General features: G+C 35.9%; 106 protein-coding genes and 3 pseudogenes (2 of these 109 cut by a window edge). 90 read left to right on the top strand and 19 right to left on the bottom strand.

Going from position 1 to position 115343, the window contains the following annotated elements:
- Positions 1-262: the 5' end (the start) of a transketolase gene (gene tkt, locus ACFQ18_RS02205; protein ID WP_204797869.1), read on the bottom strand. 1733 nt of this gene lie to the left of the window's left edge; only the first 262 of its 1995 coding nucleotides appear in the window; the start codon lies at positions 260-262; its stop codon lies off the left edge, out of view.
- Between the two features lie 178 nt (positions 263-440).
- Here tkt and rpiA point away from each other — a divergent pair, with 178 nt between their 5' ends.
- The 6 genes from rpiA (at position 441) to ACFQ18_RS02175 (ending at position 6544) form a co-directional block, all read left to right on the top strand.
- Positions 441-1121 (top strand): ribose 5-phosphate isomerase A, encoded by a 681-nt coding sequence (gene rpiA, locus ACFQ18_RS02200; protein WP_204797868.1) that lies wholly within the window; start codon positions 441-443, stop codon positions 1119-1121.
- Between the two features lie 402 nt (positions 1122-1523).
- The gene (locus tag ACFQ18_RS02195; RefSeq protein ID WP_204797867.1) at positions 1524-2549 is read left to right on the top strand and encodes a zinc-dependent alcohol dehydrogenase; all 1026 of its coding nucleotides are present in this window, start codon (positions 1524-1526) and stop codon (positions 2547-2549) included.
- A 38-nt stretch (positions 2550-2587) separates the two neighbouring features.
- On the top strand, positions 2588-3670 hold the full coding sequence (locus tag ACFQ18_RS02190; RefSeq protein ID WP_204797866.1) for an NAD(P)-dependent alcohol dehydrogenase: 1083 nt from the start codon (positions 2588-2590) through the stop codon (positions 3668-3670).
- 16 nt (positions 3671-3686) lie between these two features.
- Entirely contained in the window at positions 3687-4703 is a 1017-nt protein-coding gene (dctP, locus tag ACFQ18_RS02185; protein WP_204797865.1) for a TRAP transporter substrate-binding protein, read from the top strand.
- A 61-nt stretch (positions 4704-4764) separates the two neighbouring features.
- A complete protein-coding gene (locus ACFQ18_RS02180; protein ID WP_204797864.1) occupies positions 4765-5256 on the top strand; it encodes a TRAP transporter small permease in 492 nt (163 codons plus the stop codon).
- A 10-nt stretch (positions 5257-5266) separates the two neighbouring features.
- The gene (locus tag ACFQ18_RS02175) at positions 5267-6544 is read left to right on the top strand and encodes a TRAP transporter large permease (RefSeq protein ID WP_204797863.1); all 1278 of its coding nucleotides are present in this window, start codon (positions 5267-5269) and stop codon (positions 6542-6544) included.
- Positions 6545-6702: 158 nt separating this feature from the next.
- Here the strand turns inward: ACFQ18_RS02175 and fba (ACFQ18_RS02170) are convergent, their stop codons facing one another.
- Positions 6703-7569, bottom strand: coding sequence for a class II fructose-1,6-bisphosphate aldolase (fba, locus tag ACFQ18_RS02170; RefSeq protein WP_204797862.1), 867 nt, complete (start codon positions 7567-7569; stop codon positions 6703-6705).
- A gap of 519 nt (positions 7570-8088) precedes the next feature.
- Between fba (ACFQ18_RS02170) and ACFQ18_RS02165 the strand changes: the two genes are divergently transcribed.
- From ACFQ18_RS02165 to ACFQ18_RS02140, 6 genes and pseudogenes are all read left to right on the top strand, one after another.
- Positions 8089-8904, top strand: coding sequence for a DeoR/GlpR family DNA-binding transcription regulator (locus tag ACFQ18_RS02165; protein WP_204797861.1), 816 nt, complete (start codon positions 8089-8091; stop codon positions 8902-8904).
- Positions 8901-10064, top strand: a complete 1164-nt coding sequence (locus tag ACFQ18_RS02160) for a diphosphate--fructose-6-phosphate 1-phosphotransferase (RefSeq protein ID WP_204797860.1) — start codon at positions 8901-8903, stop codon at positions 10062-10064. Before ACFQ18_RS02165 ends, ACFQ18_RS02160 begins: the two co-directional genes overlap by 4 nt.
- A gap of 44 nt (positions 10065-10108) precedes the next feature.
- Positions 10109-11422 carry an ABC transporter substrate-binding protein gene (locus ACFQ18_RS02155; protein ID WP_204797859.1) on the top strand — a complete coding sequence of 438 codons (1314 nt, stop codon included), beginning with the start codon at positions 10109-10111 and terminating at the stop codon, positions 11420-11422.
- A 52-nt stretch (positions 11423-11474) separates the two neighbouring features.
- Entirely contained in the window at positions 11475-12371 is an 897-nt protein-coding gene (locus ACFQ18_RS02150; RefSeq protein WP_204797858.1) for a carbohydrate ABC transporter permease, read from the top strand.
- A gap of 3 nt (positions 12372-12374) precedes the next feature.
- Positions 12375-13196 (top strand): carbohydrate ABC transporter permease, encoded by an 822-nt coding sequence (locus tag ACFQ18_RS02145; protein WP_204797857.1) that lies wholly within the window; start codon positions 12375-12377, stop codon positions 13194-13196.
- A gap of 328 nt (positions 13197-13524) precedes the next feature.
- Positions 13525-13662: pseudogene (locus ACFQ18_RS02140) on the top strand (hypothetical protein); the annotation flags it as partial.
- 255 nt (positions 13663-13917) lie between these two features.
- Here ACFQ18_RS02140 and ACFQ18_RS02135 read toward each other — a convergent pair.
- From ACFQ18_RS02135 to ACFQ18_RS02125, 3 genes are all read right to left on the bottom strand, one after another.
- On the bottom strand, positions 13918-14097 hold the full coding sequence (locus ACFQ18_RS02135) for a nucleotidyltransferase domain-containing protein (RefSeq protein ID WP_379565606.1): 180 nt from the start codon (positions 14095-14097) through the stop codon (positions 13918-13920).
- Between the two features lie 65 nt (positions 14098-14162).
- A complete protein-coding gene (locus ACFQ18_RS02130; RefSeq protein ID WP_379565604.1) occupies positions 14163-14333 on the bottom strand; it encodes a nucleotidyltransferase substrate binding protein in 171 nt (56 codons plus the stop codon).
- 32 nt (positions 14334-14365) lie between these two features.
- Positions 14366-14548, bottom strand: a complete 183-nt coding sequence (locus ACFQ18_RS02125; RefSeq protein ID WP_379565602.1) for a hypothetical protein — start codon at positions 14546-14548, stop codon at positions 14366-14368.
- 330 nt (positions 14549-14878) lie between these two features.
- On the opposite strand from ACFQ18_RS02125, the gene ACFQ18_RS02120 reads away from it, so the two are divergent.
- The 29 genes from ACFQ18_RS02120 (at position 14879) to ACFQ18_RS01980 (ending at position 48025) form a co-directional block, all read left to right on the top strand.
- A complete protein-coding gene (locus tag ACFQ18_RS02120) occupies positions 14879-15637 on the top strand; it encodes a DeoR/GlpR family DNA-binding transcription regulator (RefSeq protein WP_145523182.1) in 759 nt (252 codons plus the stop codon).
- Positions 15638-15853: 216 nt separating this feature from the next.
- Positions 15854-16612 (top strand): DeoR/GlpR family DNA-binding transcription regulator, encoded by a 759-nt coding sequence (locus ACFQ18_RS02115; RefSeq protein WP_145523183.1) that lies wholly within the window; start codon positions 15854-15856, stop codon positions 16610-16612.
- Positions 16613-16633: 21 nt separating this feature from the next.
- The gene (locus ACFQ18_RS02110; protein WP_060667786.1) at positions 16634-17023 is read left to right on the top strand and encodes a tautomerase family protein; all 390 of its coding nucleotides are present in this window, start codon (positions 16634-16636) and stop codon (positions 17021-17023) included.
- Between the two features lie 66 nt (positions 17024-17089).
- Positions 17090-18298: an MFS transporter gene (locus tag ACFQ18_RS02105; RefSeq protein WP_060667785.1), complete on the top strand. Its 1209-nt coding sequence runs from the start codon at positions 17090-17092 to the stop codon at positions 18296-18298.
- 175 nt (positions 18299-18473) lie between these two features.
- On the top strand, positions 18474-19478 hold the full coding sequence (locus tag ACFQ18_RS02100) for a substrate-binding domain-containing protein (RefSeq protein ID WP_204797856.1): 1005 nt from the start codon (positions 18474-18476) through the stop codon (positions 19476-19478).
- A 245-nt stretch (positions 19479-19723) separates the two neighbouring features.
- On the top strand, positions 19724-20755 hold the full coding sequence (locus ACFQ18_RS02095) for a Gfo/Idh/MocA family oxidoreductase (RefSeq protein ID WP_204797855.1): 1032 nt from the start codon (positions 19724-19726) through the stop codon (positions 20753-20755).
- A 19-nt stretch (positions 20756-20774) separates the two neighbouring features.
- Positions 20775-21788: a Gfo/Idh/MocA family protein gene (locus ACFQ18_RS02090; protein ID WP_204797854.1), complete on the top strand. Its 1014-nt coding sequence runs from the start codon at positions 20775-20777 to the stop codon at positions 21786-21788.
- Positions 21789-22298: 510 nt separating this feature from the next.
- Entirely contained in the window at positions 22299-23702 is a 1404-nt protein-coding gene (locus tag ACFQ18_RS02085) for a sugar porter family MFS transporter (RefSeq protein ID WP_204797886.1), read from the top strand.
- Positions 23703-24029: 327 nt separating this feature from the next.
- Positions 24030-24383: a 6-phosphofructokinase gene (locus ACFQ18_RS02080; RefSeq protein ID WP_244986865.1), complete on the top strand. Its 354-nt coding sequence runs from the start codon at positions 24030-24032 to the stop codon at positions 24381-24383.
- Entirely contained in the window at positions 24358-25233 is an 876-nt protein-coding gene (locus tag ACFQ18_RS02075) for a diphosphate--fructose-6-phosphate 1-phosphotransferase (protein WP_244986864.1), read from the top strand. The genes ACFQ18_RS02080 and ACFQ18_RS02075 overlap by 26 nt, the downstream gene beginning before the upstream one ends.
- Before the next feature lie 82 nt (positions 25234-25315).
- The gene (gene iolG, locus ACFQ18_RS02070) at positions 25316-26308 is read left to right on the top strand and encodes an inositol 2-dehydrogenase (protein WP_204797885.1); all 993 of its coding nucleotides are present in this window, start codon (positions 25316-25318) and stop codon (positions 26306-26308) included.
- Positions 26309-26335: 27 nt separating this feature from the next.
- On the top strand, positions 26336-28240 hold the full coding sequence (gene iolD / locus ACFQ18_RS02065; protein WP_204797853.1) for a 3D-(3,5/4)-trihydroxycyclohexane-1,2-dione acylhydrolase (decyclizing): 1905 nt from the start codon (positions 26336-26338) through the stop codon (positions 28238-28240).
- 57 nt (positions 28241-28297) lie between these two features.
- Complete coding sequence (gene iolB / locus ACFQ18_RS02060) at positions 28298-29110, top strand: 5-deoxy-glucuronate isomerase (RefSeq protein ID WP_060667779.1); 813 nt, start codon at positions 28298-28300, stop codon at positions 29108-29110.
- Between the two features lie 54 nt (positions 29111-29164).
- Positions 29165-30100 (top strand): myo-inosose-2 dehydratase, encoded by a 936-nt coding sequence (gene iolE, locus ACFQ18_RS02055; protein WP_060667778.1) that lies wholly within the window; start codon positions 29165-29167, stop codon positions 30098-30100.
- A 29-nt stretch (positions 30101-30129) separates the two neighbouring features.
- Positions 30130-31164 (top strand): Gfo/Idh/MocA family oxidoreductase, encoded by a 1035-nt coding sequence (locus ACFQ18_RS02050; RefSeq protein WP_060667777.1) that lies wholly within the window; start codon positions 30130-30132, stop codon positions 31162-31164.
- A 168-nt stretch (positions 31165-31332) separates the two neighbouring features.
- Positions 31333-32349 (top strand): Gfo/Idh/MocA family protein, encoded by a 1017-nt coding sequence (locus tag ACFQ18_RS02045; protein WP_204797852.1) that lies wholly within the window; start codon positions 31333-31335, stop codon positions 32347-32349.
- Between the two features lie 173 nt (positions 32350-32522).
- Positions 32523-33374 carry a transketolase gene (locus ACFQ18_RS02040; RefSeq protein WP_060667775.1) on the top strand — a complete coding sequence of 284 codons (852 nt, stop codon included), beginning with the start codon at positions 32523-32525 and terminating at the stop codon, positions 33372-33374.
- A 2-nt stretch (positions 33375-33376) separates the two neighbouring features.
- Positions 33377-34330 (top strand): transketolase family protein, encoded by a 954-nt coding sequence (locus ACFQ18_RS02035; RefSeq protein ID WP_060667774.1) that lies wholly within the window; start codon positions 33377-33379, stop codon positions 34328-34330.
- A gap of 217 nt (positions 34331-34547) precedes the next feature.
- Positions 34548-35975: an aldehyde dehydrogenase family protein gene (locus ACFQ18_RS02030; protein ID WP_225344055.1), complete on the top strand. Its 1428-nt coding sequence runs from the start codon at positions 34548-34550 to the stop codon at positions 35973-35975.
- Positions 35976-36031: 56 nt separating this feature from the next.
- Complete coding sequence (locus tag ACFQ18_RS02025) at positions 36032-37078, top strand: Gfo/Idh/MocA family protein (protein WP_060667772.1); 1047 nt, start codon at positions 36032-36034, stop codon at positions 37076-37078.
- 93 nt (positions 37079-37171) lie between these two features.
- Positions 37172-37972 carry a sugar phosphate isomerase/epimerase family protein gene (locus tag ACFQ18_RS02020; RefSeq protein WP_225344059.1) on the top strand — a complete coding sequence of 267 codons (801 nt, stop codon included), beginning with the start codon at positions 37172-37174 and terminating at the stop codon, positions 37970-37972.
- 233 nt (positions 37973-38205) lie between these two features.
- The gene (locus ACFQ18_RS02015) at positions 38206-39150 is read left to right on the top strand and encodes a sugar phosphate isomerase/epimerase family protein (protein ID WP_060667770.1); all 945 of its coding nucleotides are present in this window, start codon (positions 38206-38208) and stop codon (positions 39148-39150) included.
- A gap of 239 nt (positions 39151-39389) precedes the next feature.
- Entirely contained in the window at positions 39390-40709 is a 1320-nt protein-coding gene (locus ACFQ18_RS02010; RefSeq protein ID WP_060667769.1) for an ABC transporter substrate-binding protein, read from the top strand.
- 71 nt (positions 40710-40780) lie between these two features.
- The gene (locus tag ACFQ18_RS02005) at positions 40781-41755 is read left to right on the top strand and encodes a carbohydrate ABC transporter permease (protein ID WP_060667768.1); all 975 of its coding nucleotides are present in this window, start codon (positions 40781-40783) and stop codon (positions 41753-41755) included.
- A 15-nt stretch (positions 41756-41770) separates the two neighbouring features.
- Positions 41771-42646: a carbohydrate ABC transporter permease gene (locus tag ACFQ18_RS02000; RefSeq protein ID WP_060667767.1), complete on the top strand. Its 876-nt coding sequence runs from the start codon at positions 41771-41773 to the stop codon at positions 42644-42646.
- A 25-nt stretch (positions 42647-42671) separates the two neighbouring features.
- On the top strand, positions 42672-43679 hold the full coding sequence (locus ACFQ18_RS01995) for a Gfo/Idh/MocA family protein (RefSeq protein WP_060667766.1): 1008 nt from the start codon (positions 42672-42674) through the stop codon (positions 43677-43679).
- Positions 43680-43911: 232 nt separating this feature from the next.
- Positions 43912-44925 (top strand): LacI family DNA-binding transcriptional regulator, encoded by a 1014-nt coding sequence (locus ACFQ18_RS01990; protein ID WP_060667765.1) that lies wholly within the window; start codon positions 43912-43914, stop codon positions 44923-44925.
- 361 nt (positions 44926-45286) lie between these two features.
- Positions 45287-46315 carry an inositol 2-dehydrogenase gene (gene iolG / locus ACFQ18_RS01985; protein WP_060667764.1) on the top strand — a complete coding sequence of 343 codons (1029 nt, stop codon included), beginning with the start codon at positions 45287-45289 and terminating at the stop codon, positions 46313-46315.
- Positions 46316-46435: 120 nt separating this feature from the next.
- Positions 46436-48025 (top strand): solute:sodium symporter family transporter, encoded by a 1590-nt coding sequence (locus ACFQ18_RS01980; RefSeq protein WP_379565641.1) that lies wholly within the window; start codon positions 46436-46438, stop codon positions 48023-48025.
- A gap of 58 nt (positions 48026-48083) precedes the next feature.
- On the opposite strand, the gene ACFQ18_RS01975 is transcribed toward ACFQ18_RS01980, so the two are convergent.
- The gene (locus tag ACFQ18_RS01975) at positions 48084-48920 is read right to left on the bottom strand and encodes a TetR/AcrR family transcriptional regulator (protein ID WP_060667762.1); all 837 of its coding nucleotides are present in this window, start codon (positions 48918-48920) and stop codon (positions 48084-48086) included.
- A gap of 93 nt (positions 48921-49013) precedes the next feature.
- Between ACFQ18_RS01975 and ACFQ18_RS01970 the strand changes: the two genes are divergently transcribed.
- Positions 49014-52097, top strand: a complete 3084-nt coding sequence (locus ACFQ18_RS01970) for an efflux RND transporter permease subunit (protein WP_204797850.1) — start codon at positions 49014-49016, stop codon at positions 52095-52097.
- A 79-nt stretch (positions 52098-52176) separates the two neighbouring features.
- On the opposite strand, the gene ACFQ18_RS01965 is transcribed toward ACFQ18_RS01970, so the two are convergent.
- Positions 52177-53013, bottom strand: a complete 837-nt coding sequence (locus ACFQ18_RS01965; RefSeq protein WP_060667760.1) for an AraC family transcriptional regulator — start codon at positions 53011-53013, stop codon at positions 52177-52179.
- Positions 53014-53159: 146 nt separating this feature from the next.
- Here ACFQ18_RS01965 and ACFQ18_RS01960 point away from each other — a divergent pair, with 146 nt between their 5' ends.
- Together ACFQ18_RS01960 and ACFQ18_RS01955 are read left to right on the top strand one after the other, a co-directional pair.
- Positions 53160-54299: a Gfo/Idh/MocA family protein gene (locus ACFQ18_RS01960; protein ID WP_225344053.1), complete on the top strand. Its 1140-nt coding sequence runs from the start codon at positions 53160-53162 to the stop codon at positions 54297-54299.
- Positions 54296-55198, top strand: coding sequence for a sugar phosphate isomerase/epimerase family protein (locus ACFQ18_RS01955; protein WP_060667758.1), 903 nt, complete (start codon positions 54296-54298; stop codon positions 55196-55198). The genes ACFQ18_RS01960 and ACFQ18_RS01955 overlap by 4 nt, the downstream gene beginning before the upstream one ends.
- Positions 55199-55757: 559 nt before the next feature.
- On the opposite strand, the gene ACFQ18_RS01950 is transcribed toward ACFQ18_RS01955, so the two are convergent.
- The gene (locus ACFQ18_RS01950; RefSeq protein ID WP_060667757.1) at positions 55758-56588 is read right to left on the bottom strand and encodes an AraC family transcriptional regulator; all 831 of its coding nucleotides are present in this window, start codon (positions 56586-56588) and stop codon (positions 55758-55760) included.
- 301 nt (positions 56589-56889) lie between these two features.
- Between ACFQ18_RS01950 and ACFQ18_RS01945 the strand changes: the two genes are divergently transcribed.
- The 9 genes from ACFQ18_RS01945 (at position 56890) to ACFQ18_RS01905 (ending at position 68132) form a co-directional block, all read left to right on the top strand.
- Positions 56890-58308, top strand: a complete 1419-nt coding sequence (locus ACFQ18_RS01945; RefSeq protein ID WP_060667756.1) for a sugar porter family MFS transporter — start codon at positions 56890-56892, stop codon at positions 58306-58308.
- 282 nt (positions 58309-58590) lie between these two features.
- Positions 58591-60054: a CoA-acylating methylmalonate-semialdehyde dehydrogenase gene (locus ACFQ18_RS01940; protein WP_060667755.1), complete on the top strand. Its 1464-nt coding sequence runs from the start codon at positions 58591-58593 to the stop codon at positions 60052-60054.
- Between the two features lie 105 nt (positions 60055-60159).
- A complete protein-coding gene (gene iolB / locus ACFQ18_RS01935; protein WP_060667754.1) occupies positions 60160-60978 on the top strand; it encodes a 5-deoxy-glucuronate isomerase in 819 nt (272 codons plus the stop codon).
- Positions 60979-61007: 29 nt separating this feature from the next.
- Positions 61008-61991, top strand: a complete 984-nt coding sequence (iolC, locus tag ACFQ18_RS01930) for a 5-dehydro-2-deoxygluconokinase (protein ID WP_060667753.1) — start codon at positions 61008-61010, stop codon at positions 61989-61991.
- 28 nt (positions 61992-62019) lie between these two features.
- Positions 62020-63933 (top strand): 3D-(3,5/4)-trihydroxycyclohexane-1,2-dione acylhydrolase (decyclizing), encoded by a 1914-nt coding sequence (iolD, locus tag ACFQ18_RS01925; protein ID WP_060667752.1) that lies wholly within the window; start codon positions 62020-62022, stop codon positions 63931-63933.
- Between the two features lie 242 nt (positions 63934-64175).
- Positions 64176-65081, top strand: a complete 906-nt coding sequence (gene iolE, locus ACFQ18_RS01920; protein WP_060667751.1) for a myo-inosose-2 dehydratase — start codon at positions 64176-64178, stop codon at positions 65079-65081.
- 41 nt (positions 65082-65122) lie between these two features.
- Positions 65123-65977: a sugar phosphate isomerase/epimerase family protein gene (locus ACFQ18_RS01915; RefSeq protein ID WP_204797849.1), complete on the top strand. Its 855-nt coding sequence runs from the start codon at positions 65123-65125 to the stop codon at positions 65975-65977.
- Positions 65978-66007: 30 nt separating this feature from the next.
- The gene (gene fba, locus ACFQ18_RS01910) at positions 66008-66871 is read left to right on the top strand and encodes a class II fructose-1,6-bisphosphate aldolase (protein WP_060667750.1); all 864 of its coding nucleotides are present in this window, start codon (positions 66008-66010) and stop codon (positions 66869-66871) included.
- Positions 66872-67196: 325 nt separating this feature from the next.
- Entirely contained in the window at positions 67197-68132 is a 936-nt protein-coding gene (locus tag ACFQ18_RS01905; RefSeq protein ID WP_145523196.1) for an aldo/keto reductase, read from the top strand.
- Between the two features lie 172 nt (positions 68133-68304).
- Here ACFQ18_RS01905 and ACFQ18_RS01900 read toward each other — a convergent pair whose 3' ends face one another.
- The 4 genes from ACFQ18_RS01900 to ACFQ18_RS01885 form a co-directional block, all read right to left on the bottom strand.
- On the bottom strand, positions 68305-68691 hold the full coding sequence (locus tag ACFQ18_RS01900; protein WP_047184117.1) for a hypothetical protein: 387 nt from the start codon (positions 68689-68691) through the stop codon (positions 68305-68307).
- Positions 68692-70017: 1326 nt separating this feature from the next.
- Positions 70018-71271 (bottom strand): C40 family peptidase, encoded by a 1254-nt coding sequence (locus tag ACFQ18_RS01895; RefSeq protein ID WP_240473207.1) that lies wholly within the window; start codon positions 71269-71271, stop codon positions 70018-70020.
- 190 nt (positions 71272-71461) lie between these two features.
- Positions 71462-72661, bottom strand: a complete 1200-nt coding sequence (locus tag ACFQ18_RS01890; RefSeq protein WP_060667748.1) for a CynX/NimT family MFS transporter — start codon at positions 72659-72661, stop codon at positions 71462-71464.
- A gap of 85 nt (positions 72662-72746) precedes the next feature.
- The gene (locus ACFQ18_RS01885) at positions 72747-73967 is read right to left on the bottom strand and encodes an EAL domain-containing protein (protein ID WP_204797848.1); all 1221 of its coding nucleotides are present in this window, start codon (positions 73965-73967) and stop codon (positions 72747-72749) included.
- A 149-nt stretch (positions 73968-74116) separates the two neighbouring features.
- On the opposite strand from ACFQ18_RS01885, the gene purU reads away from it, so the two are divergent.
- Positions 74117-75016 carry a formyltetrahydrofolate deformylase gene (purU, locus tag ACFQ18_RS01880; RefSeq protein ID WP_060667747.1) on the top strand — a complete coding sequence of 300 codons (900 nt, stop codon included), beginning with the start codon at positions 74117-74119 and terminating at the stop codon, positions 75014-75016.
- 214 nt (positions 75017-75230) lie between these two features.
- On the top strand, positions 75231-75842 hold the full coding sequence (wrbA, locus tag ACFQ18_RS01875; RefSeq protein ID WP_047184113.1) for an NAD(P)H:quinone oxidoreductase: 612 nt from the start codon (positions 75231-75233) through the stop codon (positions 75840-75842).
- 302 nt (positions 75843-76144) lie between these two features.
- On the opposite strand, the gene ACFQ18_RS01870 is transcribed toward wrbA, so the two are convergent.
- A complete protein-coding gene (locus tag ACFQ18_RS01870) occupies positions 76145-76321 on the bottom strand; it encodes a hypothetical protein (protein ID WP_165589174.1) in 177 nt (58 codons plus the stop codon).
- A 91-nt stretch (positions 76322-76412) separates the two neighbouring features.
- Here ACFQ18_RS01870 and ACFQ18_RS01865 point away from each other — a divergent pair, with 91 nt between their 5' ends.
- Both ACFQ18_RS01865 and yiaA read left to right on the top strand, forming a co-directional pair.
- Positions 76413-77069: a hypothetical protein gene (locus ACFQ18_RS01865; protein ID WP_244986862.1), complete on the top strand. Its 657-nt coding sequence runs from the start codon at positions 76413-76415 to the stop codon at positions 77067-77069.
- Between the two features lie 196 nt (positions 77070-77265).
- On the top strand, positions 77266-77733 hold the full coding sequence (gene yiaA, locus ACFQ18_RS01860) for an inner membrane protein YiaA (RefSeq protein WP_204797847.1): 468 nt from the start codon (positions 77266-77268) through the stop codon (positions 77731-77733).
- A gap of 37 nt (positions 77734-77770) precedes the next feature.
- Here yiaA and ACFQ18_RS01855 read toward each other — a convergent pair whose 3' ends face one another.
- Both ACFQ18_RS01855 and cspD read right to left on the bottom strand, forming a co-directional pair.
- On the bottom strand, positions 77771-78163 hold the full coding sequence (locus ACFQ18_RS01855) for a ribonuclease HI family protein (protein ID WP_060667744.1): 393 nt from the start codon (positions 78161-78163) through the stop codon (positions 77771-77773).
- A gap of 84 nt (positions 78164-78247) precedes the next feature.
- Complete coding sequence (gene cspD, locus ACFQ18_RS01850) at positions 78248-78448, bottom strand: cold-shock protein CspD (protein ID WP_047184109.1); 201 nt, start codon at positions 78446-78448, stop codon at positions 78248-78250.
- A 617-nt stretch (positions 78449-79065) separates the two neighbouring features.
- On the opposite strand from cspD, the gene metA reads away from it, so the two are divergent.
- The 3 genes from metA to ACFQ18_RS01835 all read left to right on the top strand — a co-directional run bounded on the left by metA (position 79066) and on the right by ACFQ18_RS01835 (position 80728).
- On the top strand, positions 79066-79974 hold the full coding sequence (metA, locus tag ACFQ18_RS01845; protein WP_060667743.1) for a homoserine O-acetyltransferase MetA: 909 nt from the start codon (positions 79066-79068) through the stop codon (positions 79972-79974).
- A 124-nt stretch (positions 79975-80098) separates the two neighbouring features.
- Positions 80099-80392 carry a YkvS family protein gene (locus ACFQ18_RS01840; protein WP_257454540.1) on the top strand — a complete coding sequence of 98 codons (294 nt, stop codon included), beginning with the start codon at positions 80099-80101 and terminating at the stop codon, positions 80390-80392.
- Between the two features lie 204 nt (positions 80393-80596).
- Positions 80597-80728, top strand: coding sequence for a YuzL family protein (locus tag ACFQ18_RS01835; RefSeq protein WP_083452488.1), 132 nt, complete (start codon positions 80597-80599; stop codon positions 80726-80728).
- 322 nt (positions 80729-81050) lie between these two features.
- Here the strand turns inward: ACFQ18_RS01835 and corA are convergent, their stop codons facing one another.
- Complete coding sequence (gene corA / locus ACFQ18_RS01830) at positions 81051-81998, bottom strand: magnesium/cobalt transporter CorA (RefSeq protein WP_060667741.1); 948 nt, start codon at positions 81996-81998, stop codon at positions 81051-81053.
- 172 nt (positions 81999-82170) lie between these two features.
- Here corA and ACFQ18_RS01825 point away from each other — a divergent pair, with 172 nt between their 5' ends.
- From ACFQ18_RS01825 to ACFQ18_RS01770, 12 genes are all read left to right on the top strand, one after another.
- A complete protein-coding gene (locus tag ACFQ18_RS01825) occupies positions 82171-82533 on the top strand; it encodes a recombinase family protein (protein ID WP_047184107.1) in 363 nt (120 codons plus the stop codon).
- Between the two features lie 327 nt (positions 82534-82860).
- Positions 82861-85638, top strand: a complete 2778-nt coding sequence (locus ACFQ18_RS01820) for a UPF0182 family membrane protein (RefSeq protein WP_060667739.1) — start codon at positions 82861-82863, stop codon at positions 85636-85638.
- 435 nt (positions 85639-86073) lie between these two features.
- Positions 86074-86904: an ATP-dependent sacrificial sulfur transferase LarE gene (larE, locus tag ACFQ18_RS01815; RefSeq protein WP_083452487.1), complete on the top strand. Its 831-nt coding sequence runs from the start codon at positions 86074-86076 to the stop codon at positions 86902-86904.
- A 179-nt stretch (positions 86905-87083) separates the two neighbouring features.
- Complete coding sequence (locus ACFQ18_RS01810) at positions 87084-87977, top strand: LarC family nickel insertion protein (RefSeq protein ID WP_047184106.1); 894 nt, start codon at positions 87084-87086, stop codon at positions 87975-87977.
- A 34-nt stretch (positions 87978-88011) separates the two neighbouring features.
- Positions 88012-88755 carry a nickel pincer cofactor biosynthesis protein LarB gene (gene larB, locus ACFQ18_RS01805; protein WP_204797846.1) on the top strand — a complete coding sequence of 248 codons (744 nt, stop codon included), beginning with the start codon at positions 88012-88014 and terminating at the stop codon, positions 88753-88755.
- An 18-nt stretch (positions 88756-88773) separates the two neighbouring features.
- Positions 88774-89238: a nickel insertion protein gene (gene larC / locus ACFQ18_RS01800; RefSeq protein WP_084824012.1), complete on the top strand. Its 465-nt coding sequence runs from the start codon at positions 88774-88776 to the stop codon at positions 89236-89238.
- Positions 89239-89566: 328 nt separating this feature from the next.
- On the top strand, positions 89567-91111 hold the full coding sequence (locus ACFQ18_RS01795) for an ABC transporter substrate-binding protein (RefSeq protein WP_047184105.1): 1545 nt from the start codon (positions 89567-89569) through the stop codon (positions 91109-91111).
- Between the two features lie 66 nt (positions 91112-91177).
- Positions 91178-92122: an ABC transporter permease gene (locus ACFQ18_RS01790; protein ID WP_047184104.1), complete on the top strand. Its 945-nt coding sequence runs from the start codon at positions 91178-91180 to the stop codon at positions 92120-92122.
- Positions 92122-92937 carry an ABC transporter permease gene (locus ACFQ18_RS01785; protein WP_047184103.1) on the top strand — a complete coding sequence of 272 codons (816 nt, stop codon included), beginning with the start codon at positions 92122-92124 and terminating at the stop codon, positions 92935-92937. The genes ACFQ18_RS01790 and ACFQ18_RS01785 overlap by 1 nt, the downstream gene beginning before the upstream one ends.
- Before the next feature lie 30 nt (positions 92938-92967).
- Complete coding sequence (locus ACFQ18_RS01780; protein ID WP_225310393.1) at positions 92968-93957, top strand: ABC transporter ATP-binding protein; 990 nt, start codon at positions 92968-92970, stop codon at positions 93955-93957.
- On the top strand, positions 93954-94799 hold the full coding sequence (locus ACFQ18_RS01775; protein ID WP_240473204.1) for an ABC transporter ATP-binding protein: 846 nt from the start codon (positions 93954-93956) through the stop codon (positions 94797-94799). The genes ACFQ18_RS01780 and ACFQ18_RS01775 overlap by 4 nt, the downstream gene beginning before the upstream one ends.
- A gap of 704 nt (positions 94800-95503) precedes the next feature.
- The gene (locus tag ACFQ18_RS01770; RefSeq protein ID WP_060667736.1) at positions 95504-97243 is read left to right on the top strand and encodes a phospho-sugar mutase; all 1740 of its coding nucleotides are present in this window, start codon (positions 95504-95506) and stop codon (positions 97241-97243) included.
- 63 nt (positions 97244-97306) lie between these two features.
- Here the strand turns inward: ACFQ18_RS01770 and ACFQ18_RS01765 are convergent, their stop codons facing one another.
- Positions 97307-97756 carry an Hsp20/alpha crystallin family protein gene (locus ACFQ18_RS01765; protein WP_060667735.1) on the bottom strand — a complete coding sequence of 150 codons (450 nt, stop codon included), beginning with the start codon at positions 97754-97756 and terminating at the stop codon, positions 97307-97309.
- Between the two features lie 179 nt (positions 97757-97935).
- Here ACFQ18_RS01765 and ACFQ18_RS01760 point away from each other — a divergent pair.
- The 9 genes and pseudogenes from ACFQ18_RS01760 to ACFQ18_RS01720 form a co-directional block, all read left to right on the top strand.
- A pseudogene (locus tag ACFQ18_RS01760) lies at positions 97936-98121 on the top strand (FAD-dependent monooxygenase); the annotation flags it as partial.
- 18 nt (positions 98122-98139) lie between these two features.
- Positions 98140-98265: pseudogene (locus ACFQ18_RS01755) on the top strand (hypothetical protein); the annotation flags it as partial.
- Between the two features lie 202 nt (positions 98266-98467).
- Positions 98468-99502 (top strand): ABC transporter permease, encoded by a 1035-nt coding sequence (locus ACFQ18_RS01750; protein WP_060667733.1) that lies wholly within the window; start codon positions 98468-98470, stop codon positions 99500-99502.
- A 1-nt stretch (position 99503) separates the two neighbouring features.
- Positions 99504-100190 (top strand): ABC transporter ATP-binding protein, encoded by a 687-nt coding sequence (locus ACFQ18_RS01745; protein WP_060667732.1) that lies wholly within the window; start codon positions 99504-99506, stop codon positions 100188-100190.
- Between the two features lie 131 nt (positions 100191-100321).
- Positions 100322-101002, top strand: coding sequence for a response regulator transcription factor (locus ACFQ18_RS01740; protein WP_060667731.1), 681 nt, complete (start codon positions 100322-100324; stop codon positions 101000-101002).
- Positions 100999-102378 carry a sensor histidine kinase gene (locus ACFQ18_RS01735; protein ID WP_060667730.1) on the top strand — a complete coding sequence of 460 codons (1380 nt, stop codon included), beginning with the start codon at positions 100999-101001 and terminating at the stop codon, positions 102376-102378. Before ACFQ18_RS01740 ends, ACFQ18_RS01735 begins: the two co-directional genes overlap by 4 nt.
- A gap of 156 nt (positions 102379-102534) precedes the next feature.
- Positions 102535-102921 (top strand): hypothetical protein, encoded by a 387-nt coding sequence (locus ACFQ18_RS01730; protein WP_060667729.1) that lies wholly within the window; start codon positions 102535-102537, stop codon positions 102919-102921.
- 126 nt (positions 102922-103047) lie between these two features.
- The gene (locus tag ACFQ18_RS01725; RefSeq protein ID WP_060667728.1) at positions 103048-103827 is read left to right on the top strand and encodes an ABC transporter ATP-binding protein; all 780 of its coding nucleotides are present in this window, start codon (positions 103048-103050) and stop codon (positions 103825-103827) included.
- Between the two features lie 250 nt (positions 103828-104077).
- A complete protein-coding gene (locus ACFQ18_RS01720; RefSeq protein ID WP_047184099.1) occupies positions 104078-104773 on the top strand; it encodes an abortive infection system antitoxin AbiGi family protein in 696 nt (231 codons plus the stop codon).
- 14 nt (positions 104774-104787) lie between these two features.
- Here ACFQ18_RS01720 and coaW read toward each other — a convergent pair whose 3' ends face one another.
- Positions 104788-105588 (bottom strand): type II pantothenate kinase, encoded by an 801-nt coding sequence (gene coaW, locus ACFQ18_RS01715; RefSeq protein ID WP_145542826.1) that lies wholly within the window; start codon positions 105586-105588, stop codon positions 104788-104790.
- Positions 105589-105867: 279 nt separating this feature from the next.
- Here coaW and ACFQ18_RS01710 point away from each other — a divergent pair, with 279 nt between their 5' ends.
- From ACFQ18_RS01710 to ACFQ18_RS01670, 9 genes are all read left to right on the top strand, one after another.
- On the top strand, positions 105868-106509 hold the full coding sequence (locus tag ACFQ18_RS01710; protein ID WP_060667726.1) for a 5-bromo-4-chloroindolyl phosphate hydrolysis family protein: 642 nt from the start codon (positions 105868-105870) through the stop codon (positions 106507-106509).
- Positions 106510-107667, top strand: coding sequence for a toxic anion resistance protein (locus tag ACFQ18_RS01705; RefSeq protein ID WP_060667725.1), 1158 nt, complete (start codon positions 106510-106512; stop codon positions 107665-107667). It begins immediately after the preceding gene.
- A gap of 533 nt (positions 107668-108200) precedes the next feature.
- A complete protein-coding gene (locus ACFQ18_RS01700; protein WP_060667724.1) occupies positions 108201-109430 on the top strand; it encodes an NRAMP family divalent metal transporter in 1230 nt (409 codons plus the stop codon).
- A 32-nt stretch (positions 109431-109462) separates the two neighbouring features.
- A complete protein-coding gene (gene pxpB, locus ACFQ18_RS01695; protein WP_047184094.1) occupies positions 109463-110188 on the top strand; it encodes a 5-oxoprolinase subunit PxpB in 726 nt (241 codons plus the stop codon).
- 5 nt (positions 110189-110193) lie between these two features.
- The gene (locus tag ACFQ18_RS01690) at positions 110194-110958 is read left to right on the top strand and encodes a LamB/YcsF family protein (RefSeq protein ID WP_047184093.1); all 765 of its coding nucleotides are present in this window, start codon (positions 110194-110196) and stop codon (positions 110956-110958) included.
- Between the two features lies 1 nt (position 110959).
- Complete coding sequence (locus ACFQ18_RS01685) at positions 110960-111913, top strand: 5-oxoprolinase subunit C family protein (RefSeq protein WP_047184092.1); 954 nt, start codon at positions 110960-110962, stop codon at positions 111911-111913.
- A gap of 33 nt (positions 111914-111946) precedes the next feature.
- Positions 111947-112729 (top strand): putative hydro-lyase, encoded by a 783-nt coding sequence (locus ACFQ18_RS01680; RefSeq protein ID WP_204797884.1) that lies wholly within the window; start codon positions 111947-111949, stop codon positions 112727-112729.
- Between the two features lie 378 nt (positions 112730-113107).
- Positions 113108-114226 (top strand): RNA-guided endonuclease TnpB family protein, encoded by a 1119-nt coding sequence (locus ACFQ18_RS01675; RefSeq protein ID WP_047184090.1) that lies wholly within the window; start codon positions 113108-113110, stop codon positions 114224-114226.
- Positions 114227-114421: 195 nt separating this feature from the next.
- Entirely contained in the window at positions 114422-114685 is a 264-nt protein-coding gene (locus tag ACFQ18_RS01670) for a hypothetical protein (RefSeq protein ID WP_060667721.1), read from the top strand.
- A gap of 129 nt (positions 114686-114814) precedes the next feature.
- Here ACFQ18_RS01670 and ACFQ18_RS01665 read toward each other — a convergent pair whose 3' ends face one another.
- Positions 114815-115343, bottom strand: partial view of an IS1634 family transposase gene (locus ACFQ18_RS01665; RefSeq protein WP_047184088.1) — the 3' portion only. 1187 nt of this gene lie beyond the right edge of the window; 529 of the gene's 1716 nt are visible here — the last part of the coding sequence; its start codon lies off the right edge, out of view; the stop codon is at positions 114815-114817.

The raw sequence follows: 115343 nt of genomic DNA, 5'->3' as shown, positions 1-115343 counted from the left end.
CATCCATGGATACATCATAACCTGATAAATGAAGTAAACTATATAAAAGCATGGAACCATGGCCTGCTGAAAGTACAAAACGGTCACGGTTGAACCATTTAGAATGTTTTGGATTGTGATTCATGAAATCCGTCCAAAGTGTATATGCCATTGGTGCTGCCCCCATTGGTAAACCAGGGTGACCAGAATTAGCTTTTTCAATCGCATCAATTGCAAGAGTACGAATAGTATTTACTGCTAGCTGTTCTACATTATTTGACATTGTCAAACTCCCTCCGAATAAAGTAATTAATAGTATTACTATATACTAGTATAATAGAAAACGAGTGGGAAACAAATGAAAAACAATTAAATAATTGTAATTTAATAAGTAAGTTTGTCGTTTTTCGTTTATAATGAGTTTAGGAAAAGGTTTACATAGGAAAGGAAGGATTTTGGAAATGAGCCAAGTCGATGAAACAAAACAATTAGTTGGTGAAGAAGCGGTTAAATATATAAAAGATGGAATGAAAGTTGGATTAGGGTATGGTTCAACGATGTATTATGCTGTGAAAAAATTAGGTGAACGTATAAAAGAAGAAGGTATCAATATAGTAGGAGTACCTTCAGCAAATAAAACAGCGGAATGGGCAATGGAATTTGGAGTTCCACTTACCGACTTTTCGAAAGTTCAAGAGCTTGATATTGCCATTGATGGAGCAGATGAAGTAGACCCAAGTTTACAATTAATTAAAGGTGGCGGCGGTGCATTATTTCGGGAAAAAGTAGTGGCAGCAGCGGCTAAGGAATTCTATGTCATTGTTGATGATACTAAAATGGTAAATCATTTAGGTGCATTCAAACTACCAATAGAAGTGGTCCCTTTTGGTTGGCAAGTAACAGCCAGTAAAATTAAAAAAATTGGTTGTGAACCGGTATTAAGAGAAAAAGATGGGGACGTATTTATATCTGATAATGGAAATTATATATTAGATTGTGATTTTAAAAAGATTACCGAACCAGAAAAATTACATAATGAACTTATCGGAATCGTTGGCGTTGTTGAGACAGGATTGTTTGTAAATATGGCTGATAAGGTTTTGGTAGGGAAGGATGGGAAAGTGGAAGTTGTTGAGAAATAATAATTAAATTACTAGAAAGTTATTAAGAAATAAAAGTACCTCATAATGGATTGGGGTATTTTTTATTATCGTGATATTTGAAGTGGTAAATTAATTAAAATAGTAAATTTTGAAAAAGGTAATTTGTAGATTATTGATAATTTATTGTTCGTAATTTATATTTTATGTATCTTTAATTAGAATTGTGTTGTATATCTTTAGTATTATTTGTCAGTAATATTAAAAAAATTGATAAAAATGCTAATTTTTATATTGACATATTCGACAAAATCAAATATATTTTTGGTATAGTAAGCGCTTAATCATGAGATATAAAATTCTTAAAATGAAAGTATTTTTCTATCATTAATGTATAAGATAAAGCGCTTAACTAAATAATGTTCCAGAGGGGGACAAATATACATGAAAGCATTAGTAAAAAAAGGACTTGGAGAAGAAAGTATTGGTCTTGAACAAATAGAGATTCCTTCTGTAGGGGACGGTAAAGTTCTTGTCAAAGTGCATGCGACAGGCATTTGTGGTACGGACGTTCATATTCTTAAGGATGAGTATCCAGCAAATTATCCAGTTGCTTTAGGTCATGAATATTCTGGTTATGTAGAAGAAGTTGGAAAGAATGTTACTAATTTTAAAAAAGGAGAAAGAGTTGTTTCTCATACAGCTGCTGTCACTTGCGGTCAGTGTTACTACTGTAAGCATGGATTGCTTATGTTATGTGAAGAAAGAAAATCGATTGGATCTGGTGTAAATGGAGCTTTTGCAGAATACGTAGTTGTTCCAGCAGAACTTACTTATAAGATTCCAGAAAATATAAGCATGGACGAAGCTGCACTTAGTGAGCCTCTTGCATGTATCGTACGAAGTGTAATCGAAAGAGGGACGGTAAAAGCAGGTGATACGGTTGTCGTGTCTGGACCAGGGACCATTGGTCTTCTTACACAACAGGTGGTACAAGCTAGCGGTGGAAATGTTACAGTAGTTGGCACTTCTCAAGATAGATCAAGATTGGAGTTAGCTAAAGAATTAGGAGCAATGGAAATCATCGTGGTAGATGATGAGAAAGAACAAGAAAAATTACAATCCATTATGGGCACATTTGATGTAGCTTTTGAGTGTTCTGGGGCTGCACCGTCTGCACATAATTGTCTCCATCTATTGAAAAAGACTGGTTTGTATGTTCAAGTTGGACTCTATGGTAAGAAAATTCCATTTGATCATGACTTAGCGCTAATGAAGGAAATTAATATTACCAATAGTTATGCATCGGAACCTACTTCATGGGTAAGAGCATTACAGTTACTAGAATCTAAGAAAGTTAATGTGAAACCCTTGATTTCTAATAAACTACCTTTAGAAGAATGGGAAAAGGGATTTGATATTGTGATGAATAAAGGCGGATTTAAGGTTTTGCTTTCCCCTAGTGAATAAAAGAATCTCATCAATTGTGTTAAAGGAGTTGGTTAAAAATGACAAAGGTAAAAGAGGTAGAAACTACTTCTAATGTAGTGCCAAAAGAAATGAAGGTGGCCTACCTTGAAGATAAATGTAAGGTAAATGTTCATACGGAAAGAGTGCCTAGTGTAAGCGGAAAAGATACATTAATCAAAGTAATGGCTGTAGGAATTTGTGGTTCTGACGTTCACTACTATGCTCACGGACATATTGGTAAACGTCAAGTCAATTATCCACATGTTCAAGGTCATGAATTTTCAGGAGTAGTCGTAGCTGTTGGAGAAGAAGTTACGAAGTTTAAAGTTGGAGATCGCGTTACAGCGGAACCAGGAGTTTCTTGTTTAACTTGTGAATTTTGTAAACGTGGAGATTACAATCTATGTCCAGATATGAAGTTCTTATCTACACCACCTTATAAAGGAGCATTCACTCAGTACGTAACGCATCGAGAAGATTTTGTATTCCCAATTCCCGATACACTATCTTTTGAAAACGCTACCTTATCAGAACCTTTATCCGTTGGCATTCATGCAGTTAAGCGAGGAAAGTTAGAACCAGGAATGAATGTATTCATCTCAGGTATGGGACCTGTTGGTTTATTAACTGTTTTAGCCGCAAAGGCATTTGGAGCAAAAGAAATCGTTGTTAGTGATATGGTTCCTCTAAGATTGGAGACAGCCAAAAAAATAGGTGCAACGAAAATCATTAATTTTACAGAAGACAATACTGCAGAAGAAGTAGCAAAAGCAACAGTTGGCATGGGTCCAGATATTATTATTGAAACATCCGGAAATGTAAACGCATTAAAGTCAGCAGTAGGTCTGGTAAAACGCGGTGGCTCCATTGTTACAGTAGGATTTCCACCTGAAGATGTCGAATTAGATGTTACATCCTTAATGCAAAAAGAGGCTGATCTAATCACGCTTTATCGTTACCGTAATACATTCCCATTGGCTATCAATCTACTAGAAACTTATGAGAAGAATTTAGCTGGTTTTATAACAGGTACTTATCCAATTGATCGGATTCAAGATGCAATGGAACAGGCACGAACTGATAGAGATGGAAGTCTTAAAATTGTTGTCTATCCTAATTAAAAAAGGAGGAAAATAGATGAAAAATTATCTAAAAGTCTTAATGTTATTATTTTTAGCAGCTATCATGCTTGCAGCATGTGGTGGAAATGAAAAAGCAAGTGGCTCTGGAGAAAAAGGAAATGGCGAACAAATTGTTCTTGATTTAAGTATTCCTGAACCAGAAGGTGCTAAATATGATGTAGCTGCTAAACACTTTAAAGAAGAATTAGAAAAACTAACAAACGATGAAATGACAGTAAAAATTTATTACAGTAATGCTCTAGGTGGAGAAAAAGAGGTATTTGAATTAATGAGTAACAATTCACTAGATATGTCTATACAGTCTGCTGGCCCAATGGTTAACTGGGTAGAAGAGATTTCTGTATTTGACTTACCATTCCTATTGGATAACAGAGAACATGCTCATGCTGTGTTAGATGGTGAAGTTGGTGACGAACTAGCTCAAAAATTTGAAGAAACAGCTAACGTTAAAGTCTTGGGCTGGGTAGAAAATGGATTTGTAGCTACAAGCTCTAACAAAGCAATTAATTCTGTTGATGATGTAAAAGGTATGAAGATCCGTGTACAAGAGAATGAATTACAAATAGATGCCTGGGAGGAATTTGGTGCAGCACCAACACCAATGGCTTGGACAGAAGTGTTTACTGGATTACAACAAGGTGTAATCGATGGTCACTCTAACTCACTTGCTACGATTCAAACTTCTCAAATCTATGAAGTACAAAGCCATGTAGCTCTATTAGAAGATAGATATCAACCAGGTCCAATCGCAATGAGTAAACAGAGTTTTGAAAGCCTATCTCCTGAACACCAAGAAGCAGTTGTTAAAGCTGCTGAATCTACAGTACCAGTTGGAAGAGATGCGAACCAACAAAAAATTGATGAAGCATATGATTTCTTAGTAGAACAAGGAATTGAAATTACAGAGCCAGACAAAGAATCATTCAAAGCTATAATGACCCCTGTTTATGAAAAATGGGGACCAATTATTGGTGAGGATCTAATAGAAAAAATTAGAAATACGGAATATTAATAGTCAAGGTGATAACGGCATTAGCTGTTATCACCTATATCAAATATAGAGGTGGTTTTAGATGAACGTAATTGCCAAAAAATATGTAAAGTATTTAGATTATGTAAATAAAATAATCGAAAACGCATTAGCTGTTATTTTAGGGGTAATGAGCGTGTTAATATTTTGGCAGGTTGTGTCAAGGTATCTAATAGGATCTCCATCTTCTTGGTCAGAAGAACTTTCCAGATTCTTAATGGTCTATCTAGTAATGTTCGGTGCTGCAACTGCGTTAAAGAAAGGTAGTTTAATAGCGGTAGATGCTCTTCATGAAGCACTTAGTGATAAAGTGAGTAAATGGATTAAGGTTATTTCAGAATTAATTTCTATTGTCTTTTACGTTATTCTAGTAATTTATGGTTGGGAGTTCGCTTCTCATTCTAGTAATCAAATTGCACCAGGAACAGGCTTATCCATGTTTCTTATTTACCTAAGTATGCCGCTTGGTGGCCTATTCTTAACATTGAATTCAATTGGCTCCATCTTTAACGAATTCATTAAGGGAAAGGAGTGAGATTCGGCTTATGTTACCAATATTTTTTATTTCCGTTTTAGTATTTATCATACTAGGTGCTCCGATTGCAGTCTCACTCGGGTTAGCTACAGCAATTGGGGCTGAGATGCACCCTACACTATCATTACAACTTGTACCTCAATTAATATTTAACTCTTTAAACTCCTTTCCACTAATGGCGATTCCGTTCTTCATCTTTGCAGGAAATTTAATGGGGGTTGGCGGAATCGCAAAACGACTAGTTAATTTTGCGAGCGCATTAATTGGACATTTAACTGGTGGTCTCGCTATGGTTGCTATTGTAACATCAATGTTCTTCGCGGCTTTATCTGGTTCGGGGGCAGCCACAACTGCTGCTATAGGTTCGATTTTAATTCCAGCTATGGTTGCTAAGGGGTATAAAATTGAGTATGCTGCAGCGAACCAAGCGGTAGCTGGGGCGCTTGGAATTATTATCCCTCCTAGTATTGCCATGATTGTTTATGGGGTAACTGCCGAGGTTTCCATAGCTGATCTATTTATGGGCGGTGTGTTACCAGGTATACTTATCACATTTTCCCTTGTTCTAAGCGCCTTCTTTTTTGCTAAAAGAGATAATATTCCTAGAGAAGAACGTAAAAACCTCAAAGATCTTGCAGTAGCATTTAAAGAGTCTATTCTTGCATTGCTAATGCCGATTATTGTTTTAGGTGGTATATATGGGGGGATTTTCACTCCGACAGAAGCATCTGTAGTTGCAGTATTCTATTCTTTGTTTGTTGGAATCGTCATCTACAGAGAAATGAGTTTTAAAGACGTTTGGAAGTCTTTGAAGAAATCTGCTGAATCTACAGCAATCATTATGTTAGTTATTGGTGCTGCAGGACTATTTGGATTCTTCCTTTCAATTACAGGAGTACCCGATTTAGTTACCGGACTCCTACAAGAATTTGTAGATAATAAATATCTATTCTTATTAGTAATTAACATTATCCTATTCTTAATGGGTATGTTTATGGACGGATCTGCTGCCATTCTAATTTTAGTTCCATTACTTTTAGATACTGCAATTGGATTCGGAATCGATCCATTACATTTCGGGATAATTATGGTATGTAACTTAGCAATTGGACTAGTTACACCACCGGTTGGTATAGACTTGTTCGTTGTATCACAGCTCACCAAAGTACCGTTACTCAGGGTAGCGCGGTTTGCAATACCACTAATCATCATACTGGTAGTTGATGTATTGCTAATTACTTATTTACCATTCTTATCAACATGGTTACCTTATTTGTTGAAGGGATAGAATGATTGATTTTTATTAAATGAAAAAGGGTTGTTCTTTAGATCTTGATGGTCTTAAGAACAGCTTTTTTTGTTTGTGAAGATTGGGAGATGTGGTTGAAATCTTCGTCGTCAATAAAATAATCCATGGAGAAAAACATCCCCACGGATTTATCAATGTTAATGATGATGCAGCACTTTATAATTTGCCCCAAACAACTGAATCTTAGATCTTGCCATAACTTTTACTGCAGCCCTTCCCGTACGTAAAAATATGCGACTATCCGAAATTTCACTTTGAGTTGAAAGTACTGCTCGAACTGCTTCGGTGAATGCAACTTGGTTTTCCGTATTGACGTTAATTTTTGATACACCTAATGAAATTGCTCTCGTAATATCGTCGTCTGGTACACCAGAACCGCCATGCAGAACAAGTGGAACTGGTACAGCTTGTGCAACTTCCGAAATAACATCAAATTGAATGTTTGGTTTCTTTTTATACATTCCGTGTGCAGTTCCGACCGCGACAGCAAGAGCATCTACTCGCGTCTGTTTCCAGAATTCAATTGCCTCTTCTGCGTTTGGTAAAATAACGTCTTCTTCCTTAACAGTGATATCATCTTCGGTACCACCAATTGTTCCGAGTTCAGCTTCAACAGAAACCCCTACCGAATGAGCTGCTTCCACTACTTTCTTCGTTAGGATAATGTTCTCCTCTAACGAAAGACTTGATCCATCAATCATGACGGAAGAGAAACCAGCTCGAATACATTTCATCACTACTTCAAAACTACTTCCATGATCTAAATGTAAAGCAATAGGAACCAAACTGTTTTTAGTAGCGGCATTTACAATCGATATGATATAATCCATCCCCATGTATTGAATAGTAGGCTCCCCAACTCCTAAAATAACAGGATAATTTTCTTCGTTTGCAACTTCTACTATTGCTTGAGTAAATTCCATATTAATAATATTAAATTGAGGAACAGCATATTTATTCTTTTTAGCTTTCTGGAGCATTTCTGTCACGGGAACTAATGTCATAAACTTGTAACTCCCTTCGTTTCCTTTATATAATTGTTTACATTCTCTTTAATCATATCTCGTGAAACCATAATGCTCTGTTAATTCGTTTCCTGAACCACCAAATTCATTAATACCAAAATTGATTATTTTTGGTCCTTTAATCGAATTCTAGCCATATGGAGTAGCTAATTCAATAATTACCCGATTTTTAACATTTGCTGGAAGAATAAGTTCTTTGTATTCCTCGGACTGGCTCATTAAATAACTCTTAGAATGGCATAATTACAACACGAGTGGAATATTCTTCGTCTGTTAATTGTTGAGCTACTTGAACGGTTTGAGAACCTTGAGAACCTTCCGGCAAGTTAATCATGAAACTTATAAAAATTGCCCCCTTTTTTATATCTCTAAAGTCATAATAATGCAAAGTAAAATAAAAAACAATAAAAATTTTTAAAATAGTAAGAATTTTAATGTTTACAAAAGTGAAAAAGTAATTTAAAATAAAGAAAAGACAAAAAGAGAAAGTGTGAGAAAATGTTCGTAAGCAAGCGACTTCAATTAATGTTTCAATATATAAAGAAAAAGGGTGTCATAAGCATTAATGAGATTGCAAGTCAATTTGATATATCTGTTGTTACGGCAAGAAAAGATATCGAAATTTTAGAAAAGGAAACGACAAATATAAAAAAGGTTCACGGTGGTGTTCTTTGGATAGAAGAGGAAAAAGAAGAGGAGATAAATCAATACTCAAATGACTTTCTAAATGAACGGTTCCAAGAACAAAGGAAATTAAATTTAGAAAAAAAGAAAGCGATTGCAAAAAAGGCGGCAACTTTACTTAATTATAATGAAAGTATTTTACTTGATGCAGGTTCTACTATATATGAGTTTTCCAAGAACATACCTGATGATATAAAACTAACCGTTTTTATTACTACATTAAATATTGCGGAGGTATTAGAATCGAATAATGCGATAACGAAGATAGTGCTCGGCGGGGTCTTTCGATCGAAGACAACGACCATGATTAGCTCTATCCTTGAGAATGCCATTACATCTCTACATGCAGATAAACTTTTTATTTCCGCATCTGGCTGTTCTCCATCTTATGGTTTCACCTGTAGTGATATTTTGGAAGGGGATGTAAAGAAAAAATTACTTTCCTCTACAAAGGCAGTGTATTGGTTAGTGGATTCTTCTAAGATTGGTAATCGAAGTTCATTCCCCATTTCACCATTAAATAAGGATCATTATCTAATTGTGGATGATGGGATTAAGCTGGAGGATAAGGAAAGATTAGAAAAACAAATAAATGTAATTGTAGCTGAAAAGAAGGAGGTTACGTTATGAATGTTCTAGTTGCGCAATCAGGAGGACCAACACCTGTCATTAATTCTACATTGTATGGAGTTGTGAAGGAAGCAGTTGATCGTAAGAAAATAAATAAAGTTTACGGGTCTATCAATGGGATGGAAGGAATTTTGAACAACGATTTAATAGAATTGAATTGTTTTACAAATCAACTGAATACTATAAAACATCAGCCAGGAGCTTTTTTAAGTGGTTCTAGGTATCAATTAACAGAAGATGATTTACAGACAATTGTTACTCGTTTAGATGAGTTGCATATTGATGTTCTGTTTTACATTGGCGGAAATGGATCCGCTGTTACGATTACGAATATCGATGAAATATGCCAGGATAGAAATTTTGATATTCAGTGTATTTTTGTTCCAAAGACCATTGACAATGATATAGAAGGAACCGATCATACACCAGGATATATTTCGGCATCAATTGCTTTAGATCGAATACTTTCAGGAATTGAGTTAGATTTCCAATCCCTTCGTTCCAGAAACCAAATAGAAATTGTTGAAGTAATGGGTGGAAACTCTGGATGGTTAATGGCAGCTGGAGCGGCAAGGAAGAGAAAATTCCCAATCCTTGCATATTTACCTGAAAAGGAATGGGAAATGCAACAGATTTTAGAAGATGTTGAAAAAACTACTGTACGTCATCAATCTGCTATTCTATTAATACCAGATCACATGAAGATAAAACATCTACAATCTGAAATTAATAAAAACAATCCTAGAAATAAGTATAACGGTGGAATTAGTTATAAGATTGCAAATGTGATTCAACAGCATATTGCAATCAAAACAAAGATAACTATTCCAAGCAGTATATATACATGTTCCAATGGAGCATTACTAGATTTAGAAGAGGCAGAATTAATAGGAAGGGAGGCTGTTACAATCGCATTAGCTGGTGAAACAGGGAAAATGGTGGGGGTTGAGAGGGTGAATCACGACCCTTACAAAATAAACATAAAACCTGTTCAACTATCTCGTGTCTGTGGAGAAGAAAGGGTATTACCGTCGCACTATTGGGATGATGTTAAACAACTGCCAACATTAGCGTTCCAAGAATACATCCATCCATTCATTGATTTAAACGCCTCATCAAAATCAATAAAATTGTATGATTTAATGCAGTTAAAGAGTTAATTTTATATTTAATCCTTAAAAACTTAATACAAGGGGGAAATTGAATGAACTTGAAAAAATTATTGTTCTTATTCATTACAGCTACTTTTATTTTAGCAGCATGTAGTCCGCCATCAACTGCAAATAAATCTGAAGGTGAAGGAACAAAGGATTCAACTGAAGAAAAAACAGAAGATGGAAAAACACAAATCACTTGGTTACAACATTGGGTGAATGAGCAAGGTCCGGACAAAATTTATGAGGTAAAAGCAGCTTTTGAAGAAAAACACCCTGATATTGAACTTGTAATTGAAGATATTCCTTTCGCTCAAGAACATGACAAAATTCTTTCTTTAGATTTATCTGGTAATCCACCAGATGTTATTACTACATCAGGTGCTTGGTTAATCGAATTTGCTGAAGCAGGGATAATAGATCCGATTGATGATTACCTCACTACTATGTCAGAGGAGCAACAACAACAATTAGAAGGACCAATGTTACAAGAATACAATGGACATGTATATGGTGTTCCAATCACAAACGGAACTATGGCAATGTTCTATAATAAAGCATTGCTTGAAGGAGCTGGGGTAGAAGTACCGACTACTTGGGAAGAAGTAGTAAATGCTTCTATTAAACTAACGGATCCTGATGAAAACCGTTATGCATTAACAGGTAACTTAGCAGTAGAACCTCCAACTGCCATCAGTTATGAAGTTATCCCTTTTATACTTCAAGCTGGTGGGAAAATGCTAGAAGATGGTAAAGCTGTTTTTAATTCACCTGAAGGCGTGAAGGGTTTAGAATTTTTAAATGAATTAATGAATGAACATGAAGTAATGACTCCTGGAGCATTCAATGCAGGGGAAAAAGAAAAGAGAGCAAACTTTTCAGCTGGAAACGTAGCCTTTATGTTTGAAGGTCCATGGGGAGTGAACATTCAGAAAAACTTAAACCCTGATTTGGACTTTGGTGTAGCTCCACTTCCTAAAGGAGTACAATCAGGAACCATTGCGCTAGGTTCTGTATTATCAATCACTTCGAAAAGTGATAAAAAAGAGGCGGCGTGGAAATTTCTAGAGTTCATGAGTAGTGCAGAAGGACAATTATTATGGGATCAGGCAACTGGTTTTTTCCCGTACAACTCTAAAACAATGGAAGATCCATACTTCTCAGAAGATTCCTACTTAAGTGTATTTGTTGATAGTTACAAGAACTTTGATCGTGTAGAAGTAATTGACCACTATCTTCCAAATGCAGACGACTTAAGAAAACAATTCACAATAGAAGTTCAAAACTATCTATCTGGTAAAAAATCTGCACAGGAAGCGCTTGATGATGCAGCAGCTTATTGGAATGAGGCACTAGAAAAATAAGAGATGGTGGGAGGGTTCCTTAGTGGACCCTTTCAATAATGGAGGTACAAGTATGAAAAACAATGGATACCATAATCAATACTATGATTATTTTAAGAAGATATCCTTCATCCTACCTGCACTTTTGCTGTTATTACTATTAACAGCCTATCCGTTATACCAGGTTATTGTCATGAGTTTTTATGATTATTCCAATACAGATAACCCTATTTTCGCTGGGGCAGAAAACTATGCACGTTTCTTTAGAGATCCACTATTTTGGAAATCCTTAATTAATACAATTGTTTTTACTGTTATAAGTGTTGCCTTTAGTTTCATAATCGGAATGACGTTCGCTCTATTATTAAACCAACCAATTAATACAAGGTTTCGCGCGGTATTTCGTTCGGTGTTAATTTTTCCATGGTTAACATCTTCTACCGTAGTTGCTGCGATTTTTATGTTAATGTTTAATCCTTTTGGTCTTATAAACCATTTCCTAGGTTTGATTGGGATAGATTCTCTAGCACAAACTGCTTGGTTAGGGAATGAAAAAACTGCTCTCGCCTCAATTATCGTAGCCAATATTTGGAGAGGCTTTCCATTTATGATGCTTATGTTATTAGCTGGACTTCAAACGATTCCGAAAGATTTATATGAAGCAGCTGAATTAGATGGGGCCGGATTCTTTAAGAGGTTATTTTATATTACCATCCCCTCCATGAAGAATATTATTTTGACATTAGCAACATTAGAATTTATTTGGAACTTCCGTGCGTTTGATCTTGTTTTCCTGATGACAGGCGGGGGACCAATGAATAGTACAGAAATATTATCCACTTATATTTATCAATTTGCATTTAGAAAACTAGACTTCGGATATGCATCTGCAGCGGCGTTATTTATGCTATTTATTATGGTAACGTTATCATTCTTTTATATTCGGAAATCTGTTAGTAAGGGGGACTAGTTGATGGCGAACAGAGGGAGAGTGGCAACCTATTTATCTATTATCGTATTAGGTAGTATCGCGCTAGTACCGATCATGTGGATGGTCAGTGTTATGTTCAGGTCCAACCCTGACGTATTTGCTGTACCATTAAGTATACTACCACCAGAGTTTACATGGGAGGCGTTTGCAAAGGTTTTTAGTAATAAAGATTTGATGCAATTATTTATTAACAGTTACATTATTGCTATTGCTGTTACATTTATCTGTGTACTCTTTGCCGCACTTGCTGGGTATGGATTTTCTCGTTTTGAATTTAAAGGAAAAAAAACTGCGTTAATTTATATTCTATTAACTCAAATGTTTCCTATGGTTTTATTAGTCATTCCATACTTTTTATTCGTATCAAAAATTGGTTTATACGATACGTACTGGGCTCTAATATTGGCATATACTTCATTTGCCTTACCCTTTTCTATTATGATGTTACGTGATTTCATTAACACGATACCAAGAGAATTAGATGAAGCTGCGAAAATGGACGGTTGTGGACCATTCCGAACGTTTTTCTTTATTATTTTGCCACCTAGTTTACCAGGATTAATATCAACAGCTGTTTACACATTTATCTTAGCTTGGAACGAGTTCTTATTTGCTGTTCAGTTAACGAACTCAATAGCTTCTCGTCCGTTAACAATTGGAATCGGGATGTTAATTGGGGAGTTTACAACGGAGTGGAACGCGTTAATGGCTCTATCTTTTATGGCTAGTGCACCACTTATCATTGTATTCTTATTTGTACAAAAGTTCTTCTTACAAGGGCTTACTGCTGGTAGTGTGAAATAAAAATTAATCCTAAATGATAGGAGGATAACACTATTTTACCTTAGACTTAAAACTATATTGTTAGCTTAAAGACACATTATTTACAAAAACAGACAATAGTTGAGGAAATAATTCTTCATCTATTGTCTGTTTTATTAAGTAATCTAGCGCTATTCCTAAATTAATTCTGTGTTTCTGACTCCAAAATCTCCTTATTACCCTCGATTTTCTAATAATGACCTTAAAGCTACCTTATTAAACAATAATGTTAGTAGACTTCCACTAAAGATTAAGTATTTTATGCTTTAATATAATCTAAAAGTAAAATAATCAATGTTATAGTGCATTACAGAATAATAGATTATTTGGTGCAGCCATCGACGCATTTGTCGAAGATTCTATCCCAAAGGAACATCCACTGTTAACATGTAATAACATTATTGGATTCTCACATAATAGGGCAAATCCAATAAACTCCCTTTTCTGAATGGGAAAAGAAGCTATAGAATGTAATAGTAGGATTGACGAGTAGTGAGTAGGCTTTATCTCGAAAAAGATGATTTTGAAGGAAGTTGGTAAAGAAAAAGAATACGTTACGATAGTGCACCCTAATTTTACTGAAGGGCTAGTATCTTACAATACTGGGGGACAGGCATCAATCATTTAATCTTAGTGCTTGATGGAGCGGGGTTCCTGTCCATCAAGCTTCCTTAGTTACCTCTCATAGATAACTATTCCATCTCTATCTATTTGCTTTTTTTTCATTATTAAGTTGGTCAGAAAACACAATATCACATGAATAAATACCAACCAATTTATTAATATCCTCTTTAATACTTGCTTTTTTGTTTCCCGTGTACGTAATACATGAATCTATATCAGAACGAAAACTTGCAGTATTTTTAGCACGTGAACCAAACAATATGACCTTTACAATGTTAGCCTGTTTATCAAAAAAATTAGAAGTAATTTTTCAATGGCATCCACCTAATTATTCATAATTTTACCTTTAATATTCTCGTAATCTTCCTCACTATATATATGTGCCGTTGTATTTCTAGAGGCTAAGATTTCATTCCATGTTTCCATGTCATCAATAAATTCCTCTTTGAAAGCTTGTTTGTAACAGTTACGTGGATTATTAAGTTCCAAGCCCATTGATTTAAAAATCTTAGATAATAGTTTCCATACTAATCTTCAAGCATTTCATATTTTTTTATGATGGAATCGCGATATACTTCCTTAGTTAATTCCTCTGGATTTTCCATGTTTTCGAGTGTGGAAATAATAATCTTCAAATGATTTAAAATTTGAAAAGAATGCTGATGGGATAGTTGGATGGATTCTTCATAATTATTAAATAAATCACTCATTTAATTCTCCTTTCAAAAATCGATTGTCCTACATTTAATTTTAATGGGATGTGTAGATAAACTCCATAGGAACGATTTATTTAAGAGTACTTATTTGGAGGGAAACAAATTACAGGAAAAAATATAAACAGGTTACCAATACACAAAGCACTTTATAAAAGGTATTGTTTGTAAGCGGTATCAATGTTAAAATAGAATCACGAGTTAACCAACTTCTTCTCTTAATGAAATTATATATATACAATCACGGTTATAAAACTTCTTATTTTTTTGTTACTTGTTTAAAATTAGTGTATGATAATGACGATTATAAAAAAGGAATGAGTGTATGTGTTAAAAACAAAACGTTTAGATTTGATCCAGGAATATATCGTTGAACGCGGGAGTGTTTCCTTGGACGAATTGGTTGAAAAATTTAATGTATCTAAAAACACAATCAGAAGAGATGTGAATGATCTGATTGAGGGGGGAGACTTCAAGAAAGTATATGGCGGTGTTTCCGTAGATAAATCTACTTCAATAGTTCCATATGTGGATAGGCAAATTCGGAATCATAAGCAAAAGCAGTTAATCGCAAAAGCAGCCGCTGAATTCGTTCAAGACGGTGACATCATTTTTATAGATTCGGGTACCACTACAGTAGAAATGGTGGAATTTATAAAAGAAAAGGAATTAACAATTATTACAAATAATGTTGATTTTATTATTAAGGCGCTTCCGTATAATAATTTAAGCGTATTCTCTACTGGTGGGATGCTCGAACGTAAAACAAATTCGTTTACTAGTGCTGAGAATGATGAATTAATCACTTCTTATAATATTACGAAGGCCTTTATAGCTTCTACTGGAATTACCATTAAAAATGGAGTTACGAATTCGCTTCCGTTAGAAAGTGGATTAAAGAGCACGGTTGTTCAGGAAAGTGCGGAAAACTTTTTGTTAGTGGATTCCAGCAAGTTTGATAAAGCAGCATTAACGACGTACTGTCAATTAAACGAAATCAACTACTTAATCTCTGATAGTATACCTGAGAAATATGTTCATTATGCCAAAGAAAATAATATTGAAGTTGTTATAGCGGAAAAGTAAGCAGAAATGCTTACTTTTTTTGTATCTAATATTTACGCCTGCCAACCGGAAATGGGTTAGATGTTGTACTACTTTTCTGCCTTTTGGAAGTGTTTTACGAGGGAAATATAATTTTTTATACCATTTATTCAAATTATGGTTAACTTTTGGTTATTTTGTGATATAATGTGACTAAAGTATAAAAGAGTGTACCTTTGTGGAAGGGAGGGAATGGAAGTGTTGAAAGTGGAAAGATTGGATGAGATTAAGGAATACATTAAAAAGAATGTGACCGTTTCTTTAGATGAATTGGTTAGCGTGTTTGGGGTATCGAAGAACACGATTCGTAGAGATGTGAACGAATTAGTGAAAAGTGGGGAATTTAGTAAGATATATGGTGGTGTATCCGTTAATCGCTCAACCATTATTCCGTTTCAAGATAGAAGTATTCAAAATCAGTCTGCAAAGCAACAAATAGCTAAACAAGCCGCCTCTTATGTGGAAGATGGTGATATCATTTTTATTGATTCGGGTACAACTACAATAGAAATGTTTCATTTTATGAAGCATAAAAAGGTAACCGTTATAACAAATAATATGGATTTTGTTATTGCTGCACTACCATTTGAGAATTTAAGTGTTTTTTCTACTGGTGGAATGCTTGAGCGCAAAACCAAATCTTTAACGAGTATCCATAACAAAGAAATCATCAAAGGATATAACATTAATAAAGCATTTCTAGCTTCCTCTGGTATATCTTTGAAAAATGGTGTTACGAATTCCCTCCCTGTCGAAAGTTATTTAAAGGCTTGTGTTGTGGAAAAGAGTGATGAGGTGTTCCTATTAGTGGATCATCATAAATTCGATAAATATTCACTAACGACTTACTGTAGTTTAGATCAGATTGATTATCTTGTAACAGATAAACAACCAGCAAATCAATATATAGAATTCCTAAAGCAACATGATATTAAATGGATGGTAACAGGAAAATAAAACAATTTGGAGGTATCATTTATGCCATTATTAAGATTCGATATAATTGAAGGAAGAACGGATGAGGAATTGAAAGAATTATTAGATGCTACCCATGATGTGGTCGTGAAAGCTTTTGGCGTTCCTGTAGGGGATCGTTATCAAATCGTTAGTCAACATCGTCCAAATGAAATGATTATTCGGGATACTGGTTTAGGTTTTGAAAGAAGTGATAAAGTTGTTGTTATTTCAATGAGAAGTACCCAAAGAAGTGACAAACAGAAGAAAGATTTTTATAATATGCTTGTAAAGGAACTAGGGGAAAGATGTGGTATGGAGCCAAATGATATCATGATTAATATTATGACAAATGGTGCCGCAGACTGGAGTTTCGGATTTGGCGAGGCTCAGTTCCTAACGGGTGAATTGTAAAACAACAAATGAAGCCGAGGGTAATAACTCGGCTTCATTAATACCAGGAGTTGGAAGGGGTTACATATGTCGAAAACTATGTCACGAAATAAAGCGCTATTTATTGTTGTTTCTTTTCTGTTGTGGTTCCCTCACTTTCTTTATGTTCCGATTCTTTCCCCCTACATGGGAGAAATAGGGACGCCGTATACGTTTATCGGAATAGTTTTAGGAAGTTATGGAATCACACAATTATTGTTTCGTTTACCAATCGGTATAAGATCAGACATGATGAAATTGAGAAAGCCTTTCATTATTGCAGGAATGGTGATGAGTTTAATTAGTTGTTTGATTTTCATCACGATGGATGGTGCTGGTTGGTTATTACTTGCCCGTTCATTTGCCGGTCTTGCGGCTGCTTCTTGGGTAGCATTTACTGTATTGTACCCAATCTATTTTTCTAAAGATAAAGTACATGTTGCCATGGGAAGTATTTCGTTCGTTGTTGTGCTGGCACAATTTCTTGGCATGAGCTTCAGTGGATATATGGTAGAAATGTGGGGATGGAAATCGCCTTTTTGGATTGGAACTATCTTCAGTATTATCGGACTCATTCTATCCTTTTTTATTTATGAGCCGAAAGATAAAGAGGTATCCCAACCGATTCAATTAAAGGAACTAGCAACTGTCATCCGGGAACCTAATCTTCTTAAAGTTTCTTTTCTTTCTATCATTGCTCATAGTGTTATGTTTTCCACGATGTTTGGTTTCACGTCCACTTTTGCATTGCAGATAGGATTTAACCCGAGTGAAATTACGTGGATTGTTTTTGCTTTTATGATTCCTCATGCTTTTGCAACATTGTTTATGGGGAATGTTTTGGTTCCGCGTATAGGAGAATGGCCAGCACTTAAGGCAGCATTTTTTCTAACGGCGATATTTACCTTTATGATGCCTTTTGCACATAACAAAATTCTATTTCTGCTGATTCAAGCATTTGCAGGATTTGCATTAGGGCTTGTATTCCCATTATTACTAAGTATGTCTATTCAATCAATCTCTCAGGAGAAAAGAGCTACCGCAATGGGAGCCTACCAATCTATTTATGCGATTGGAATATTTGTTGGACCATTCGTGACGGGAATCATTAATTCATCATTCGGACTAGAATCAGGTTTTTATTTTCTAGGGGTCGTTAGTCTTATTACAACAGCATTAATTGTGATTTGGGGGAGGCAGGAAATCAAGCGTAAAAATTCGATGAACAACTACAAAAAAAGAAAAGTACAATCATAGATATTAATTGTGTTGAAAATACCCTTTCGATAATGGGTTTTTCGCTACCTTCACTGCATAAATGATTGGACAAAATATTTCGCTATGTATAATAATATATGTGAATACTGTTTCATTTTTTGCGTAAAGAATGTTATTAGGATCATGAAAAGAGTGGGAAAAGGGATGATTAGGAGTGAAGGTTACGATTTATGATGTAGCAAAAGAAGCAAACGTTTCGATTGCTACCGTTTCTAATGTAATTAATAAAAAGGGGAGGATTGGGGAAAAAACGAGAAGACGGGTACATGAAGCGATGGAAAAGCTGAATTATGAACCGAATATACTTGCATCCGCTTTAACTGGAAAACAGACGAAAACAATAGGACTGATTATTCCAGATTTGGCAAACCCATTCTTCTCTGAACTAGCAAGAAGTATCGAGGATCGAGCCCACGAATTAAGTTACAATATCGTCATTTGTAGTACGGATTATCAGGAGGAGAAAGAAAATAAATACATAAGTTTACTTAAGCAAAAAAGAGTGGATGGTTTCATTTTAGCATCTGGTTTTGAGAACTTGGAAAGAGTTAAGGAATTGATGAATGAAGATATTCCAGTAGTTATTGTTGCAAGGGATTATCCTAATTTTTCTATTAATGCAGTTGCATTAGATGACTACATGGGGGGCTATCAGGCGGCAAATCACTTACTTCAATTGGGTCATAAGAATATCGGATTTATTGCATTAGATTTGTATAGTAATAGAGAGCGTATTCGTGGTTTTAAAGACGCTTTAAATGAACATCATATAGAACTTCGTAATGACCTTCATTTTATTGAAGATAAAAAGCAGAACCTTGTAAAAGCAGGAAATATAAGTGCTGAAAAATATCTTCAGAGTGAGGAGATACCGACAGCAATATTTGCTTGTAATGATCTACTGGCAATTGGCGCGATTCAGGTTATAAGAGATGCAGGACTTAGTGTTCCAGAAGATATCTCAATTGTCGGTTTTGATAATACAAACATTGCAACGATTGTCGATCCACCATTAACAACGATGTCTCAACCTATTCAGAGGATGGGAAGGGAGGTAATGGATTTAATCATTTCTATCTTTAAAGGGGAGAGAGACGATGAAGTGCGTATTACATTGGTTCCGGATCTTGTTAAAAGAAAATCAACACAAGAAGTGTAAAAAGGTAAAACGGATGCGTATGACATCTGTTTACCTTTTTAAGTAAAGCGCTTTATTTAGTTTGAAAAAATGACATAATTGTTTGACTATAAAATCATATTAAATTATACTGGGATTGTAGTTAAGCGGTTACCTTAATGTTATCGTTCTATGTAAGCGTTTAACCTACTGTTTCTATATTCAAAGGGAGACTTTGAATATCATCTTCTATAATTCCATATATAAAATTAAAGGAGGCTATTCATTTGACTAAAGAAATACGTATTGCATCCATTGGTGTAGGTACTTTAGGTTTCTTACATGCATCAAATATCGAGCATCGAGTACCTAATGCTAGAATCGAAAAAGTTGCTGCAACGAGAGAGGAAAGTGCAAAACGTGCAGCGGAAAGATTAGGTATCCAAAACTGGACTACGAATCTATCAGAGGTCTTTGAGGATGATCATGTAGATGCAGTTGTGATTACAACACCGAATTATACACACGCAGACTTAATTAAACAAGCAGCTAACAGTGGTAAACATATTTTTGTAGAAAAACCTATTACAAAAACGATTGAAGAAGCTCATGAAGTAATTGAGGCAGTTAATAATAATAATGTCATCTGTCAAGTAGGTTTTATGAGAAGATTCGATCCTACATATCAAGAAGCGAAAAGAAGAATAGAACAAGGAGATATCGGACAGCCAATCTATTTCAAAGCGGTTGGAAGGGACCCAGGTTCTCCGCCGGAATCTTATGTGAAAACAAGTGGAAGTATATTCCATGACTTTACCATCCATGATTTTGATGCAGCTAGGTTTTTAATGGATTCAGAGATTAAATCCATCAGGTCTGTCGGTAAAGTATTAATGGATGAATATTTGAAAAAATATAATGACTATGATCAAGCGCATTCCTTAGTTACGTTTGAGTCGGGTGCTTTTGGAGATATTGAATCTAGCAGAAATGCAGGTTATGGCTACGATATTCGTTCAGAGGTAATCGGAACAGAAGGGACGATTCAATTAGGAAGCTTGCGTAATCAAGATGTACAGTTTTTATCTCTAAACGGTAACAATAGTAGTGAAATTGTGCCTGAGTATCAAACGAGATTCCGCGAATCCTTTGTGAAAGAAATGGAATACTTTGTTGGTGTATTAAATAATGAGAATGAACCAGTCAATACAGCAGTTTCTGCTTTAAAATCTTTAGAAGTGGCAGTCTCCGCTGTTGAATCATGTGAAAACGATCAAGAAATTGAGGTAAGAAGAAAAGTTTTTGAAGCGATGAAATAGTAACTATGGGGGGAGTTTTATGTCTAAAGTAAAGGTTGGGATTTTAGGAGCCGGTGGTATCGCTCAAACACATGTCGATAATTTAAAAAATGATACACGTGTAGATATTATTGGAATTGCTGATATTAAACAAGAACATGCAGAAAATCTAGCAAAGCAAACAGAACATGCAAAACCTGTAGGAAGCTTATTAGAATTATTGGAATTGGGTGTTGATGCAGTTTATGTAACGATACCAAATACGTTGCATGTCGATGCTGTACTAACGTGTCTAGAAAATAATGTAAATGTTTTTTCGGAAAAACCAATGGCAACTAATTTAGCTGATGCGAAGAAAATTAAAGATGCGGCAGCAAAATCAGATGCTATTTATAATTTAGGGATGAACCAAAGATATGCCCATGTATTTAAAAAGGTTAAGGGTCTGATAGAAAAAGGGGAGCTTCATCCATATGTTGCCCATATGAAATTGAACCGTGGTGAATTGTTAAATCCTGCTTGGACAAGTAACCCAGAAATTACTGGGGGCTTCTTTTTTGAAACTCCGATCCATTTATTAGATTTAAGTAGATATCTTTTTGGAGAAGCCGTGACGGTTACTTGTGAGGCAAGACAAAGTATTTCAGAAAGTGAACTTGATAGTTTCACGATTTTATTAACATATGAATCTGGAACAATAGCTACTTTTGTAACGTATGCTCACTCTGGTTGGAGTTTTCCATTTGAAAGTTTAGAAGTTTACGGAAAACATTCTACTATTACAACGAAAGATTTAGATCATGTCATGTATTCTCCGGGCCTAAATCAAAAGATTGAAGTTGAAGAATACTTTGATGTGTCTTTTGCTGATAAATGGGGATATGTAGAAGAAGATAGATTGTTTATTGATTCCTTAGTGAATGGATCGAAGCAACCAGTCTCAGCAGAGGATGGTTATCAAACTGCTAAACTTATTGATGCTATTTATGAGAGTGCTAAGACAGGTGAAAAGATAACTTTATCAGAATATAAAAAGGAATTGGAAACGGTGTAAGAGAGTAAAAGGAGTCAACTATAAAAGTTGGATTCCTTTTCTTTTATCTAAATATTTGTTGACTTGCTAATTGCTATAAAATATAATACAAATTAGATAAAACGCTTAATCGAAATGTGAGGAGGGAAGTACTTGTAGACTGAATGTTCATTTGGCACAATTTGCCAAATATACTAGAAAATATATAAAAGTAATAAATTCAAGAAAAGATTTAACCGCTTAATCGAGAAGGCCATAAAAGTGTGGGTTTTTTAATAAGGAAGTCATTAGGTGTAGTGAAAATTTTTAGACCTCTAAGTATAAAATAAAAGATCCGTTAAAAGATTGTGAATGCAATTACTTTCTAATATGTTGCTAGAAAATAAGGGTTCTAATAAATGAATCCGATTACATAGGAGGGGGACAGGGTTCGTACCTCACTAGTTAATCTTACATCTGGAACAAGGATCCTTGCCCTATTTATGGGAGGAAATATACATGAGTAAAAATGGTTTATCCACGGATAAAACGATGACGATTAAAGAACGTGATAAAAGGCTAAAAATCATAGCGATTATTGCCACATTTGGTGGATTGTTATTTGGCTTTGACACCGGGGTTATCAACGGTGCTTTACCATTTATGTCTATGGAAAGCCAATTAAACTTAAATGCTTTTACAGAAGGTATTGTTTCTAGTTCATTGATTTTAGGTGCTGCATTTGGTGCTTTTTTTGGCGGGCAACTTTCTGATAAATATGGTCGTCGTAAATTAATTTTATGGCTTGCCATTGTATTCTTTTTCTCAACATTGGGATGTGCCTTAGCACCAAACGTTCCAGTAATGGTTATATCACGTATCATTCTTGGGCTTGCTGTTGGTGGTGCTTCTGTAACTGTACCAACATTCTTATCTGAAATGTCACCAAAAGAACGTCGTGGACGTATGGTTACACAAAATGAACTGATGATTGTTACAGGTCAACTTCTATCATACGTGTCTAATGCAATTCTTGGTAACACTGTGGCAGACCCCGGTGTATGGAGAATCATGCTCGTTCTTGCAACCCTTCCAGCAATCGTATTATGGTTGGGGATGTTAATCGTTCCAGAAAGTCCACGTTGGTATGCGTCAAAAGGAAAAATGGGAGATGCGCTTAAGGTTTTAAAACAAATCCGTGACATTAATCAAGCAAAGACAGAGCTAGAAGAAATTCAAGGGAACATTCAAGCGGAACAAAATTATGATAAGGCCTCCATGAAGGATTTAAAAAAACCATGGATAAAAAGAGTTGTGATCATTGGTATCGGGATTGGGGTTGTTCAACAGGCTACAGGTGTTAACTCGATTATGTATTATGGTACGGAAATTCTAAGAGATGCTGGTCTAGGGACTCAGGCAGCACTTATAGGTAATATTGCAAACGGTATCATTTCTGTGCTAGCAACTTTTGTTGGTATTTGGTTACTTGGTAAAGTTGGAAGACGTCCAATGTTGGCAGTCGGGCTAATCGGTACAACCAGTGCTCTAGCATTAATCGGATTATTTTCAAATTTATTTGCAGGTGCAACAGCACTTCCATATATTGTACTAACATTAACCGTTACCTTCCTAGCTTTCCAACAAGGAGCAATTTCTCCAGTGACTTGGTTAATGTTAGCAGAAATATTCCCATTACGTATTCGTGGGCTGGGCTTTGGTGTAGCAGTATTTTTTAGCTGGATGACGAACTTCTTAATTAGTTTCTCTTTCCCAGTACTATTAAGTAGCTTTGGATTAAGTATTACATTCTTTATGTTTGCGATAATCGGTATATTTGCTATAACTTTTGTTGTGAAATTCTTACCAGAAACAAAAGGACTTTCTCTAGAAGAATTAGAACAACGATTTCGTAATTATGACAAGGAAGAGGTGGGGGATATTAAAGAAGCATAATGGTTTCTGTTTTTGGAAATGAAAGAAATTTAATTATGATACGTGCTAACGTATTTCAATTGAAAATACCATCGACAATAGACAACTTGTTGGATAAATAATGGAAAGTATTTTACTATCTATGTATAAATAACAGAGAGGTGCGACCAAAGCCTCTCCGTTATTTATTTTATACTCGAAATAATCTCTCGCAGAAAAAATAAAATTTAAAAAGTCAAAGTATTATTGACTAACTAGAACAATAAGAATATAATATAAACTGTAGATAGAAATTATTTTTACCCTAAAGGTGAAGCGCTTAACCTTTTAAGTGAAGGGAGTAGGAAAATGCAGGAGAATTGTATGATTGTCCAGTCAGGAGGGCCTACAGCAGTCATAAATAATTCTCTCATTGGGATTATTGACGGAATATCAAGAACCCCATTTGATGGAGAAATTTATGGGGCTGTTGGTGGGATTTATGGTTTACTGCATGAAGAATTTGTTAGTTTAAAGAATCTTTCTATCAGTGAACGAAACAGATTAAGGTGGACTCCTGGAGCAGCTCTCGGTACACAGCGTTATAAATTATCAAAAGAGGATATAGAAAAAATAGTACATATCCTTGTGAAGAATGATATTCGGTATTTTTTCTACATAGGTGGAAAATGGTTCTATGAACGTAGCGAAGATGATTCATGAGTATGTAATGGATGTAGAATATAATCTTATTGTTATTGGTATTCCTAAATCAATAGACAATGATGTAGTTGGTACGGACCATTCTCCGGGATATGGGAGTTCAGCTAAGTTTTTAGCAACTTCCATCATCGATGTAGATATGGATATGGGGAGTTACCCGGAAAGCAATGGTGTAACTATAATTGAAACGATGGGGAGAAATTCAGGTTGGCTTGCTGGTGCATGTTCATTGGCTGAGGATTATCTTACTGAAAATAGTCAACTACTTATTTATATTCCTGAAGTTGCATTTGATTTTGTTAAGTGCGTAGATAAGTTGGAAAAGGCAAATCGTGAAAAAAGAAATACGATTCTAGTCGTTGCAGAAGGAATTCGCAAGAAAAATGGTGAATTAGTTAACACGTATACAGAATATGATTTCTTAGGAAGACCAAAATTGGGTGGTGTTTCATCTTATTTGAAAGATATGATCGAAAATGAAACAGGTATTAAAACCAGGTATATGACTTCAAGTGTTTGGCAAAGAAGCAGTATGACTCTCGCTTCGAAAACAGATGTAGAAGAGGCTTATCATTTAGGAATACATGCTGTTCGCCTAGCGAATTTAAACCAAACTGGGATTATGGTCGGCCTAAAGAGAGATCCACATGAAGTGGATTATCATATTTCTTATGAAACAATACAGCTAAAAGAAGTGGCAGAGAAGGAAAAAATTATCCCAACGGAATGGTATAACGTCGAAGAAAATATAATGACATTGGATTTTAAGGATTACGCGTTCCCAATGATTAAAGGTGAAATTGTTCTTCCAATGAAAAATGGGTTACCAATCTATCAACGGGTGATTTAGTATATTTTTCAATTCCAGGAAAGCGCTTAACTGGAAACTATAGGATGTAAATATTTTTTTGAAGGTAGTGATACATTTGAGAATGATTCGCTGTGCGGTAATTGGTGTTGGAAGATTAGGTATCTTTCATGCGAAAAATACTGCTACAAGGGTCAAAGGTGCAGAAATCGTTGCTGTCGTTGCTACAAGGGAAGAAAGTGCAAAGCGAGCAGCAGCAGAATTGGGAATAGATAGATGGTCGATTGATCCACAAGAAATATTTGATGATAAATCCATAGACGCTGTCATCATTGTGACCCCAACGAAAACTCATGCTGAGCTTATTATACAAGCAGCAAGAAGTAAGAAACATATTTTTGTAGATAAACCAGTGACAGAAACATTGGAAGAAGCAGAAGAGGTTATAAAAGAGGTTGCTAGTAATGGAGTAATCTGCCAAGTGGGCTTTATGCGCAGGTTTGATCCTTCATATGCTAAAGCTAAAAAAAGGATTCAACAGGGTGATATAGGGAAACCTCTTTATTTCAAGGGAGTTAGTCGTGACCCAGGTTCTCCCCCAGAGTCCTATATCAAAACGAGTGGTGGTATTTTCTTAGATTTAAATATCCATGAGTATGATATTGCGAGATTCCTTATGGGGAACGAAGTGGAATCTGTTCAATCGTTTGGAGATGTACTCGTTCATCCATTTATGAACAAGTACGGAGATGTCGATCAATCCATTACCGTACTGAAATTCAAAAATGGAGCTACAGCAAGTATCGAAGGTAGCAGAAATTCCGCTTTTGGCTACGATATTCGTGGTGAGGTTGTAGGTACAGAAGGCTCTATTCAAATAGGTTCTTTACAATACTATAACAATATTATTCTAAAAAACAACAAGAGTTACCATGATAATGTTCCGGATTTTCTTACAAAGTTTGGAGATGCTTTCGTTGCAGAGTTAGAACATTTCATCGACTGTGTTCAGAATAATAAGAAACCAATTGTCGATGAAGTAGACGGTATGAAATCATTAGAAGTAGCTGTCGCAGCAACGGAATCATTTAAAATAAAAGAAAAAGTATTTCTTTAATTAAAAGGTTAAGAGGAGGAAATAAGGATGGAAGCTATTCGTGTTGCAAATGAAAAAAGTGGAGTTAAAAATGAAACCATTCGTTTAACAATGTCTCAGGCATTATTGAAATTCCTTGATAATCAATACATTGAAGTTGATGGTGAAGTAAAGAAATTTGTGAAAGGGATCTTCGGTATCTTCGGTCATGGAAACGCTACTGGTTTAGCGGAAGCACTTGAAAGAGAAGAAAGCGATATCACACTTATTCAAGGGAAAAACGAACAAGGGATGGTACATACAGCCACAGCTTACGCAAAACAAAAAAACCGTCAAGAAATTTATGCATGTACGACATCCATTGGACCAGGTGCACTAAATATGGTAACAGCGGCTGGTACAGCTACAGTTAACCGTATACCTGTGTTATTACTACCAAGTGATAACTTTGCAACTCGTCAGCCGGACCCTGTTCTTCAACAAATTGAAGATCCAAGTGATTATACGATGTCTGCAACTGACGCATTCAAACCAGTTAGTAAGTATTGGGACCGTATTGTTCGTCCTGAGCAATTAATGACTGCTTGTTTAAATGCAATAAGGGTTCTAACAGACCCAGTTGATACTGGTGCCGTAACATTAGCTCTTCCACAAGACGTACAAGCTGAAGCATTCGATTATCCTGTTGAATTCTTTAAGAAACGTATTCATACAGTGGAAAGAAGAACTCCAAGTGAAGTTGCCCTTGATCGTGCAGTTGAACTTATTAAATCTAAGAAGAAACCATTCATTATTGCTGGTGGTGGAGTACATTATTCCTTAGCTACAAATGAGTTAAAACAATTTATAGAAGATTTCCAAATTCCAGTAGGAGAAACACAAGCTGGTAAGAGCGCCCTTGCTTGGGATCATCCAATGTATATGGGTGGAACAGGTGCGAATGGTTCAAAAGCATCCAACGTTCTTGCTAAAGATGCGGACTTAATTATCGGTATTGGTACTCGTCTAACGGACTTTTCTACAGCTTCTAAAGTAGCTTTCCAAAACCCTGAAGTTGAATTTTTAAGTATTAATGTTTGCTCGATGGACGCGATGAAGATGGAATCACAAATGTTGATTGCAGATGCAAAAGTAGCGTTGGCTGAATTGTCAGACCGTCTAAAAGATGAAAATTATACATCAGGCTATGAGGCTAGTGAATTATCTTCTTTAAAAGAAGAATGGGATAAAGAAGTGGACCGTCTATTTAATTTGCAAAGTGAAGAAGGATTAGAACAATCCCAAGTAATTGGTGAATTAAATAAGTTTATCGATGAAAAAGATATTATTACTTGTGCGGCAGGAAGCTTGCCAGGGGATCTATTGAAACTGTGGAGAAGCTCTCATCCGAAAACATATCATATGGAATACGGTTTCTCGACTATGGGTTATGAAGTACAAGCTGCACTAGGAATTAAGATGGCGGAACCAGATCGTGAAGCATATGCGATTGTTGGAGATGGAAGTTACTTGATGTTACATTCTGAGCTTGTAACTAGTTTACAAGAAAACAAGAAAATCAATATTGTTTTACTTGATAACCACGGTTTCCAATGTATCCATGGATTACAAGTTGGTCAAGGTAGTGAAGGTTTTGGAAACGAATTTCGCTATCGTAATGCAAGCACGAATCAATTGAGTGGAGAATATATGGAATTTGATTTCGCTGCACATGCAAGAAGCATGGGGGCGAAAGGATATACAGCTAACACGGTAGAAGAACTTCGTGATGCATTGGAGAAAGCGAAACAAGAAACAGTATCTACGTTGATTCATGTTAAGACACTTCCAAGTAAAGTGCCTGGTTACGAATCATGGTGGCGTCTAGGTGTCGCTGAAGTATCGAACAGTGAAAAGGTAAAAAATGCCTATGAAAATATGGAAGAAAAATTAAATCAAGCAAGAAAATATTAAATTATATTCCCTTATCTTTGGAAAAATGAAATGTAAAACAATTATAGGAGGCTAATTATGTCAGAATTACTAATTAACCCGAAAGCAACACCGGATCAAGATGGAAGTGTAATTAAAGTAACACCAGGGGACGCTGGTTGGAAATATGTTGGTTTTGAGGTATACCAATTAAAACCTGGTCAAACTTTTGAAAAGGAAACAGGGGATTTGGAAGTAGCAGTTGTTCTTCTTTCTGGAAAAGCGGATGCGAAAACAAACAAGCAGTCTTGGGATAATATTGGGGAAAGAATGAGTGTATTCGATGACACACCAGCATATACCGTTTACGTATCTTCCGATGATAGAGTAGAGCTTACAGCAATAACTGACTTAGAAATTGCCGTTTGTACTGCTCCTGGTAAAGGAACGTATGAAGCCCGCCTTATTACTCCAAAAGATGTATTAGTGGCACAGCGTGGATATGGAAGCCTTGAACGCGAGATTCATAATATACTTCCTGCTGATAAGCCGGCAGATAGCCTATTTATCTTTGAGGTCTTCACACCGGAGGGGAATTGGTCAAGTTATCCACCACATAAACATGATGAAGATAATTTACCGCAAGAAAGTTATTTAGAGGAAACATATTATCATCGAGTGAGTTCCCCAGAAAATGGATTCGCTATTCAGCGTGTGTATACACATGACAAATCTTTAGATGAAACAATTGTGGTTAGAGATGGGGATTTGGTACTTGTTCCAAAAGGTTTCCATCCAGTATCAAACCCACCAGGATATAAATTATATTACTTAAACGTGATGGCAGGTCCTGTTCGTGAATGGAAATTTACGAATGATAAAGACCATGAGTGGTTACTTGCTAAAAATTAATCATTTAGATGCCCCATACCTATGGGGCATCTAATCCTTAAAGGAGGGGAAACAATGACTTTACAATCTGTACCATTCAGGCTTGGTATCCACCCAATCAACTGGGTAGGGGAAGATGTGTTAGAGCATGGTGATTTTTATACATATGAAGATGTGATGGGAGATATCCAAGCACTCGGTTTTAAGGGAACGGAAATTAGCCGTAAATTTCCTAAAGATAAGGAAGAACTAAAAAAAGCGTTAGATCGATATGGGTTACAATTAACAACGCAATGGAAATCTGTATTCTTCTCAGATCCAAAGAGACATGAAGAAGAATTAAAAGCGTATCGCGCCCATGTAGAGCTTTTAAAGGAATTTGGCTGTAAAGTAATTAGTACAGCTGAAATTGGGGGATCCATACTTAATCAAGATCCAACTCGAGGCGTAGATGAAACCTATGTTCAAAGATTAGATGATGAAGGTTGGAAGTACCTAGTAGAAGGGCTAAATAAAGCCGGGGAAATTGCTAAAGAAAATGGTATGGATTTAGTGTACCATCATCATGCAGGTACCGTTGTGGAACAGCCTGAAGAAATAGATCGATTAATGGAAATGACCGATAAAAATGTAGTGTCTTTACTGTATGATACAGGACACGGATATTATGGGGGAAACGATCCAGTACAACTTTTACAAAAATATATCGATCGTGTGAAATATGTTCATCTAAAAGACGTTAGACAAAACGTGTTAGAACAGGCACGTAAAGAACACTATAGCATTAGAAAATGTATTCGTAGTGGCATGTTTACTGTACCAGGAGATGGTGTACTTGATTTTGAACCTGTCTTTAAGATTTTAATAGAAAACAATTATTCGGGATGGGCATTAATCGAAGGGGAGCAAGATCCTATCGAACATAATCCATATGAATATGCGAAGAAATCAAAAGAATTCATTATAGAAACAATTGAAAAGGTAAAAGCAGATTCTATTACAAAAAACTAATGGAACATAACTAGAGAGGGGATTATGATATGAAAGAAGTAGTACGTACAGCGGTTTTAGGACTTGGAAGATTAGGATATTGGCATGCAGAAAATCTAGCACAAAAAGTAAAAGGTGCTGAACTTGTTACAGTAATCGACCCAATGGAAGGTCGTGCGGAACAAGTAGCAAGAGAATTAGGAGTAAAAAATTGGTCTCAAGATATCAATACAGCTTTTCATGATGATACCATCGATGCTGTTGTTATTGTTACTCCAACTTCTACACATGCAGAATTAATAAAAGAAGCAGCTAAAAATGGAAAACAAATCTTTGTTGAGAAACCGTTAACAAAGGAACTTGCTGATGCGGATGAAGTTATTCAAGTTCTCCGGGAACAAAATGTTAACTGTCAAGTTGGTTTTATGAGAAGATTTGATCCAGCTTATAGTGAAGCGAAGAAAAGAATTGCAGCAGGTGACATTGGAAAACCGTTGTATTTTAAAGGAGTTAGCCGTGACGGAAATGTCCCTCATGAGGAATTTATTAAATACAGTGGCGGAATTTTTCTAGATGTAGCTATCCATGATTACGATATTGCACGCTTTTTAATGAATCAAGATGTAACTTCTGTACATTCTTCTGGAAGTATTTTATTAGAATCCAACCGGTTTATGGAGAAATATAATGATGTCGATCAAGGGTTAACATATTTAACATTTGATGGTGGTGCTACAGGTGATGTGGAAACCATGCGTGTTGCTCCATACGCATACGATATCCGTGGGGAAGTAGTAGGAACAGAAGGATCCATTCGAATTGGTTCCATGCGCAATACAGATGTAAATATTTTAACTGCAAAAGGAAGTACACATGATTTAATTCAAGACTTTCCATCACGTTTCCAAGATGCATATCTACTTGAAATGATAGCGTTTATCGAATCGGTACAAAAAGGAGAAACACCAATATGTACAGCGGTCGATGGGAAAGCTGCACTCGAAATTGCAACTGCAGCAACTCAGTCCTTCCTATCAGGAGAAAAGGTAGAAGTTAAATCATTGAGTCAGAAGAGTTTAATATAATGAAGTTGGCTGAGAGTGAAAATATTTTCACTCTCTAAGCGGCCCGAATATATGAAAGCGGGAACCTGTTACTGAAGAATGAAAATTCGATACTCGTGAGCAGGAATTCGTTACTAAGTATTCAGACCGCGGATTTAAACGTTAGATTATTTAAGGAGGAAGAAATCTATGTCGAAAGTAAAATGGGGTATCTTAAGTGCGGCTAATATTGCTTATGAAGAAATGGTACCTGCACTAAGACGTTCTGAAAATGCAATCGTTTCAGCAATTGCGTCAAGAACAAAAGAAAAAGCAGAAAAATTTGAGATTCCAACCATCTATCATTCTTATGAAGAACTTATCCAAGATCCAACTATTGATGCCATTTATATTCCACTCCCAAATGCTTTACATAAAGAATGGGCCATTAAAGCAATGGATGCTGGTAAACATGTATTATTAGAAAAACCTGCAGTATTACAAGAAAAGGAAATGTTAGAAATTAAAGAAACACAGGAAAGAAATAATGTTGTGTTTATGGAAGCCTTCATGTATCAATTTCATAAACAACATGCAAAGGTAAAAGAATTATTAGATTCTGGAATCATAGGGGAATACCAACATGTTAAGGCGCATTTCTCCTATAATCTCGACAACCCAAATGACGTTCGATTAAATAAGGAACTTGGTGGAGGAGCCATGTGGGATGTAGGATGTTATGGTATGCATGCCATTACTCAAATTGTCGGTATGAAACCAGTGAAGCTTTCTATGACTGGTCATATCCATCCGGTGCATGAGGTTGATATCTCTTCCACATGTGTGTTAGTCGACAAAGATAATCGCACGGCAGAAATTTTTTCTTCTATGGAGTTACCTTTCATCGATTATTATGAAATATTTGGTCCAGAAGGTACGATTCGCGTTGATGGTTCTTTCCGTCCAGATCAATCATCTTTGGACAAACGCGGAAAAGTAACAGTGAAAGATAAACAAAATAATGTTATTTATAAAGAAGCATTTCAATCAGATCAGTATTTAGAACAAGTGGAACATTTTCAGGAATGTATCAAAGAAAATAAATTGCCGATATACAGTGCTGATCAATCTCTTGAAATGATCCGTTATATACAGAAGAGTTATGAGTCATTATTTAACCATTCCATACTGACGGAAATACCAGAAGGAAATCTTCTTACTAAATAACTTTCATGGTGACTTAATAAAATAGAAATATACTTGATATATAGGTTGATTAACCGTCTGATCAAAACTTTTTTCACTTAACCCATTATCATAGTGGATAACATCAAGTATTTTTCTTTCAAAAAATGATAAAGCGGTTAATCTGCAGTTTATCAAAGAAGGAGGAGTTTGGTTTGAGTAATTTACTTAGCGAAGAGAAGTTACAGCTTTTAAATGAAAAATCAATAGAATCTAGAAAACTAGTTGTTCATACTGTCCATCACGCAGGGGCGGGTCATATTGGTGGCCCGATGTCAGCTGTCGATGTATTAGTTAATTTATATTTTAATGAATTGAATGTTAATCCAGAAGATGCCAGAGCTGAAAACCGTGATCGTTTTGTATTATCAAAGGGACACTCAGCAGTAGCACTTTATACCGTTTTAGCGATTAAAGGATATTTCCCTATTAAAGAGTTGGATACATTCGATTCCATGGATTCTAGGCTACAAGCACACCCAGATATGAATATTTTACCTGGGCTTGATATGTCAACAGGTTCCCTTGGCCAAGGGATTTCCGCTGCAGTAGGAATGGCCCTTGGTGCAAAGCTTAAAAACAAAGACTTTCGTACGTACTGCATGATTGGTGATGGAGAATCACAAGAAGGTCAAGTTTGGGAAGCAGCAGATGTTGCGGTTAAATATGGGTTAGATAATCTAGTAGTTATTTTAGATAATAACAAATTACAGCAGTTCGGTTGGGGAGAAAGTTTTGATGAACGTGAAGTACCTGTTACAAATCCTTGTGAACGCTGGCAAGCATTTGGTTGGAACGTAATCGAAATTGATGGTCACAATCATAACGAAATTACAAAAGCCTTTAATGCAGCACGTACTGTATCTGGCAAGCCGACAATTATTGTTGCGAATACAGTTAAAGGAAAAGGTGTTTCCTTTATGGAAAATACGCATAGATGGCATTCACGAGTTCCAACAGATGAAGAATTTGATCATGCTGTTCAAGAATTGGAAGCGGGGGTATAACAATGAAAACACTATTATCTGATAAAAAAGTTTCCATGAGAGATGCATTAAGTGAAACGATTTTAAAGTTTACGCAAGAGGATGAGAACGTATATGTGTTGGATGGGGATCTAGCTACTTCAACCAAAATCGACATTGTAGCGAATGAGAATCCTAAAAAGTTTTTACAAATGGGAATCGCAGAACAAAACATGATGAGTGTTGCAGCTGGACTTACAACAACTGGTATCCAACCATGGACTTTTACATTTGCTGCATTTCTAGCAAAACGTGCAATCGACCAAATTCAAGTTCAAATTGCGCAACCAAAATTAAACGTTAAAATGGTAGGTGGGTATAGTGGTCTTCTGACTGGTTTAACAGGTAAAACTCACCAAGCTTTGGAAGACATTGCTATTTTCCGTTCTTTAGCAAACATGGTTGTATTGGCTCCAGCAGATGCAACAGAGGTTAAAAAAGTTATGGAATTTGCACGATCATATGATGGCCCGGTATACATTCGACTTGCAAGAGATGCGTATCCAATTCTCTTCCCTAATGACTACAATTTCAAACTGGGAAAAGCTGTTACTTTAAATGAAGGAACAGATGTAACAATTATTTCTACCGGTACACAAACAAGTCGCTCACTAGAAGCTGCTGAAAAACTTGAAGCAGAAGGTGTTTCTGTAGCCGTCGTTCATATGCCTTCCATCAAACCAATTGATAAAGAAGCAATTATAAAAGCTGCAGAAACTACAGGAGCGATTGTTACAGCAGAAGAACATAGTATTATTGGTGGCTTAGGAAGTGCTGTTGCAGAAGTATTAGTAGAGGAGAAGCCGGTTCCAATGCTTCGTGTCGGAGTAAAAGATCGAAATTCAGAATCTGGTCCAAACGAGCAAATGCTTGAGAAATACGAAATTTCTCCTAATCATGTTGCACAAGCAGTAAAAGATGTTCTTAAGAAAAAATAATAGTAAGTAATGCGCAAGCGCCCTTACAGGCTAAAAATGCGACGTCCTGTCGCAACACCTGCACTCGCACGTCCTGTGCTTCGTAGCGCGTACGAAGGTGAAGGAAGTCACGCTAGTCGCTGGGGCAGGACATCATAGGGAAGTAGGGACATGACTAGAAAATCTAATTAGTCTGTCCCTTAACCCATAATATTAATCAATGAAGGAGTGGATGGTTTTGCAAAAAAATATTGTGAAAGAAAAGTTATTGATTAACGGAAATTGGATCGAAACTGAAGATACGCATAAAGTGTATAACAAATATACTGGAGAATTATTTTCTGAAATTGCTTTAGCAGATGAGAAAACTGTTGATTTCGCAATCGAATCCGCAGTTCGTGCTCATAAAGAAGTTGATTTTCCAGTAGAACAACGTTACAAAGTGTTGATGCATACTGCTAAGTTATTAAAAGAACATGAAGATGAAATTGCAGAAATGATTGCAATAGAAGGTGGGAAACCGATTACAGATGCAAGGGTGGAAGTTGGTCGTTCTGTTTCTACTTTAGAACTTGCGGCAATCGAATCTAAGAAACTAGTAGGTGAAATGATTCCTAATCATAGCACGCCGGGTCGTTTCCTATACACGATTAAGAAACCGGTTGGTGTGGTAGCGGCAATTACACCTTTTAACTTCCCGTTAAATTTAGTTGTCCATAAAGTTGGCCCTGCTTTAGCAGCTGGAAACCCAATCATTATTAAGCCTGCATCCGACACTGCGACTACTACTGTGAAATTATGTGAGTTGTTAGAAGAGGCAGGTGTACCTAAAGGTTACGTACAATGTGTGGTTGGAAGTGGACGTACGGTTGGAGAACAACTTTTAAATGATGAGCGAATTGCCCATTACACGTTTACAGGATCCCCAGCAGTTGGAAAACATATTAACCACACCATTGGTTTAAGAAAAGCAACATTAGAATTAGGTTCTAACTCCGCAACTATTGTTCATGGTGATGCTGACGTTCAAAAAGCGGCACAAAAGGCTGCTAAAATGGCAACTGCAAATGCCGGCCAAGTTTGTATTTCAGTACAACGTATTTTTGTTCAAGATTCGGTTAAAGAAGCGTTTATCCAAACATTAGTAGAAGAAGTGAATAAACTTAAAGTTGGTAACCCAGTGGAATCAGATACCAATGTAGGACCAATGATCAGTGAAAAAGAAGCTATCCGTATTGAAGAGTGGGTAGAAGAAGCTGTAAAAGGCGGAGCAAGCATTTTAACTGGTGGAAAACGCGAAGGTAGTGTGTATTACCCGACTGTATTAACCAATGTGAAAAAAGGTATGAAAGTAGTAGATGAAGAAGCATTTGCTCCAATTGTTTCGATTACTTCCTACGATACAATTGAAGAAGCTATTGAACTAGTAAATGATTCTAAATATGGATTACAAGCTGGGATCTATACTTCTGACTTGAGTCTATCATACAAGATTCCTCATTTACTAGAAGTTGGTGGAGTTATCGTCAATGACACTTCTAGCTTCCGTGCTGACCAAATGCCGTATGGTGGCGTGAAAGAAAGTGGAAATGGTAAAGAAGGTCCCGCTTACGCCATCCAAGAGCTTGTTGATACAGTAACAGTGGTAGTGAATTTAGAAGAGTAGATTGATAAAAAGTAAGTTATATAGTTAGAAAAAGTTTAAAAAAATGGGGGAATACTATGACGTTACGATTTGGTGTCATTGGAACCGGTGCAATCGGTAAAACACATATAGATCGGATTACCAATAGATTATCAGGTGGAGAAATTGTTGCGGTGACAGATATTAATCAAAATTCCGCAAAGTCAGCCGTAGAAGAATATGGTATTCAAGCAAAAGTATATCCTGATGATAAAAGTTTGATTGCTGATGAGAATGTTGACGCAGTAATCATTGCAAGTTGGGGACCAGCCCATGCAGAAAGTGTGTTAGCGGCAATTGAAGCAGGAAAATATGTATTTTGTGAAAAGCCATTAGCCACGACCGCTGAGAAATCGTTAGAAATTGTCGAAGCTGAAATGAAGTTTGGAAAACCATTAGTACAGGTGGGATTCATGCGGCGTTATGATCAAGGGTATAAACAAATGAAGAATGCCATTGTGAATAACGAAATTGGTGAGCCGCTAATGATTCACGCAGTACATCGCAATCAATCAACAAGTGAAAATTACACAACTGATATGGCTGTAGTGGATACATTGATTCATGAGATTGATGTACTCCATTGGTTAATCAATGATGATTATAAATCCATTCAAGCCATTTTTCCTAAACGTACAACAAAAGCATTAGATCATCTACAAGATCCTCAACTTTTCATTATTGAAACTCAACGTGGCATTGTGATAACAGTTGAAGTATTTACGAATTGTCAATTTGGGTACGATATTCAATGTGAAGTAATTGGTGAAATAGGAACGATTAAATTACCAGAAGTTCCAACACCAGTAGTACGAAAAAATGCTGCAATTAGTCAACCTATTTTACAAGATTGGAAAGACCGTTTTATTGTTGCTTATGATTTAGAAATCCAACATTTTATTGATTCCATTAGGAAAAAAGGTTACCCAGAAGGACCTACATCATGGGATGGTTATATCGCAGCTGTAACAAGTGATGCAGGAGTAAGAGCGCAAAAAACCGGTCAAAAAGAGTTAATTGAATTAAAAGCTAGACCTGAATTTTATAAATCAAAAAATTCGCCGATACAAAATCTTATGAGCTAGTGCCTAAAGAATCTGTGTTTCGCAATTTCAACCGCATTATAGTGGAGTAAGAAGAATAAATTCTTAGTACGAGGAGGAAATAGTCCATTGAAGATGGGGATTTGCGCTTGGTCCGTTCCAATGGATGGGCCATACGGAGTAAAAGTAGCGGCAGACTACGGTTTTAAAGGAATGCAACTAGATATTGGGGAGCCTGAAAGAGGTTTCCAGCTTTCTTACCCTCATGTACAAGAAGTTTATAGACAATTTGCAAAGGAATATGACATTACATTCACTGCTATATCTGTAAGGCTATTTGATCGTTATGGAATGACAAGAAAAAACGGAACGCCTGAAAAAGATATGGTAATGGAAGGTATTGAAAAAGCAATCCAAGCAGCTGAAAGCATGGACATTCCGATTGTCATGCTTGGAAGTTTTTTGGATGGTGAAATTAAAACCGTGGAAGACTTCGATCGTACTGTAGAATGTTTAATAAACGCTTGTGAACTGGCTGAAGGAAAAGATATTATCATTGCCACAGAAAATTTACTATCTATTGAAGAAAACCAGAAACTTTTTGAGGTAGTAAATAAAGATAACCTTAAACTATACTTTGATACGCAAAATTACTATTTAAATAGAAACTATAATGCAGCGGAAATGGTTAGGGAGCTTTATGACTATATTTGTGAAGTGCATGTGAAAGATGGTAAGGGACATATAAGCGGAGCTCTGTTAGGTGAAGGGGATTCCAGCTTTTTCGAAACAATGGAAGAATTAAAAGAAAAAGGGTACCAAGGATGGGTTCTGATTGAGAATTACTATGACCAAAAACCACTATCAAATGAAAGCGACAAGCCATTAGAATTACTTGAAAAAGATGTAGAGATATTGAAGAATGCAATGGTTTAATACTATAAATTATTTTACGTTACCAAAATAAATTAAAACAGCTAAAGAAACCTCTTTTATAGAACAGTTTTATTCTATTAATAAGAGGTTTTTTAGTAGTTGGGTAGTTTTATCGGAAGAACATGCACATTATATCAGTATTCACACAAAAATATCGGGAATCAACCGCAGGAAGGTTTCAGCAAGCCCCACAAACTAAGTAATAAAAAATATATAGAAATAAGGTGAAAAAGATGAAACTAGGAATTGTTACGGATAGTTTAGCTCATTTGAAATTTGAAGAAATGTTAAAGACGGTATCTGATTTGGGATACGAAACGATAGAAATTGGATGTGGAAACTGGTCTAGTGCCCCACACTTGGACTTAGACGGACTTTTAAATAGTAAAGAAAAGCGGGAAAGTTATCTCCATACTATTGAAAAATATGGTATGAAGATTGATGCATTAAACTGTTCGGGTAATCAATTGGCACCTAATAAACAAGGAGAAGAACATCGAAGAGTAATAGAAAAGACATTTCAACTAGCTGAACTTTTAAATGTTAAAACAATTGTCATGATGTCTGGTTTACCAGGAGGAAATCCAAATGATACCACACCGAATTGGATCACGACTAGTTGGCCACCAGAAAACAAAGAAATACTAGATTGGCAATGGAATGAAGTAGCTTTTCCTTATTGGGAGAAAACAGTTACGTTAGCTAAAGAGCATGGAATCGAGAAGGTTGCCATAGAAAATCATGGTTCTCAGTTAATTTACAATACAGAAACGTTAATGAAGTTAAGAAATCAAGCAGGAAATATGATAGGGATGAATCTAGATCCAAGTCATATGTTTTGGATGGGAGCAGATCCAATCATAGCTGCCAGATCATTAGGTGATGCGATTCATCATGTTCATGCGAAAGATGTTCGATTTGAAAAAGGAATTTATGAAAAAGATGGATTATTAGACACCAAAACAGTAGATCGGTTTACAGAACGATCTTGGAACTTTGTGGCGATTGGATATGGTAATCCATCATTATGGTGGAAAGAGTTCTTCTCAGCTATTCGAATGAGCGGTTACAAGGGTTCCATCAGTCTTGAATTAGAGGATCATACAATAGATACAATGGCGGCATTACACCATTCTACCAATATTTTAAAGGATACTATTGGAAGGAATTTTAATTAATTGCGACTCGAGTATTCAATCTATTCCCTCTTATTTAATTTTGTTAAATTTTCAAAAAATATATTGCAAAAACCGGTTTATATGGTAATATAAGAGAAAGCGCTTAACTGTAGTATAACAATTACTAATATACATAGAGGAGGAGGGCTATACTTATTAGTGTCTTTTTATTTAGAATTACTTGATTAGGAATTTATGTAAGCGCTTATTCAAGATAACACGAAGGGGTGAATGATTAGATGAAAAAGATATTTGCTTTACTAGTTTTAGCGTTACTAATAATTGCTGGATGTAGTAGTAATAGTAGCAGTGATAGTGGTAGTAGTAATTCGTCTGGTGGATCTGACAGTGGATCGGGTAGTGCGGATGAAATATCTGTAGCAATGGTTGCAGGTACAGAAACTGCTGCAATTAAACAACTAGTCCCTCAATTTGAAGAAGAAACTGGTATTAAAGTAAACTTAAATGAATTTAACTATGACACACTTTACGAGCGCATTTATAACGATTTACGTTCTAATGGTGGGGCGTACGATGTAGTATTTGCGGATGATCCTTGGATGCCAATGTTTGCTGGTGGTGGATTCTTAACTCCACTAGACGAACTTGGATTTGAAGTGGAAGATGATTTCGCTGAAACATCTCGTAAAGTAAGTATGTGGCCGGCACCAGAGGGCCCACGTCTTCCTGGGTCTGATCCGAATGAAGAACCACGCTTCTATGGTGTTCCATCTGTTGGAAACGTGCAAATGTTATTCTATCGTAAAGATCTTATGGAAGAACCAGAAACTTGGGCTGATGTGGAAAATGCTATTAAGGAACATGCGGGTAAAGATATTGAGTATGGATTCATACACCGTGGTGCACGCGGGAATGGTATTGCAACAAACTTTAATGCTTTCTTATGGTCGCATGGAGCTGACTTCTTCGATGAAGATTGGAATGTAACAGTGAATAGTCCTGAAGCAATTGAAGCTTTAGAGTTTTACTTAAGCATGAGAGATACTGCTCCAGATGGGGTTGCGAACTATAATGCCGATGAAATTGGCCGTGTAATGGTACAAGGTGAAGGTTTACTATCAATCGTATGGCCATCTTGGGCTCCTGAAATGGAAAAAGAAGGTTCATCTGTTAAAGGGAAAATTGGATACACTTTAGTTCCAAAAGCAGAAGGTAATGATCATGCGCCAATGATTGGCAATTGGATTATGGCCATTCCTGAGGTTTCTGAGAAGAAAGAGGCTGCTCTTCAGTTTATCGAGTGGGCAAACTCTAAAGAAATTCAAAAAGAAGCGGTATTAAATGGTGGAGTTCCAACACGAACTAGTGTGTTAACGGATCCGGAATTACTAGAAGAATATCCTTATTTAGATGCAATAGCTGAAGGATTAAACAATGCTAATTTCCGTCCACGTACACCATTATACTCTCAAATCGAGTCTATTTATGGTACAGCACTTAACCAAGCAATGACAGATGATTTAACGGCGAAAGAAGCTCTTGATAAAGCTGCAGCTGAGATTGAAAAACTAATGGAAGATAATGGTTATTATAAATAATCATTTTAGCAGCATTACGTACTGTGATGCTGCCCTCCATATTATTTGGTTCAAAGGGGAGGTTGAATAGAATGGGTAATCAGGATAATTTGGCACAACAATTCGATATGGAAAGATATGAGGGAAAAGGCTCGAAAAATGTAAAAAGCCCTAAAAACAATCAAAAGCCGGCTAAAATCAATTCCGAAAAAAATTTACCATATTTGTTATTATTACCGACACTAACGCTACTCGCAATTGTAACTATTTTTCCAATCATATATTCATTAGTTGTTTCTTTTTCTGGATATGATACTTTTGGGAATTCAATAGGTTTTACAGGTATCGATAACTACTCTAATGTACTAACAAATGGCGATTTTTGGAATGCGATTTACGTTACTCTATTGTTCACTATGTTATCAGTATCGATTGAAATTACTTTAGGTTTCACCCTTGCTAACATGGTATCTAAAGATGGAAAGGCTATGCAGTATTTACGTTGGTTGCTAATTATACCAATGATGTTGTCCCCGTTAGTCGTAGCGGTTGTTTTCCGACTTATGTTAAATACGGATATGGGAATCATTAACTACTTATTGCAAAGTATTGGATTACCGAAGATTAATTTCCTTGGAGAAGCTTCTTTAGCGTTTGCTTCCTTAGTTTTTGTCGATATTTGGCAATGGATGCCAATGTGTTTCTTAATTATTCTTGCCGGATTACAGGCTTTACCACGTGATCCATTTGAAGCGGCAGCAATTGATGGAGCAACTAAATTCCAAATCATTCGTTTTATCACTATTCCGATGTTAAAGCCAATTATTATTGTAGCTCTAGTGATCCGTACGATGGATGCACTTCGTACGTTTGACCAGGTGTTCGTTTTAACACAGGGTGGTCCAGGAACCTCAACAGAAACAATCAGTTATTTAATGTATCGTTCCGCAATGAAGTTTACAGATTTTGGATTTGCTTCTGCTGGTCTATTTATTGTATTGATTATTACCATTGTTATTTCTACTTTACTAATAAGAATGATGAATACATCTCAGGCTAAAGGCTAGAGGAGGGATAAGGATATGTCTAAATTCAAAAATACGGTTGCTCGAGGAGAATTAGGGTCTACCATATTCCGTTATGTATTCCTAGTAGGTTCCATTCTATTTGTATTATTTCCGTTGTATTGGATGGTCATTACTAGTTTAAAAACGGAAGGGGAGCTATTTGCTAAAGCGCAAACGTTCTTCCCTAAAGAATTAACTTGGGAACATTATTTTGATCCTGTTAATGGAATTTTTGCAAGTGGTAGTGCGTTCCCACAGTTTTTTATCAATAGTATGATTGTTTCTTTCGTATCTATGATTCTCTGTTTAGTAATCGGTGCCTACGCGGCTTATAGTTTGGCACGTTTCAAAATGAAAAATAATCGTAGTGAAAAGATTTCTTTTCTCATCTTAACTGCTCGTATGTTGCCACCGATAGTTGTTGTTATTCCTATGTATCTAATCATGCAACAATTAGGGTTAATCAATACACATTGGGCGATGCTAATTGTGTATACCGGATTTAACTTGCCATTTGTAGTATGGATGTTAAAGGCATTTTTTGAAGAAATTCCGGAAGAACTTGAAGAATCTGCGATGATTGATGGTGCATCTCGAATGAAATCATTCCACATTATAGTGTTACCATTGGTTTTACCAGGGTTTGTAGCGACGTCTATTTTTACCCTAATCTTAACTTGGAACGAATTTATGTTTGCGATGTTCTTGCTAAATTCAACAAACATGATGACACTCCCAGCAGGTATTTCAACATTTATTACGCAGTACGAAACGAACTGGGGCGCCTTGACAGCCGCTGCAACTATATCTATAATTCCAGTATTGATATTCTCATTTATTGCCCAAAAACACCTTGTACGAGGAATGACGATGGGTGCAGTAAAAGGATAAATATTTATAGGAAGGAAGTGCTTTTATGTCAATAGTGAATTGGGGAATTTTGAGTACAGCTGATATCGCAAGAAAATTAACAATTCCGGCTATATTACGTGCTAAAAATGCAGAGTTAATAGCAATTGCAAGTCATAGTGCGAGTGGGAGTGCTAGTTTACAAGCTAAGAAATTTAATATCCCAAAAGCTTATCATAGTTTTGAAGAATTATTAAATGATCCATCAATTGATGCCGTTTACATTCCGCTTCCAAACCATTTACATGCAGAATGGGTAAAGAAGGCAGCTGAAGCCGGTAAACACGTTCTTTGTGAAAAACCTGCCGCACTAACGGTAGAGGATACAAAAGAAATGATAGAGGTTTGCGAGAAAAATAATGTACTTTTCATGGAAACGTTTATGTATCAATATCATCCACAAAATCAGAGAGTAAGAGATATTATTACTACTGGAGAAATTGGGGATGTGAAACTAGTCCGCTCCCATTGTTCCTTTTTCTTAGATAATAAGAATGGTAATTTCCGATTAACGACGGAAACAGGTGGTGGGAGCCTTTACGATGTAGGAGTTTATTGTATTCACACGATTCGTGACATTTTAAAACAAGAGCCTACTCATGTATACGCAAAAGCAATTCATAAGGGAAACCCTGTTGATATTTCTACCACTGGGATTATGGAATTTGACAATGGGGTTAAAGGTGTTTTTGATTGTAGTATGGATATGGCTCAACATATGAGTTATGAGGTAGTTGGTACCAAGGGGATTATTCAAGTCCCAAGAGCATATCGCCCAGATTTATTTAATGGAGAAGGAATTATCCAAGTTATTAGTAATGATGGGGAAGTGAGGAAAGAAATCATCGAAGGCGATGAATATAAATTAGCAATGGAGCATATTTCGGATTGTATGTTAAATCAAGCAGAACCTCGTTATGATAGTAAGAGTACGATTCATAATATGAATACCCTGGAAGCTTGTTTTGCCTCTATAAAATCTGGTACAGAAGTAGAAGTAAGTAGAGTAGATTAATATTTTTTTGAGGTCCTTGGAAAGCGCTTAACCATTTTATGCAGATAAGAGAGTCCTAACTTTCTTATCTACATAAGTTTTTTAATAGTTTTATCGACTAACCACCAGTGGGGGATGAAGGAAAACCCCCACTGATGGAAGTCCTCTTTATTTCTGTTTCATAGAGAATCCAATAGATTCTTAGATGTTACATATGTATTATCTGTTTCTTTTTAGTATGGAGGGGGTAAGGATGAAACCGACAATATATGATGTTGCGAAAGAAGCAAAAGTTTCCATAGCAACAGTATCCAAAGTCATCAATAAAACAGGTAGTATAAGCGATCCGACTAGAAAAAAAGTAAACAAAGTGATCCAGCGTCTAAACTATAAACCTAACGTAGTTGCTTCAGCTTTAACCAAAAAACAAACAGATTCCTTGGCATTAATTATTCCAGATATTTCGAACCCATTTTTTTCAGAGATTTCGAGATTCATAGAGGATAAAGCACACGAAATGGGGTTAACTTTATTTATTTGTAGTACGGATTATAATGAGGAAAAGGAAAAACGGTATATAGAGTTACTGCAAAGCAAACAGGCGGATGGATTTATTATTGCATCTGGGTTCCAAAACATTCACTTAGTAGAAGAGTTTCACCAAAACAATATTCCCGTTACATTACTTGCTCAAGATAATTTAACCGAAAGTTTTAATGTTGTTTCTGTCGATGATTACCGTGGTGGCTTTTTAGCTATTAATCATCTTATTTCGCTGGGGCATCAAAATATTGCAGTAATTGCTGAAAAGGTTCACAGCAGTACGCTTAGGTTACACGCATATCGTGACTTATTAGGAATGCATGGAATGCCAGTAAGCGAAGAAAATGTAATAAGAACGACAGCATCGATACAAAATGGGGAGAAAGCGATGCTTGGGTTGTTACAAAAAGAGGATCGACCAACTGCGGTATTTGCGGCGAATGATATATTAGCGGTAGGAGCGTTGAAAGCAGCAAGAAGTTTAGGGCTGGAAGTGCCAAAAGATATATCCGTCATTGGGTTTGATAATATGATTCTTTCTACAACAACAGTTCCGGAATTAACAACTGTTGCTCAACCAATTAAAGACATGGCAGACAAAATTGTGGATGTTTTAATTAGACAAATCAAGATGCCTCATTTGGCTACGGAAAGAACTTTATTTGTACCTGAATTAATTGTAAGGGAATCAACAGCACAGCCTCCAAAACACCTAAAAAATTGAAAAGTATTAACTAATAATAAAAACATGTGAATAATTGGTATGTTTAAATCTTTTCTATCGAGTTTATTTTTAAGTTATTAACCACTTATTCACAATTAGAAAGAAACGTAGTGATATTCACAATATAAATCACTACGTTTGTTATTGTTATTAATGAATAGTGGATAGTTTTCTTTATGGTAGAATACAAGACTTACCAACAAAATTATAGAATTTGACAAAGATCTACAAAAAAACACTTGACTGAAAACGCATCCACAATTAATATATAATCATAACATGATAGTTTGGTGGTGTAACTAATACTTAGCGGTTAATTTATTATTAAGTATTGGTACGCTTCTGAATGGAGGATGCATAAATGGTGGATATAAAAGTAGGTATTGTAGGTTTAGGTAGACTTGGTAAAACACATGCGAATAATGTTGCTTCCAATATACCGGGAATGACATTAACTGCTGCATGTAGTGTTGTAGAATCAGAATTAGACTATGCTAGAGAACAACTTGGTGTAACAGAAACATATATTTCCTATGAAGAGATGGTTAATAGTCCAAACTTAGATGCAGTCGTAATTGTATCACCATCAGGATTTCATACAGAACAAATTAATCTAGCGATGGAAAAAGGGTTGCATGTTTTCTGTGAAAAACCAATTGGATTAGAAATAAAAGAAATTAAAAAGACAGTTGAAATTATTGAATCCCGTCCCGAACTGGTTTTCCAACTTGGATTTATGAGACGTTATGATGAGTCGTACCAATATGCAAAAGAAATGGTAGAACGCGGGGATTTAGGTGAACTAACGGTTATTCGTTGTTATGGTATTGATCCTTGTTCAGGTTTGGAAAGCTTTGTGAAATTTGCTGGGGCAAGTAACAGCGGTGGACTTTTCGCCGACATGTCTATTCATGATATTGACATAGTTCGTTGGTTCTCAGGTAAAGAAGTAAACCGTGTTTGGGCACTTGGTAAAAATGCTGCATACCCAGAATTAGACGAAGTTGGTGAATTGGAGACCGGCGCTGCAATGATGCAATTAGAAGATAAAACGATGGCTCTACTTGTGGCTGGACGTAACGCAATTCATGGCTATCATGTAGAAACAGAATTAATAGGAACGAAAGGAATGTTACGGATCGGGGCTCAACCAGACAAGAATTTAGTTACGGTCTTTAATGAAAACGGTGTCGTTAGACCTACATCACAACATTTCCCTGAACGTTTCAGAGATGCATTTTTAAATGAAATGAAAGAGTTTGCATCTTGTATTAGAGAAAAACGTCAACCGGGAGTTAGTGCACGTGACGGTTTAGAAGGAACAAGAGTTGCATATGCACTACAACAATCTATTGATACGAAAGAACTTATTGATGTTACTCGTGATTAATTAGTCTCATTTTTGAAAACGTTTGATATTATAAAATTCCCGAGTGCGTTGGGTCACGCCTTTCGCAATTTGGGGAAAATAATTCTTCAATAGATCATGCAGAAAAAGAAGGATGGATAAATTATGGGAATAGTATTTGCCACATTTGTATTAATCGTTGGTGGGATTTGGTTTTATGCATATAAACGAAGTAGAGCAGTAAACATGGATAGTTCAGATGGTTTTTTCCTTGGTGGACGGAGTTTGACAGCGTTTACCATTGCTGGAACTGTAATCATGACAAATTTATCAACAGAGCAACTAGTTGGACAAAATGGTCAAAGCTACATGGCCGGAATGGAAGTAATGGCATGGGAAGTAACCGCTGCCTTTGCGCTTGTATTCTTGGCGCTTGTCTTTCTTCCTAAATATATGAAATATGGTGTGGATACTGTAACTGATTTTGTGGAGATTCGTTACGATACGACTACGAAAAGGATTCTTTCTTTCCTATTCATCTTCACTTACATGACATCTTTTTTACCAGTTGTGCTTTATTCTGGATCACTTGTATTTAATAAAATATTTGCAGTGGATAAGTTATTAGGTGTAGACCCGCTAATAGCCGTGGCTATTATCTCTACTATTACTGGTATTATTGGTCTATTTTATTTACTAGTCGGTGGACTTTCTCTAGCGGCACATAGTGATACGATTTATGGTGTTGCATTAATTGTTGGGGGTCTATCGATTCCGGTTATTGCATTAATTGTTTTAGGTGATGGAAGCTTTATGTCTGGATTAAATTTGGTGAAAGATACAGCGCCTGAAAAATTAAATGCAATTGGTGCAGTTGATTCACCGGTTGTTCCATGGCCTACTCTATTTTTAGGTATGTTCTTTAATAATCTATACTTCTGGTGTACAAACCAAATGATTGTACAAAAAACCCTTGCAGGTAAAAACTTAAAAGAAGGTCAAAAAGGTGCTTTATATGTAGCATTCTTTAAAATCTTTGGAGCGTTTTTCTTAGTATTCCCTGGAATTATTGCTTTTGTTATGTTTGGTGATTCATTAGCAAATCCTGACAACGCTTACCCTGCTTTAATAGAAGCTATCTTACCTGAATGGTCATATGGTATCTTCGGTGCAGTTATCTTTGGTGCAATTTTAAGTTCGTTTGTGGGTGCATTGAACGCAACAGCTACTTTATTTACTTTAGACTTCTATAAACCTATGTTTAATAAAGGAGCATCTGATCAAAAGGTTGCTAGTGCTGGTAAGTTAACAACAATTCTAGTTGGTATTGTTTCTATTATCATTGCTCCATTCATCGCGTTTGCTCCGAGTGGATTGTATAACGTAATCCAACAATTCAATGGACTTTATAGTATGCCATTACTTGCAATCATTGTTTTAGGTTTCTATTCGAAATATGTTACACCACTTGGTGCGAAAGTTACATTCGTATTCCATATTGTAGGATATTTATTATCTACTGCTTTCATAGATGTTCATTATCTATACATCTTTAGTTATATGTTCATCCTTGATGTGTTCGTTCTTTGGTTAGTTGGCAGAATTAAACCGTTAGATAAACCGTTTGAATTCAAAACACATAACAAGGTTGGCATGGAACAATGGAAACACCGTTATACAGTGAGTGCATTGGTTATTGTTACGATGATTGTCACTTATATTATCTTCTCGCCATTGGTTTTGGCTCAATAGAATAATAGAATGAGAAAAGGAAATTAGCGTGGTTGGCTAATTTCCTTTTTAAGCTTGCTTACATGTGAAAATAATTGCGCAATAAGTAAGAAATCCACTTACAATGTGGATGCTTTTGTATGTTTTCAAGTAATCCACTTACAATAGCTGGACTTAAATTTTGATGAAGTAGCTGCTGCTTTATAAGTATTAACGACTCCTTTATGATCGGTTCATCCATTTCATTTATTTTTTGCTCCAGTAAGTCAAGTAGTTGTTCCCGTTTCATTTCTAAATTTAACGTTTGACTAGAAACTTGGAAAAGCTCTTTTGTGACAAATGGGATACTTATATGTTTTGCTAGTAAATTTGTTTTTTCTACGAGTGAATGTGCTAGTAAATCTAAATCCAAATCTAATGTGGTGCTATTAAAGAAAAACAACTCGGAATACATCCCCATAAAACTTTTAATACAATACATAAGATCATATTTTGTATCGGTAACCTTCTCCCCGAATAATCGTTCAATCATCAATAAAATGGTGTTATCAATTAATGCGTTGTAATAACGCATCTTTACAAGTAGATCTTCATTTAAAGAATGAGTTTGCTCTTTAATGAAAACTTTAGCAAAATCTGAATGTTTATGAAGAAATTGAAAGTTCATGTAGTAAAATGAATACAAAAGCTCTTCGTTTTTTGTTGTCTTGACTATATAGTCAATATCAGATGTAATTGCTTCCATAAAGTGATCGATTAACGCAATAATCAGTTCATCTTTTGACTTGAATGATAGGTAAAAGGCACCTTTTGAAATATCGCAGTAATCTGTTATCTGCTGAACAGAAGTAGCTTCGAAACCTTGTTTAGCAAAGAGTTCTAATGCTTTATCCATAATTAACTGTTTTTTACTCATATAATCTTCTCCTGCTTTTATGATTGACAGATGACCGTTTAGTCATTAGTATAGATAAATAGAATTCATAAGTCAATTTAGGTAGGTGAAAGTGTGAAAGGTTTAGTCAATTTTGTTTTAAAAAATAAACTAGCAGTATGGTTGCTAACCATCATTATAACAGTTTCTGGTATTTATTCAGGAACACGTATGAAAATGGAGACCATCCCGGATATCTCCATCCCTTTTTTAATGGTCGCGGATGTATATCCTGGAGCAACCCCTGAACAGGTAATGGAAGATATCTCCATCCCTTTAGAAAAGGCTGTAGAAGGTTTGGAGGACGTGAAAGCTGTTTATTCTAACTCTTATTCTAACATGGCCAATATTCAAGTGGAATATGATTATGGTGTTGATATGGATGAGGCCAAGCGTGCATTGGAAGCAGCATTAGATTCAGTATCCTTGCCGGAAGATGCAGAGGAGCCAACCATTTCAGCCATTAGTATGAATATGATGCCAGTTGTTGCATTAAGTGTTAGTAGTCAGGATGAAGATATTGTTGAATTAACATCGACAGTAGAGGACATTCTTCTTCCAAAAATCGAGAAGATCGACGGTGTTGCATCTGCCACCATTACAGGTCAACATATTGAAGAAGTCGAGCTTGCTTATGATAAAGCCAAGATGGAAGAACTTGATTTAACTGAAGATGATGTCGAACAAATGATCCAGGCAAGTAATTTAGATGTTTCCCTAGGGCTATATGAATTTGAAGAAGGGGAACAAGCTGTATCTATTGACGGCAAGTTCATGACAGTTGATGAGTTAAAGGAAATGCAAATCCCAGTAACACCATCGGAAACAAATCCATCACCATTTGTGAAGCTTAGCGATATAGCTACAGTTAAGGAAGTTGGTAAAGTACAATCAATTTCACGTACAAATGGGGAAGATGCCATTGCAATACAAATTGTCAAAGGACAACAAGCAAATACGGTTAATGTTGTGAACGATGTAAAAGATTTAATAAAAGAAGAGCAGGAAAAGATAGATGGTCTCGAAATCGATATATCACTTGACCAAGGAGAACCGATTGAGGACTCGGTATTTACGATGGTTGAAAAGGCATTATTCGGTGGATTAATCGCCATCTTAATTATTCTTTTATTCTTGCGTGATTTTAAATCTACTATTATTTCCATTGTATCTATTCCAGTTTCGATTTTAATGGCTTTACTTCTACTTAACTGGTTAGATATGACATTAAATATTATGACACTAGGGGCGATGACGGTTGCAATCGGTCGTGTTATCGATGACTCTATTGTTGTAGTTGAGAATATTTACCGGCGATTGCACTTGAAGGGTGAGAAATTAACAGGTCGTGCATTAATTCGTGAATCGACCATTCAAATGTTCAAACCAATCCTATCCTCTACACTTGTAACGGTTGCGGTATTCGCACCACTTATCTTTGTTGGTGGTATGGTAGGGGAATTGTTCATGCCATTTGCATTAACAATGACGTTTGCACTGGCGGCTTCCTTAATTGTTGCGATTACCATTGTTCCAGCACTATCTCACTTCTTATTTAAGAAAAAGTTGTATAGCGAAAGAACAGAACACAGTCATAAAGAAGCTGGTAAGTTAGCTAATTGGTACAAAGGTATCCTTAACTGGGCACTAAATCATAAAATAATTACATCACTTGCAGCTATTATATTATTAGTTGGTAGTCTGGCTTTAACACCATTGATTGGTTTCAGCTTCCTAGGTAGTGAAGAAGAAAAGGTGATGTATCTTACGTATACGCCAGAAGCCGGTGAGTTAAAGGAAGAGACATTAAAAAATATTGAAGAAGTAGAAAAAGAATTATTAAAACGTGAAGACATTGATATTGTTCAATTATCTGTTACCGATAATGGCGATCCAATGGCAGCAATGATGGGCGGAGGAGGAAATGGTGGATTAATGTTCCTAATCTTTGACCCAGACATGGAAAATTTCCCAGAAGCACGTGAGGAAATTGAGGATTATGTGTTTAACATTGGTCAATCAGGCGAATGGAAGAGCCAAGACTTCTCAAGTATGTCGATGTCTACCGATGAACTCGAGTATACTTTTTACAGTGAAGATTTAGATAAACTAAATGAATCTGTGAAAATGGTAGAAGATGTGATGAAAGAGAATGATGGATTAAAAGATGTTTCCTCTAGTACTGAAGACGCATATGTTGAGTATACATTTAATGTAGATCAAGATGAGTTACTACAGTATGGGTTAACAGCAGGACAAATTGTTGGAATGCTAAGGACATCCTCGACACCAGAAGTGATTACAACGGTTGAAAAAGACGGTGACACATTGGATGTCGTTGTTCAGCAGGAAGAAGCTAAACAACCTAAGTCAATTGATGAACTACTAGCAACAGAAATACCAACAGCACTTGGCACAACAATGCCGCTTTCCGAGCTTGTAAAAGTGGAAGAAGGTACAACGTTAAATACCCTTGCACGTAGTAAAGGAGAATATTACGCAACGGTTTCAGGTACAATCCTTGATGATGATATATCAAAAGCTACATCTGAAGTAGATAAAGCAATTGAGGATTTAGAGTTACCTAAGGGTGTATCAGTTGGTGTTGGCGGAGTTGCTGCAGATATGACTGAGACATTTACACAGCTTGGTGTAGCAATGTTGGCGGCAATCTTGATTGTATACTTTATCTTAGTTGTAACGTTTGGCGAAGGTCTGGCGCCATTTGCAATCCTGTTTTCATTACCATTTACGGTAATCGGATCATTAATTGGGCTGCTCATAGCGGGTGAAACCATCTCTGTTTCTGTTTTAATGGGTCTATTAATGTTAATTGGTATCGTGGTTACGAATGCGATTGTACTTGTAGACCGGATTATTCGTATGGAGCACTCTGGCATGGAACTCCGAGAAGCAATTCTTGAAGCAGGATCAACACGTCTCAGACCAATTCTAATGACAGCTATTGCAACGATTGGTGCATTAATTCCGCTAGCAATTGGTTCTGGAGGTGGCGGTTTAATTTCGAAAGGACTAGGCGTTACTGTTATTGGTGGTTTAACAAGCTCTACCCTATTAACGTTAATTATTGTCCCTATTGTTTATGAATTATTATCGAGGCTATTTAAGAAAAACCGTAAAGAAATAGAAGAAAACTAAGTTTAATGGAGAAGCTCTTAAGATGAATTGACATCTTAAGGGCTTCTTTGTGTGTTAGTTTTAAAAATAATTACACAAATTATAGCTTCATTTTTCGAAATTTGTTCGGGGAAAGATTCGTGTGTCTCTTAAATGTATTCACAAAATGAGAAGAACTATTGAAGCCGCACTTTAAGGCAATATCGTTAATTGGCAAAGCGGTATTATGTAAAAAGTTTTTTGCTTTGTTAATCCGATAACTAATTAAATACTGGTGGGGCGAATAGTTCATCTGTTTTTTGAACACCCTTGAAAAGTGAAAAGGGCTCAGGTTCACCTGCTCCGAAATATCTTTAAGACCAATATCTTTCATATAATGTTTTTCAATAAACGAAAGCGATCGACTTATTGTTTGGTCTACTGATTCTACTTCCGATTGATTCGAAATGCCATCTAATTCGTAAAAGATTCGTTGTATGATAATAGATGCAGACTGTTCGTTGACATTAGAATTTTTCATCATGCTTAAAATTTCTTCCATGTATTCAGGAATCCTCCAATTATTCTCAAGCGAAAAGACGCATCCATTATAATGATATAATGTATCAAAAAAGGTCTGACTAGCGTTTCCGGTAAAATGAAACCAATTTATAGTAGTGTAGTCTTCTAATGCCCGATAGAAATGAGGGTTATAACAGTCGAGAAAGACAACTGAATTTGCTTTCGCATCATATTTATTTTGATCGTAACCAAATTCCATACTTCCTTCTTTTACATGCATTAATAGATACTGAGGATATGTTTCCCGTTTAATTTCGTATTTACTAGAGCAAATATAGCTACCACCGTTCGATAGGAAATATAATGCTTTCTTTGCAAAGGGGCTCGCTGTATGAAAGTAGATTTCGGAGGGAGGTAAGACTCCTGTTTCATCCATCTTGTTTCTCCTTTCCCTAACGAAAAAACAGAGCAATTTTTTTCAATTAATATAGCAATTTTCAGTAATGACCTATTAACATAAGTATATTAAAATATTGGTATATAGCAAATTAATATAATCGAAAGTAAAAGGGGAGAAAAATAATGGATATAAGAATAGGTTTAATTGGGGCAGGATGGATGGGTAAATCTCATACGAATTCATTTGTAAACGCTTTACTATTATTTGGGCCTGAAAGTGGAAAACCCGTATTTGAGCTAGTATCTGACGTAAGTGAAGAGGCGGCTAAAATAGCTGTAGAAAAATTAGGATATCGTCGTTATACATCGGACTGGAAGGATGTTGTGACGGATCCGAATGTGGATGTTGTGGATATTGCTACACCAAACTTCTTACATTATGAAATTGCAAAAGCTGCATTAGAAAATGGAAAACATGTATATTGTGAGAAACCTCTTACACTTTCTGCTGGTGAATCGCAAGAGCTTGCAGAATTGGCGAAAGAAAAAGGGGTAGTAAATTATGTTGGATTTAATAATGTAATGAATCCAGCGACACATTATATTAAAGAATTAATTACATCTGGAAAACTAGGAGATATTATGCGTTTTTCCGGTACATATGATCAAGACATGTTATTAGATGAGGCATTGCCAATTACATGGCGTCATATTAATAAGTTCTCTGGAAGTGGTGCATTAGGGGACCTGGGATCTCATTTATTAAGTGTGTCTCAATATTTATTAGGCGATATGGAAAATGTAAATGCATTAGCGAAAACATTTATTAAAGAAAGGCCAAAATCAGAGGGGTCTTCTGAAATGGCAGAAGTAGAAAATGAGGATTTAATTACCGTGTTAGCAAACTATGAAAATGGTGCGGTTGGTAATATCTCTTCTAGCCGTGTAGCAACAGGAAGAAAAAATTATCTCTCCTATGAAATTCAAGGTACAAAAGGATCTGTTCATTATTCACTTGAACGCTTGAATGAAGTAAATGTGTACTTCCATTCTGATGAGGAAGTGGATAGAGGATATCGTACAGTTTATCTTGGACCTGAGCATAGAGGATTTAATGCATTTAACCCAGCTCAAGGAATTGGAATTGGATTCAATGATATTAAAATACTAGAAGTTCATGAATTGTTATCAGCTGTAACAAACGGAACACCTTATATTTGTGATTTTGCCTTCGGTGCGAAAGTAGATCGAACCATCAATGCGGTCTTAGAATCTGCTAAAGAAGGTAAATGGGTTAGCCTTAAAAAGGCGGTGGAAGCATGAGTGTTCAACTAGGAATAGCCCCATGTTCTTGGGGAGTTTGGTTCCCAGATGATGAGAAGCAAACGCCTTGGAATAGATGTTTAGATGAAATCCAAGAAGCAGGGTACCATGCTATTGAATTGGGACCATGGGGATATCTACCGAATCAATATGAACCATTAAAAGAAGAATTAGCTAAGAGAAACATCGATTTAGTAGCTACTACGTTAATGGATGATTTAACATCAAATGAAAATGTAGATAAAATGATTGCTCAATTAGATGATATGGCAAAATTGCAGGTTCAGTTTTCAACTGCTAAGTATGTTGTATTAATTGATGCAACGTATACAGATTTATTTACTGGTGAGCTTATTCGTCCGAAAGAGTTAAATGATGAGGAATGGGATGCTTTTATTCATAATATTAAGCGAATAAAAGATTACGCAAAAGAAAACTATGGATTAGAAACCGTATACCATCCACATGGAGAAACTCATGTAGAAACAGAAGAGCAAATTGAACGTTTACTTAAAGATACTGATATTCAATTATGTTTCGATACAGGCCATCATGTTTATAGTGGTGGAGATCCATTATCATTTATTAAGAAACATCACGATCGAATTGGTTATTTGCATATTAAAAACTGTGATGTGAATGTGAAGAAGAAAATGCAAGAAGCAAATTGGTCTTTAGCCGAAGCAGTGAAAGAAAATATTTTCTGTGAACCAGATAAAGGTGTTGTTGACACCAAGGCGATTATGAAGGTTCTGAATGAAGCGAACTTTGATGGTTGGGCCATCGTCGAGCAAGACATGTACCCAGCTCCATTTGACAAACCACTTCCAATTGCAAAACGAACAAGGGAATATTTAGAAAGTGTTGGAATGGTCAGTGATATAAGTCAGAATGTATAGAAATAAGGGTGGGTTTTATCCATGAGGATGAAACTCACCTTTTTCTATTTAGGGTATGATGCTTAGGGCCGCTTAAATTAAGCTGAAGCACCACTTCCTTTACTTTCTATTTGGCTATAAGTGACGTAAATCATGAAGTGTCGTGGCGAAGTTGTCACGGACATTAGAAGTGAAAAAGATGTATTAAAAGTCCATGATAGGCGTTCTCACGTACATTTAGAAGTAAAACTGAATATGAAAAGTCCGTGATAGGCATTCTCACGTACATTTGGAAGTAAAAAAGAAGATGTTTTGTCCATGATGACAGGGGAAGCCATGGATGATAAAAGAACAAGATGAATTTCGAGAACCATTCTTATGTTTTCTATTCATTTATCCCACCTAAACGGGCAGTAAGGCTCCCGCCTCAAGCTTCCCGGGAAACAGAGAAGGTAGGTGGGAGATCAACTGCCCGTAAAGGTTCGACAAGTCGGTAGAGGATGGAAAAAACCACTACTTATAAAAGCATAAAAAACTGTAGAAATCTATCTACAGTTTTAATAAATAAGATACAATTGGTCTAGAACTTCATCTTTCTAAATTGATTTGGGGCGAGGTTTGTGTGTTTTTTAAATGTTGTTATAAAATGTGCTGAACTATTAAAGCCACATTTGAATGCGATCTCATTTATGGGCAACGTAGTAAAATATAATAACTCTTTCGCATGTGTAATGCGGGTATTAATCAAATATTGATGTGGTGATAGATTGGTATATTTTTTAAATACTCTTGAAAAATGATATGGACTTAATTGCGCATATTCTGCTAGATCTTCAATCGTGATATTCTCCATGAAGTGATTTTCTATATATAGAATGACGCGCCTAATTGCTTCATCTTGTGAATCTGGACTATGGTTAGAGATAATCTCCAACTCATAAAAGATTTTATGTAAAAGAATGGAAGCGGAATGTTCGTCTACATTATTTTGTTTCATGCTAGTTAAAAGTTGATTTATATAGTTAGCAATAGTCCAATTATTTGCAAGAGAAATGACACATTCACTATTCTTATAAAGTAGGTCAAAATAAGCACTGCTGGCATTACCTTTAAAATGAAGCCAATCAAAAGTCGTTCGTTCCAGTGCACGATATATATGATGTTCATTACAATCAAGAAGAATAAGGTTGTTCTTCTTTACTATTTTTACATTATTTTTATAATGAAGTTCCATTCTACCGCTTTTTATATAAATCAATAAAAACTGTGGAAGATTATCTCTGTTAATTTCATATGGGATTGAACATACATAATTGCCTCCGCTTATAAGATAATATAATGCCTTTTTCGCAAAAGGGCTAGCTGTATGAAAATATATTCTTGATTGAGCTAATACTCCTTTTTCAGACACAGTATACCTCCCATGGGACGTTAATATATTAAAATTAGTAAAGCGCTCACCTATTTTAGCAAGATTTCTAAATAATATAGCAGTTTTAAGTAATGACCTTTCTTTCATAGTATAATAAAATAAAATTGTTATCGCAATAATATAAAAGTTTAATAGAGAAAGGAGAGCAAATAAAATAAATTCTTTTACCTCTCTTTTGTAAACGCTTTAATTTTATTGGTATCTTTTAGGGGAGGGTTCATCATTCTGAAATTAACGTTAATCTAAGATTAAAAGATTAGAATAATAGGGAGGAAGACTGATGACAACAAATGATTTGTCAGCGATTGAGCGGAAAAAGAAGCTTTCTAAAATTACTTGGATAGCAACTTTTGGTGGTTTGCTATTTGGGTTTGATACAGGGGTAATTAATGGTGCACTTCCATTTATGTCCTTACCGGATCAATTAAACTTGAACGCTTTTACAGAAGGTCTAGTTTCTAGTTCGTTAATATTTGGTGCCGCTTTCGGTGCTGTATTTGGTGGGCAACTTTCTGATAAATTTGGACGTAGGAAATTAATATTATGGTTAGCAATACTATTTTTCTTTTCAACCTTAGGTACTTCGTTTGCTCCTAACGTGCCGATTATGGTTATCTCGCGTATCTTCCTTGGATTAGCGGTTGGTGGGGCTTCGGTTACAGTGCCAACATTTTTATCGGAGATGTCTCCAAAAGAACGTCGTGGTCGAATGGTTACGCAAAACGAATTCATGATTGTTACTGGGCAGCTTTTGGCCTATGTTACCAATGCTGTTTTAGGTAATACGGTAGCAGATCCTGGTGTATGGCGTATTATGCTTGTTATCGCAACTATTCCAGCTGTCGTTTTATGGATTGGAATGCTGTCTGTTCCAGAAAGTCCTCGCTGGTATGCAGCTAAAGGTAAAATGGGGGATGCCCTAAAGATACTAAAAGATATTCGAAATATTCAACAAGCGAATACAGAACTAAAAGAAATTAAGGATAATATTGAACTGGAAGAAAATATTGAAAAGGCCTCCATGAAAGATTTGGCGGTACCTTGGATTAGAAGGATTGTCCTACTAGGAATTGGTCTTGCGGTTATCCAACAAATTACTGGTGTTAACTCAATTATGTATTATGGCACTGAAATACTGAGAGATGCAGGATTTGGAACACAAGCAGCGTTAATTGGTAATGTTGCAAATGGGGCAATTGCGGTTATCGCAGTTATAATAGGAATTGGTTTACTTGGTAAGGTCGGACGTCGCCCTATGCTAATTGTAGGTCAGATTGGGGTAATCGTATCCCTAACACTTATTGCTATTTTTTCTAATGTTTTAGCAGGGACTGCAGCACTTCCGTATGTTGTATTATCATTAACGGTTACATTCTTAGCATTTATGCAAGGTGCGATTGCGCCGGTAACATGGTTAATGTTAGCTGAGATTTTTCCATTGAGATTACGTGGACTTGGAATGGGTGTGAGTGTTTTCCTACTATGGATGACCAACTTTGTAATTAGCTTTTTATTCCCAATTTTATTAGAATTTGTTGGGTTATCAGTTACATTCTTCGTATTTGCGGTATTAAATGTACTTGCCGTATTATTCGTTGTAAAATATGTACCAGAAACAAAAGGTGTATCACTTGAAGAATTGGAACAAAAATTCAGATCCTATGATACACCAGATAATAAAAAGCCAGCAGGTTTTTAATCGTTCTATATAAACTGCACCTACCATTATTACGGAAGGTGTAGTTTTTTTAATTTCCATAAAATTGATTCTCCCAATCTATCTATTCAAACTCTATTACTCTTAATCGATTTATGGCTAAGTTCATATAAAGTTAACAAAGAAGTTAACATAATTTGATAATAACTATTGACTGAAAGCGATAACAGTATTATTATGTAACCATAAGTTATTTAACTTCATGAAATAGTATAAGATTTAAAGAATCATTTATAAGGATAAATAAACGAGGAGGAATATAGCATGGCTGAAGCTAGAAAACTAAAAAACTTTATTAATGGGGAATGGGTAGAAAGCAAAACTACTAAATATGAGGAAGTTTATAACCCAGCAACAAAGGAAATCGTTGCATTAGTTCCTATCTCAACTAAAGAAGATGTAGACCACGCTGCAGAAGTAGCTCAAAAGGCTTTTGATAAATGGAGTAAAGTTCCAGTTCAAAAACGTGCTAGAATTCTATTTGCTTACCAACAATTATTAGAAAAAAATAGAAACGAGTTAGCTCGCTTAATTACTATTGAAAACGGAAAAAACACGACAGAGGCATTAGGTGAAGTTGGACGTGGAATTGAAAACGTTGAATTCGCAGCTGGTGCTCCTACATTAATGATGGGTGACTCTCTATCGAATATTGCGACAGATGTTGAAGCTGCAAACTATCGTTATCCAATTGGAGTTATCGGTGGAATTACACCATTTAACTTCCCAATGATGGTTCCTTGTTGGATGTTCCCTATGGCAATTGCAATGGGTAACTCTTTCGTATTAAAACCATCCGAAAAAACGCCATTGTTAACTGAAAAATTAGCTGACTTACTTAAAGAAGCCGGCCTTCCTGATGGAGTATTCAACATCGTTTATGGTGCACATGATGTTGTTAATGGAATTCTTGATCATCCAGAAATTAAGGCTATTTCATTCGTTGGTTCTAAACCAGTTGGTGAATATGTATTCAAACGTGGAAGCGAAAACCTTAAACGTGTTCAAGCGTTAACTGGTGCGAAAAACCATACTACTGTATTAAAAGATGCTGACTTAGATCAAGCAGTTAAGGATATTATCTCTGCTGCATTCGGTTCTGCTGGTGAACGTTGTATGGCATGTGCTGTTGTAACAGTAGAAGAAGATGTTGCTGACGAATTCATGGCAAAACTTAAAGAAGCGGCAGACAACGTAAAAATGGGTAACGGACTTGACGATGGTGTATTCTTAGGACCAGTTATCCGTGAAGAAAACCAAAAACGTACAATTAGCTACATTGAAAAAGGTTTGGAAGAAGGAGCTACACTAGTTAGAGATGGTCGTAAAGATGATTTAGAAGGTGGCTACTTTGTTGGACCAACTATCTTTGAAGGTGTAACACCTGAAATGACAATTTGGCAAGATGAAATTTTCGCTCCAGTATTATCCGTCATTCGTGTTAAAAACTTGAAGGAAGCAGTAGAAACTGCAAACAAATCTAACTTTGCTAACGGAGCTTGTATTTTTACAACGAACACTTCTTCTGTACGTTACTTCCGTGAAAATATTGATGCAGGTATGTTAGGGGTCAACTTAGGGGTTCCAGCACCGATGGCATTCTTCCCATTCTCTGGATGGAAAGATTCTTTCTACGGTACTTTACATGCTAACGGTAAAGACAGTGTAGACTTCTATACTCGTAAGAAAGTTGTAACTGCACGTTACGTTGCTCCTGAATTTAACTAATAAGAACTATTAATCTATCATCACAATACAATTAGACCTCTTTACAGAGTAAAGGGGTCTGTTCTAAAAATGAATACTTTCTATACGCTAAGGAGGAAAAGTTAAATGAGTAAATTACTCCACAAACCTATGCAAGAAACGATATCTGAAGGTGTCACTTTAGTTCATGATGTGAACAAAAAAAATTCAGATTTAAGATATGTTGGTTTTAAAGTGATAGATGTAGAACCTGGTGCTAAATATGAAGAAACATTAGGTAAAGAAGAATGCTGCATTGTTGCGTTAACTGGAAAAATTAACGTAAAGGAAGGCAATGAATTCTTTGAGAACATCGGAACTCGTGAAAGTGTATTTGAAAAGAAACCAACGGATAGCGTGTATGTTTCTAATGACCGCACATACGAAGTGGAAGCCGTAACAAAAGCTAGAGTTGCCCTATGTTATTCTCCATCAGAAAAACAATTACCAACCAAATTAATCAAAGCAGAAGATAACGGTATTGAAGATAGAGGAAAATATTCAAACAAACGCCATGTTCATAATATTCTTCCTGATTCTGACCCAACTGCAAATAGCCTATTAGTAGTAGAAGTGTTTACAGAAGGTGGAAACTTCTCAAGTTACCCACCACATAAACACGACCAAGACATTCTACCTGAAGAATCATTTTTAGAAGAAAGCTATTATCATGAAATGGATCCACCACAAGGTTTTGTCTTCCAGCGTGTCTATACAGACGATCGTTCATTAGATGAAACCATGACTGTGGAAAATGGTGATGTTGTTGAAGTTCCTGTTGGCTACCACCCAGTAGGAGTACCTGATGGTTATACATCTTATTACTTAAATGTAATGGCAGGCCCGACACGTATTTGGAAATTCCATAATGATCCAGACCATGAGTGGATTTTAGACCGTAAATAAGATTTTCTTTTTTGAGAGGGGTAAACATAATGAGTATTGAATTCAACCAAGATAGAAACTATGACATTATTGCAATTGGCCGTGCGTGTATCGACCTTAATGCAGCAGAATATAACCGTCCAATGGAAGAAACAATGACTTTTACGAAATATGTTGGCGGATCGCCAGCTAACATTGCTATCGGAAGTTCAAAATTAGGATTAAAAGCAGGATTTATCGGAAAAATTCCTAATGATCAACATGGTAACTTTATTAAGCAATACATGAGTGAAGTAGGAATTGATACTTCTAACATGGTTGTGGATCAAGAGGGACACAAAGCAGGTCTTACTTTTACAGAAATTAAAAGCCCAGAAGAATGCAGTATTTTAATGTATCGTGAAGACGTTGCTGACCTTTATTTAAATCCTGATGAAGTTAATGAAGATTATATTAAACAATCCAAAATTTTACTAGTTTCTGGTACAGCACTTGCTAAAAGCCCTTCCCGAGAAGCGGTTATTAAAGCGGTGAGCCTAGCTAGAAAAAATGATGTAAAAGTTATTTTTGAATTAGACTACCGTCCATACACTTGGGCTTCTAAGGAAGAAACAGCTATCTATTACTCCTTAATCGCAGAACAATCCGACGTTGTAATCGGGACTCGTGATGAGTATGACATGATGGAAAACCTTGAAGAGGGCGAAGGTAATAACGAAGCTACTGTGAACTATCTATTTAACCATAGTCCAGAGCTACTTGTTATTAAACACGGTGTGGATGGATCTTATGCATATACGAAATCCGGAGATGTGTACAGAGGTCTTGCCTATAAGACTCAAGTATTGAAAACTTTCGGTGCTGGAGATTCTTATGCTTCTGCATTTTTATACGCAATTGTCAACGGAAAAGACATTGAAACAGCGTTAAAGTTCGGCAGTGCATCTGCAGCTATCGTTGTAAGTAAACACAGTTCTTCTGAAGCAATGCCAACCGTTGAAGAAATCGAAAGTTTAATTGCTCAACAAGGTTAAATCTACAGGGAAAGGTTGGATTTAAAGAATGGGTAAAAAAATTAGATTAACAACTGCTCAAGCATTAGTTAAATTTCTAAATCAACAATATATCCATGTGGATGGAGAAGAATTTCCTTTCGTAGAGGGAGTATTCAATATATTTGGACACGGTAATGTTCTTGGGATTGGTCAAGCTCTTGAACAAGAAGCTGGTCACTTAAAAGTAATCCAAGGTAAAAACGAACAAGGAATGGCTTTAGCAGCAGTCGCTTATAGTAAACAAATGTTACGCCGTAAAATTTATGCGGTGACAACATCGGTAGGGCCTGGATCTGCTAATTTAGTTACTGCAGCAGGTACTGCTCTTGCCAATAATATTCCCGTCCTATTCTTACCAGGAGATACTTTTGCAACGAGACAACCAGATCCAGTATTACAACAAGTAGAACAGGAATATAGTGCAGCAATTACAACTAACGATGCATTAAAACCAGTTTCTAGATATTGGGATCGTGTAACTAGACCTGAACAGTTAATGTCTAGTCTAATCCGTGCATTTGAAGTGATGACAAATTCTGCAACTGCTGGTCCTGTAACGGTTGCTATTTCCCAAGATGTAGAGGGAGAGGCATACGATTATGATGAAGCTTTCTTTAAAAAACGTGTTCATTATTTAGACCGTAAAGCACCGGTAGAAAGAGAGATTCAAGGTGCAGTAGAATTAATTAAAGCAAGTAAAAAGCCACTTATTTTAGTCGGTGGCGGTGCAAAATATTCGGGTGCTCGTGAAATATTAATGGAACTATCCAAAAAACATCATATTCCATTAGTAGAAACGCAAGCCGGAAAATCTACAGTTGAAGCAACATTTAAGAATAATCTAGGCGGAATGGGTGTTACTGGTACACTTTCTGCAAATAAAGCTGCGAAACAAGCTGACTTAATTATTGGTATTGGTACGAGATATACAGACTTTGCGACATCTTCCAAAACTGCTTTTGATTTTGATCAAGCCAAATTTTTAAATATCAATGTTAGTCGTATGCAATCTTATAAATTAGATGCTTTCCAAGTAGTAGCAGATGCGAAAACAACTCTAGAACAATTGGCGCCATTATTGGAAGGATATGTTTCCGAATTTGGTGATATCATTTCAGAACTTAAAGCGGAATGGTTAAATGAACGCAGCCGTTTAGCAAACGTTGAATTTAAACGTGAATCCTTTGACCCAGAAATTAAAGGCCATTTCTCTCAAGAAGTGCTTAACGAATATGCAGATGCTCTAGGTACAGAACTTGCGCAAACAACCGCACTCCTTGCGGTAAATGAAGCGGTAGATCCAGACAGTAACGTCATTACATCGGCAGGTTCTCTTCCAGGAGACATGCAACGAATTTGGAATCCAGCTGTTCCAAATACGTACAGTGTAGAGTACGGTTATTCTTGTATGGGGTACGAGATTTCTGGTGCGTTAGGAATCAAACTAGCTGAACCTGAAAAAGAAGTCTATTCCTTTGTTGGTGATGGAAGTTTTCTCATGCTTCATTCCGAATTGGTTACATCTATTCAATATAACCAAAAAATCAATGTCGTTTTATTTGATAACTCCGGATTTGGTTGCATCAATAACCTTCAAATGGGGAATGGAATGGGAACCTATTTCACAGAATTCAGAACCCATGATAATCAAATAATGAATATCGATTATGCAAAAGTAGCAGAAGGTTATGGTGCAAAAGTTTATCGTGTCAATACTGCCAGTGAACTAAAAGCTGCAATTGAAGACGCGAAGAAACAAACTGTATCTACTTTAATTGAAATTAAAGTATTGCCTAAGACTATGACGGAGGGTTATGAAAACTGGTGGCATGTAGGTAATGCTGAGGTTTCCGAATCACCAAGTATTCAGAAAGCCTATGAAGAAAATAGTAAAATGCTTGAAAAAGCAAAACAGTACTAAATATATATACTTTATCCCAACTTTACGGGCAGTAAGACTCCCACCTCAAGCTAACGGGGAACAAAGAAGTTAAGTGGGAGATCAACTGCCCGTAAAGGTACGATAAGTGCGACTAACCATCAGTGGGGAATGGTGGAAAATCCCACTGATGGAAGTTTTCTTTATCCGACAACGATTCCTTTATTGTCGGAAACTGTCATACTAGCTTAGAAATCTAACGTACGAAAAAGAGGCGAAGAACGATGACTAACAAAATTCATTGGGGAATTGCACCTATTGGTTGGAGAAATGATGATATTCCCGAAATTGGTCAAGACAATACATTAGGGCATCTGTTAGGAGATATTGTAATAAGTGGATTTGAAGGAACAGAAGTTGGGGGATTTTTTCCAGAACCTGATGTTTTAAATAAGGAAGTTCAATTACGTAACCTTAAAATAGCAAGTAAATGGTTTTCTAGTTACATTATTCGTGATGGTATTGAAGAAGCTTCAAAAGCATTTCATGATCACTGCGATTACTTACAAAAAGTAAATGCAGATGCAGCCGTTGTTTCTGAACAAACACATAGTGTTCAAGGTTTACGAGATACAGATGTTTTTGCTAATAAACCATATTTTTCAGATGAAGAATGGGATCTATTATGTGAAGGATTAAATGAACTTGGGAAAATTGCCAAGGCATATAATCTAAGACTAGTATATCACCATCATATGGGAACCGGAGTGCAAACATTAGAAGAAGTAGATCGTTTAATGGAGAATACAGATCCAAATCATGTTCATCTATTATATGATGCTGGTCATATTTTTGTTTCAGATGGTGACTATATGACACTTTTAACCAAACATATGGATCGCATTAAACATGTACATTTTAAAGATGTAAGAGAAAATATAATGAAACAATGTAAAGAAGAGGGTAAATCCTTCTTAGGTTCTTTCCTAGAGGGAATGTTCACTGTACCAGGAGATGGCGTAATTGACTTTACGGAAATTTACCAGTTTCTGATTGACAACGATTACAAAGGCTGGATTGTCATTGAAGCAGAACAGGATCCTGCCAAAGCCCATCCATTAGAATATGCACTTAAAGCAAGGAAATATATTGACGAGAATTTACTTCAAAAAAAAGTTGTAACGAACTAATTATAAATTTATCCCCTTGGAAGATAGTTGAGGTGTAGAGGATGAAATTGGCTTATAATGTTGCAACTACGAAAGAAAATGCAACGTTGGAACAAGACTTGGAACTTTGCGAAAAGCATGGATTTGACTTTATTGAAATTCAAATGTGGAAATTACCTGCCTATTTAGAGAATCATAGTCTCGATGATTTAGCAGAGTTTTTCCGTACTCATCATTTGAAATTACTTTCACTTAACGCGTTAGAGTTTTTTAACAATCGATCTAAAGAAGATGAGGAACAAATTATTCAAACATTTAAGGAATGGCTCGAGATTGGGAAAAAATTAGGTGCACCATATATTGTGGCTGTCCCTAACATAACAGAGGAAAAGATCTTGCTTGAAGACATTAAGAAAAGTTGTGTCAAAATGTTAAGGGAATTTTCTGATTTAGCTAAAGGTTATGGGATTAAAATAGCTTTTGAATTTATCGGTCACCCCCAAGCTACTGTAAATACGTTTAAGCAAGGACATGAAATTGTACAAGAAGTTAATCGTGATAATGTCGGATTAGTACTAGATTGCTTCCATTTCCATGGTATGGGTTCTAGATTAGATGAATTAAAACAGGCGGATGGCTCAAAAATTTTCCTTTTACACATCGATGATACAGATGATTATCCAATCGGAATTTTAAGAGACGAAGATCGCTGCTGGCCAGGACATGGTGCAATTGATTTAGATGGAATTTTATCTACTTTAAAAGAAATTGGATTCCATGGCGAGGCTTGTTCCATCGAATTATTTAGACCGGAATATTATAAAATGAATCCCGAAGAAGTGATTAAAACATCGAAAGAAACGATGGCAGATGTGCTTTCCAAACATTATGAAGTAAAGGGGTCCATTAATCAATAATATTTTTTAAAAACGAGAGAAGTGATATAAATGTTTGTTTCTATGAAAGAACTTCTTAATGAAGCAAAAAATAAGTATGCTATTGGTCAATTTAATATGAATAATTTTCAATGGGTTCAGGCTATTTTAAAAGCAGCAGAAGAAGAAAAATCACCCGTTATTATCGCTTCCTCAGATAGAATCGTGGATTACTTAGGTGGTTTTCGCTTAATTGCCTCAACTGTTGAAAAAATGATAGAAGAAATGAATATTACAGTACCTGTTGTGATGCATCTTGATCACGGCTTAAGTGTAGAAAGATGTAAGGAAGCCATTGATGCAGGTTATAGTTCTGTAATGGTTGATGGCTCGAAATATTCGATTGAACAAAACATCAAAATGACAAGTGAAGTTGTTGCATATGCAAATAGAAAAGGTGTTTCAGTTGAAGCTGAAGTAGGTTCTGTTGGTGGAACAGAAGATGGTGTAACTGGCGGAGTAGAATATGCTAGTCCAATAGAATGCGAACGTTTAGTGAAAGAATCAAAGGTAGATGCTTTAGCTGCGGCGCTTGGATCGGTACACGGTCCATATCAAGGAGAGCCTAAATTAGGTTTTGACGAAATGAAAGAAATCTCAGAGCTAACAGATGTCCCATTAGTTTTACACGGTGGTTCTGGAATTCCGGATTATCAAATTAAAAAATGTATTGAATTAGGACACGCTAAAATTAATGTAAATACAGAATGCAATGTAGCATGGGCTGAAACAGTACGCCAAATTCTTACAAATGACAAAGAGTTGTTCAACCCACAATCTATCCTAATACCTGCAATGGATGCTATAACAGAAGTGGTAAAAGAAAAAATGCAATTATTCGGATCCTCTAATAGAGTAAAACAATTGATAAGATAGATGGATCGGTTACAATGGAGAAGGGGATGTTTTATCCCAACTAAACGGGAAGTAAGGCTGCTACCCCAAGCTTTTGGTAAAAAAGAAGATCAACTACACTAAAGATGCGATAAGTGCGACTAACCATCAGTGGGGGATGAAGGAAAAATCCCACTGATGGAAGTCTTCTTTACGCAGCCTCTTCTTTTGGCAGTTAGAGAAAAAATCTTTCCCGTCTAGGGGTCCGATTACTCGCCGTATAAGTGCAACTAAGGCATTCACCTAACCTAATAGCGATTGCTAAGTTTGCTAAGTTAAGTTTTAAGTGAGGGAAGGGATGATAGGAATGACAAAAGTAAAATTAGGTAAAACGGATTTATGGATTAACCCAATTGGACTTGGCACAAATGCTGTTGGTGGCCATAACCTATATCCGAATTTGGATGAACAAGTAGGTATTGATCTAGTGAAAGCCGCAATCAATCATGATATGAATTTCATTGATACAGCATTCATCTATGGAATTGGTCGTTCAGAGGAATTAGTTGGTCAGGCTATTAAGGAAACAGGTAAGCGTAGTGAAGTAGTACTTGCAACTAAAGGTGCTCAACGTATTGTGGATGGAAAAGTAGAAATTGATAATTCGCCAGAATTCATGAAGCAATCGGTTGAAGCTAGCTTAAAACGTTTAGATACGGATTATATTGACTTGTACTATATTCATAATCCCGATGGTAAAACTCCACTTTATGAGGCGGTAGGAGCCCTACAAGAACTAAAAGATGCTGGGAAAATTCGTGGAATCGGAACATCTAATTTAACGCCTGCACAACTTGAGGAAGCAAACAAAGATGGCTATGTAGATGTATTCCAGGGAGAGTATAACTTATTAGCTCGTGGTGCGGAGAATGACTTTTTCCCATATACGTTAGAACATAATATTGCTTTTATTCCATTTTTCCCATTAGCTGCTGGAATCTTAGCAGGGAAATATAATAAAAACACAAAATTCCCAGCTGATGATTTAAGACATAACATGCCACATCTTCAAGGTGAAGCTTTCGTACAAAACCTAGAAAAAGTAGAAGTGTTACGTAACATTGCGAATGAAAAAGATGCTGAAGTCGCTTCTATAGTTCTTGCATGGTATTTGACCCAAGACGCGATAACCGCTGTTATTCCAGGTGCGAAAAACCCAGAACAGGTATTGAAAAATCAAAAGACACTGGACGTTACTCTTACTGAGGATGAAATAGAGGAAATTAATCGTGTTTTCAGCTAAAGTTAATATTTAAACTGTGGACTAATTACTGGCCGTGATGGTCCGATAAGCGCGACTAACCATTAGTGGGGGATGAAGGAAAACCCCCACTGATGGCATTCTTCTTTATCCGCCTTAACTGGTTGGATGCCCCCTACTGAATGAGTTCCACTTTATTAAGAAACAAGCCTTTTTATTTAACCGCTTTTACAGTGATTGCTTTCGTATAATTATTCGTAAGACATCCTTCGATATCACTTTTCTTAAGCAAACCTAACTCAATGGCGGCATGAATCTTTTCGCTATCTGGTGTTTTAACGATTTGAATTAAATCATTCATATTTAATTCTTCTAGTTTTTCCACGGTATCCTTCTCCGCCCACTTTTCTGTTTTCCGAACTTGTCTTTGTAGTTTATATTGTTCTTTGATTAATTCGCCTTTTTCGTTCTCCCCATACTCATTATCAAAATATGTATGAAAGATCTTCTTTAATTGGTTAATTTCTGCTTCGATTTTTTTCTTTACCAGATTTAACTCATAATATCTTTCTACCATTTCCTTTGTGATTAGCTCTTCCATTTTAACTCCTCCTTTGAAATTGTTAATAAATTCTATGGAAATGGAAGGGGGAATATGTCATAGGAATAAACTTGAGTTAATTGCTGGGAAAACATCTTCTTATGCATCTATCCAAATGCCTTGCGAATGCCAGTGTACCCATTCAAGGAAATATTAAAATAGGACATACTCATGTAGAAATGCTGCTTGAAAATAAGGATAATAAATATGATGGGATAATTAAACAATATTCACTTGATTAATATAAAGTTATCTAATCTATAAAAAAAAGGTTTTTAAAAAAATCCGGTGAAGATGACACTACGATGTTTCTAGCTGGCAATAGCGCATTTAGCCGACTTCGAACCTTTTTATCCTCCTTTTTGAACACCTACTAAAAAAGTAAAAATGGAATTAAAATAATAAACTTTTAGAATTCAATTGACAATTTACTTTTATATACTATAATAAAGATAATAGGTACTAAGGAGGAGATAAACTTACATAAAAAACAGAAAGATAGGATATTCAAACTATTACTTTAAAACTAATAATTGTCGGAATGGATGTATTGCCTCATTTGCCTCGAATGCCAGTACAGTACTGTGTAGAGTGAATGGACAATATTTCAGTATTATGACGTTACATCATTGTAACCGTCAAACCTCTGAATAAAAGATTTCTACTAATTATTCACCGTTTACTCCTTTTTAACACTTTATTCTTGGCCTTCAAAGAACAACTTCTGTCAAAATACTAAATATCCATTTCACATATTCAAACTATTCTAAGGGACCTTTTGTAAAATTAAATAGAATAATATTATTTTCATAATCATACTTATCATTTATCAATAACATCAGAAAGAATACTGGCTGATTCTATGAATTAGTTGTTATTTGTATGCGGTAAAAATAATACTTATTACCTTCGTTTCATATTTTTGGTCAAAGATGAAAAGGTGTTCCTTAGAAAGTTAGCCCACATTCTTCTTACATAACCTCCAAGTCATAAGTGAAAAAGATAGTAGTACCTAACTGCTGTCTCTTCGTTAAATAAAACAAAAGCTGTCGTCCCCCGACAGCTTTTGTTTTTTATCTTTAGTTAATGTTTTATCCCACCTAAACGAGCAGTAAGACTCCCACCTCAAACTTCTGGGGAAACAAAGAAAGTAAGTGGGAGATCAACTTCCCGTAAAGGTCCGATAAGTACGACTAACTATCAGTGGGGGATGAAGAGGAAAACCCCACTGATGAAAGTCTTCTTTACCCCAGCTAAACTGGGATTACCCAAAAGAAAAACGAACACCCTCGATCAGATACTAACGAAGATGTTCGTTTTCTAACTTTAATAAAATCGTTTAAAACTATCGAAATGCTTACTCCAATAAGGATTATCTAAACTTACAATAGATACACCGGAACTTGTACCAGCTTGGAGGAATTTATTATCTCCAAGATAGATTCCCATATGAGAAATACCAGATCGATAAGTTCCTGAAAAGAAGACTAAATCCCCAACTTGTGGATTGTTCACGTAATAAGAGCGTTCAAAATAACCATCCGTAGAAAGACGATTTATTTTCTTTCCAGCTTGATTGTATACGTAATAAATAAATCCGCTACAGTCAAATCCACTAGTAGTTGTACCGCCCCATTTGTAAGGGATGCCTATTAAACTTTTTCCAACACTAACTAGTTTGTTAACATCGTAGTCTACATTTGTATTTGTAGAAGAGCCAGTCTTTGTACTTTTTACAGAACCAGTTGATTTCTCTTTCGTAGCACCAATGCTTAATTTTTGTCCAATGTATATCATATCAGACGATAAGCTATTCCATTTCTTAAGATTAGCGACACTAACCCCATGTGCCTTACCAATTTTAGAAAGGGTATCTCCTGATTTGACCGTATATACAGAAGCTTTATTTCCATCTTGTTTACTAGCCGAAGATGATGTACTAGTTGAAGAATTGTTACTAGATTTACCAGCTATGTTTAATTTTTGACCAACATAGATCAAATCAGAACTTAGATTATTCCATTTCTTTAGATTAGCTACAGAGACATTATACTTTGCACCGATCTTAGAAAGAGAGTCTCCAGCTACAACGGAATAAACAGTAGAAGAGCTGACTTTAGTTTCTTTTTTTCCGCTTGTTTTCGTATTTTGAGATTCTTGTTTACTTACAGTTAGCACATTTCCAGGGAAGATAAGAGTAGTATCTAATCCATTCCATTTCATTAAATTAGTAAGGGATATATTATGTCTTGACGCAATTCCACTTAAAGTGTCCCCAGCTTTAACTGTATATGTATTAGAAGTGCTTTTTGAGCTTTCTTGTTTTTTCGATGCAGTATCCTTGGCTGAAGAACTTGCTGAACCTGTTTCTAGTACTTGATTTGGAAAAATCAAATCCGAGGTTAAGTTATTTATCTTTTTCAAATTCGTTACTGTTGTATTGTGTTTCTGAGCAATAGTCCAAAGTGAATCTCCGCTCTGTACCTTATGAGATGCTGCTTCAACTTGATCCGCTCCGACCATAGCCGATGCAATTGCTGCACCTGCTGTAACCGACATGATTACTTTTTTATTCGCCAATTTTCACTTTCCTCCTACTAAACTTGTCAATAATAAATCTATTATACCATTTTTTTCTAAAAATAGTAGAATTATCTAGGAGAATTTAGTATAGAATTTAATTGAAAAAGTAGAATTATAGGTTTTAGGCGATTGTACCGCACATAAAAAAGGAATCAACTAACATGTTAATTCCTTTCAATCTAAAAACTTATACATATTTATTACGGCCTGCACCTAGTCCAAATATAAGAACAATTACAGAGTCTATTAAGATGACAATTAAAGGAAGCGTCCATCCATTGGAAATATCGTTCAGAAAACCGATTAATAACGGACCTGTTGCGGCAAGTAAATAACCTAGTGTTTGAGCCATACCTGATAATTCCGCGGCTTCAATTGCCGTTCTTGCACGAAGTCCGATTAATGTTAAAGCCAGTGAGAAAGCTCCAGCTAGCGTAAATCCGATAAATGTACAACTAATAACCATCATTGTAGTTGTTGTACCTAATAAAAGTCCCCCATAACCAAGAAACGAACTAATAATGATAGAAATAACGACTCCCTGTTGATTACGAAACTTTTCTGCTATAACTGGAACGAGAAAACTTGCAGGAAGTCCTATAAACTGTGTGAAAGATAACATCCAACCCGCTGTAGCCATACTAACCCCTTGGTCATTTAAAATGGTAGGTAACCATGAAATCGTTGAATAAAACAAAAACGACTGCGTACCCATGAATATAGCAACTTGCCAAGCTAGAGGTGATTTCCACATTTTTTTATTCGTGCGGATAAACTTTCTCTCCATATGCTGGTCAGAATTTCCCTTTCGTGCCAAATAGAAAATATTAAATAGTGCAAGAAGCGTAGGTATTCCCCATATAAATAAAGCGACTTTCCAACCGAGATTTAATCCATCCGCAATTGGAACGTTGAGACCAGAGGCAGCTGCAGCAATAACTCCCATTGCTGTTGTGTATAAACTAGTCATTAAACCTATTTTATGAGGAAACTTATCCTTAATAAAACTAGGCAATAATACATTTAATACCGCTATTCCTAGTCCGACTAATAAAGTTCCTGAAAAAAGAAGGATTACAATAGAATTGGAACGTATACTAATTCCGATAAATAACATAAGTAATCCAATTAACATTGCCCATTCATTAGATAACCGATTTGCTAAACTTGGTGCTAACGGTGACATAATCGCAAATGCAATGACTGGTAAACTTGTTAATAATCCAGCACTGGAGCTTGATAAACCAACATCTGCTTGAATAGAACCAATAATAGGCCCAACAGATGTAATAGCTGGCCTTAAATTTAATGCGATTAAAACAATACCACTAATTAATAAGAATGAATACACCTTATTTGTCTGCTGTTTTGAACGCTCTATCTCCATACCGAAAAACCCCTTTCACATTATTAACAATATAGCACATTCATTGAATCTTCAAAATAGATAAATGAAAAAGGGCTTTTGTTCCTCACAACAGCCCTTCTTGTTCAAATAAATAATCATATGGTATATCCATAAAAATATATTTATTCTTTGAAATTGGATAAGAATAGGTCCGAATTTGTTCATTTCGATCAATGTCCGTGTACAAGTTGGAGAGGATTCCTTTTTTCTCTACATTCATCCGTACAATACTTTCAAAAAAGTAAGGACGCCAACTCCAGTTTTTCTGTCTGCCTTCTGGATTTAATTCCCAATCACCTTCACGACTCTTTTCCGCATTAGAAGATAACTGTATTCCTTCATCATTACAAATATATACTCGGAAGGCGAAAGGACTACATGCATTTCCAATGGTAATTATAATTTCATCATGTGGTGCATTCGCATCTATATCTTGCAAGGTTTGCTTGAATAATTGCTGGATATCAGTAGTAAGTTGTAGTTGAGCTTTCATTTTTTTCTTTTCGTATTTAACAAATAGTTGAAAATCCCTCTCCATGATATCCTTATACGTATCTTTCTCTACAAATTGTGGATTTGACTTTGCCAAGTAACGCCCTTGATAATATCTTCCACCGTTTCGCCAGGCATAATTAAATTGATTATACGTGGTGATCCCTTTAAAAAGTAATGTAGATCCCATTTTATGTGCTAACATGGAAATGGAATAATGGACATCATTATATAAGTGTGGCAACGCATCTTCTTTCAAAAAGCTGACATCGATTTTAATGATATTTGGTTCGAAATAAGTAAGTTTATCCAAATTCCCGCTTGTTTTTCCGACATCATCAAAAGCGATTTGGATTCCTAGAGTTTTTATGTATTTAAATAAGGAATTGAGAGAATATACTTCTTCTGTTATTTGTTTTTCCTTCAATTCTAGAACAATCTTACTTAGATCGAGCCCTTTACTTTCGTAGGATTGTAAAAGCGAAAGGATCGTCTCACCATCGTCTTCATGAAGTAATTCCGCATCGTAGCTGAAAAATAAAAGGACGGTTTTATCAGTTTCTAAATAATAATCTAGTGCTTTTTGTTGGATACAAGTAATGACTTCTAATCGGAAATCATGTGGGATGGAACTATCTTTGAAAAACCAATCTAGACGTTGTTTTTCACCATCCTCGGTTAAGTAATAAGCTTTTAATTCGTAGCCAATCACTTTACGAGTATCTGCACTTACAATAGGTTGATAATATGGAATAACGTGGTCTAAATTCATCATGATATCTAATGGATCCACTTCTAGTCCCCCCAAACTTGCAACAATTTAATAGATATTATAACAAACATAATGAACATCGTCTTGACTAGAGAACGAGAATTTCATAAAGTAATATTAGAAAGCGTTATTACGCGATCGAGTACACGGAAAATAATGAGGTATTTAATATGAATAGTTATATGCAAGATAGAATTAAAGGTTTTACAGAAAAAAATGAAAACAAAGCACGCTTTTTAATTAAATGTCCCGATCAACCAGGGATTGTTTCTACTGTTTCGGAATTTTTATTTAAACAAGGGGCGAATATTGTCGAATCTGACCAATATACAATGGATCCAGAGGGTGGACAATTTTTTATGCGAATTGAATTTGAATGTCCTAACCTTATGAAAAATGCCAATAAAATAGAAAAAGATTTTCAACCAATTGCGGAAGAATTTCATATGGATTGGAGAATTATGTATGTTAGTCAATTGAAGAATGTGGCGATTTTCGTATCGAAGGAACCACATTGTTTACTAGAATTATTATGGGAATACCAAAGTGGAGATTTAATGGCTAATATTGCATTAGTTATAAGTAATCATGATACATGTCGTGAAATGGTGGAATCCCTTGGAATTCCTTTTTACCATATTCCTGCTAATAAGGACATTCGACAAGAAGTTGAAGAAAAACAGAAGCAATTACTAAAAGAGTATGAAGTCGATTTAATTGTACTAGCTCGCTACATGCAAATTCTAACAGATGATTTTGTGAAAAATTTTAAAAACCAAATTATCAATATTCATCATTCCTTCTTACCTGCATTTATTGGGGCGAAACCATACGAACGTGCTTATGCTCGAGGAGTAAAAATGATTGGTGCCACTTCCCATTATGTAACAGGTGACCTAGATGAAGGTCCAATCATTGAGCAAAATATTGGCCGCGTTGATCATCGTGATAATGCTAGCGATATGAAAAAAATCGGCCAATCCATTGAACGTAGTGTATTAGCAAGTGCAGTAAAATGGCATTTAGAAGATCGAATTATTGTTCATGAAAATAAAACGATTGTATTTTAAATAATAATAAACATAGCAGTTCAATTCACGTATGAGTTGAGCTGCTTATTTTTTTAAGGAAGGAAACGCTAAAGGGTAGCATTGTAATTAACTACAAATATCTCAAAGTTATATGAATCAAATAAATATTATTCCTGATAATCGGGAATAATAAAATGGTGAAATATATGGGATTAATAAAAAATACTTGGAACACCAAAGGAGAATTGAAAATATGTCAAACATTAAATTAGCTGTAATTTTTTATTCAATGGGTGGAACAAACTATCAACTATCTAAATGGGCAAAAGAAGAAGCAGAAGCTGCAGGTGCGGAAGTTCGTTTATTAAAAGTTCAAGAGTTAGCACCAGATTCGGTGGTTGAAGCAAATGCAGCTTGGAAAGCAACAGTGGAAGCTACAAAAGACGTAACGGTGGCAACTTCAGATGATTTGGAATGGGCGGATGCAATCATATTTAGTGTACCTACACGATTTGGAAATATAGCTTCTCAAATGAAACAGTTCCTAGACCTTCAAGGCGGACTTTGGGCAAATGGTAAGACGGTCAATAAGGTTGTCAGTGCGATGACTTCAGCACAGAACCCACATGGTGGTCAAGAAGCAACATTGTTATCGCTATATACTTCTATGATGCATTGGGGTGCAATCATTGCAACACCAGGTTATACAGATCCAGTCCTATTTAGTGCGGGTGGAAACCCATACGGAACAAGCGTAACAGTGGATCAAGATGGTAAAATGGTAGAAGATGTGGAAGCTGCAGTGAAACATCAGGCGAAACGTACCGTAACGGTTGCCGAATGGGTTAAAAAAGGAAAACAATAATAGATTATAAAGGGGTATAGGTTCCCTTTTTGGGTACAAAACATATTCATAGTGTTTGAACGAAAAGCAACTTGGAATCCTGGTAAACATAGATTTACCAGGATTTTAATATTATACAGAAAAACAAAGATTCTGCTATTTCGTATTTAAAGGGATTACTGTTTTTAAAATAAAAGTATATTCTTTTTTTCTTAATGATTTATACTTTTTATAACAACCCATAGAACGGAGCCAATTATGAGCCGGATTAGATTTTTTGTTTATCAATTCATATTGTTTCTAGCACTTCTTGTTCTGAATATTTATTCTGATTCATACATAAGTAAACCATTTTCGATTGTTGACATAATAGCGATATGCATCAGTTTCCCTATTTTTGTGTCAATTGTCATTCTCATAGGCATGTTGTATAAGCGCTTTAATGCTAGGTTACGAAACAAGATCTTACTTTGTGGAGCAGCCTTTATTTTGGCAATCATCGTTATAGCTACAGTAGAAAATGTTTGGTTTGAAATAAAAGGGGAGATGTTGTTTAAATAAGTTCGCTAAATACGATTAAGAGAGGAGGAATTGGATGATAAGAAGCAAATTGGCACTCATTATTTCGTTTGTTATTTTAGCTATATGTATGTCTTTATATTTCCCATTCCTAATAATGCCATGTTAGGAGCGCATTTTACATTCATGTCGTTCCCACTTAGCAATCATGATGGATATATTTTTCTTGGTATCATTGGATCCGTTTTATTTGTAATCGCCATGATATTACTTGGTATTGGCATGAAAAAATATCACTGGCGTACCATAATCATCGTTGTCCTTGTGTATTCATTTTTGCCTAATATTCTTATTACCATCTACCAAGAAACATTAGCAAGTGGCATTGCAGCCATCTCATACGATAACAATGGCGAGTGTAGTTTTGAATCTGTGGGTCAAGATCTATTGGATGGGGAATGTCATCTTGTTTTACATAATCGAAGCAATGAAGATGTGTCCTTTGAATTAGAATTTATAGATTCCCCGTACATGGAGGATGGGGTACGAATGGAGTCACTTATGAATCTGGCAGGCCCATATCCAATGACGATTGAAGCCAATCAAAAAAAGCCTATTCAATTAAAGGAACTGCTTGAAGTATCAGATGATCCTAATCATATAGAAGAAGGTACATCCTATGATGTTCATATTAAGTTAATGTACGGGAAGAAAGCACGATCTCTTTAGTTAATAGTACAATTCTTGGTTATTCTTTTGCCTAAATAATTAAAATAAAATTATCTTACATTTATTGGTAGCAAATCCATATAATGTATTACCACTTTTGCATAAGATAAACTATCAAGAATTTAATGTATGTTCTAAGTGGGGTATTAGAGCAGCTTAAGAGTCGGTCGTAAATAAAAAATGGGGGGAATCATTCATGGAACGTCAAGATGAGGGATTATTAAATAAAGAAAGCGATGTAAAAATAAAAGAGGAAAGAAGAGAGGGGGAACCGACCTCAGCTTTCAAAGGGGCGTCTTGGGCAGCGCTTTTAATAGGTGTTGCAGCTTATCTAATTGGTTTATTCAATGCTGAAACAATGCAGTTAAACGAAAAGGGATATTACTTTGCGGTATTAGTGTTCGGACTTTATGCGGCTGTATCCTTACAAAAAGCAGTAAGGGATAAAGATGAGGGAGTACCAGTTACTAGTATTTATTATGGTATTAGTTGGTTGGCACTGATTATCGCAATTGCATTAATTGGTATTGGACTATTCAATGCAGAAAGTATGATTTTAAGTGAGAAAGGATTCTATGGAATGGCATTTGTTCTCAGCATATTTGCAGCTATCACGGTTCAAAAGAATATTAGAGATACACAGAAAGCAAGAGAAAGAGATTGATCATCTAATTAATGGGCAGTTCTAAATAGAAACTGCCCTATTTTTGATCTTGAATTGCCTTTCTTGCCAACCTATCCGCATTTCCATTCTGTTTTTCTGGTATCCATTTAATAAAAACATAAGCAAAATGGGTGGATAGTTCTCTGACCTTTTCTAATAGAGGTAGAAATGTTTTGTTTTTCGTATAATCACGGTCAATGGTATTTACGACGATTTGGGAATCCGATCGAAATGATAAAATTTCACCTGGAAACTCATTTTTACAGATTTCCAAAGCTTTAATAACGGCATAAAACTCAGCCTCATGGTTTGATAAATCTTTTAAAGGTATGGCATATTCATATTGTTTTTTATTTGCTTTTATGTATATACCAGCCCCGCTAGGCCCAGGATTTCCACTAGACGCCCCATCCGTGTATATTTCTATCAATTTTTTCACCTTCTTAAAATATAATAGGAAGATAAATAAAAAGCCCTTCTCAATAATGAGAAGAGCTTTTTATGTGAATGCAACTTATAGTTTTGTAACGTTAGCTGCTTGTGGTCCACGGTTACCTTCTTCGATATCGAAAGAAACTTCTTGACCTTCTTCTAAAGTTTTGAAACCGTCGCCTTGGATTGCTGAGAAGTGTACGAATACGTCGTCTCCACCTTCAACTTCGATAAATCCAAAACCTTTTTCTGCGTTAAACCATTTTACTGAACCTTTGTTCATAGAAAATTCCTCCATGTGCTCACGGCACGTTTATTACTAATTTCTGTTCTAGATAACCAAGACCATAATTACTTTGAAGAAGTATTTAGTAGTACTTGGCAGAAAGGAAAGCATAAAACCTTCTTTCTGCATAAGTGCAACTAGGCCTTCACCTAAAGGCTTGGCGAATGCCAAGTTTTTTAATATTGCACACGAACATCAATAAGTTAATAATAGTATATCACAATCCTATATATAAATATACATAAATATTATAAAATATCTTTCAGTAAAATATGGAAGGAATTTTCTCACCTAGTTTTCACTTTTTTCTTCCAATTGTCTTTCCCAATTTTATTAGCTTTTCGAAAGAAGTTTGTTTTTCTGCATATGTTTGAATGGCTTTCATAATTTTAGCGGGAAATTTACAGGACCTTCTTTTTGTTTCATCAATCCCAATTATAATAGGGAATGGGAGCTAAACCAAGGGAAGTGAATTTTTGCTTCTCTTCTGTTATTTAGACTGTAAAAGATATTTTTCGACAAAAATGTATAGGAATCGAAGGGTGACATGGGGCTACTTTAAATTTATAATGGAATATAACATTCAGATAATTTGGGGAAGGGAGAAATGTTCGTTGCCGATTAATATACCAAAACAATTGCCAGCCCGTGAACTATTAAATAAGGAAAAAATATTTGTAATGGATGAGGATAGGGCGCTTACACAAGATATCCGTCCACTTAATATATTAATTTTAAACTTAATGCCTGAAAAAGAAAAAACAGAATTACAGTTACTTCGACTATTGGGTAATACGCCATTACAAGTAAATATTACTTTCTTAAGGACAGCGACCCATCGCTCTACTCATGTGAGTAGTTATCATTTAGATTCCTTCTATACAACATTTGAAAAAGTAAAAAATAACCGATATGACGGATTAATTATTACTGGTGCACCCATTGAGCATTTGGAATTTGAGAAAGTAAACTATTGGAATGAACTAACTCAAATTATGGATTGGGCAAAGGAAAATGTTACATCGACATTAAATATTTGTTGGGGAGCACAAGCCGCATTGTACTATCATTACGGAATTGAGAAATATGATTTACCTAGGAAATGTTTCGGGGTATTCGAACATACCATAGCAGATCCAACAGTAAAATTAGTGAGAGGATTTGATGAAGTATTCCAAGCTCCACATTCTCGGCATACCGGTAATTCAAAAGAAGCAATTGAATCACATCCAGATTTATTTTTACTTTCGAAATCAAAGGAAGATGCACCGTTTATTATCATATCTAGAGATGCAAAAAACATTATGATAACTGGACATTTGGAGTACGACGCAATGACACTTTCAGATGAATATCATCGTGACTTAGAACGCGGGAAAGATATAGATATACCTGTTAATTATTTTCCGAATGATGATGTAAATAAACGTCCACTACATACTTGGCGCTCACATAGTCATCTGCTTTTCTCTAACTGGTTAAATTACTATGTATACCAACAAACACCATACGTATGGAAATAAAAGAATATAAGTTCTGTTTTTTACATAGGATGATAGTATACTTGGGATGAAACTTAAAAGCGATTAAAATACACTGATGAATAAAAAAACAACAGCTAATGGGCAATATTGTAAAGGGATGATTTTGGGGAAAAATACAAAGGGAAAAAGGGTGACTATTGTGGAGAAAGTGAAGAGGAGAAAGGTAGAAGCATTTCAAGGGGATAAAGAAAAGGCAAAGCCGGGGGATGTTGTTCAATTTTTACGAAATAATATTATTTTGGAAGGGATTGCATTACCCTCAAACGCGGAAAATAGTATCATTGTTGATTTATCATCAACGAGCTTTAAAGTACTAGAGGAAATAAATCATGGCTATTCTAATACAGTAGTAGCGCATCATAAGTATCGGGTAATAGAAAAATCTAATGAAGAGTGACTGGTAAAATGGCACTTATCATTTCCATAGCATTAAACAAGGCGATCTAACAAAATGGATCGTCTTTTCCGTTTAGATGATAGAAAAGAAAACTCTTTGCATAAGGGAATTGAGACTTTTGCCAAGATTTATAGCGAATGTCAATTTTTCTAAAGTAACATAACCACATCATTTTAAGGAACACTAACATTGGAGGTGATGACAATGTCCAAAAGAAAAGTTAATCCACTAACACATGGTTTAGGTTCACCAGATGTAGAAGGGCAAGGAACAACAAATAGGGAAACTGGAAGGAAAAAAGCTGATTCTTCCAGAAAGAAACAAAAACGTTTTTAATATCTAGTGCTATATATTTCATGGAAAAACAGGCGGGAAAATAATTCTATCTATGTTTATTATGTTCAGGCACTCATTACGTCTATGAGAGCCAGTTCTTTGGATTTTCAATTGAGTTTGGGAACTCATTACGACGATGAGCGCCCATTCCCTAGATTTTTAATTGAGTAAGGTCACTCATAACTTCAATGAGTGACCCTACTCCAAATTTTTAATCTTGTTTGGGCACTGATCACCTTAATGAGTACCCATTTTCTAGATTTTAGCCAAGTTTGGGAACTCATTTCCATTATAAGTTCCTATACTCTATATAGCTTACCTTCTAAAACCACCCTTTTTTTCTAAACCATAATATCATCATAATGGTCAAAACTATCATTAATCCAATAACGATAAAATACCCGTAATGCCATTTAAGTTCAGGCATATATGTAAAGTTCATTCCGTAAATTCCTGCGATAAAGGTTAATGGTGCAAAAATCGAAGTGATAACCGTTAAAATTTGAATCACTTGGTTTTGTTGATAGGAGTTAATGGAAATGAAGTTATCTCGAATATCGTTTGTAACGTCGCGATTCGAATCAACCATTTCAGAAAGCTTGAGTAAATGGTCATAGATATCCATGAAGTATTCTCTGCGACCGTGAATACCTACGAGATGATGTGAATTTAAGATACGGTACAGCAGATCACGAATCGGATTGATTGTATGCCGTAATTTGAGTAGTTCATGTCTTAAATCGAATAATTGATCTAATAAAATATCCATGCCCAATTGATGAGGATTTTCTTCCACGACATTAATTTCTTCTTCTAAGTGGTAAATGATTGGAAAAAAGTTATCTACCACTTTATCAAAAATTTCATAAAAGACACGGAATTCATCCCAATTATCCATCTTTTCTTGTTTAATCAAGTTATTCCAAACTAAATTAACTTCGGCCAAATCGGTTAGGTGGAATGTTACAATAAAATGCTCTCCAAGAAAGAAACCAATTTCATGTTGATTATATTTCAATTCACCAACTGTATGGGTGATGACTAATGAAAAATCATCATAATAGTCCATTTTGGATCGTTGTTGACCTTGGATGCAGTCTTCTATAGCGAGTGGATGGAAGTTGAGCACGGATTTTAATTTATCAATTTCCTCTTCAGTGGGCTTATTAAAGTCAATCCACCACCATTTATATTTATGGGTTTCGAAATTATCTAAGTCCCTTTCTAAAACTCTCTTGTTTTCAGAAGTTACAGCTAAAATCTGAATCACAGTAAAATTCCCCTCTAATATGTATTCTTCTATATCTTTTAACTATACCCTTAAAGCCTATTGACTATTCCATACCAATTAATCTGCCAATGGTCTGAAAAGCTTTTTTTCTGCCCATACTAGAGATTAAAACCTGATATTACTAGAGTCAGAGAAAAGGAATGGGATAACGTTGAAAAAAGCTATTCTATATATGATAAGATCGCTAGAACCTAATGAACAATTTACAAGGCAAGAGTGGACGATGAATGAACATAGTAAAAAGTTTAATATCCAAATCATAAAGAAATTCTCAGACATTGGCTATCCCGCAAGTAATTTAAAACGCCCGGCTTTACAGGAAATGATTAAATTTATGGTAAATAGTAATGAAAAAATGGACCTCATTTATTTTTATGGAATCGAACAATGTGAAAAAGATTGGATACGAATCAAGTACTTAGAATCCACCATAAGAAGCTACGTTCATGAAATTGTATTTATAAAAGATAAGTTAGTTGAAGAACATGTCATAAATAAAAGGGAAATGAGTTAACACCAAATTACCATTTATGCAGGAAGAAAGTTTAGTTTTGTCCCACCTCAAGCTTCTGGGGAAACAAAGAAGTTAGGTGGGAGATCAACTGCTCGTAAAGATCCGATAAGCGCACCTAACCATCAGTGGGGATGAAGGAGAGCCCCCGCTAATGGAAGTCTTCTTTATACCTCCTTTCTGTCGAAAAACAACTTCGAAAATCTTCCAAAAATTAAGCGACAATATACGGTATATCTGTTACGATATAAGTAGTTATCATTTTTTTGCAGGTAGGAAAGTATAAAAATCTTTCCCGTCTGTATAAGTGCAGCAAATAGGAGGTATGAGATGGCTTTTAGGGGAAGAACAGATGGTCCAAATGGTTCAAATGTAGAGCAGTTAAAAAAGATGAAAAAACTAGGTGGTCGCTCTGGTATTTTTATCGGATTTTTAGTTGTGCTATTCATTATCGTTGGACTTGGTTTAAGCTGGGTTACCGAATACATATGGATGGATTCGCTAGACTTTTCTTCTGTGTTTACCACCATATTAAGTATTAAGGTTATGCTTGGAGCTATAGGGTTTGTATTATTTGCAATTATTACGTATATTACCCTATTTTGGATAAAACGAACTTATCTTTCGCAATTTTCTATTCACCAGCTTCCACCATTTTTACAAAGAGGGAAAACATTAAACTTAATTATTTTAGCAGGAACTTTATTTGTTGGCTTAATTGGAAGTACAACGGTGCAGGGGCTTGGTTGGGAACCAGCGCTCAAAATCATGAACTATGTACCATTTGGTGAAACAGATCCATTTTTTAATCGGGATATTTCATTTTATATGTATGTCTTACCATTCTTGAAATTTGTAGTGAATCTACTATTAAGTTTAAGTATATTTGTTTTAATAGTAGAGGTTGCCGCTTATTCAGTCTTTCATATTTATCGTATGAATAAATCTGCCCAGTCACATTTATCTCTAACGGTATTAATTGTTGGGGTGTTGTTGGCAGTAACTCACGTTTTAGAACCGTTTAGTACGCTATTGACTAATCGTGTTAATATATTTCAACATAGTGTCGTGCACGGGCTAAGTTTTACAGACCGTATGGTTAATATTCCAGTATCTTACGTTCTTGCGGCATTTTCAATTATTGCTGCTGTTTGGATTATTCTTAGTTTACGTAAAGGAAGAATCCATAAGCTTATTATGCCAATAGCTATCTATTTTGGAATTATTATTTTGGGGCAAGGAGCATCATTTGTCGTTCAACAATTTATCGTTTCTCCAAACGAGTTTAATAGAGAGGCTCCGTACTTAGAACATAATTTGAATTACACTAGGGCGGCATATGGCTTAGAAGGAATGGAAGAAAAGGAACACCCTGGTAATGTTGATTCATTAAGCGAAGATTTAATTAAGCGAAATCAACTAACAATAGATAATGTACGTATTAACGATGCTAGACCACTTTTGGATGTTTATAATCAATTACAAACATTCCGTACGTATTACCAATTTAACGATATCGATATTGATCGTTATAAGATTGATGGGAAGTATCAGCAAGTATTTATCGGCGCTAGGGAATTGAATACGGAAGATTTGCCGGAGCAGGCACAAACATGGGTTAACCAAAACCTACGTTATACACATGGATACGGGATTGCAATGAGTCAAGTAAATAAAGTAACCTCTCAAGGTCAACCAGAATATTTAGTTAGAAACTTACCACCACAAGGTGCGATCGATATTGAAAAACCGCAAATTTATTTTGGGGAAGAAGATTATCGGAGTGTCATTGTCGATACAGAGGTAAATGAATTTGACTATCCAGCTGGTGAAGAGAATGTATCCACCCGCTATGAAGAAGAGGCGGGAATTCCATTAACGGGTCTAAATCGTTTACTATTTGCCATTGATGAAGGATCCATTCGTATTCTTGTGTCTGGACAAATCAATAAAGATAGTAAATTACTGCAAACACGTAACATTATGGAACGTGTAGAGCGTATTGCTCCATTCTTTGAGTATGATGATGATCCTTATGTTTTCGTACGTGATGATGGAAGTCTTGCATGGATGATAGATGCGTATCTAATTGGGGAAGGATACCCATATGCGGAAAATTTTGACGGAAGAAACAATTATATTAAAAACCCTGTTAAAGTTGTAGTTGATGCTTATACAGGAGAAACAAACTTTTATATTACTAATCCTGATGAACCGCTCGTACGGACATACCAGAATATGTTCCCGAACTTGTTCACTACGGAAATTCCTGATGATGTACGCAGTCATTTCCGTTATCCGGAGCAACTATTTAAGATTGAATCCGCGATGTATGGAACCTATCATATGACAAATCTTGAACTTTTCTATAATAGAGAAGATTATTGGCAGTTTCCAACCGAAAAATACTATAATGAAGATATCGAAATGGAACCTTATTATACAACTATGAAACTTCCTGAATATGATGAAGAAGAGTTCATCCTTATGGTGCCATATGCTCCAAGAAACAGGCAAAATATGATTGCTTGGATGGGGGTTCGGAATGATGGGGAACACTACGGTGAAAAATTTGTTTATAGGTTCCCTAAACAAGAAAACGTTTATGGACCACAGCAAATTGAAAACCGGATAAACCAAGATAGTGTCATTTCTCAGGAATTAAACTTATGGTCACAAGGTGGATCTTCAGTCATTCGCGGAAACTTATTCGCGTTACCGATAGAAGATACGGTTCTTTATGTCGAACCTATCTACATTGAATCTTCTAACGAGACTTCTCTTCCTGAAGTGAAACAAGTCGTTGTTGCATATGGTGATCATATTGCAATGGAAGCTACGTTTGATGAAGCGTTGCAGAAGATTGTGGATCGTGTAGAAAAGGGAATTAAACCAGAAGAAGTTCCAGATGCTGACGGTGAGGTAACAGATGAGGGCAATACAGAGGAAGATCAACAAGACCAGCCAAATACGGATCCAATTCTAAATGCGGATGAAGTACTAGGTGAAGTGTCTGATCTTTTCAATCAATACCAAAAAGCACTATCTGAAGGAGACTGGCAAAAAGCCGGAGAAATAATGAGTGAGCTAGATCAAAGATTGAAATAATATAACTTTTCGACCATCAAATTAATGCAGATTTGGTGGTCGTTGTTATTTTAAATTAATTTGGTAATACATAAGGAAGGGATAAGAATATATATGAATATGTTAATAACTTGTTAAAACCAAATTCGGAAAGCGCCCGGCATTTGGTTTGACAACTAAACAAAAAGAAAGTATTTTAAAGTTATAAGATTTTAAGATTTGGAAAATAAATAAAGTGTTATTTTATCCCACCTAAACGGGCAGTAGAATCTCACCTTAATCTTCTCGGGAAACAAAGAAGGTAGTTGGGAGATCAACAGCCTGTAAAGGTCCGATAAGTGCGACTAGGCATCAGTGGGGATGGAGGAAAACTCCCATTGATGGAAGTCATCTAGATAAAAACTTACTAAGATTAAACCTCCTTAGAGGGAAAATGTGCTGAATGGAGTGACTAGGATGTTAGAAAAGAACCGTCGTTTAGGTGAAATATTAAAGAATATGGGCCGTGTAATGGTTGCGTTTTCTGGTGGTGTTGATAGTGCAGTTGTTTTAAAGCGAGCTCAACAAGAACTTGGAAATGACAATGTATTAGCTGTTGTTGTGAATTCCGAGCTATTCCGTGATTCTGAGTTTGATGCTGCTGTTGCATTTGCCGAAGACATGGGTGTCCGTGTTCATAAGACAGAAATAAAAGAATTAGAGGATTCACGAATCGTTGCAAATAATCCAGATAGCTGGTATTACAGTAAAAAGTTGTTGTACACTCATCTAAATCAACTTGCGAAAGAAATGAATTTTCCATATGTATTAGATGGAATGATTATGGACGATGAAGAAGATTTCCGTCCTGGGTTAAAAGCAAGAACGGAAGAGGGCATTCGTAGTGTACTCCAAGAAGTAAATATGTATAAAACGGACGTACGTGAACTAGCAAAAGAATTAAATCTACCAGTTTGGAATAAATTAGCATCTTGTAGTCTTGCATCAAGATTCCCTTATGGAACAACATTAAATAAAAAAATCGTTAATCAAGTAAATGAAGCAGAGCTTTATCTGAAAGGCATCGGTTTTGATGAAGTTCGTGTTCGCTATCATGACAATGTTGCACGTATTGAAGTGGCAGCAGATAAAATCATTTCCTTACTTGAGAAGCGTGAGCAAATTCAACATAAACTAGTATCATTAGGATTTGATTATGTTTCTTGTGACCTAAGAGGGTATCGTACTGGTAGTATGAATGAAGTATTGTCTGAAGCTGCCAACGGGCAACTTGCAGCTAATGCTTAAATCGTGTTGATTTAGGAATCTATGGTAGCAGTTTTTAATCTCGACATAAGATTAAAAACTGCTTTTTTAGGTGGATTGGAAAAGTTTTTAAATGATTTACCCCACCTAAACGGTTAGTAAGAAGGTAAAGATGGATATGCTTTTAAAAAAGGAAATTTATAAATACGAGGGGCTTTAGAATGAAAATATTATATTTTGATTGTTTTTCAGGTATGAGCGGAGATATGACAATAGGAGCACTACTTGATGCTGGAGGAGATTTTTCTCACCTGGAGTCAGAACTTAAGAAATTGAACTTTGCGGATGAGTATGAATTGAAAATGGACAAGGTAGTGAAAAACGGAATTACAGGAACTAAATTTGATGTCGTGTTAAAAAATGGAGAACATCATCATAACCACTCACACGAACATACGCATAACCATGATCATAATCACGAACATCATCATGCACATGGTGAGGGTCATGATCATCATGAGCACCATCATCATGTACACTCTCATGAGCATTCTCATGACCATGAACATTCCCACCATCATGATCATGGGGACCACCATCACCACCACCGAGCATATCGTGATATTGTACAGATGATTTCAGAATCGGATTTATCGGATAAGGTAAAAAATATGTCCTTACAAATTTTTAAAAAGATTGGTGAAGCGGAAGGGAAAATTCATGGGATGCCACTAGAGACTGTTCATTTTCATGAAGTAGGTGCAGTGGATTCTATCATTGATATTGTAGGTACTGCCATATTATTGGAACAACTTGAAGTTGAAGAAATCAAGGCTTCCCCAATCCCAACTGGTTCTGGGAAAATTCATATCGACCATGGAATTTATCCGGTACCCGCACCAGCAACTTTAGAAATTTTACGTGGTGTTCCTATCGCAAATAGTGAAGTCAGGGGAGAGCTAACTACTCCAACAGGTGCTGCTATTGCCGCAGTGTTGGCCAAGGAATTTTGCACTTTTCCTTCGATGAAAGTGAAAAAAGTTGGCTATGGAGCGGGAACGAAAACTTTCCCTCAACATCCGAACGTATTACGCGTTGTAATAGGTGAAGAATGAAAGAATATACTTTCGGGGGGGGGAAGAAGGAAATATGGAAGATATTTTACTTAAAGTTCAAAATGGATCATTAAGTATTGAAGAAGCAAAGAAACAACTTGCTACATATGAGGATTTGGGCTTTGCAAAAGTAGATCATCATCGTAAGAAGCGTCAAGGTTTCCCCGAAGTTATTTATGGGGAAGGAAAAACAGTAGAACAAATGATTTCCATTTTAGAATCTATAAAAGCAAAGGAAAATGATGTTCTTATTACGAGGATTTCAGAAGAGAAGGCAAATCAAATCTTGGAAGTTCATCCAGAGTTAACGTATAAAAAATTAGCGCAGATTTTATATTGGAAATCCGCTAAAAATACGGATGGAAATAATGATGGGTATATAGCGATACTTTGTGCGGGAACTTCTGATTTAAGAGTAGCGGAAGAAGCTGCTGTAACAGCGGAAATAATGGGATGTAATGTTCGGAGATTTTACGATGTTGGTGTAGCCGGTATTCATCGATTATTAGATCAAGCGAAAGAAATTCAACAAGCCACAGTGTCGGTTGTTATTGCGGGAATGGAAGGGGCATTGCCAAGTGTTGTCGGTGGACTCGTATCACATCCTGTTATTGCTGTTCCTACAAGTGTTGGCTACGGTGCTAATTTTCAAGGTCTCTCTGCACTATTAACGATGCTCAACTCCTGTGCCAGTGGAATTAGTGTGGTGAACATTGATAATGGTTTCGGTGGTGCGTATAACGCAGTGTTAATAGATCGGTTAGCACAGAAAAGTTAGGAAGGGAATGAGTGAAAAGTGGAAATAAAACACCCTCCAGACGAAGAGCATATCGATAACAATATGGTGAAAATGGAAGTAAACCTTGACGACACTTCGGGGGAATTGCTTGGTTATGTGATGGAGTTATTATTTACAGCGGGTGCTAATGATGTTTTTTATACGCCCATCTATATGAAAAAAAACCGTCCAGGTGTATTGCTTCAACTTCTTTGCTCTATGGATAAATTAGAAAAAATGAAGGAAATTTTGCTTCAAGAAACGACAACGTTAGGAATTCGCTATTATCCTATAACCGTTCACCGCATGCAAAGAAGATTTATAAAAGTGGATACCAAATGGGGCCCAGTCACTGTAAAACAAGGAATATCAAACGGCAAAGTATTTCAAAGTTCCCCGGAATATGAAGATTGTAAAACGATAGCTAAGACACATTACATACCGTTAAAAAAAGTGTATGAAGAAATATGGAAACTTCTATAAAGAACAAAGACGTTGGAGCCGGACGTGGCCTTTTCTGAATAAAGCTAGAGATTGCGATACGCAATTTTCTCTAGCTTTTTTCTTTAGGACCGGACAGTTAACCCCTAATAACGGAAGTCATCTTTATATAATCAAATCATTATAAAATTTACCAAAAAGTGCGAAAATATTTCTGATAAAAAAGGATTTTTGCCATTCTTTGGCGAAATAATAACCAGAACTATCTTGTTATTTTCAAATAAGAGAAGGGTGAGATGTAGAGCTAAAAAGTTCATAAAAACAAGGGGAAAGTTTTTTATATGATAATACTTTTGGGGGATCGTTTAAAATGAAACTAGTTAGTAAATTAGCTTACATAACCATTGCTATTCTTTTATTAGTAGCATGCTCAGGCTCTAATACAGAAGAATCTAATGGAACTGTAAAAGGCAATAAATCGGAAACATTGAATCAGGACGAAGTAATCAAAATCGCCATGAGTACAGAAGTAGATAATTTAGATCCTTACATATCGGCTGCAACAGACACACAGTCTATGATGGACAACGTATTTGACGGACTGCTAGATACAGATGAAACTGGCAAACTAATTCCAGCGATAGCTGAGTCTTATGAGATATCAGATGATGGCTTAACCTATACGTTTACATTAAAAGAAGGAGTAACATTCCATAATGGTTCTGACTTAACAGCTGAGGACGTTATCTATTCTTATGAAAGATTAAGTGGATTAAATGGAGAAGAACCTCTTTCGTCCCAATTTGAAATGATAGAAAAAATAGAGGCCCCGTCTGACTATGAAGTGGTAATTACGTTAAAAGAAAAAAACTCTGCATTTTTAGCTGCGAATATTCGTCCTATTTTACCCGCAGATTATGAAGAACAAAGTACGAACCCTATAGGTGCAGGTCCATTTAAGTTTAAGGAATATCAAGTTGGACAGAAACTAACATTGGCAAAGAATGAAGAATACTATGACCAACAAAATATACCTGAAATAAGTGAAGTTCAATTTATTGTGATGCCAGATCCAGAGGCTGCCGTTCTAGCCATGAAGTCAGGTGAAATTGACATCATTCCTGGAATCACCCCTCAAGGATTGCTTCAACTAGGTGATTCTATAAATACGGTATCTGGTCCACAAAATATGGTTCAATTAATGGCATTAAATCATGATGTGGAACCATTAAATGATGTCCGTGTCCGTCAAGCTATCAACCTAGCAATTAATAAAGATATGATTATTGAAACAGTAGCAGATGGAAAGGGCACGAAACTAGGGTCGAATTTTAGCCCTGCGATGGATTTTTACTATGAAGCGGGATTAGAAGATGTGTATGCTCCAAATATCGAGGAAGCAAAATCATTATTACAAGAAGCCGGGGTTCCGGATGGCTTCCCTTTAGAATTAACGGTACCATCTGATTATTCATTTCACGTAGATACAGCGCAAGTGATTGTGGAACAATTGAGTCAAATTGGTATTGAAGTAAATATTAAACCGATTGAATTTAGTTCCTGGTTAGAAACGGTTTATCAAAATGCACAATATGAAGCAACAGTTGTTTCATTTACAGGAAAATTAGATCCGTATGAGATACTCGTAAGATATGTAAGTGATTACCGTTCTAACTTTGTTAATTACGAGAATAAAAATTATGATGAATTAATTAAAAAGGCTATTGCTGCGACAGATATGGAAGAGATGGCAGGGTATTACAAAGAAGCCCAACGTCTATTAACAGAAGATGCGGCAAGTGTATATATTATGGACCCTGATCGTACGATTGCAATGCGAAGCGATTTAGAAGGGTTAAAAATGTACCCTATTCAGAAGTTTAACTTAGAAGATTTGAAAATTACGAACCAATAGTTTTATTAAGCGAACAGTATTAGAGGATCCACATACTGTTCGCATTTTAGTAAGGAGACCGAAACGATGAGATATTTTCTATATAAACTATCAAGCTTTATTACTACGATAATCATTGTTTCTATTATGATCTTTTTCGTTTTTCAACTTTTACCTGGTAACCCTGCGCAAATTATATTGGGAATCGACGCTGATCCGCATCAAGTAGCACAATTAGAGAAACAACTCGGTTTAGATCGTTCCCCAGTTGAAAGATATATGGACTGGGTAACGGGTGTTTTGCAAGGGGACCTTGGAGAATCTTTACGATATCAACTACCAGTAAGTGATATCGTAATAGATAGAATGCCTGTTACTGCTTCACTCGCCATTCTATCTTTATTATTTACGGTTGTAATTGGGGTACCTTTAGGAATTTTTATTGCTCGATCAGATGGAAAGTGGATTTCAATCTTTTTAAACGTATTGACCCAACTTGGAATCTCCATTCCTTCTTTTTGGTTTGGCTTTATTCTTATTTTAATTTTTGGTGTGACATTACAATTATTTCCAACCTATGGGTATGTACCATGGTCGGAAGACTTTCTTGGTGCTTTACGTTCATTTTTCTTACCATCATTTGCAATAGCGATTGGAAATATTGCTATCGTCATTCGCTACTTACGAAATACAATATTAGATCAGTCCAAAATGGATTACGTTCGCACTGCTAGGGTGAAAGGACTAAAGGAACGTTCTATTTTATACGGTCATATTTTAAGAAACTCGTTAATACCGGTATTAACGATTATGGGATTGCTTATAGCTGATACGCTTGGTGGTAGTATTATCATTGAAAATGTATTTTCCTTACCGGGACTTGGAAATTTACTCATTCAGTCCATTACGTCTAGGGATTTTCCATTAGTTCAGTCGATGGTATTATACATTGCAATCATCGTTCTTCTCATTAATTTCATCGTGGATATGTTATACAAGGTTATTGATCCAAGAATTCGGCTTAAGGGGTGATGAACTTGAAGAAGGCAAAGAGTATTCCGTTTTATATAGGCGTTGGATTAATTGTATTTTTACTTTTAGTAATGATCATAAGTATTTTTTATACCCCGTATGATCCGAACGCCATGGATTCCGCTAATCGTTTGGCTGCCCCTTCAATGGAACATCTATTTGGTACGGATAACTTTGGTAGAGATATTTTATCCCGAATAATGGAGGGATCTCAGACCGCATTTATCATTGGAATTTCATCTGTTACAATTGGATTCATATTTGGCTTTTTATTTGGAGCCATTGCAGGATATTTTGGTGGTTGGTTTGATGAAGTGATTAGTAGATTTATAGATGCGATGCTTGCTTTTCCTGGTATTCTTCTTGCTATTATGCTCATTGCAGTATTTAATACAGGAATGACGAATACCATTATCGCTTTAGGGATTATGAGCATCCCATCTTTTGCTAGAATTACGCGAAGTAGTTTTATTCAATATAAAGAATATGACTTTGTTAAAGCCAGCATTGCCAAAGGAGCCGGTTCATTCCGAATCATTTTCCAACATATTTTACCAAATGCAATCTCTCCTATTTTAGTTGCTGTTGCATTAAGTTTCTCAGGAGCAGTTTTATCTGAATCAGGATTAAGTTATCTTGGGCTGGGCGTACAACCACCAGATCCTAGTTGGGGACGAATGTTAAAAGAAGCACAAGCCTATATAGCATCCGCTCCATGGTACGTTATTTTAACAGGATTAGCGATTACGTTTTTGGTTTTAGGATTTAACTTACTTGCAGATGGCTTACGGGATAAACAAGATAGAAAAGCATAACCCATTCTGTGATATGAGGAGGACAAAACATTGTGTACACCAATACTAACCGTGGAGAATATGAACGTTTCCTTCGAATTAGTTAATGGAAATTACAAGGCATTAGAAAATATAACATTCTCTGTTTATCCAAATGAGGTTGTTGGAATTGTTGGAGAATCTGGTTGTGGAAAAAGTTTAACATCTCAAGCAATCTTAAGTGTTTTGCCTAAAAATGCAATACTAGAATATGAAAAGATGGAATATAAACAAGTAAGTTTAAGGGGATTAAGAGACAAAGATTGGCGAGAAATTCGTGGAAAGGATATTTCTATGATATTCCAAGAACCTATGTCTGCTTTAAACCCTTTAATTACAGTAGGAAAACAAATAGCAGAAGTATTAAAAGTACACACTTCCCATTCAAAGGATGAAATAAAAAAACAGACGATTGAAATGATGAAAAAAGTTGGACTGCCTCGAGCTGAAGAGTTGTACAAAACATATCCCCATCAATTGTCTGGTGGGATGCAACAACGAGTTGCTATAGCAATTGCTCTTATCGCAGATCCTGATCTTATAATTGCTGATGAACCGACAACCGCACTAGATGTGACGATACAAGCCCAAATATTAGCTTTATTAAAAAAAATAAAAAGTGAGCAGAAATCATCGATGATATTTATATCTCATGATTGGGGGGTCATACGGAACATTTGTGATCGTGTACTTGTTATGTATGCTGGACATATTGTAGAAGAAGGTGCTGTATCGGAAATATTAAAAAATCCGAAACATCCCTATACAAAATCATTAATTCAATCTATACCAGATCATCGAAAACGTGGTATGGAGTTATTTACCATACCGGGAAAAGTTCCTTCTTTACAAGATAGAAAAATAGGTGTATGTCCTTTTGCTGATCGTTGTTCTCATCGCTTTGATGCATGTCATATAGAAATGCCAATGACAAAAGAAATAGAAGGAACACATACAGTAAAGTGCCATCTCTATACAAAAGGAGCTGGGCTTACGTCATGACTATACCAATCATTGAGGTAGAAAACGTATATAAATATTATAAACAAGCACGAAAAAGCTTCTCAGATAAAAATAAATATGTTAAAGCTGTCAATGGTGTAAGTTTTTCTTTATATGAAGGGGAATCATTTGGTCTCGTTGGCGAAAGTGGATCAGGTAAATCAACGCTTGGTCAGGTTATTCTTCAATTGATTAAACAAACTTCTGGAACCGTAAAATATAGGGGAAAGAATGTATCCACGTATACAAAAAAGGAATTAAAAGCATGGAGAAAACAAGTACAAATTGTTTTCCAAAATCCGTATGCATCGCTTAATCCCAAAAAGACAATTGGCTGGATAATGGAAGAACCATTAAATATTCACAGAATTGGAAATAAGGCGTTTCGTAGACAAAGAGTAATGGAGGTTCTTGAAGAAGTGGGACTGGATCATACGTTCATGGATCGCTATCCTCATGAATTAAGTGGTGGGCAGAGACAACGCATTGCTATCGCATCAGCCATTATTTTAGAACCGGAATTTATGGTAATAGATGAGGGTGTATCGGCACTGGATGCTTCCGTTCAAGCACAGATTTTAAATCTTCTAAAACGATTACAAAGAAAATATAGACTGACATATTTATTCATTTCTCATGATTTAAACGTTGTCCAATATTTTTGTGATAGAGTTGCTGTTATGTACTTAGGAGAAATTGTAGAGATTGGAGAGACGGAAGAGTTAGGAAGAAGCCCAAGACATCCATACACTAAGGCACTGTTCTCCTCGATTTTATCACTAGATGAATCGGAAGAGTTAAAACTATTGGATGGAGATTTACCTAGTCTTTTAGAAATATAGAGGCTTATCTATTTCATAAAAGATGCATGTATGTAATGGATCTTTGCAAAAACACTAAAGAAAAACGACAAAATTTAGATAATCATCATGAAGTTAGTTGTCACTTATCATTTAAAAAGTAAATAGAAAGCATTCTACCTGAATTAGTGCAAACAAGGCACTGTCAACGAAAGGCTAGTAAATGCTCGATTTCTAATTTCTTTATAAAAAAGACTATGGACTCTAATTTTGTTAGTGAATCATTTTTTACCTGTCGAATAACCTGTTTTACTTATATTCAGTGGAACATTTCCCCGGAAATAATCGGATTTTTACACTTCTGTCGAATTATTTCAAGGTTAATTAACCTTTGTGTCGATTTATAGCGCAATAAGAAGACAAGACATCTTTGATTTAACGACGTTCGGCAAGTATAATGAAATAGACTGTTAATCACATTTTATATCTCACCTAAATAGGCAGTAAGACTCCCATCTTAAGCTTCTGGGGAAACAAAGAAGGTGGTAGGCGGGAGATTAACTGCCCGTTTAGGTCCGATTAGTACGACTAACCATCCGAGGGATATGAAAGAAAACCACCATTGATGGAAGTCTTCTTTATTAAAAACTTGCGATCCGTTTTGGGCTGGGCGGATGCCTAAGTTGCACTTATGCAGTCCTACTAAAAAGATAAGTAATCTATTAGTTTGAACGGAGGAATTAGACTTGAGTTGGGAAGCGAATTACGAGAAGTGGAAACATTTTTCTGAATTGGATCCGGAATTAAAACAACAATTAGAAAGTATTGCAAATGATCCAAAACAGTTGGAAGAACATTTTTATAAAACATTAGAATTTGGAACTGGTGGAATTCGGGGAGAGCTTGGCCCTGGAACGAACCGTATGAACATATATTCAATTAGAAAAGCGACAGAAGGATTAGCCAAGTATATAGAAAGTCATGGAGAAGAGGCCAAAAAACGTGGAGTCGCCATCGCATACGACTGTCGTTTTAAATCACCTGAATTTGCAATGGAGGCCGCAAAAACATTAGGAAAACATGGAATACATACATATGTTTTTGAATCGTTAAGATCCACACCTGAATTATCTTTTGCTATAAGATATTTACATGCCTTTAGTGGGATAGTTATTACTGCAAGCCACAATCCTCCCGAATACAATGGATATAAAGTGTACGGGGAAGACGGTGCTCAAGTAACACCAGAAGTAGCGGAAGAAATTATTGCGAAAGTAAACGCTGTAGACAATGAATTGGCGGTTGAAGTAGGGGACGAGGAACAACTTAAAGCAGCTGGTCTTATTCATATGATTGGTGAAACAGTTGATCGTGCCTATTTAGAACAGCTAAAAACTGTAAACCTTAACGCGGAAGTTATTCAACAAGTGGCAGATGATTTCAAAATTGTGTACACTCCATTACATGGAACAGGAAACAAACCAGTACGTAAAGGATTAGAAGCAATTGGATTTAAATATGTTCAAGTGGTAGAAGAGCAGGAACTTCCGGATTCTAGTTTTTCGACTGTTAAATCTCCTAACCCTGAGGAGCACGCAGCGTTTGAATTAGCAATCCAATATGGTGAAGAGATTCATGCGGACATATTACTTGGGACAGATCCAGATACCGATCGTGTTGGGGTTGCAGTGCGTAATGAAAAAGGGGAATATCAAGTACTAACTGGTAATCAAGTTGGAGCATTATTATTACACTATTTAATTACAGAACAGAAAAAACAAGGTACATTAAAATCTAATGCGACCGTTCTTAAAACCATCGTAACATCTGAAATTGGACGAGATATTGCAACAACACATGGACTAGATACGATTGATACCTTAACCGGGTTCAAATTTATCGGTGAAAAAATTAGGGAATTTGAACAAACAGGAGAAAAATCCTTCTTGTTTGGTTATGAAGAAAGCTATGGTTATCTTGTGAAACCTTTTGCACGTGATAAAGATGCAGTACAAGCTTGTATGCTTATTGCAGAAGTTGCAGCTTACTATAAGACAAAGGGCATGACGTTATACGAAGGTCTTTTAGAAGTGTTTGAACAATATGGGTATTACCGTGAAGGATTAGAGTCATTGACCTTAAAAGGGAAAGATGGGGTCGAACAAATCAACTCTATTTTAACCGCTTTTCGCGGCACCCCTCCAAAAGAAATGGGTGGTAAATCCATAGTAGAAATCGAGGATTATCAATCTAGCAAGCGTCAATTAGTGAATGACGACAAAGTGGAAACGATACATCTTCCAAAATCGAATGTACTAAAATACAAACTAGAAGATGGATCATGGTTCTGTCTACGTCCATCAGGAACCGAACCTAAAATTAAATTCTACTTTGGGGTGAAAGATAACACATTAGAAGCTAGTGAAAATAAACTAGAAGGACTTCGAAATGCTGTGATGGCAAAAGTTGAAGAAATAAATAATTAAAATAAACAATAAAGGTAGTGACTTTATTAATAAGAAGTCACTACCTTTATTCATGTGGATTCATCATTCATCAATATTAATAAATTTTCGTTTCGAGTTTTTCTTCGGAATGATCACTTTTAAAAGTCCATTTTTAAAAGATGCTTTTGTTTCTTTTTCTGGAATTTCAAAAGGGACTGTAATAACTCGCTCCTTATATTGGAAGGATTCTTCATGACGATAAGAAGAATTTTGTTCATCCTTTTCAGAAAAACTTCTTCTATCTTCCACTATAATTCTTAATTGGTTTCCGGTTATTTCCAATTTAACTTGATCACGGCTATATCCTGGTAATTCTGCATGCACAATGATTTCACTATTAGTTTCTTTTACATCAATGGGAAAAGAATTTAGATTAAAATTCTTTTGAAGATGTTTAAACGATTCATTAAACACAGAATCTAACCTTCGCACGAAATTACGAACCGGTGCCATATCCATATCAAATCCATCGGGGAAGTTTCCTTTCTTCACGTTAGACACTCCCTTTCTTTTTCTTTTCATATTAAAATGCTTAATATAGAACTTTTATTATTACTGTATGTATGATCTCGACGAAAAGTTTGGGTACTTATTCTTTTATTCAGGTAAAAATAAAAGGGACTGAACAAAAAAATGTATATGACAGGTAAGGAACTACCTTCGGGAGAGTAACATTGCTAGGTGATGCAGCACATCCGATGTATCCAATAGGGTCAAATGGTGCTTCCCAAGCTATTTTAGATGCAGAGGAATTAGGAAAAGTTTTTGATCAAGATTTAACCGTAGAAGAAGCATTGAAGGCTTATGAAGAAATTAGGCGCATTCCGATAACAAATATTGTGAAAAGTAATCGATAAAACGGCCCGGATAGTGTTAGGCAAATCGTGGAAGAGCGTGCACCGGAAGGATTTGAATCTTTAGATGATGTAATATCACAGCGGGAATTAGAAGATATAGCTAATCAATATAAAAAAATCACTGGATTCGATCGTGCGAAATAAACGGGCTTCGGTATTAACATATAAATTTACAATTGAACTATAATTCATAGAAAGACGCTTGAGGATGAATAACTTGAGCATTATTTACATTGTTTAAGAGTTGCTTTTGATTCAGTAGACTACAGAATTATTACTGTTCATCTTCCGTTCATATTTGAGTCATAAACTAATAATGTCAAAAAGGGATTGGAGGAAATGAAAGATGAACATTGCTTGGAAAGAAATCAAGAAAAATAAAGTAAGATTTTTAATTTTAGGTTCCATTGTTTTTCTTGTAAGTTTATTAACATTTATTATATCTGGTTTGGCAAACGGATTGTCGCAGGACAATGCTGCATTAATTAAAGATTTACCAGATGGAGAGTTTTATATGACGGAGGATTCAGACCAAACCTATAACCTGTCTAGAATAACTAAAAGCACTGAAGATGAATTGTTAAAAAAGAACCAAGATGCTGTTGCGTTTTCCATTCAAATGGGATTTTTAGATGACAGCGGTGGGAAGCAACGTAGTGTTGCTTTTGTAACATCTACTGATTCAAAATTATTTACAAATGTTGAAAAAGGAGAAATTGTACTAGATAGCTCTATGGAGGATGAGGGTATAAAAACGGGTGATACCTTAACGAACAATCAACATAGTGGAAAATTTATTGTAAAAGGTTTTGTGGAACAAAAGAAATTCAGTCATTCCCCCGTTGCTTATATAAATATGGAGGATTATCAAGAAATGAATCATGTTGAAGAAATGCAATTGGCCTTCATACCAGGAAAGGATGCTTTACAAGAATTCAAGGGATTGCAATCATTTTCAAAAAAGGACTTTCTTAATACTATTCCAAGTTATAATGCTGAACAAATGTCTTTAAATATGATTGTTTGGTTTTTGGTTGTAATTAGTGGCATGTTGTTTGCTATATTTTTCTACATGATGAATGTTCAAAAAATTGGTTTATACGGTATTTTAAAAGCAATTGGAATGAAAACAAGGGAGCTATTCAAAATGATGTGGACACAAATGATTTTTATTACTGTCATTGCGCTTATTCTGTCTATTACGCTTAGTCAAGTGTTTAATGTGATGGTACCTAAAGGAATGCCTTTTAATTTAACCTTTGAAACAACCGTTCAATTATCACTAGTCTTCCTAATTATTGGTTTTATTGGGGCCACACTCTCTGGTTTACAAATAAAAAAGGTCGAACCATTACAAGCAATACAACAAGGAGAGGTTTAAAATGACAATATTCACACTTGATAAGGTAAGAAAAACGTTTACGAATGGAGAAATAAAGGAAGAAATATTAAAAGGAATTACCCTTTCTCTTAGGGAAGGAGAGGTAACAGCATTAGTTGGCGCATCGGGCTCTGGTAAAAGTACACTCCTTACCATAGCTGCAGGACTTCAACCAGCGTCAAATGGACAAGTTATATTCGATGGTAATAATATGACTGCTATGGGTTCTGAACAAATTCGAAAAATACGAGCAAGTAAATTTGGTTTTGTCTTTCAATTTGCACATCTTGTTCCTTTTCTCACCGTTGAAGAACAACTAATGCTAATGCTAGATGTTTCTGAATCAAAATTAAAGAAACATGAACAAAAAAGAGAAGTTAAAAGAATTCTAGAATTAGTTGAAATGGAACATCGGAAAGCTGCATATCCATCTTCATTATCGGGCGGGGAGAAACAACGGGTTGCATTCGCTCGTGCGATAATCCATCAACCTAAAGTGCTCTTTGCAGATGAACCGACTGCAAGTTTAGATTCAAAAAGGTCACAAGATGTTATGTCGTTAATCCGAGAATTAACTAAAACGTTGAACATTACCACATTAATGGTTACCCATGATGAAGAAATGCTTTCCTATGTTGACCATATTATTAAAATGAGCGATGGAATGGTTATGTATAGTGAAGATTAGAAAAGTGGTATAGCACCTTTGATTTTAATTGAAGTTTTACGAGCTGACTATGGTTTGAAATTATTTCCTATTGGATGTATTTTTAATTTAAAAGAAAACTAATATGTTGATTATAAATAGGAGAATACAGAATGACAAATATTCTAATTGCAGACGACGATAGCCATATTTTACAGCTGGTGAATATCCACTTATCCGAAGCTGGGTATAAAGTATTTCAGGCAAAAGACGGAACGGAAGCATTGGAAATTCTTAATAGACAAGCGTGTGATTTGGCTGTGGTAGATGTAATGATGCCTTTTATGGATGGGTATGCATTAATTAAAGAGATTCGAAAGAAATATGATATTCCAATCATCCTTTTAACAGCCAAGAATCAAATTGAGGATAAAGAAGAAGGGTTTCGATCTGGGACGGACGATTACCTGGTCAAGCCCTTTGAACCAAAAGAATTAAATTTTAGAATAGAGGCTTTATTGCGGCGATATGATAAACAATTAGATGAATCTATTATTCGCCTAGGAAGTACAACTATCAATAAAAAGAACTACGAAGTTGAGGTTGGAGACCGAACAATTATTTTGCCCCTAAAGGAATTTGAACTATTGCATTTTTTATCTTCTAATCCAATGCAAGTGTTTTCCCGGGATCACTTAATTGAACAAATATGGGGGATGGATTATGAAGGAGATGAACGCACCGTAGATGTCCACGTAAAAAGATTGAGAGAGCGTTTTTCTAAATTTACCGATGATTTTCAAATAAGAACGGTACGTGGTGTTGGGTATCTGCTGGAGGCCCGACGTAGATGAAAACTCTTTATTTGAAATTTGTTGTCATTACGATTGGAATCATGATTTTAAGTAGTATTTTTGCATTTATCCTATCCAATACGTATTATCAACAAAAATTAAAACCGTATAACGATCAAAAAAATACTAACATTGCATTAGACATTGCTGAATTTGCTGACAACCATCCGAATATCAATCTGAAGGAGTATTTAGAGAATATCTCTTCCATTGGGTATCAAATTTACTTGATTGACAATTCCGGAAAAGAATCCTATTATGGCGCACCGTTTCGAAAAAAAACACTTTCTAATTCTACTAAAGAAAGTGTATTAAATGGTGAAGTTTTTCATGGTATGCTTCATTTCCCACAAGAAACATTTGTTACTGGTTTCTTTGCAAATGAATTAAAAAATACGATTGGTATACCGTTAAAACATAAGGAGAAAGAGTATGCTCTTTTCATTAGGCCAGATATTAAACTCCTTTTTAATGAGATGCATATCCTATTTGGCTGGCTGCTTGCATTAACAATTATACTGAGTATTGTGATAGTCATTTTTAGTACAAAATATTTAGTAAATCCAATCTCAAAACTTACAATTGCTACAAAATCACTCTCTAAAGGGAATTTCAATGTGGAACTTGATATTAATCGTCATGATGAGTTAGGAGAACTTTCACATAGTTTTCTACGTATGGCAAGAAAGTTAGAACAAATGGATGATATGAGGAAAGAGTTTATCTCGAACATTTCTCATGATATACAATCCCCTTTATCCAATATAAAAGGGTATACGAACCTATTGGATAGTGAATCATTAGGTCTGGAAGAGAAAGACCAGTACATTTCTATTATCAACGGTGAAATAACAAGACTTTCGACCTTAACCAAACAATTATTACTTCTTGCTTCATTGGATCGTAATGAGGATATTATGAAAAGAAAGCCATTTAATGTTGGTGAACAAATGAAAGAACTTGTACGAAATTATCAGTGGCAAATGGATGAAAAAGGCATTATGCTTGGGTTCACTTTGCCGGATGTAGAGATAACTGGGGATCCGTCTTTGCTTCATACAGTTTGGGATAATCTGTTAACAAATGCCATCAAATACAATAAGTCTAATGGAAGTATTGAAATATCCTTGGAAGCAAAGGGAACATCCGTATTGGTAACCATTGAAGATACTGGGATCGGATTAAATGAAAAGGAAAAAGAAAGAATCTTTGATCCCTTTTATCGGGTAGATACAGCAAGGACGCGTTCAGTTGAGGGAACAGGACTGGGGCTATCCATTGTTGCTACCATCGTTAAACTGCATGGTGGACAGATTCATGTAGATAGTGCGGAAGACGAAGGAACTACCTTTGTTGTTGAATTGCCTATAAGTTAGTTTTGCGCTTTTATTTCATGCAAGACCCATGGAAGTCCATCCATTGGTTTGCATGATTATTTTTTGACATATGTTCATTTTCCGTTCATATTCTGGAAGTACAATACAGAGGAATGATTTAAAAAAGAAGAATGAACAAATGGAGGGTAATTTTGTATGAATAAAAATAGTAAAATTCTTTTACGATTTGCAGGAGTTTTTGGGTTGATAGGAGCAATATTGGGCGCACATATGGCTGGTTCAGGCTCCTATGCATTTCGTCCAGTTCATGCACATATCCTTGTCGTAGGCTGGTTAACTCTTTTTGGATGGGCAGTTTTCTATAAGGTATTCCAAACAAAAGAGACCGTTTTGACCAAGTTACATGTTTGGAGCGCGATGATAGGATCTGTAGGCTTAACAGTGGGAATGTGGCTATATATGGTTAAACCGTTTAACCTACCTGAAGGTGTAACTCTTTTGTTATATATCGGAGGTGGAGTTGCATTACTTTGGAGCTTTCTCATGTTTTTCCTAATAACGTTATTTATTAAAGAAGAATAATAGACATCATCGAATGACATGAAACGTTGAAATCAATATGGTAAATGCAGGAAATTAGATAATAATGTCGAATAAATAGCATATATATAGTCTTTTAGGATAATGTGCAGTACGAGGGGGATTCGTGTGGAAACAGTAGTAGATATCCAGGATGTTTCATGGAAAAGACAAGGGAAATCAATCCTTTCTAATATAAATTGGAAAGTAGAAAGGCGAGAACATTGGGCAATATTAGGCCTTAATGGTTCTGGAAAAACAACATTACTTAATATGATTAATGGCTACATATGGCCAACGACGGGCAACATTTCTGTTTTAGGACAAACGTTTGGGCGAACAGATTTACGGGAGTTACGTAAATCAATCGGATGGGTTAGTTCATCTCTTGGGGAACGGATAAAAGGATCTTCGCTTGTAGAAGAAATTGTCTTAAGTGGGAAGTTTTCCTCCATTGGTTTATACGATTCCTATACTGAAATGGATAGAAATAGGGCTCTAGAAATGATGGAGAAGCTTGGTTGTAGTAAGCTGGTCGGGAGAACCTACCAAACTTGTTCCCAAGGTGAGAAACAAAAAGTGTTGATTGCTAGAGGACTAATGGGATCACCTAAACTGCTTATATTAGACGAGCCAACAAATGGCCTTGATTTTCTTTCTAGAGAAGATTTACTTCTAACAGTGGATCGGTTAGCTCGGCAAGAAAACGCTCCTACGATTATATTCGTAACACATCATGTGGAAGAAATTTTACCTGTTTTTTCTAAAACATTATTATTACGAGAAGGTTCGGTTTACGCTCAAGGCTATACAGAAGAAATTTTCACAAAAGAAAACCTATCGCAATTCTTCTCTACCTCTGTTGAAGTGGAATGGAAACGTAACCGAGCTTGGATGTCTTTGCGGTAGCTATAGATACTAAAGTCGTTGTTCCTTGTTTTAGATGCAACGACTTTTTAGTAGTTAGAATAATAATGAAGTAAAAGAATGTTGTCGAATTACAATATAAGCCTAAGGAAGTGGAGAAAGATCAAGAGAAAGTAAGGGCTTTTTTGTTAATATGTTCGTTTCTCTTTAATTGGATGAGTAACTAGTTTAGATAATGTATGAAAAAAGATTGTTATTTTGGCTAGACTAAGTACTAAAAAGGGGAATGTATATGGAACTTATCCAAAGATATGTTTCCAAGGAATTGACACATTTTGTTGGTCGACATAAACCGGAGCATGAGCGATTTGACTTGCTTATTGATATCATTCGGAGCGGTTGGCTTTTACATAAAGACATTGGCGGAAACATAAAAATTAACCCAAATGCTCATGGGTTAGAGAATATTGTCATACCAGGAATTACTTGTTTTGCAGATATCCCGATAAATGATTTATCTCTCCATATGGAAAAGTATAGTAATTTTGGTTTAGCTTTTAAAAAGGATTTTCTTGTGGAAAAAGGAGCCAATCCAGTTTATTATCTTGCTACAAATGGAATAGTTGGAGATTCGAATAAATGTGCTAGGGAAGCATATTTTAAGGAAAATGTAAAAGGTTATTTTACATGGGTGAATGAATTAAAGAAGATGTTTAAAGAACAAGGATTTTCACCGGAACATCTGGAAAACCTTGAACGACTAGATTCCTTTCTCATTAAACATATTTTCGCTTATTTCAAACCTTTTGATGCCTCTAAAACAGATGCAGATGAAGATAATTATTATTTAGAAAGAGAATGGCGGATTGTCGGCGATGTGAAGTTCCATATACATGACATTACAAGAATACTGATACCAGAGCGATATGGGAAAAAGTTAAGAGAAATGCTTCCCAATTATTACGGGCAAATATCCTTTACAGAATGAAAATCGGCATCCTATTAAATGAGGGTGCCGATTGCTCCAGCATATGAGCCTTTTTCTAGAAAAATTGGTTCATATTGCATCATACCTTGAAATCCACTTAAAACTTCTTTTAAAGGTTTATTTCCGTTTAACGTACTTCCTACAAATACTATCTTTTCAACCCCTGTAATTTTGGCTGCTTGACTAGCCAAAGAAATAACCGTTTCTCCGATTAGTCGAATAAGTGCTGCTACATGATCTTCCACCCTTGCTTGCATATTGAAGTGGGCTTTGCCAAAGTTAGCTGCGGTAAGTTCTCCCGGAATTGGTGGCTCATTTGGTGCATAAATATCCCGCACCAATAAATCACTTTTTTGACTAGAGCCTTTCTCAGCAAGATTTATAAGATGTTGATAATTTCCTCTTCCAGTAAGGAGCGAGCCGAGTCCCATCAATGTTCCACCACCAATCCCACTGCCTAGAAGCCGATAAGATTCTTCTTCTTTTACGTGAAAGATAGATGTTCCCGTCCCTAGGCTTACAAGAATAAAGTCATCTTGAAAGCTTGGATTTTCACGCTTTACAAGAAAACGTGCGCCTTTTGTTACTGCGTCAAATTCTTCTATGTACACACATTTTTGCATCACTTGTTCTTTAATGGAGGTGCTTTTTCCACCAGTTATGTAGAGTGTTGCGTCGGGGTTAAGCATTGTTAGCCACTGGATTAGATTCTTTGATTCATCATTTCCGTATGTTTTTACATGGAATTTCCCTTTTTCTTCATACGCTATTTTAAGTAATGAACCTCCGGCATCAATCCCAATTTTATTTGTCATCGGAATATTCCTTTCCATATTAAATTTAATTTTAGAAAGTATTAAGCTTTTTCTTGCATAGGTGCAATTAAGGTATCCCCACAGCATAGTAGTGAATACCAAGTTTTCTAATACTCTACCATATGCGAATTATTTTGACAATTATCTGAACCCGTTCTCTAGTTTGGCTTGTTTGGACAAATTTATTAAAATGAAGATATATGAAACCTTTTGGGGTATGAATACGTATTAGAAGGGTAAATAAAAGATAATCAAGTTTGAAAATAGGAGATGAACCATTTGAGGACATTTGTTCTATTTATGATACAGTCGATTTCATCATTCACTATGATGATTGCGATATGGCTTCTAAGTTTTTTAGCTTTGGAGCAAACATTTCTTCTTTCCAGTGTATATGCTTTAATTAGTGGAGGGTTAACGTTTCTAACTGTAGGAGGAGTTTCTAATAGACGTTTTGTAAAGAAAAATGGACTAACACATAAGGAATATAAATACATTGAAAAAAACTTAAAAGAAGCGAAAGAAAAAATATTACGCTTGCAACGCGCTTTAGTAAATGTTCGTAGTATTCAACATGCGAAACGAAACATTGAAATGATTCGTACCGTTCGAAAAATATATTCCAACACCAAAAAAGAGCCGAAGCGGTTTTATAAAGCAGAAGGATTCTTTTATGAACGTTTGGATTCATTAGTAGAGCTTGCAGAAAAATATTTCTTCCTCTCCTCACAACCAGCTAAATCGAAGGAAATGATAGTATCCTTACATGAGACAGACTCGACATTAAACAGTTTAAATGAATCCGTGAAGAAAGATTTATATATTATGCTAAATGACGATGTAGATACCTTACATTTTGAATTGGATGTAGCTAAGAATTCCATTAATCGCATGAAGAAAACGAACAGGGGGATTTATTAAATGAACGAATCAAAACGCTCGGATGAAATAGAGGATTTACTTGCCAATCCATTTGGAACTCAGGATGAATCACCAAAGGATATAACGGAGATAAAATCGAACGAAAATGTGCCGAAGAAGATGATTGACGGATTACAGGAATCGGACAAGCAAAAGGCTTATGAAATTGCGAAACAAATTGATCATAAATCGCCTGACTCTGTTATTATGTATGGAACGAATGCTCAAGCAAAACTACATGATTTTTCCCATTCGATGTTAGAACAGGTGGATAATAATGATGTACAGGAGATTGGTGGTATTTTAAATGATTTAATGAAGAAATTAGAATCCGTTAATCCAGATGAATTAAAGACAGAAAAAAGTGGTTTCTTATCAAGAATGTTTGGTAAAATCTCCAGTACGGTGAATGAAATCCTGTCAAAATACCAAAAAACAGGAGCACAAATTGATCGGATTAGTGTGAGACTAGATCGAAGTAAAAATGCGCTTATGAAGGATAATCAACTTTTACAACAATTGTTTGATAAAAATCGAGATTTCTATGATGCGCTTAATATTTATATCGCGGCTGGAGAAGTGAAAATCCAGGAACTTGAAATGACAGTAATACCAGAATTAAAACGAAAAGCAGAACGTAGTCAAAATCAAATGGATGTACAAGAAGTAAATGATACCATTCAATTTATGGACAGACTCGATAAACGTATTCATGATTTGAAATTAAGCAGACAAATTACAATGCAAAGCGCTCCACAAATTCGTCTCATTCAAAACACGAATCAGGCATTAGTAGAAAAAATTCAATCATCCGTTCTGACTGCTATTCCATTATGGAAAAATCAAATCGCAATTGCCCTAACATTATTACGACAACGTAATGCAGTGGAAGCACAGAAACAAGTGACGCAGACTACGAACGATCTACTCGCGAAAAATGCGGAAATGTTAAAAACAAACACGATTGAATCTGCAAGGGAAAATGAACGGGGATTGATCGATATTGAAACATTGAAGAAAACCCAAGAAGATCTTGTTTCAACGATAGAAGAAACATTGCAAATTCAATCGGAGGGACGCCAAAAACGTAAACAAGCCGAAATAGAACTACAAAATATGGAGAATGAATTAAAACAAAAGTTATTGGAACTAAAATAGAAGGTAAAGAGGCACTGGGGCTGGAAATGCTTTGGTGCTTCTTTTTTTAAATATAAACTAAAAACTACTTCTTCTAATTTATCGTAATTTGGGGGAGTTTGCAGTAGCCTTGGTGTTTATACTAGACAAAAAAATTAAAAATCCCTTATAATTTTACGTATACTGTAAACATTCTAACTGTATTTATCCTACCTTAACGGCAGTAAGATTCCCACCTTAAGCTTCTGGGGAAACATAAAAGTAGGTGGGAGATCAACTGCTCGTAAAGGCCCGATAAGTGCGACTAACCATCAGCAGGGGATAAAGGAAAACCCCTACTGATGGAATCCTTCTTTATCGTTTTTTTCGGCAGATAAGAATGGATAAACATTGTAATCTAGTATAAGTGCAACTAAGGCATTGGCCATAAAGGGTGGCTATGCCTTAGTTTTATAATTTCATGACAAACATTTGGGGAAACAACCTAAAGAATAGTACGAGAAAGAAGGGAAATCCTAAATATTACGAAGAAACACCTAGGAGGAAAGAATTACATGTCGGATAAGAAGAATAGTGGAAAACCATTGCTGTCAGAAAAGGAGAAAAAAAATAGAAGCCGTGCTTTGATTGGTGCTGCTTTTCTTATGGCAACTTCAGCTGTTGGACCTGGATTTTTAACCCAAACAGCAGTTTTCACCGAAACGCTTTTAGCTAGTTTTGGATTTGTAATCCTTGTATCCATTATTTTAGATATTGGAGCACAGTTGAATGTATGGAGAATTATTGCAGTATCTGGTAAAAGAGGCCAGGAGATTGCCAGTGCAGTGATTCCCGGATTAGGAATAGTGGTTGCCCTCTTTATTGTGATTGGTGGGCTTGCCTTTAATATTGGAAATATTGGTGGTACCGGACTTGGGCTTAATGCTTTACTCGGAATTAATCCGAAAGTTGGTGCAATCATTTCAGCCGCTATTTGTATTTTTATTTTCCTGTCTAAAGAGGCGGGAGCAGCAATGGATCGAATCGTGAATATTCTAGGTGCTGTACTTCTTGTTTTAATTGCTTATGTGATGTTTGTCAGTCAACCACCCGTTGGCGATGCGGTGTATCGAACGTTTGTTCCTTTGGAATTAGATTTTTATGCGATTATTACAATTGTAGGTGGAACGGTCGGTGGTTATATTACCTTTTCTGGCGGGCATCGCTTATTAGATGCAGGAATTAAAGGGAAAGAGAGTATACCAGAGGTTACAAAAACTTCTATAACGGGAATTATAGTTGCCTCCCTTGTTCGTATTTTATTATTTTTAGCAGTATTAGGTGTTGTTTATGCCGGTGTTCATCTGGATCCATCCAATCCAGCAGCAACTGTATTCCAATATGCAGCAGGCGACATTGGGTATCGAATATTTGGTCTAGTGTTATGGATTGCCGGAATTTCTTCCGTTATCGGTGCTGCGTATACTTCGGTATCTTTTTTACGAACGTTTCATCCGAAGATTGAACAGTATTATCAGTATTGGATTATTGGATTTATTTTGTTTTCTACCATTGTTTTTGTATTTATCGGCGAGGCGGCAACATTGCTCGTTTTAGCTGGAGCAGTAAATGGACTGATTTTACCTTTAACATTAGGACCAATGCTTTTTGCAGCACATAATAAGAAAATAGTTGGTGATTATAAACATCCTTTATGGTTAACGGTGTTTGGTGCGATTGTCGTTATATTAACGGCGTATTTAGGTGTGAGAACATTGATTCAAATGATACCGCAACTATTTTAATGGAAAGAAAAACTAGTAATGGTGGGGATAAGATGTTTCAAATTGAACCGTTAGGAGATTGTGGGATAAGAGTGCAATTAGGAAATTCTATCTCAAAAGAAACAAATGCTAAAATCCGCAGCCTTTCGTGGTTTATAGAAAGAGAAAAGATACGAGGCGTTATCGAATGGATTCCTACTTATACGGCGGTTTCCATATATTATGAGCCATATATAATTACATTTGAAGAAATAAAGCAACAAATAGAAGGCATGCGAGAAAAGTTAGAAAAAATAACATTGCCACCAGCAAATGTTATTAAATTACCTGTTTATTACGGTGGTGAGACAGGACCTGACTTAGAACGGGTTGCGAATCACAACCAATTAAGTATAGATGAGGTTATTCGCATTCATACAAGCTCGGATTATTTAATCTATATGATGGGTTTCACACCTGGTTTTCCTTATTTAGGTGGGATGTCTGAAAAAATTGCTACACCTAGACTGAAAGAACCACGATTAAAAATACCAGCAGGTTCCGTTGGAATTGCTGGTTCGCAAACAGGTGTGTATCCTATGGAAACCCCGGGTGGATGGCAAATCATTGGTAAAACACCAGTGAAACTATATGATCCCATGAGAAATAAACCTATTTTATTAAAAGCTGGGAACTATATTCGTTTCGTTCAGGTATCAGAATCCGAATATAAGGAGATAGAAAAACAAGTTGAAGAAAATAGCTATGAAGTAGAAATAGCATTTTATGAAGGGGAGTGAACGTTTTGGGGAATTACGTTGATTTAAATTGTGACTTAGGAGAAAGTTACGGTCCATTTAAAATTGGTCGTGATGATGAGGTCATGAAATACATTACGTCAGCAAATATTGCTTGTGGTTATCATGCAGGAGATCATAATGTGATTCAAAAGAGCCTACAAAAAGCAGTCGAAAATGACGTTGGAGTGGGAGCACATCCAGGCTTTATGGATTTGCATGGATTTGGTAGAAGAGAAATAAAGCTAGATGCGGACGAGCTTTATAATTTAATCGTTTATCAAATTGGAGCGGTTCAAGCTTTTGCAAGAATAAACAACTCAAAGCTAAATCATGTAAAACCTCATGGGGCATTATATAATATGGCAAGTAGAGATCAGGAGATGGCAGAAACGATAGCTCAAGCTGTTCATGATGTAGATCCAGAACTCATTTTATATGGGTTAGCAGGTAGTGAATTAATACATATGGGGAAGAAAGTTGGCTTGCAAGTAGCGGAAGAAGTTTTTGCTGATCGTACATACCAACCAGATGGAAGCTTGACATCTAGGAGTCATGCAAATGCCATGGTAACTGACCCAGATGAAGCTGTCGGACGGGTTATACGTATGGTTAAAGAAGGAAGAGTAGAAGCGGTCGACGGTTCAGATATACGGATTCAAGCAGATACCATTTGTATACACGGGGATAGTGAAAAATCATTAGAATTTGTGAAGAAATTAAATACAGAATTAACGAACAATGGAATTATTTTAAAAAGAGTAGGGATGTAACTTGGAAAATGCAGTTATAAAGGTAGAAAAATCTGGACTAACTACGTCAGTTCAGGACCTTGGAAGAACAGGATATCAACAATATGGAATGGTAGTATCTGGTGCAATGGATCCTTATGCCCTCCAAGTAGGGAATTTACTTGTTGGGAATGAACGAAACGCTGCTGGAATCGAGGCGGTAATCATGGGACCTAAATTACAATTTTTGAAAGATACTGTCATCGCTATTTGTGGTGCCGATTTATCTCCTCAACTGGATGGGAAAGATATCCCAATGTGGACTTCCATTTTCGTTCATAAAGGACAATCGCTTTCGTTTGGTCAGCCCAAGAAGGGTGTCTATACATACATTGCTGTTGCAGGTGGGATAGACGTACCGGTTGTCATGGGAAGTCGCTCTACCTATGTAAAAGCTGGGATCGGAGGAATCGAGGGTAGATTTTTACAAAAAGATGATTTGTTACCTTCTGGAAAAGTAACAGGGAAGAACAGAGTGAGAAGATTGCCCGATAATCTAATTCCTAATTATCAATCGGATCAAAAAATAAGAGTAATATTAGGACCTGATCGGGATGCCTTTTTACAAGAAAGTATCGAAACACTTTTGACTGGGACATATGAAATTACAAAACAGACGGATAGAATGGGTATGCGTTTAAATGGTCCAAAACTTCAACATGTAACAGGAGCGGATATTATCTCAGACAGTATTTTTCCCGGTACGGTACAAGTTCCAGCAAATGGTCAACCCATTATACTTTTGGCAGACCGTCAAACAACAGGTGGTTATACAAGGATTGCCACTGTCATTTCAGTTGATATTGCAAGGGTTGCTCAGAATTTACCAGGTAGAAAATTGCAATTTGAGGCAATAAGTGTACATGAAGCACAAACTTTACGTATTAAACAGGAAAAAATATTACATCAATTGGCAGTTGGAGCAGGGGTTTTTTAATAATGAATTTGATGAAATTAAAGGAGGTTATGCATCGTGAGTAAAACTACAGAAGAGATACGTCAACAAATCAGAACTGGGGAATGGCAAAAGCCGACAACTGGGTTAGCACCAGGGTATACACAAGTAAACCTAGTGATTTTGCCAAAGAAATATGCGTATGATTTTTTATTGTTTAGTATGCGTAATCCTAAATCATGTCCATTAATCGAAGTAACAGATGTCGGTTCCCCTGTACCGAAAAAGACGGCACCAACTGGTGATTTGCGGACAGATATATCAAAGTATCGTATTTATAAACATGGGGAATTGGTCGAAGAAGTTACAGACATCACCCCTTATTGGCAAGATGATTTTGTTTCCTTCTTAATCGGTTGTAGTTTCACATTTGAAAAGCCTTTAATAGATAATGGAATTCCAATTCGATACATTGAGGAAGGTAAAAATGTATCGATGTATAAGACAAATATTCTTTGTGAACCTGCCGGAGTTTTCCAAGGGCCAATGGTAGTAAGTATGCGTCCAATGAAACCTAATGATGCAATTCGTGCTACGAAAATTACGTCTAGATTTCCATCTGTTCATGGGGCCCCGATTCATATTGGCGATCCTTCCATGATTGGAATTGAAGATATTAATGATCCTGATTTTGGTGATCCTGTAACCATACATGAAGGAGAAATTCCAGTATTCTGGGGGTGTGGTGTTACCCCTCAAGCAGTAGTCATGGCAAGTAGACCAGAATTAGTGATCACCCATGCTCCGGGGTATATGTTTATTACGGACATGAAAGAGGAAGAGCATGCGGTGATTTAAGTTCCTGAAGTCGAAGCAAGAATGGAATACTTTTTTAATTGATACCTTCCAAAAAGGCATTCACCTATTCTGTGGTGAATGCTTTTTTTCTTTGCTAAAGTTAGACAATAATCCAACAGCTGCTGTGCTATAGTAATGAAAAGGGATATAAGAGTACATAGCTGTTGGGAGACGTAAACATGCAGTTATTTTTTAGCTTAGGAATAAGAATTACTATTGTGTTGTTTACCATTTTACGAGCTTGGCAGAACGCCCCTTATTTTAATGAGGGGATGAATGCCAAGTCTTTTATTTTTGAATAACTTTAATATCTAAGGCCTTTTAGGTTGATGATAGAACGTATGTTTGGTAAAATATCCCCATATGGGAGGTGAAAAAATGGCTACGAAAACTATATTAGTTAAACTCAAAAAGCCAACAAAGAAAAAGCATAAACAATTCATTTATGAGCAAAAGGAGTTTTCTAATTGCGTAAATGATTGTGTGGAACGCATTCAAAATGGAGAAAAAATTTCTTCAAAAGACGTACCATTCAACCTCAAATCCTCTATAAAAAACGAGGCTATTCGTCGCGCAAAAAAGGCTGTTTCTGATTATAGGAAAGGGCGAGCAACAACGATTCCTATTTTCAAAAAGTCACTTGGTGTGAAAATAAATAATCAAAACTGGAATTCCATAGAGAAAAATGGAAGATGGTACATTGCATTTACCTCTAATATGGGGAAAAAGGCACTACCGGTAGTAGAAACAAAAGATGTACAAACGTTTTTTCCATTTCTGACGCAAAAGAAGAAAGGGTTTCGTGGAACCATGGAATTGTTGCGTAAAGGAAAACATTGGTATGTGGCAATTCCAATACAAATAAGTTCAGAACTAGACTTTGAAAAGAAACATAAACGCATCTTTGAAAACATGAAACGACAAAAGTCTACATCTATTGGTGTGGATCTAGGGTTGGGACATATTGCGGTCGTTTCTGAACCCTTTAGTGGTAAAAGACAATTTTTTTCTGGTAAGGAAGTCGGTTATATGCGACGTCATTTTTGTTCCCTACGACGTTCGTTAGGTAAAGCAAAGGCGCTGCGCGTCATCAAACGTATAGGTAAAAAAGAAAGAGAATGGATGAAAGATTATAACCGAAAATTAGCTAAAGATATAGTAGATTTCGCTCTACAATTTGATAATCCAATCATAAAAATGGAAGCATTAGACGACATTCGAAAAACATGTCGTAGCATGAAGAGAGCAGATAAAACCATTCACTCGTGGTCTTTCTATCAATTAAAACAGTTCATCAAAGAAAAAGCTGCGAAACACAATATTCCAGTTGTAGATATTAACCCTTATCAAACAAGCCAATTTTGCGGATGTTGCGGTCATGCAGAAAAGAATAACCGCTACGGAGATAAATTCCGTTGCGTAAAATGTGGCTATACTTGTCATGCTGATTTGAATGCTTCAAATAATATTGCACGTAGCACAAGCTTGGCGGGGTAGTACGGAACAGTCGTGAGATAGGTTCGTATTATAGTTCAAGTGCCTAGGTGGTACAATCCAACCTAGGAGCCCCAAGTGGCATGGGGTATGGCAGTCATGTTAGAAGGTGGGCCAGAAATGGAACAACAAGGGATTGTCGGGAGACAAGCTCCCATCCTAGTGAACTGCTTCCGCCTCTTTTAAGAGGTTTCCACTTTGGAAGCTCGGTATTTTAATGCCGAGAGGGTGTCACCATATGCGAAAGAATTGGTCGTATTAGCTATCACATCTGGGAGTACTATTTCGATATTATTGTCCCCGTTAATTATGCCGGTTATTGTATTGAGTAGTGAGAACGGGTTAAGTTCGTTGAAAAATGGAATTCGTTTTAATTGGAAATATGCGGTTGTGATTTATGTGTTGGTGCAAGCATATGTACAGACAAAAGTTAGGATAAATAAATATGTAGATGATAAATAACTGTCGATATGAAGAGAGGGGTTTACAATTTTTAAATTTTACTATAATCTCATGTTTGACACTAAAAATCGCCAAAAACACTGCTAAATCAATGTTTATGGCGATTTTTTTAAGGCATAAAACTGCGTACTATTTTTCCCTTTTGGTTTGTTTAAAAATTTTTTTCATATTTTTTTGAGTAACTATTTCGTAGTCAGTTCTAAAGCCAAATGCATCATGTAATGCATCCGTAATTTCTGTTCGAGTATATACAGGTATGTATCCTTCTCCATCCAATTCTAGCATGTTCATATTTCTTAACGTACTAATTAATTCAGGACATGTAAATCTTTCATCCAACTTTTTTTCTAGAATGCGATAGATCAATAAGGACAAAAAGCATGTTAGAAAATGTGCCTTTATTCGGGTTTCTCTTTGCAAGTAAACTGGTCGAGCCTGGAATTCACTTTTTAGTATTCGGAATGTCTCCTCAATCTCCCATCGCCCATGATTTATCTTAATTATTTCCTCAATAGTTGATTCTAGATTGGTACATACGGCATAAAATCCATCATACATGGATTCGTTATCAATCTGTTTCTGATTCAGAGTTGCTTGCGTCTTATCCGCAATTTCACCATTGTCTGTTACATGTGTCGCTTTAATGAATCTCTTTGGG

This window comes from Oceanobacillus caeni (assembly GCF_042678465.1).
GTDB classification, from domain to species: domain Bacteria; phylum Bacillota; class Bacilli; order Bacillales; family Amphibacillaceae; genus Oceanobacillus; species Oceanobacillus caeni.
This window is presented reverse-complemented; position numbering and strand designations above follow the sequence as displayed.

Coding starts and splice junctions, on each gene's coding strand:
- rpiA (WP_204797868.1), top strand. CDS start 441: ATGAGCCAAGTCGATGAAACAAAACAATTAGTTGGTGAAGAAGCGGTT.
- ACFQ18_RS02195 (WP_204797867.1), top strand. CDS start 1,524: ATGAAAGCATTAGTAAAAAAAGGACTTGGAGAAGAAAGTATTGGTCTT.
- ACFQ18_RS02190 (WP_204797866.1), top strand. CDS start 2,588: ATGACAAAGGTAAAAGAGGTAGAAACTACTTCTAATGTAGTGCCAAAA.
- dctP (WP_204797865.1), top strand. CDS start 3,687: ATGAAAAATTATCTAAAAGTCTTAATGTTATTATTTTTAGCAGCTATC.
- ACFQ18_RS02180 (WP_204797864.1), top strand. CDS start 4,765: ATGAACGTAATTGCCAAAAAATATGTAAAGTATTTAGATTATGTAAAT.
- ACFQ18_RS02175 (WP_204797863.1), top strand. CDS start 5,267: ATGTTACCAATATTTTTTATTTCCGTTTTAGTATTTATCATACTAGGT.
- fba (WP_204797862.1), bottom strand. CDS start 7,569: ATGACATTAGTTCCCGTGACAGAAATGCTCCAGAAAGCTAAAAAGAAT.
- ACFQ18_RS02165 (WP_204797861.1), top strand. CDS start 8,089: ATGTTCGTAAGCAAGCGACTTCAATTAATGTTTCAATATATAAAGAAA.
- ACFQ18_RS02160 (WP_204797860.1), top strand. CDS start 8,901: ATGAATGTTCTAGTTGCGCAATCAGGAGGACCAACACCTGTCATTAAT.
- ACFQ18_RS02155 (WP_204797859.1), top strand. CDS start 10,109: ATGAACTTGAAAAAATTATTGTTCTTATTCATTACAGCTACTTTTATT.
- ACFQ18_RS02150 (WP_204797858.1), top strand. CDS start 11,475: ATGAAAAACAATGGATACCATAATCAATACTATGATTATTTTAAGAAG.
- ACFQ18_RS02145 (WP_204797857.1), top strand. CDS start 12,375: ATGGCGAACAGAGGGAGAGTGGCAACCTATTTATCTATTATCGTATTA.
- ACFQ18_RS02130 (WP_379565604.1), bottom strand. CDS start 14,333: ATGGGCTTGGAACTTAATAATCCACGTAACTGTTACAAACAAGCTTTC.
- ACFQ18_RS02125 (WP_379565602.1), bottom strand. CDS start 14,548: ATGAGTGATTTATTTAATAATTATGAAGAATCCATCCAACTATCCCAT.
- ACFQ18_RS02110 (WP_060667786.1), top strand. CDS start 16,634: ATGCCATTATTAAGATTCGATATAATTGAAGGAAGAACGGATGAGGAA.
- ACFQ18_RS02105 (WP_060667785.1), top strand. CDS start 17,090: ATGTCGAAAACTATGTCACGAAATAAAGCGCTATTTATTGTTGTTTCT.
- ACFQ18_RS02090 (WP_204797854.1), top strand. CDS start 20,775: ATGTCTAAAGTAAAGGTTGGGATTTTAGGAGCCGGTGGTATCGCTCAA.
- ACFQ18_RS02085 (WP_204797886.1), top strand. CDS start 22,299: ATGACGATTAAAGAACGTGATAAAAGGCTAAAAATCATAGCGATTATT.
- ACFQ18_RS02080 (WP_244986865.1), top strand. CDS start 24,030: ATGCAGGAGAATTGTATGATTGTCCAGTCAGGAGGGCCTACAGCAGTC.
- ACFQ18_RS02075 (WP_244986864.1), top strand. CDS start 24,358: ATGAACGTAGCGAAGATGATTCATGAGTATGTAATGGATGTAGAATAT.
- iolG (WP_204797885.1), top strand. CDS start 25,316: ATGATTCGCTGTGCGGTAATTGGTGTTGGAAGATTAGGTATCTTTCAT.
- iolD (WP_204797853.1), top strand. CDS start 26,336: ATGGAAGCTATTCGTGTTGCAAATGAAAAAAGTGGAGTTAAAAATGAA.
- iolB (WP_060667779.1), top strand. CDS start 28,298: ATGTCAGAATTACTAATTAACCCGAAAGCAACACCGGATCAAGATGGA.
- iolE (WP_060667778.1), top strand. CDS start 29,165: ATGACTTTACAATCTGTACCATTCAGGCTTGGTATCCACCCAATCAAC.
- ACFQ18_RS02050 (WP_060667777.1), top strand. CDS start 30,130: ATGAAAGAAGTAGTACGTACAGCGGTTTTAGGACTTGGAAGATTAGGA.
- ACFQ18_RS02045 (WP_204797852.1), top strand. CDS start 31,333: ATGTCGAAAGTAAAATGGGGTATCTTAAGTGCGGCTAATATTGCTTAT.
- ACFQ18_RS02035 (WP_060667774.1), top strand. CDS start 33,377: ATGAAAACACTATTATCTGATAAAAAAGTTTCCATGAGAGATGCATTA.
- ACFQ18_RS02025 (WP_060667772.1), top strand. CDS start 36,032: ATGACGTTACGATTTGGTGTCATTGGAACCGGTGCAATCGGTAAAACA.
- ACFQ18_RS02020 (WP_225344059.1), top strand. CDS start 37,172: ATGGGGATTTGCGCTTGGTCCGTTCCAATGGATGGGCCATACGGAGTA.
- ACFQ18_RS02015 (WP_060667770.1), top strand. CDS start 38,206: ATGAAACTAGGAATTGTTACGGATAGTTTAGCTCATTTGAAATTTGAA.
- ACFQ18_RS02010 (WP_060667769.1), top strand. CDS start 39,390: ATGAAAAAGATATTTGCTTTACTAGTTTTAGCGTTACTAATAATTGCT.
- ACFQ18_RS02005 (WP_060667768.1), top strand. CDS start 40,781: ATGGGTAATCAGGATAATTTGGCACAACAATTCGATATGGAAAGATAT.
- ACFQ18_RS02000 (WP_060667767.1), top strand. CDS start 41,771: ATGTCTAAATTCAAAAATACGGTTGCTCGAGGAGAATTAGGGTCTACC.
- ACFQ18_RS01995 (WP_060667766.1), top strand. CDS start 42,672: ATGTCAATAGTGAATTGGGGAATTTTGAGTACAGCTGATATCGCAAGA.
- ACFQ18_RS01990 (WP_060667765.1), top strand. CDS start 43,912: ATGAAACCGACAATATATGATGTTGCGAAAGAAGCAAAAGTTTCCATA.
- iolG (WP_060667764.1), top strand. CDS start 45,287: ATGGTGGATATAAAAGTAGGTATTGTAGGTTTAGGTAGACTTGGTAAA.
- ACFQ18_RS01975 (WP_060667762.1), bottom strand. CDS start 48,920: ATGAGTAAAAAACAGTTAATTATGGATAAAGCATTAGAACTCTTTGCT.
- ACFQ18_RS01965 (WP_060667760.1), bottom strand. CDS start 53,013: ATGGATGAAACAGGAGTCTTACCTCCCTCCGAAATCTACTTTCATACA.
- ACFQ18_RS01960 (WP_225344053.1), top strand. CDS start 53,160: ATGGATATAAGAATAGGTTTAATTGGGGCAGGATGGATGGGTAAATCT.
- ACFQ18_RS01955 (WP_060667758.1), top strand. CDS start 54,296: ATGAGTGTTCAACTAGGAATAGCCCCATGTTCTTGGGGAGTTTGGTTC.
- ACFQ18_RS01945 (WP_060667756.1), top strand. CDS start 56,890: ATGACAACAAATGATTTGTCAGCGATTGAGCGGAAAAAGAAGCTTTCT.
- ACFQ18_RS01940 (WP_060667755.1), top strand. CDS start 58,591: ATGGCTGAAGCTAGAAAACTAAAAAACTTTATTAATGGGGAATGGGTA.
- iolB (WP_060667754.1), top strand. CDS start 60,160: ATGAGTAAATTACTCCACAAACCTATGCAAGAAACGATATCTGAAGGT.
- iolC (WP_060667753.1), top strand. CDS start 61,008: ATGAGTATTGAATTCAACCAAGATAGAAACTATGACATTATTGCAATT.
- iolD (WP_060667752.1), top strand. CDS start 62,020: ATGGGTAAAAAAATTAGATTAACAACTGCTCAAGCATTAGTTAAATTT.
- iolE (WP_060667751.1), top strand. CDS start 64,176: ATGACTAACAAAATTCATTGGGGAATTGCACCTATTGGTTGGAGAAAT.
- ACFQ18_RS01915 (WP_204797849.1), top strand. CDS start 65,123: ATGAAATTGGCTTATAATGTTGCAACTACGAAAGAAAATGCAACGTTG.
- fba (WP_060667750.1), top strand. CDS start 66,008: ATGTTTGTTTCTATGAAAGAACTTCTTAATGAAGCAAAAAATAAGTAT.
- ACFQ18_RS01905 (WP_145523196.1), top strand. CDS start 67,197: ATGACAAAAGTAAAATTAGGTAAAACGGATTTATGGATTAACCCAATT.
- ACFQ18_RS01900 (WP_047184117.1), bottom strand. CDS start 68,691: ATGGAAGAGCTAATCACAAAGGAAATGGTAGAAAGATATTATGAGTTA.
- ACFQ18_RS01890 (WP_060667748.1), bottom strand. CDS start 72,661: ATGGAGATAGAGCGTTCAAAACAGCAGACAAATAAGGTGTATTCATTC.
- purU (WP_060667747.1), top strand. CDS start 74,117: ATGAATAGTTATATGCAAGATAGAATTAAAGGTTTTACAGAAAAAAAT.
- wrbA (WP_047184113.1), top strand. CDS start 75,231: ATGTCAAACATTAAATTAGCTGTAATTTTTTATTCAATGGGTGGAACA.
- ACFQ18_RS01870 (WP_165589174.1), bottom strand. CDS start 76,321: ATGATTGCCAAAATAAAGGCTGCTCCACAAAGTAAGATCTTGTTTCGT.
- yiaA (WP_204797847.1), top strand. CDS start 77,266: ATGGAACGTCAAGATGAGGGATTATTAAATAAAGAAAGCGATGTAAAA.
- cspD (WP_047184109.1), bottom strand. CDS start 78,448: ATGAACAAAGGTTCAGTAAAATGGTTTAACGCAGAAAAAGGTTTTGGA.
- ACFQ18_RS01835 (WP_083452488.1), top strand. CDS start 80,597: ATGTCCAAAAGAAAAGTTAATCCACTAACACATGGTTTAGGTTCACCA.
- ACFQ18_RS01820 (WP_060667739.1), top strand. CDS start 82,861: ATGGCTTTTAGGGGAAGAACAGATGGTCCAAATGGTTCAAATGTAGAG.
- larE (WP_083452487.1), top strand. CDS start 86,074: ATGTTAGAAAAGAACCGTCGTTTAGGTGAAATATTAAAGAATATGGGC.
- ACFQ18_RS01810 (WP_047184106.1), top strand. CDS start 87,084: ATGAAAATATTATATTTTGATTGTTTTTCAGGTATGAGCGGAGATATG.
- larB (WP_204797846.1), top strand. CDS start 88,012: ATGGAAGATATTTTACTTAAAGTTCAAAATGGATCATTAAGTATTGAA.
- ACFQ18_RS01795 (WP_047184105.1), top strand. CDS start 89,567: ATGAAACTAGTTAGTAAATTAGCTTACATAACCATTGCTATTCTTTTA.
- ACFQ18_RS01790 (WP_047184104.1), top strand. CDS start 91,178: ATGAGATATTTTCTATATAAACTATCAAGCTTTATTACTACGATAATC.
- ACFQ18_RS01785 (WP_047184103.1), top strand. CDS start 92,122: ATGAACTTGAAGAAGGCAAAGAGTATTCCGTTTTATATAGGCGTTGGA.
- ACFQ18_RS01775 (WP_240473204.1), top strand. CDS start 93,954: ATGACTATACCAATCATTGAGGTAGAAAACGTATATAAATATTATAAA.
- ACFQ18_RS01750 (WP_060667733.1), top strand. CDS start 98,468: ATGAACATTGCTTGGAAAGAAATCAAGAAAAATAAAGTAAGATTTTTA.
- ACFQ18_RS01745 (WP_060667732.1), top strand. CDS start 99,504: ATGACAATATTCACACTTGATAAGGTAAGAAAAACGTTTACGAATGGA.
- ACFQ18_RS01740 (WP_060667731.1), top strand. CDS start 100,322: ATGACAAATATTCTAATTGCAGACGACGATAGCCATATTTTACAGCTG.
- ACFQ18_RS01735 (WP_060667730.1), top strand. CDS start 100,999: ATGAAAACTCTTTATTTGAAATTTGTTGTCATTACGATTGGAATCATG.
- ACFQ18_RS01730 (WP_060667729.1), top strand. CDS start 102,535: ATGAATAAAAATAGTAAAATTCTTTTACGATTTGCAGGAGTTTTTGGG.
- ACFQ18_RS01720 (WP_047184099.1), top strand. CDS start 104,078: ATGGAACTTATCCAAAGATATGTTTCCAAGGAATTGACACATTTTGTT.
- coaW (WP_145542826.1), bottom strand. CDS start 105,588: ATGACAAATAAAATTGGGATTGATGCCGGAGGTTCATTACTTAAAATA.
- ACFQ18_RS01705 (WP_060667725.1), top strand. CDS start 106,510: ATGAACGAATCAAAACGCTCGGATGAAATAGAGGATTTACTTGCCAAT.
- ACFQ18_RS01700 (WP_060667724.1), top strand. CDS start 108,201: ATGTCGGATAAGAAGAATAGTGGAAAACCATTGCTGTCAGAAAAGGAG.
- pxpB (WP_047184094.1), top strand. CDS start 109,463: ATGTTTCAAATTGAACCGTTAGGAGATTGTGGGATAAGAGTGCAATTA.
- ACFQ18_RS01675 (WP_047184090.1), top strand. CDS start 113,108: ATGGCTACGAAAACTATATTAGTTAAACTCAAAAAGCCAACAAAGAAA.